Origin of the sequence: Sedimenticola sp. (assembly GCF_050289425.1) — a bacterium.
Classification (GTDB): domain Bacteria; phylum Pseudomonadota; class Gammaproteobacteria; order Chromatiales; family Chromatiaceae; genus Sedimenticola.
The window spans coordinates 1-114019 of record NZ_JBNKFS010000008.1; the positions used below are offsets into that span (position 1 = coordinate 1).

Genomic DNA, 114019 nt, shown 5'->3' on the forward strand with positions numbered 1-114019 from the left:
CACCCCGAGTTAACGCCCAAAAAAGAACATCACACTTCAGGATAATTGGGAATTAAATACTTCACACAGATGATTTTCTGTATGACAGCCCGGTATCAGTTTGACGATTTTACAATCCGCCAAACAGTGGACGATTGTTGTGTCTTGCCTGAACGGTGGCCGCTTGCCGTGATCACGGCATAGATCCCTGACATACCGTTGGAGTACCTTAACCACTCACACCAAACCAGTGGCCGACGAGATCGGTCAAAGCCATCGCCAACGCCCCCCAAAATGTCACTCTGGCAGCGCCGATAGCCATGGGCGCACCCCCGGCACGGGCAGCCAATCCGCCTAATACAGCGAGGCATATCAGCGACAGGCCGGCAATGACCGGGATGCGGTGATTATCCGGCGCCACCACAACCGCCAATAGGGGCAGTGCCGCACCGACGGTAAAGGTAGCAGCCGACGAGAGCGCCGCCTGGATGGGTCTGGCACGGGCTCTATCGATGATACCCAGTTCATCTCTGGCATGGGCTTCCAGGGCATCGTGTGCCATCAGTTGCTCGGCAACCTGCTGGGACAGTTCGGCGTCGAGTCCACGCTGTTGATAGATCGTGGCCAATTCCATCAGCTCAAACTCTCTGTGTTCATCCAGATGTTGCGCTTCCAGTTCCAGATCGGCTTTTTCCGTATCGGCCTGGGAACTCACCGAGACGTATTCGCCGGCGGCCATCGACATGGCGCCGGCCACCAATCCGGCAATGCCGGCGATAAGAATGCTTTCATAGGATGACGCGGCGGCCGCCACACCGATCACCAAACTGGCAGTCGATACGATTCCGTCGTTCGCACCCAACACAGCCGCCCGTAACCAACCGATGCGGTGTGATTTATGCGCTTCATTATGGGGGCTGCCTGTTCCAGAATTGATCGCCATCATCCACCACTCCGGTTACCCTGCATTCACTATGGCAAGTAGCCGACCACTGTCACGGGTCCTCTATTATTCCCACTCCAGTTCGCTATAGACCTGCTGTGCGTTACGCCCCGCCAGCGTGTCAAAATTCAGCAGATAGCGAAAAACCGACTGATCTATTTTTCCCAGCGTGGTCATATCGCCGCCCTGCTCCATAAAGGCCTTCACCGACTGTCTCAGGAATACCAAGTAGTCATAGGTATCTTTGGTGGCCCGCTCCAGGGTGGTCGGTCGGCCATGTCCCGGCACCACCACCTCGGGTTTCAAGGCCGCCAGGGCTTCAAACACCTTTATCCAACTCTTGCTGTTGGATTGCCCCCCCACACCCAACATACGTTCCGTATAGACAATATCACCGGTAAACAGGATACGTTGCGCGGGCAACCAGACAAAGCTGTCGCCCGGCGTGTGTGCCGGCCCTGCATGAACAATTTCGATCTCCACGCCGCCAAGCGCCAGTGTGGTTTTATCACGGAAGGTTTCATCGGCATAGCTGGCCTCCGTTCCTGCCGTGCCTGCCTGACCGACCAATGCATCCAGTTGGATAAACTGGTCCCGGCTGCGCGCCCGTTGATCAGCCACCGCCTGCTCACTGGCCAAGACACGGGCACCCAGGCTTTTGAAATAGCCATTGCCCATCCAGCGATGATCCTGGCCGCCGGTATTAATGACGATCCGGACAGGCTTGTCGGTAATGCGCTTGATCAAGGAATGGATGCGCTGTGCCCCCTGGAAGGTGCCGCCCGGATCGATCACCACCACACCGTCGGCTGTTACGATAACGCCGAACGTGGCGTTGTTACCCAGATTTTCAGGGGTACGGTTACCCAGTTCACCCACTATCGCATAGATATTGTCCGCCAGCTTGTGCAGCACCAAATCATCTGCCAGTAATGGACCGGAGAACCATAACAACGTACAGGAGAATAAGAGGTATTGAATTTTTTTCATCGGATTGTCGACCTTCTGCTACGACACCCAGTTCTTGGTCAAGCCATATGCCCACGCAACACGGTCCGCGTCAAGTGGACCACCACGCGCGCACCCACACAGCCAGCGGTAACCCGTTCACCGAGCAGTAGGCACAGGGGCACGTATATCAATCGGGGACGGTCATTCCGTTCGAAATCTGGGGCACCGCTTTTTGACGGCCGGTGATCGCAAACGCCTCACACCGGTTCACTGCCAACATGGCTGGAGAGAACCCGTATCAGATTTCCGGCCGGCTCGCGGATATTGAAGCTGGAGTGGATAGTACCCGGTTCGATTGGTGAGGGATTCAGCCCCTGGTCGACAAACTGCCGATGGGTCCTCTCCAGATCTTCGACCATCAGATCGAAATCGGCCTCCCCGGGGGTAAATTCAACCACCTGGGTTAGTATCAGGTGAGTGCCACCACGCAGCTCGAATATGGCATATTTATCCCCCTGCTCCACCAGGCGAATACCCATCCGCCGCAAGAAATCGGCGGTCAGGTCAAGCTGGTCGGTGGCCAAAAAAATATGGCCCACCCAGAAAGGGGGGCGATTCTCAGTATGCGGCATCGTTATCACTCTTATAAATTGGCTACTCGCTATAGCATAGCCGTTTCTACCGATCCGGTTTACGGGAGGCCACCCGCCAATCTGACTGGCCCGTTTTAGGCAGCCGGTGCGCCGGGGACGCTGATTACTCTGATTGAGATTGCCCAATATCCACACAACCTTGAATCCGGATCTTGTAGTAACCCCTTAATAGAAATTAAATTCTTGGTTTTCTGGGATCAAGATCAAACGTAGCCGGGTAAAAAAAAATCCGGTATCGTTGCCTGCCTGTTTTTCAATCGAATTTGGGTAGCGAACAATGAGCAAACCTTTTGTCGCAGTTCTGATGGGATCCGACTCGGACCTGCCGGTACTTCAGTCTACGATGGATGTTCTCAAATCCCTCGGCATCCCCTTTGAGGCGAAGATCACCTCTGCGCATCGCACTCCGGATGCCACCCACCGCTATGTAAAGGACGCCGATGATCGCGGTTGTGCCGCCTTTATCTGTGCGGCCGGACTGGCGGCACACCTGGCCGGCACAGTGGCCGGCCTGACGCTGAAACCGGTAATCGGCATTCCACTGGATGCCGGCCCCCTGCAAGGAATGGATGCACTGCTTTCCACCGTACAGATGCCGGGCGGCATTCCGGTAGCCACCGTGGCGGTCGGCAAGGCGGGTGCCAAGAATGCCGGCTATCTGGCGGCACAGATTCTGGCACTGTCGGATACGGATCTGGCGGCACGAATCAGGGCGGATCGTGAAGCCAACGCCGCCGAAGTGATCAAGAAGGACACCAAGCTACAAGCCAGCCTCTGAGTCCGAGTGCGTATGCACGAGACAATCAATCCCTGGAAGTTACGCGAGGCCGTACGCAGTTTTAACCGCGGCGGCCTCATTGCCTACCCGACCGAGGCGGTCTATGGCCTTGGCTGCGATCCCCTGAATGCCCAAGCCATGGAAGCCCTTCTGGGATTAAAGCAGCGCCCGATGGAAAAGGGTGTGATCCTGATAGCTGCCGACTTTGAACAGCTACGCCCCTTTATCAAGCCCTTGGCCGAGCCGTTGATGGAGCAGATCTTCGCCAGCTGGCCAGGCCCCAATACTTGGCTGTTACCGGCCGCCGACAACCTGCCGTTCTGGTTGACCGGCGTACACACCAGTATCGCGGTGCGGGTTACGGCCCATCCCCTGGCCGCCGCCCTGTGCCGCGCCTGCCAATCGCCACTGGTCTCCACCAGCGCCAACCGTAGCGGCCAGCACCCGGCCAAATCGGCGCTTCAGGTCCGTCTACGCCTGGGCAATCGGGTCGACTGCATCCTCTCCGCCCCCCTCGGCGGAAACCGGACCCCATCGACTATTCGCGACGGGGCAACCGGCAGGATTATTCGCCACTAGGCGAATACCAGTGCGGATATCGGCAGGAAAACATATCGGGAGATAAAAAAAACGGACTCATCTGGGGAGGGGATGAGCCCGAAAGCGCCGTTTAAGCGCCGGAGGAGTTGCATTGGGGAGCTGTAACAACAACCCCCCTACTGCGACGATGTACCCTTTGCCATATCTGGTTCATCGAAAAAAACCGTTAACTGGAGCCTTCGTTATTTATAACGGCTAGCCCTGATAAAACTGTAGACATTTTTTTGACTTTTTGCAGTTTTTTACATTTTTGCCGCCTGATTCAGGTTGAACTATTGGCCGCAACCCGTTTCACCCGGCTATCGTTGAGCTCGGTTATCCGATCGATCAAGCCGCGCATGCCGCTACGACGCACCTCTTTGGCAAAGCTGGTGCGGTAATTGGTCACCAGGCTAATCCCCTCGATCTTGACGTCATAAGCCTTCCAGTCCCCATCCTTGATGTGCATGCGATAAACCACATCCACCGGTGGTGCACCGGTCCGTTTCACTTGGGTATGCACCGCCACATCATCATCCCCCTCGTTCATACGCAGTGGGGTATAACTGATCTCCCAGCCCTGGAATTCCTTGAAGGCCGTAGAGTAAGTCCTTACTAACAGGCGCTGGAACTGCCGGGAAAAGGCCTGTTTCTGCTCATCCGTAGCCCGGCGCCAGTATTTGCCCAGCACCAAACTGGATACATGACCAAAATCGATATTGGGCACCAACACGTCATTGGCCAGCCGATACACTAAGGCCGGATCGTCCTGCAACTGCTGCTGATTATCCATCAGCACCTGCTGCAGTTGATCCGAAATGCGTTGGATCACCTGTTGAGGTCCGGTCAGCTCTTCCGCCGCCACAGCCAGGGGTAAACAGACCAGCAGCATCAGCAACATGAACGGCTGGCGTGCGATTGCAATCAAACCTGATTTTCCCATCTTTTTAATTCTCCATGAGCCCTGTTGACCCATCGCCAGGGGGTTATAAACATTCGGTATCGATATCCGGATCACGCATTCTGTAGCGGACGCTAACAGGCTTTCTTTATAGCCAAGGGACGATTTGCTGGGATAAAGAATTCTATTCCGCAATAACGGTCACGCTGACCGCGCAGAAGTGTAGACGGCGCCTTCATTATTCATTGCGCAATAATCCCGAGGCATTTGTAGGATTTTTCAGAAAGCGAGAAAACCGGCCGAAAAAGGGAATTAGTATCAGGTGGTGGAATCTGTCAGCGAAAAGTTCAATGCAGGTGCTCGGCCAGCCACTCCTCTATCCAATGTCCGGCGCGCGCCCCGCTGAAACGCCCCAACTCCTGCTTGCGATGAAACAGTATCACTGTGGGAAAACCGCGTAGCCGGTAGTGACCGGCCAGCTTCATGTTGTCGTCCACCTCAACCTTGGCCAGCAAAATGGCCCCCTCATGCCCGTTAATCACCCGCTCCAGAGCCGGCGCCAGGGCCAGGCAGGGCGAGCACCACTCCGCCCAGAAATCGACCAATACCGGCTGCTGTTCCGACGCCTCCAGTACTAGCTGCTCGAACCCCGCCACATCGACATCAAAAATATACGGCGACTTTTGCATACTTCCTCATCTCCAAACACCGGTTCCCGGCAATACGGCTGACAAAAACCGGGCAAAGATAGCACATCCGGCCAACTCTGAGTGGAGCCGCGCAGGGTGGTGCGGTATCGTATGGGATTGTTTAGCGAAACCACACCCTTCAACCCAGCTGCACGATGGAGCTTCACCCATGCAGAGTAAAACCGCCCTCTCCGCCCGCTATCCTGCCTCCCGTCCGCGCCGCATGCGCCGGGACGAATTCTCCCGCCGCCTGATGCGTGAAAACGGGCTGACGCCGGCCGATTTTATCTATCCGGTGTTTGTACTGGAAGGGAGTGGCGAACGGGAAGCGGTGGCTTCCATGCCGGGTGTGGAGCGCATGAGCATCGACCTGCTGGTGAAAGAGGCCAGGCAGGCCGCCGCCTTGGGCATCCCCGCCATGGCGCTGTTCCCGGTCACTCCGCAGAGTGCCAAATCGCTGGATGCGCGGGAAGCCTACAATCCGGACGGGCTGGCCCAGCGCGCGGTACGCGCCCTGAAGGACGCCGTACCCGACCTGGGAGTGATCACCGATGTCGCCCTGGACCCCTTCACGACCCACGGCCAGGATGGCCTGCTGGACAAAACCGGCTATGTGATGAATGACGAAACCGTTGAGGTACTGGTGCGCCAGGCGATCTCACACGCTGCGGCGGGTGCTGACGTGGTGGCCCCCTCCGACATGATGGACGGGCGCATCGGCGAAGTGCGCACGGCTCTCGAGTCGGCGGGCCACATCCACACCCGCATCCTCGCCTACTCGGCCAAATACGCGTCCAGCTTTTACGGCCCGTTCCGCGACGCCGTCGGTTCGGCGGCCAATCTGGGAGGCGGCAATAAATACACCTACCAGATGGACCCCGCCAACTCGGACGAGGCGCTGCGCGAGGTGGAGCTGGACCTGAACGAGGGCGCCGACATGGTGATGGTGAAGCCGGGCATGCCCTATCTGGATATCGTGCGCCGGGTCAAAGAGAGCTTCGGCGTACCGACCTTCGCCTATCAGGTGAGCGGCGAATACGCCATGCTCAAGGCGGCCAGTCTGAACGGCTGGCTGGATGAGCGGGCGGTAGTGCTGGAGGCGCTGCTCTGCTTCAAACGCGCTGGGGCCGACGGCATCCTCACCTATTTCGCCAAAACCGCCGCCGAGTGGTTGAACGAGTAACCACGGTACTCTGAGACATCCGGTGTCGGAATCAAGCCTGACTCCGACACCTCAACCCCTTTCCAACAGCAGAAACCGACCATGACCGACCGCTACGCCGTCATCGGCAATCCCATCGAGCACAGTAAGTCGCCCCTGATCCATCAGGCCTTCGCCAAACAGACCGGCGAAAAGCTGAGCTATGAACGGTTGCTGGGCAGATTGGATGGTTTCGACGCCGATGTGCGGGACTTCTTCGCCGCTGGCGGTAACGGCCTCAACGTCACCGTGCCATTCAAGGAACAGGCCTGGGCATTGGCGGATGAACGGACGCCCCGGGCCGAAAGCGCTGGCGCCGTGAACACCCTGATCCCGCTGGCAGATGGCCGGCTGCGTGGCGATAACACAGATGGCGCCGGTCTGGTACGGGACCTCAGCGTCAACCACGGCTGTCTGTTGGCCGGTTGCCGTATCCTGTTGCTGGGAGCCGGGGGTGCCTCCAAGGGTGTGGTGCGGCCGCTGCTGGAGTGCGGGCCTGAACAGCTGATGATCGCCAACCGGACCGCCCACAAGGCACGCCAACTGGCCGCGGACCTGCAGGAACTGGGACCGGTTCAGGGTGGCGGCCTGGATGAACTGGACGGGCGGCAGTTCGATCTGATCATCAACGGCACGGCGGCCGGCCTGCAAAATGAAGTACCGCCACTACCGGTGGATATCCTGGTAGCCGGTGGCTGGACCTACGACATGATGTACGGCAACGACCCGACCGCTTTCGTGCGCTGGGGCCGTCAGCAGGGGGCGGGGCAAGCGCTGGATGGCCTGGGCATGCTGGTGGAGCAAGCCGCCGAGGCGTTCTTCCTGTGGCGCGGGGTGCGGCCGGAGACCGCCCCGGTGATCGCCCAACTGCGCGGCTAGCCTATCCGGCGTTGCGGTATTTCTCGGCCAGCTTCACATAGTGGCCCGGTACATAGGCCAGAAAGGCCAACTCTTCATCCGTCAGCTTGCGCAGCCGCTTGGCCGGCGATCCGCACCAGAGATAGCCCCCCTCCAAGCGTTTCCCTTCGGTGACCAAACTGCCGGCCGCAAGAATGATGTCGGACTCCAGCACCGCACCATCCATGACGATTGAACCCATGCCGATCAGGCAGCGGTCACCAATGGTGCAACCGTGCAGCAGCACCTTATGCCCGGCGGTGACATCGTTGCCGATGGTCAGTGCATGGCCACCCGGCGAAGCGGGGTTGGCATGGGTGACATGCAGCACGCTGCCGTCCTGGATATTGGTCCGATTGCCGATACGGATGCTGTTCACATCGCCGCGGATCGCCGTCATCGGCCAGATCGAGGCGTAATCGCCAATCTCCACATCACCAATAATCACGGCGCTCGGATCGACCCATACCGATTCACCCAGTTTGGGCAACATACCGTCAAAGGGGCGGATATTGGACATGTGAATCTCCTGTTTGGGCGCCTGGAAGACAAAGGGCGTAGTCTACTGGCTCCTCCGCCGGAACAAAACCTCAACCCCTCCCCCGGCACCCTGCGTTGATCACCCCCGAACAAACCGGCTATGCTGACGATCGCGAGACCCGCCAACGGCTTTGATCGAGGGGACGGAATGACTGGCAACAATCTGCACAGCAGGCAATTTGGGGAGTGGCAGGGCGATCGGATCTGGCCCTCTGCCGGTTACAATCGACAAATCGAGCGGCTGAAGCAGGCAATTGGCCGGCAGATCTACCTGGTGGAGCTGAAGCAGGAGGCGATCAACCTGGGTATCCGTTATTCGGACACCCCGTTCGAACTGGTTGCCGTGATCGATTTCCCCCGCCCCGATCCGGCCCGGGGGCTGGCCCCGCACCTGATCCTGCTGGATGACGGCCGCGGTATCAATCTGGGTCGCATCGCCCGCATCACCCTCGACACCCCCTACAGCCCGCCGACCGAGAATATCCTGTACCAGGAATCGTTCCTGGTGGAACGGCTGTTGCTGCGGGAAAGACGCCTCAGCGAGGCATCCATTGCCGAGCGCTCCAAGCTGCTTCTGGGCCGCTTCCTGGGCAAGCGGCCAAACAAACAGCTGACCGGGGAATAAGCCGCTATCAGGCTTAGTTGCACTGGCAGGATGGTGCACGATTTTGTGCCCAGGTGGATGCCACTTTACAACGTAATAACGGGGCACAAACCAGGTACCTATCCTGCTGCCCGGGTATGCGTTCCCACGCGGGGCGTGGGAACGAGGAAGGTATGGGGCTTGCCCCGACGAAGATCGGGAATAACAGCTGGTAGGGCGGGCGCACGTTTCGCAATCCCCGCCGAATGGTATAGTGATCGCATAACAAAAACCGCTCACCGGGAGAGCCGCTATGGATATTGGAACATTCGTTACCCTGGGTATTCTGGCCGTAGTCGCCTTCTACGCCATCGCCATCTACAACGGCCTGGTTAACCTGAAGCACGGCGTCAGCAAGGCGTGGGCCAATATCGATGTGCTGATGAAACAGCGTCATGACGAACTGCCCAAGCTGGTAGAGACCTGCAAACAGTACATGCAGTATGAACAGGAGACCCTGGAGCGGGTGATGCAGGCACGCGCGGCTGTCTCCAGCGCCCGGGAACAGGGCGATATCGGCGCCCTGGGCGGCGCCGAGAACCAATTGCGCCTAGGGCTGGGCAATCTGTTTGCGGTGGCCGAAGCCTACCCGGACCTGAAAGCCAACGAAACCTTTCAGCATCTGCAGAGCCGTATCTCCGGCCTGGAGAACAGCATCGCCGACCGCCGCGAGTTCTACAACGAAAGTGTCAACAACAACAATGTGCGCATCGAACAGTTTCCGGATCTGATTGTCGCCCGCCTGTTCAACTTCAAGGCCGCCGAGCTGCTGGAGTTCTCCGCTGAAGAGAAACAGGATGTGGACATGAAATCCCTGTTCAACGGATGAGCCTGAGCGAGCAGTTTCTCCATCTCTCACAGGTGGAGTTCTGGGCACTGCTACTTTTCTGCGGTATTGCCGCCCTGGCCGGGTTTTACTTCGCTTTTCGCTGGCTGGGTCGCGCCCGTCTCATTGAGGATGCCCCGACGGCGAAAATCCGCTCCGCCCACCAGGGCTATGTGGAACTGGTCGGCAATGCCCGCCTGATGGATGGGGAAGCCATTTTCGCTCCCCTCACCGGCATAGACTGCTGCTGGTATCGCTACAAAATCGACAAGCGGGGCGATAAAAACTGGCGCACCCTGGAGAGCGACACCAGCGACGCCCTGTTTCTGCTGGAAGACGAGACCGGCCATTGCCTGGTAGACCCGGAAGGGGCCGAAGTGACCCCCAGTGACCGCAGCGTCTGGTATGGCAGTGCGCGATATCCGCTGGATCGGACGCCCGCCCGGCACCGGCTGCAACGAACACCGCTGTTATCACTGCTCGGTGTACTGAACCGGGAGATCGGCTACGGTCACTACCGCTACACGGAGGAGCGCATCTACCCCGGTGACCGGCTCTACGCCATCGGCCTGTTCAAGAGCCTGGACGAGCTGGATCATCGACAGAGCCAGACAGAACTGATACGGGGTCTACTGCAAGACTGGAAGCGCGACCGCGCCCAACTGCTGGCCCGCTTCGATCTGAACCGTGACGGCGAAATCGACGCTCGCGAATGGGAGACGGCACGTAAGGCCGCCCAGACCCAGGCGCGCATGGCGCAAAAGGAGCAGCAGCGGCATAGCCTCCAGCATAGACTCAGTGCTCCCGACTCCCGGCATCAACCCTTCCTGCTCTCCACGCTGGCCGAATTCGACCTGGTACGACGCTACCGTCTCAAGGCATTCGTCGCCATCGCACTGTTTTTCATCACCGGTTCCGCCGCCGTGTGGATGCTCGGCCTGCGTCTGAGCCAGTAGGTACAGCGACGAGGGCCGGTGCCAATACGAATGTAGGGGCAATCCCCTGTGGTTGCCCTGCTACCGGATGGTAACTGCCAGCGGGCAGGCACGGGGGCCTACCCCTACCACCCATCGATGCCAGAACCCGCCGGCAAAGGCCTCTCACCCCGGGATTCGATTTATGTAAGAATAGGCGATCAATGCCGTATCCCATCGGAGAACCCGTACACCATGGATAACCCCCTGCTGCATCTGGAGGGACTCCCCCCCTTCAGCCAAATACGTGCCGAACATGTCGAACCGGCTATCGACCAGTTGCTGGCCGAGAGCCGTACACTGACCGAAAAACGGCTGGCCCAGACCCCGCCCTTCACCTGGGCCAATCTGGTGGAGCCGCTGGAGATCATGGAGGACCGTATCAACCGTACCTGGTCGCCGGTGAGCCATCTCAACTCGGTGCTGAACAGTGATGAACTGCGCCAAGCCTATAACGCCTGCCTGCCCAAGCTCTCCGATTACGGCACCGAGATGGGCCAGAACGCCGAACTGTACGCCGCCTACAAAGCGGTGTATGAAAACGACACCGCCCTGGATGGCGCCCAACGCAAGTTGCTGGAAAACGCCCTGCGCGATTTCCACCTCTCCGGTGTCGATCTGCCGGCCGATAAAAAGCAACGCTTCAAAGAGATCAGCCAGGAACTCTCCAGCCTGACCAGCAAATACAGCGAAAACGTACTGGACGCCACCAATGCCTGGAGCAAGTTGATCACGGATGAAGCGGAGTTGGCGGGACTACCGGGGAGTGCGCTGGGGCTGGCCCGGCAAACCGCCGAACAGCGCGGCGAGAGCGGTTGGATGCTGACCCTCGACTTCCCCTCCTACATGCCGGTGATGACCTATGCCGACAATCGGGCGCTGCGCCGCGAGCTGTACGAAGCCTACGCCACCCGCGCCTCGGACCAGGGGCCCAACGCAGGCAAATGGGACAATAGCGAGGTGATGGAACAGATCCTGCGTCTACGCCATGAACAGTCGCTGATCCTCGGCTTCGACAACTACGCCGAACGCTCCATGGCACGCAAGATGGCACCCGGTACCGATCGGGTGATCGAATTTCTCACCGACCTGGCCGAACGCTCGCGCCCCCAGGCACAGAAAGAGCTGGCGGAGTTGACCGCCTTCGCCCGCGAACAGCACGGTATCGAGACACTGGAAGCGTGGGACATCGGCTACTACGGCGAAAAGCTGCGCCAACACCGCTACGCCATCACCCAGGAGGAGCTGAAACCCTACTTCCCGGAAGACCGGGTACTCAGTGGCCTGTTCGCGGTGGTACAGAAGCTGTACGGCATTCAGATCAGCGAGGTGGCGGAGTTCCAGAGCTGGCACCCCACGGTGCGTTTTTTCGAAATCCGCGATGCCGACGGTCACCTGCAGGGCCAGTTCTACCTCGATCTCTATGCGCGCCAGAACAAGCGCGGCGGCGCCTGGATGGATGAGTGCATCGTGCGTATGTTCACCCCCAGTTGCGACCAGATCCCGGTCGCCTACCTAGTGTGCAACTTCTCACCCCCAGTGGGTGACAAACCGGCCCTGTTCACCCACGACGAAGTGGAAACCCTGTTCCACGAATTCGGCCACGGCCTGCATCATCTGCTGACCCGGGTCGACTACCCTGGCGTGGCCGGCATCAACGGCGTCGCCTGGGACGCGGTGGAGCTGCCCAGCCAGTTTATGGAGAACTGGTGCTGGGAGCGCGAAGCGCTGGACCTGTTCGCCGCCCACTACGAGAGCGGTGAAAAGCTGCCCCAGGCACTGTACGACAAGATGATGGCCGCCAAGAATTTCCAGTCCGGCATGCAGATGGTGCGACAACTGGAGTTCAGCCTGTTTGACTTCCGCATGCACCGCGAGTACGACCCGCAGCAGGGCGGGCGCATCTACCAGATCCTCGACGAGGTTCGACAGCAGGTGGCGGTGATCATACCTCCCGCCTTCAACCGCTTTGCCCACGGCTTCTCGCACATCTTCGCCGGCGGCTACGCGGCCGGCTACTACAGTTACAAGTGGGCCGAAGTGCTCTCCGCCGACGCCTTCTCCCTGTTTGAGGAGAAGGGTATTTTCGACCCGGAGACCGGGCGCGCCTTCCTGCACAACATTCTGGAACAGGGCGGCTCCAAGGATGCCATGGAACTGTTCATCGCCTTCCGCGGCCGCGAGCCGCAGATCGATGCCCTGCTACGCCATAGCGGGATCAGCGCATGAGGAGAAAAGAGAGTAAGGGCCGGCTGCTGGCCCTGTTGATCGGATCGGCACTGATGGGTAGCGTGCTGATGGGAACCGCACAGGGGGCGCGCATCACTGACAAACTGCTTGCCGGACTCTATGCCAGTCCGAAAGTCACCGACCAACCGACTCGAGTATTGCCCAGCGACACGCCGCTGGAACGACTGGAAAAGAGCGGTGACTTCACCAAGGTGCGGTTAGGGGACGGCAGCGAAGGCTGGGTAGAGAGCCGTTTCATCACTGACGAGAAGCCGGCCCGGGTGATGCTGCTGGAACTGCAGGCGAAATCCAGTCAACTGCAGCAAAAGCTGCGGGATGCCGAACGCCAACTTAAGGCCATGGGGAAAGAGGCCACAGAACCGGGTAGCCAAACCGACGATCCGGAACTGATCGAGCTAAAGCGACAACTGGCCGATGTGAAGGCGGAGAATGAGCTATTGAAACGTGAACGGGAAGCCGTTAACGGCCAGCCGGACAACAACGAAAAGCTTGCCCAGCGCATCGCCGAGCTGGAACAACAGCTCGCCAACGCCACCCCGTCAGCAGCCAAGCCCGCCGAAGAAGATGAATTGAAAAGCGCCCGGGAAGCCAATCGGCAGTTACAGCAACGCCTGGAGCAGATCGCCCGTATCGCCGGCTCACCGGAAGCGACCATCACCACACCCGATGAGAACGCCGCAGGCACATTTCAGGCCTGGGAGCTGCCGCTGCTGTTACTGGCTATGCTATTCAGCTTTATCGGTGGCGTGGCATTTAAAAACTACCGTCTGGCAAAACGCTACGGCGGCTTCCGGATTTAGGGCCTGCTAACACTCTGACATTATGAAATATTCGGACCTGCGCGACTTTATCGAAAAACTGGAAACCCTGGGTGAGCTGAAACGGATCAGCGTCGAGGTGGACCCTAATCTGGAAGTAACCGAAATCTGTGACCGTACCCTGCGGGCCGGCGGCCCGGCACTGCTGTTCGAGCGGGTTAAAGGCTCCGACTACCCGCTCCTGGGCAACCTGTTCGGTACCCCGCGCCGGGTGGCCCTCGGCATGGGTGAAGAGTCGGTGGAGGCGCTACGCGAGGTAGGCAAGCTACTGGCGATGCTGAAGGAGCCGGAACCACCCAAAGGGATGAAGGATGCCTGGTCCAAGCTGCCGGTGTTTCGCAAAGTGCTGGATATGGCGCCCAAAGAGATCAAGCACCCGCCCTGCCAAGCGGTGGTGAGTGAGGGCGACGCGGTGGACCTGGGGGCACTGCCGGTGCAGACCTGCTGGCCGGGCGACGCCGGTCCGCTCATCACCTGGGGCCTGGTCATTACCCGCGGCCCGGAGAAGAGCCGCCAGAACCTGGGGATCTACCGCATGCAGGTAATCGGTCCTAACCGGGTGATCATGCGCTGGCTGTCACACCGTGGCGGCGCCCTGGACTTCCGCGACTGGCAGCAGCGCCATCCGGGCGAACCCTTTCCGGTCAGTGTCGCCCTGGGGGCCGACCCGGCCACTATCCTGGCGGCGGTCACCCCGGTACCGGACAGCCTCTCCGAGTACGCCTTCGCCGGCCTGCTGCGCGGCAGTCGCACCGAGGTGGCCCGCTGCCTGGGCAATGACCTGCAGGTGCCGGCCTCGGCCGAATTCGTGCTGGAGGGTTACCTCTATCCCGGTGACACAGCCCCGGAAGGGCCGTTCGGCGATCACACCGGCTACTATAACGAGGTGGACCAGTTCCCGGTATTCACAATCGAACGCATCACCCAACGGCGCAATCCGATCTATCACAGTACCTATACCGGACGCCCTCCCGATGAGCCGGCCATCCTGGGAGTCGCGCTGAACGAAGTGTTTGTACCGATCCTGCAGAAACAGTTCCCGGAAATCGTCGATTTTTACCTGCCGCCGGAGGGCTGCTCCTACCGCATGGCGGTGGTATCGATGAAAAAGCAGTACCCCGGCCACGCCAAGCGCGTGATGCTGGGTATCTGGTCTTTCCTGCGCCAGTTCATGTACACCAAGTTTGTCATCGTCACCGATGACGATGTGAATGTGCGGGACTGGAACGATGTGATCTGGGCCATGACCACCCGGATGGATCCGGCTCGGGACACGACACTGATCGAAAACACGCCGATCGATTATCTCGACTTTGCCTCGCCGGTCTCCGGCCTCGGCTCCAAGATCGGTTTCGACGCCACCAACAAATGGCCGGGAGAGACCCAACGCGAGTGGGGTCGTCCCATCACCATGGACACGACCATCAAACAGCGGGTAGATGAAATCTGGGATAGTCTGGACATTCAACTCCCGGGAGATTGAATCGCCCTACCGGTCTAGGGCTATAATTGCGGACCATCGAAAACAAGAATCGAGGAGGAGTGGACATGCGCACTATCATGTTGATGAATGCCAAGGGGGGCTGCGGTAAGACCACGCTGGCGACCAATATCGCCACCTGGTTTGCCGATGAGGGCGCAACGGTTGCACTCGCCGATTTTGATCCACAGGGCTCTTCCCTGGACTGGTTGGAGGCACGTAAGGATTACGCGGGCATTCCCACCATCGAAGGTATCGATGCCACCCAGAGTCCGGTGAAACCACCGCGGGGCACCGACTTTCTGATCATGGATGCACCCGCCGGCACCCACGGTGCCGAGATCAACAGAATGTTGAAACAGGTGCAAACGCTGATCGTACCGGTGCTCCCCTCCCCGATCGATATGCGCGCCTGCCGACGTTTTCTGGAAGAGTTGTTGAGCAGTGGCCGGGTGTCACGACATCAAACCCAGATCGCCATCGTGGCCAACCGGACACGGGAAAATACCCTGATCTACCGGCAGCTGAATGAGTATCTGGCCCATCTGGACCTCCCGTTCCTCACCCACCTGCGGGAGAGCCAAAATTACATCCGTGCCGCCGAGCGGGGCTTGGGCATTTTTGAGATGGCCCCGTCCCAGGTGTGGCAGGACATTGAGCTGTGGGATCCGATCCTGGAGTGGCTGGAGACGCATTAGCCTATATCGGGGCAGGCCCCGTGCCTGCCCTTTTTCAACGGTGCCGCCATTGTCCGGGCAACCACGGGGGGTTGCCCCTACAGATTAAACCCACCATCTGATCACCGCCCACCAAACCATCATATGCGTGTATCCATGTTGATAAAGGTCTGGAACGCATACACTCACCACCGGTACGATACGTAGGGGCAGGCCCCTGTGCCTGCCCTTTTCAACAGTGCCGCCATCGTCCGGCGACCACAGGGACTGCCCCTGGCAAGAGAACCTACAGACGGATGCCTACGCCTGAGCCATCGCGCATTGACCAGACAAATTCACCGGCACCCCTCCAGCCCGCTCACCAGATCCGGGTAGCGTAGCGTCACCCCCAGCTCCCGTTGCAGCTTGCCACTATCCAGCCGTCGCGATTCGCGCAGATACGACAGCATACCGGCGGAGAGTTGCGAATCGGCATCCGCCAGTGCGATCTGGGGTGGACGGGGCAAGCCGGCCCAATCGGCCACTTGGTTAAAGTAGTCGGTCATATTCCCGGGAACGCCGTCACTCACGTTGTAGACCTCGCCGCTACCGCCCCGCGCCATCGCCGCCAGGCAGACCTGCACCAGATCGTGGATATGGATGCGGTTGGTATAGGGCGCCTCTGACTCCAACACCGTCGGCTCACCCCGCTGCAGCCGCTCCAGCGGCAGTTTGCCGGGTCCATAGATACCTGCCACCCGCAAAACAACCAGTTCCCCACCGCTGTCCCGGCTCCAGGCACGAAACCGCTGCTCGCCATCCCAACGGCGCCGGGCTCGATCCACCTGGGGATTGGCCGGTCGGGTTTCATCCACCCAATCGCCGCCACAGTCACCATAGACCCCGGTGGTGCTGAGATACACCACCCGCCTGGGCTGACCCACACGTTCAAACCCCTCAATCAACGCGCTTACCCGGGTCTCTTCCTCCCCGTGTCGGGGCGGGGGAGCAAAGTAGAAAAGTGCCCTATCCTGCAACTGAATCGCCGCCGATACCGGCTGGTCCAGGTCGTGCAGGACCGCTGTGATACCGGCAGCACGCAACGCCGCGACGCTGGACGCTGTACGCACGACACCGGTAACCGGCATCGCCTGTTGCAGATAGGCCAACGCCACCCGTGTGCCCAGATATCCGCAGCCTATAATCACTTTATGCGTTATCATCTTTGTATTTCGCAGTAAAATAGTAGAGAATTTCCCGATACCCCAATGAAAATCGAAGGAATTTTATGAGTTTTGTAGTAACAGTAGAACCCAGTGGGCACACATTTACCACAGAAAAGGGGGAGAGCATCCTTGAGGCCGCAGACCGCCACGGCATCTCCCTGCCCTATGGCTGTCGTAACGGCGCCTGTGGCAGCTGTGCCAGCACCCTGGTATCCGGCACCGTGGTCTACCCCGACGACGATGAAATTATCACCAGCGACAAGCCGGATGACTACTGTCTGACCTGCCAGGCAATACCCACCAGCGACATCACTCTAAGGGCTCACGAGATTGAGAGTGAGGAAGATGAAGAGATTCGTGACCTGACTTGCACGGTCGCACAGATGGACCAGCTGTCGCACGACGTCATGCGCGTCTTCCTGCGCCTGCCTGACGATGAGCGGTTGCAATATCTGGCCGGCCAGTATCTCGACTTCATCCTGGAGGATGGCCGACGCCGCGCCTTCTCCATGGCCAACGCCCCACACGATGACGAACTGATTGAACTGCACATCCGGCATGTCCCGGGGGGAGAGTTCACCGACTACGTGTTCGAAGAGATGCAGGTGGGAAACAATCAGCAGATCGCCGCTCCCATGGGGGGCTTTTATCTGCGTGAGGACTCTGACCGACCGCTGATCTTTATGGCCGGAGGAACCGGATTCGCCCCTCTCAAGGCGGTGATCGAGCACGCTTTCCACATCGAAGATCCACGCCCCATTTACCTCTATTGGGGTGTACGCAGTAAACAGGATCTCTACCTCGGGGAGCTGGCTGAACAGTGGGCGCAACAGCACCCACAACTCCATTTCAAGGCAGTGCTGTCGGAACCGGATGCGGACTGGACCGGCGAACGGGGTTTTGTACATGAGGCGGTATTGAGGGACCACCCGGACATGAGTCCGTACGATCTCTACATGAGCGGTCCACCGGTGATGATTTTCGCCGCCCGCGATGCGTTTGCCGCTGCCGGACTGGATCAGGATCGGATGTATTCCGACGTGTTTGAATGGGCCCAGGACAATCCGAACAAATAGCCATTAACCCGGGAACGTCGATTTCATTACGACGTTCCCGGTATTCAGCCAGCCCGGATAATTCGCGAAGGATTCGGGCTAAGGCTTACTGACCACTTCAAGCTTGGGGCGGCTATCCGTTGCCTCTTCACTGTCACGCTCCTCGGGCTTCGCCGCCGGCAGTTTCAGCGAAGCCGGCAATTCGAGTGGTGCCGGATGCGCGCTGCTCAGCTCCAAACCAGCCTTAAAGCAGGTGAGCGCCTTCTCTTTTTCGTCCATCTTTTCCAGCAGCGCACCCAGCGCCCGATAAGCGGCGCTGGTTGGCTCGATTCCGATACTCGCCTCTAGGTAGGTTCGAGCCTTACCCCAGAGCTTATTGACCAGACAGAGCCGACCCAGAGTAAGCAGTAACACCGCATTACGTGGACGATCCTTCAGCCAAGCCTCGGCCGTGGAGAGCTGACGCGCGCGATCGTCGGCCGGCACCCGACCGTAGAACTCCACCAGATCGTCACTCCAATGGCGGCCGATAGCATCCCGCAGCAGGCGCTCCACCTGATTCTGTTCATTCCGATTCATCAGGTGATTGACATAGGTGGTGACCATCTCCTCTCTAAAGCGGATGGCGGCCGGAATGCGGTTCCAGACCGTCTGCAACTGGGTCAGATTCTCGTCCTGGGCGGCGGCGGTAAGCTGATTCTGGAACACCCGTAACTCCAGCGCCTGCAACTCTTCCGGCTCCACCACTTTGCGCTTTTTCAGCTCCGGTAACAGTTGGCCGAGCTCTTGCCAATCATCCAGGCGTTGGTACAGCTCCTTAAGCAGTTTCAACACATGCGTGTGGCGCGGGGCGATTTCGCGTAGATGCTTCAGCGTGGCAAGGGCTTGCTCCAACTGGGCATGGTCGAGCTGCAGTTCAGCCTGGGTCAACCCCACCGCCACATCCGCCTCCGGCATGCTTTCATGCGCCAGTTGCAGATAGTGGTCACGCCGCTCGTGGGCATCCTGCTGTTGCGCCGAGCGGGCCGCCGCCAGGTAGTTAAGCAGTGGTGTCTCAGATTTACCGGCAAAACGTACCAGATCCCTCTCGGCGCGCCGCCAGTTTCCCTCCGACAGTTCCACCAAACCCTGGGTCAACGCCTTGCGGGCACGCCGGGCACCGCGATGCTCACGCCAATCGTGCAGCTTCCGCGGGGCGGCACCAATCCGTGAAATCAATCGCAGGGTCAGATAGAGAGCGCCGAACAGCAGCAGATTCATCAGCAGGAAAAATGCCAGGCTCCCTTCCACGGTCCATTGCCCGTAGCCGATGAGGATATAACCGTTGTCCTCTTTTACCGCCAGTGCCAGCAATACCGAAACCGCCAGCCCGAGTAGTCCAAGTATCAATATTCTCATTTGGCGCCCTCTTCACCCGCCGCCTTGATGCGTGCCTGCAGTGTAGCGAGGGAGCGGGAGATATCCGGGAAGCGGGGATGCACATCGACCGCCTGCAGCGCACTGATCTCCTGCTGCACCGCCTGGGTGGCGGCCCCCTCCGCATCGAAGAAGTCGCCAATCCAGGTGGCGGCCTGGGAGAGGCTGGATCCGTACAACTGCGCATCACCTTTCAGCAGCGCGAGGCGTGCCGCCTCCAACTGCAGTTGCAGATTCTGGTAAACGAAGAACTGTTGTTCCGGCGGCAGCATGGCGCTGACCGGTTTATCCCGATGACGGATCACCATAACCGACTTGAAACCTTCCCAGCCATCCTTAAGCAAGGTCTCCATGTTGCGCTCTCCGCCCTGCGCCGAACGCTCACCTGGCTGCGGCTTGGACGGCGTATAGCTGAGCCCGACCATCTTCAACGACTTTACCTGCCCTTGCAGACTGCTGAGCCGGGCGGCCACACCCACCCGATCGAGGCGCCCGACCCCCTTGAGGGTCGAAATCTCTTCCGCCAGCCGTTCACGCACCTCGATCCAGCCCGGATCGCCGCTATCGCGCAGACGACCATCCGCCGCCTGCAGTGCACGGATCGCGGTATCCACATCTCCGGCCAGCTGCAGGCGGTGGTTGGCCACCCGCATCAGGTACTCCGCTTCGGCTGCCATCCAGGCATTGCTGCTGCGTCCGACCCGGTTATAGACATCCTCCAGGGTCTGTTTCATTTCGTTGGTCTGCTGGCCCAGGCGCTCGCGTTCACTCACCAGCTTTTGTTCCTGCGCTTGCAGGGCATCCCGCTGCTTCTCAATTTCACGCTTCTGTTGCTCAAACGCGTCCGCCACCGCCGCCAGCTTGCCCTGCAGCGCCTGTTGCTGTGCATCAGCCTGGCTCAACGCCGCATTCATCTGCTGCAGCGAAGTCTGCATCCCTTTCCAGTACTGATAGCCGTATCCCAGCCCACCAAACACCACCACCAGAGCAATCGCCGAAAGCGCCAGGGAGAGTTTGGGAGCAGACGAGGGGGAGGGGGTGCTCCCGGACGGTGACGGTGTGAGCGGAGTTGATTCGATGATTTCCGCATCCTCGATCTGCGACTCTTGCTCTAGTGCCGCGGTCTCATCCTTGCCTGGATCTTTTGCGTCTTTTGTACTCATTCACTTTTCCGTCTTGCTATGTGTGGCAACCGGTCTGACCGGCTGGTATTAGATACGTTACCGGCTGATCCGGCTCTCTATTTACCCATGCGGCTTCTGCGAAATCCCGTGACGACTACTCGTACGGCGTCACGGCTTGGAGCCGGATATCTTCGGCTAGTCTAGCAAAGCGGGATAAAGCGGAATACTTCGCCTGTCACCCGCTACCGCCAGTGAGACTATATCACCAGATTCCTCCGCTCGCTGTGTCGACGCTCAGCGATTGCTGGCCCAGAGACAGATCGCTTCCAGCAGATCCTGCTCATCCGCGCTGCGGGCCAGATAGACCTCACGACAGCCCAGCTCCCGGGCATGCTGGCGCATCCGGTCGCTGACGACGATCATCGGCGTCTGCTGCAACAGCGGCTGGCCCTTTTCTCCCAGCATGCTGAACAGATTTTCCAATAGGATATTGCTGGTGACCGTGACCACATCCACATCGTCACGCCAACGATAAAGCAGCGGCTCCGGATCGATCTCGGGACAGGCACGCTGATACACTTCGGCATAATCGACCGACGCCCCGCGCTCTTGCAACGCCTCCCCCAACAGCTCACGCCCACCGTTGCCACGCAAAATCAGGATTCGCTTGCCGGCTACATCCTTCAGCTCCGGGGTCTCCAGCAAACCCTCGCTGTCGAACGAAAACTCCGGCACGACGTCCACCGGATAGCCCGACTCGGCCAGGGTCTGGGCGGTACGCTTGCCCACCGCCGCCAGGGCAACAGCGGCAGGCAGTTTCTGCTGCGGCGACAGTTTGATGCCCCACAGTACCGCATTCGGGCTGATGAAGATGGCGATATCGTAATCCGCCAAGCCTGCCAATTGGGCCGTGACCCGCGCGGTATCCGGTGGATCTTTGATTTCGACCGAGGGGAAACGCAAAGCGAGACCGTTTCGGCTATCGATCAGTCGGCAGAGGGTGGCAGCCTGGTGTGCGGCACGGGTGACCAGCACACCGATTCCGGACAGATTGCAATCTGTGGAAGTGGTGAGAAAAGACATGGGGCAAAGCTCAGTTTTCGTAAAGGTGTTTAAGTACCTGATCCGCGCCCTGGCCGAGCAACTCTTCGGCTACGGCGATACCCAAGGACTCGGCCTCGTCCGCCGGACCGCTGATTTCGGCACGCATGATACGGCTGCCATCCGGCTCTCCCACCAGACCGCGCATATACAGTTTGTTGTGGTTAAGCACCGCGAAACCGGCTATCGGCACCTGACAACCACCCATCAGGCGGTTGTTCATGGCCCGCTCCGCCCCAACACAACAGGCGGTCTCGACGTCATGCAGCGGTTGAATCAGGGCATTGACGCGCGCATCGTCTCGGCGACACTCGATACCGATGGCCCCCTGGCCGATGGCGGGCAGGCTATCCTCGGTCTCTATATAAGAGGTGATGCGTTGCTGGAAACCTAACCTTTTCAGGCCGGCCGCGGCCAGGATAACGGCGTCGAACTCTCCGTCATCCAGCTTGCGCAACCGGGTATTCACATTGCCCCGCAGCGGGGCGACCTTCAGATCTGGCCTCCGGTCGGCCAACTGGCACTGGCGCCGCAGACTGGAGGTGCCCACAACGGCCCCTGGCGGCAGCTCATCCAGTTTGCTATAGCGGTTGGAAACAAAGGCGTCGCGGGGATCTTCCCGCTCCATGATCACCGCCAGGTGCAGACCCTCAGGCAGCTCCACCGGCACATCCTTCATGGAGTGCACCGCGATATCCGCGCGTCCCTCCAACATGCCCTGTTCCAGCTCCTTGACAAATAACCCCTTGCCGCCGATTTTGGCCAGCGGTGTATCGAGGATCTTGTCACCCTGGGTACTCATACCGATCAGCTCCACTTCCAATCCTGGGTGGGCCTGCCGCAGCAGGGCGGCAACATGCTCTGCCTGCCACATAGCCAGGGGGGATTTTCGGGTGGCGATACGTATCGTCTGGGACATCAGGGTATTCTCGGTGGAAAAAGGCGCATGCTATAACCTCTGGCTGATACAGGCAAATGGCAACCGCCTATTTTTGCCGTTTGTGCCGACAGCTATTAAAATAGTTTATACGACCTCAAGGTTATTTCCGTCCAGCCGATAGGGTGTTCCAATCCTGTTACCCAACCAGCACATGGCCATTAGTTTGATCGACAACGAACTCGCTCTCATCTGCCCCGACCCGGTGATCGCTATCGACCGGAAGGGCATCATCACCCTGTTCAATCCAGCGGCAGAAAACCTGCTCGGCTACAGACAGCAAGAGATGGTCGGACGCTTCCAGATCGCCGAGCTCTACGCCTCCCCGGAGAGCGCGCGGGAAATAAAGCGCCTGATGTACCAGACGAACAACGGCCTCAAGGGTCAGATCATCGGCCACAAAACCCATCTCCAGGCGAAGGAGGGGACCATGATCCCCATCCAGCTCTCCGCCTGCCTGATCGAAGAGCATGGCGTAGAAGTGGGCAGCGTGGGGTTTTTTCGCGACCTGACCGAACGTCTGGCATTGGAGCGCTCACTGAAGATGCTATCGGTCACCGATAGCCTCACCGGTCTCTACAACCAGCGCCATTTCCATACCGTACTCAATCAGGAGATTGCCCGCAGCAAGCGTTACCGTCATCCGCTCAGTCTGATCTGCATCGACCTGGATAACTTTAAATCGGTCAACGACACCCTGGGGCATGTCGAGGGGGATCACGCCCTGCGTTTTGTGGGCGAATCCATTGCCGGTATTTTGCGTAACATTGACTACGGTTTCCGCTACGGCGGCGACGAATTTATGGTGCTATTGCCAGAGACGGAGCAAGCCAGTGCCGATGCCCTCGCGCAGCGCCTGATCGACTACTTTAACCGGAACAAACCGAATAATCTGGTTGAGATTTCCCAGGATAACGATCCGGTGGCACTCAGTATCGGCATCGCCGAATACCTGGCCGATGAACCGGCCGGCGTATTCATCAAACGCGCCGACCTAGCGATGTACCGGGCCAAGAAAGAGCCCGGCAGTCGGGTGGTCCTGGCCGAGTAATAGGCGAGCCGTCACTCAGACTTTACCGCGCAGCAGTTTACGCACCTCTGGCAGATGGCGCCGGCTCACCTCCAGTTCGGCGCCGCTGCCGGCCAACGATACGGCACACCCCCCCGCGCCCAGCCGTTTCAACCCCAGCAAACGCTCCCTGACAATCAGGGCATTGCGGTGAATCCGCAACAGCCGCCGAGGAAAACGCTCTTCCAGTGACTTCAGCGACTCTTCCAGCAACGCCTCGCCGCCGCTATGGCAAACCGTTACGTATTTGTGATCGGCCTGAAAATAGATGACATCGCTGAGCGGGATACGCTGCAGTCCTCCACGAAAGCTGACGCTAATATAGTCGGCGTCCTGTTGTCCCTGAAGCGCCTGCAGCGCCTGCAATTGGGGTCGGTTCAGCGTCACCGCCCTTTCGATCGCCTTTTGCAGGCGCTCGCGGCGGATCGGCTTCAACAGATAATCCACCGCCTGTCGCTCGAACGCCGCCAACGCATGTTGATCAAAGGCCGTTACAAAGATGACCGCCGGCGGCGTCGGCAAGCCGGCCAGTGCCGCCGCCGCCTCCAGACCATCCATCCCCGGCATGCGAATATCCATCAACACCAGATCCACCTCTTCCTGGCGGCAGCGCTGCAACGCATCCCTTCCGTTATCGGCCTCCGCCACCACTCGGTATGGAGGGCCTATCTCTTCGATCAAGCTGCGCAGGCGCGCCCGGGCATGGACTTCGTCATCGGCTATTAATATCTTCATTGTTCAGTCCAGGGGTGGGGAAAAGCCACCCGTACCTGATGTTCGCCGTCCACCTCGCTGACGCTCAGAGAAGCCTCTTCATCAAAAAAGCCCTGCAACCGTTCGCGGATATTTTGCAGCGCCATGCGGTTACCCGGGCGACGAGCCTTGTTGGCCCCCACCGGCAGACTGTTGCGGATGCTGATATTGACCCGCTTGCGTCGATAGCGGCCGGTAATCTGAATGTGCCCCGGCTCGGTCGAGGGTTCGATACCGTGATAGATAGCATTTTCCAGCAGCGGCTGCAGGATCAGCGCCGGCAATTCCGCATCCAGCGGCAGCGCTTCCAGATCCCATTTCACCTGTAGTCGATCACCCAGGCGCTGCCCCTCGATGCGCAGATAACCCCGACACATCTCGATCTCCTCACCCAGACTCGACATACGTTGGGCATCGGAGAGCGAGGCGCGAAACAGGTCTGACAGGTCATACACCACCTCCTCCGCCAGCGCCGGATCGGTGCGGGTCAGGTTGGCAATGGTGTTCATGCTGTTGAACAGAAAATGGGGCCGGATACGTGACTGCAGTGCTTGCAGGTGGGCCTTCGACTCGGCTTCCACCTGGAGCCGCCAACGGTACTGAACAGAGAGATAGTGCATCAACACGGCACAGACAACGGCACTGATCACCAGGCTCTTTATCAGAAACGGGCCGGTATCCGATAGCCCGAGAATCCAGATTGCCAGCAGTGACACCAACAGGGTCAGCCCGACCAAGCTGCACCAGATAATCACCCCCACCTGCCAGATCCGCAGGTGACTGATCCAGGGGCGCAACAGACAGATCAGGGCACTGCCGCCCAGGGCGATCCACTGGATAAACAGCGAGCGCAGGCTTAACTCGCCAGCAAACTCCTGAAAGGTGTGGATAGAAGCCAAGGTGAGTATCACCGCCAGCAATTCGGCAGAGATCACCACGCCGAACACCATACGAATACTGCAAAAATTGGGCAGATAGGCGGCCTGGCCCCGTTCCGGTCCCCCTTGCTTCGCTCCTTTCTGCGTCATAACCCCCCACAGCGGCTTAACCGTGCCGCGAATCCTGATACAATCCCCCCAACTCGGGCTATCGGTACAGTATCCGATTCACCCCAGACTGTGCAGTAGATATCTTACACTCTCTAATTTATGACTATACGATGCTTGGTTCTCAAGCAGGAATATTTATCTCATGAGCGATAAAAAACTCTGGTCCGGCCGTTTCAGCGAACCCACCGATGCCTTTGTCGAAGCCTTCACCGCTTCGGTGGAGTTCGATCAGCGCCTCTACCGCTATGATATCCAGGGCTCGATAGCCCATGCCACTATGCTGGCCAAGTCCGGTATTCTCAGTGTAGCGGAGCGCGATACCATCATCGCCGGGCTGGAGCAGATCCAGGCGCAGATCGAAGCCGGTCAATTCGACTGGTCGGTAGAGCTGGAAGATGTCCACATGAATGTGGAGTCCCATCTGACCCGCGCTATCGGCGATGCCGGCAAGAAACTGCATACGGGGCGCTCGCGCAATGACCAGGTGGCCACCGATATCCGGCTCTATATGCGCGATGAGATCGAGATCATCCGTGCCGAGATCCTGCGTCTGCAGCGAGCGCTGCTGGATACCGCCGAACGGGAGGCCGAGACCATTATGCCCGGTTTCACCCACCTGCAGACCGCCCAGCCGGTCACCTTTGGCCATCACCTGATGGCTTGGTTCGAGATGCTGGAGCGCGACCGGGAGCGTCTGGCGGACTGCAACAAGCGGGTCAACATCATGCCCCTCGGCTCCGCCGCCCTAGCCGGCACCACCTACCCCATCGATCGCCACTATACCGCCGCGCTGCTCGGTTTTGCCCGCCCCAGCGAAAACTCCCTGGATGCGGTCAGCGATCGCGACTTCGCCATCGAGTTCAGCGCCGCTGCCGCGCTGATCATGATGCACCTGTCGCGCATGTCTGAAGAGCTGATCATCTGGTCCTCGGCCCAGTTCAATTTTGTCGATCTCTCCGACAGCTTTTGCACCGGCTCCTCCATCATGCCGCAGAAGAAGAACCCCGACGTACCCGAACTGGTACGCGGTAAGACCGGACGCATTTTTGGCCATCTGATCGGTCTGCTGACTCTGATGAAGGGCCAGCCCCTGGCCTACAACAAGGATAACCAGGAGGACAAGGAGCCGCTGTTCGACACCGTGGATAACCTGAAGGGTTCACTCAAAGTGTTCGCCGACATGATCCCGGCCATCACCTGCAAACCCCAAAGTATGCGCGAGGCGGCGATGAAGGGCTTTGCCACCGCCACCGATCTGGCCGATTACCTGGTACGCAAGGGCACCCCGTTCCGCGATGCCCACGAAGTAGTAGGCAAAGCCGTGGCGCTGGGCGTCAGCAAGGGCTGCGACCTCTCTGACCTCAGCCTGCAGGAGCTGCGGGGCTTCTCCAGCCAGATCCAAGACGACGTGTTCGCGGTGCTGACCCTGGAGGGCTCGGTAGCCGCACGCAACCATATCGGCGGCACCGCACCGACCCAGGTCCGGGCGGCGATTGAGCGGGCACGCCAGCGTCTCGCCGCTGAGTAGGCGCTTACGCTAAATTCCATCAGGACGGTTAATAAGACGGTAGGTCGCCCGCCATACTGTGGGCGTAGGGGTAACCCCCCGTGGTTGCCCGTTCGATACGACTACCATCGTATCCGGGCCGGGCAGGCACAGGGGCCTGCCCCTACTAATTACCGGCTATTTCAACCGCTATCCACCCGCCGCTAATCTCCGTGGGAACGGCGTCTCCCGGTGCCGTCCCGGCCTGGCTGCATTTTCCCGCCCGTTGCATGTATAGTTACTGCAGTAACCAACCGGAGAGGAGCCGATGACCGAAGCCAACCAGACTGCCACCGAGGAACCGCTGGTACTACGCGAAGACCGTGACGGGATCGCCTACCTGACGCTGAACCGGCCCAACCAATTCAACGCACTCTCCGAAGAGCTGTTGGACGCGCTGCAGGGCAGCCTGGATGCGATTGCCGAGGATAAAAGCGTACGGGTGGTGGTATTGGCCGGGAATGGCCGGGCCTTCTGTGCCGGACACGACTTGAAGCAGATGCGCGGCCAGAGCGAGCGCGCCTACTTCCAGCAGTTGTTCACCCGCTGTGGGCAGGTGATGACCCGCATCACCCAACTACCGCAGCCGGTCATCGCCCGGGTCCACGGTATTGCCACGGCAGCGGGCTGCCAACTGGTCGCCTCCTGTGACCTGGCGATCGCCGAAGAGGGCGCGCGCTTTGCCGTCTCCGGGATCAATGTGGGCCTGTTTTGCGGTACCCCCAGCGTACCCCTGTCACGCAATGTCGGACGCAAACAGGCGATGGAGATGCTGCTCACCGGCGGCTTTATCTCCGCCCAACAGGCGCAGGCGCAAGGATTGATCAACCGTGCCGTACCGCTGGACGAGCTGGACGAGGAGGTGTTGAAACTGGCCCGCACCATCTGCGGCAAATCCAGCGCTTCCATCGCGCTGGGCAAGGCGATGTACTACAAACAGTTGGAGATGGGCGTCGATCAAGCCTACCAATTCGCCAGCGAGGCGATGGCCGACAATATGATGTTCGAGGATGTAGGTGAAGGTATCGACGCGTTTGCCGAAAAACGCCCTCCCAACTGGCAGGATCGGTAAACCGGCCATGTTTCAACTTCACCCCCGGCTCGCCGCAGATACCCGGCAACTCTGCCAAATGGCGTTGTGCGAAGTGCGGCTGATGGACGACCGGCGCTTCCCCTGGCTGATTCTAGTCCCCAAAAGGGAAGGCATAACAGAGGTCCATCAACTGGAACAGAGCGACCAGCGCCTACTGATGCTCGAGAGCAGCCATGCCGCCCGGGTGCTGGAACAGTGCTATACCCCGGATAAGATCAACCTGGGCGCACTGGGCAACCTGGTCCCCCAACTGCACTGGCACGTGGTCGCCAGAAACAGGGACGACAACTGCTGGCCCGGGCCGGTATGGGGCTGTGGCGAGCGCCAGCCCTATGCTGAAGCCGAACTGCAACAGCGCCTTGCCGAACTTCAGGTCTGGTTTACCAATGAGTGAGAAAATTACCGATTCCCTGGCTCAACTGAATGAAAAGCTGCTGGCCTTTGCCCGGGCACGCGATTGGGAGCAGTTTCACTCACCCAAGAACCTGGCCATGGCGCTGATCGCCGAATGCGCCGAACTGGTGGAACACTTCCAGTGGCTAAGTGAAGCGCAGAGCCAGCAGTTGGCACCGGAGAAACAGGAACAGGTAGCCCTGGAGATGGCCGATATCCTGATCTATCTGATCCGCACCGCCGAACGGCTGGATATTGACCTGATTGCGGCCGCCCACCGCAAGATTGCCATCAACGAGTCCCGCTATCCCGCCGACAAAGTGAAAGGTGACGCACGACGCGCCAATGAGTACGGCGACGAATAGCTCGTCAGTTCCCTGAATCAACGCACCCGGCTATTTCGGCCCAACAACCGCCGAATACCCCAACGTGAAGCCTGTGTCTGCCGTCGCAGACCTTGCAGCGCCTCCGCTTGACTCGCCACCAGTACCGCCTCGGGGACCCGCTCCCGGATCGCCTGAAACAGGGCCAGGGACACACCCTTACCCTGGCGGTGGCTGATCCACAATAGATTCAACTGCAGATTCAGATCGGCAAACACTACCCGGTCGGCATGCCGTTCAAACAGCCCCCGCAACTCCTCAAACACTTGCTCGCGCCGCGGCACTGCCCAACGCTTCAGACCGGGGATCAACAACATGAAGTCACTCAGGTTTTGCCCGGCCTGGTCGGCGGTGGGGACCCGCCGCCAAAGCGGGTCACCGGGTTGCAGCGGCGCATCCGGCATAATCTTTCGCAGGCGCATCCGGCCTCCTTAAACAGTGCGAATTTACTGGAAAATATAGACGATTCTGGGAGTTGAGAACTAAAGTTTAGGTACGACCGGACGAACTATAGGGTGTTAAGGGTTGATCTTTGTGATCTCCCTGGGCGCCGTAGGGGAACTGGCGTAGCGGTATACGCTACCCATAAAAATGATACGGATCGGAGGATCGCTGTTTTGACTCAAGCAAGTGGCATGACTTACAAGTCGCTGCAGACTGTGCCCTGCGGCGTGCTGATTTTTGATCAGCAGGGTGCCATCAGTTGGCTGAATCCAGCTCTGGAGGGGATGCTGGGACTCAACAACGAGCAACTGGTGGGGCAGACATTGGAGCAGTTCCCGTTCACGACCCATCGCGGACTGTTCAAAGGAACGGGGCTAATGCATCTGTTTGGTAGCGGGGTGGAACAGGAGCGCTGGTTACATTGCACAGTGGTTACACCGGAATCAACCGATCCGCAAATCCACACCGTTAAATATTTTCAAGACGTAACCGAGCTGGTACGGCTGCAGGAAGAGAATCAGCGGCTGAAGAAACAGGTCGAGGAACTGGCCATTACCGACGAGCTGACCGGCCTGGCCAACCGCCAGTCTCTGACGCGCGCACTCAATGCCCAGGTGGCACGCAGCCGACGCTACCAAAATCCACTCAGCCTGGCGGTAATCCAGCTCAACGACAACCAGAGCGAGGCACCGCTCCAGGACGAGGTCATCCTGGAGGTAAGCCGCTACTTGCGCGATCGCCTGCGTTGGGTTGATCTGATTGCCCGCTGGCAGCACAACCAGTTCATCATCATTCTGCCGGAAACCAACCTGCAGGATGGCCAGGATCTGCTGGATAAAATTATGGCCAGTTTTCCCGAGTTACTGCTCCCGGCCCAGCATGATGCCAGTCGCCTGCAGCTGCAATGCGGCCTGGCCGAATGGCACAAAGGGCAGGATGCCCGGTTACTGATGAAACAGGCGTTCAGTAATCTGGCTGAAAGCGACATCGTCAGCAACCACGCTTGAGGAGTAATTGATGGCCGAGGCGGTATCACTCAAAGACGGTATCGGCCGCCAGGACCTACGGACTGTTCGCCGACGCTTCCTCGGTCTGCATCGGGAGCGACTGCGCGTCATTGCACGGGAGCTGACGCCGAACCAGCGCGCCTTTGTCGATCTGCTGCCACTGCTGTTTCATATCAACCACCCGACGCTGCCGGGTTTTGCCGGCAGCGATACCCCCATCGGCATACCCGATTACACTCCGACCCAGTCGGTGTTGCGCCTGGCCCGCAAGCTGAGTCGCAGCTTCGAATATAAAAAACGCGCACGGCGCCGTTTTTATATCCAGGCACTCTACCTGATGGGTAGCATCGGCAGTATCGCCCATACCAGCGGCAGCGACTTTGATATCTGGCTCTGCCATGATCCGGAACTGGACAGCACCGAGCGCGAACTGCTGCGCCTCAAGGCGCGCAAATTGGAAGCCTGGGGAAAAGAGCTGAATCTGGAAGTCCACTTCTTCATCATGGAAGTGGACGCCTTTCGTAATGGCAAACTCGACGCCCTGTCCCACGAGAGCAGCGGTACCACACAGCCACACCTGTTGTTGGAAGAGTTCTACCGCACCGGCGTCCTGCTGGCCGGACGCTATCCGGTTTGGTGGATGGTTCCCCCTGAAGAGGAGGGCAACTACACCCAGTACGTCGAGATGCTGTTCCACAAGCGCTTTATCGATCCGCTGGACTGCCTCGACTTCGGCAGTCTGGAATCGATCCCGGTGGAAGAGTTTCTTGGCGCCGCCCACTGGCAGCTATTCAAAGGCATCGAATCGCCCTATAAAACCATCCTCAAACTGTTCCTGACCGAAGCCTACGCACGCGATTATCCCGATATCCGCTGGCTCTGCCAGGAGACCAAACGAGCCATTTACGACGGTGATTTCGACCTGCGTAAACTGGACCCCTATGTGTTGATGTACCAACGAGTTGAGCAGTATCTGCAGGGGCGAAATGAGAAAGATCGCCTGGAACTGGCCCGGCGCTGCCTCTATTTCAAATCGGAGCAGACCCTGAGCCAGGATCAACCACAACTCCGGGACGATTGGAAACGGGAAGTGTTGGAGGTGTTGACCCGAGGCTGGGGCTGGCGGCGAGGCGAACTGGTCAATCTGGATTCACGGCAGAACTGGAAGATCGACCAGGTGATGGATGAACGAAACAGTCTGGTGCGGGAGCTCAGTTACAGCTACCGGCTGCTGACCGATTTCGCCCGGGAATACGCCTCCACCGATGCCATCGACCCGGAAGAGCTCAGCCTACTTGGCCGCAAACTCTATACCGCGCTGGAGAAGCGCCCGGGCAAGATCGACAGTATTAACCCCGGCATTACCCGCAATCTATACGAGGAGCGTGTCAGCCTCCACTACACCCGTACCCGGGGGGATCAGTACGCCTGGTTTCTCTACCTGGGTGAAGTCAACGAGTCGGCCGCCCGGGTAACCAGCCCGCTGAAAACCGCCGCCTGTCTCAGTGAAATACTGGCTTGGTGCCACCTCAACCGGCTGATCAATCTAAATACCATCATCACGCTCTATCCCAAGGAGAATCCGATCCGCCAGGAAGAGCTGTTTGCCATATTGGGCACCCTGAACAACCTCTATCCACCGCATGAGACCCACCCGGTGCCTATGGCACAACTCAAGCAGCCACCCCGAGCCCTCTCTTGCACTCTGTTTCTGAATACCGGCATCGACCCGATGGCCCACTTGGCCAAGGTCGGCAAGCAACTCACCACGGAACGAAGCGATCCGCTCAGTTTCGGCTCGGCCCACAGTTCGCTGGTGGAAACCATTGAGCAGTTGATCACCACCAGTTGGGGCGAGACGCTGGTCACCTATCACCAGGGAACGCGCGGCCTGCTGGAGAGTCTCTGCCTCTACCTGCGCATGGGACTGCAGGGTGACGTCGGCCAGCATCCAGCTAGCGCCACCGCCCACTGCTTCAACTCCGTGCGGGGCGGCAGTACCGCCCGACGCGTCGAGAAGCTGTTCAACGATGTCATGCACTGCTTTAGCGAATCGGGTACCGGGCTCAACAGTCGTTATCTGCAACAGATCGAGGATGATTTCTACCTGATCCACTATCAAAACGACAAATTCTCCTACTTTCCGATCACCGGCGATCAGGAAGTGCTGGATATCCTCTCCGAACCGCAGCGCAGCTTCCGGCCGACCACCATCGACAGCCTGAGTCTCGCTTCCACTCCGCTGCCCTGCATCCTGCGGCATAACCGGGCCGGGGCCATCCAGGTCTTTTACAGCACCCAGAAGGGACAGACCGAACTCTATATCCTCGATGAACACGGCGCCCTGTTCCACCAACAGATGCAGGAGGCGGATGAACACTATCTGTTGGTACAGCAGCAACGTTTTCTCAAGGGGATGCTTCTACTGCGCAGCTTGAGCTTGCCCAGTGACCAGCCCTCCCATCGTTACCTGCTGGACGCCCCGGAGTTCTATCACCTCTCGCGTAACCGGAACGGCGACTATGTGGCGGAACCTCGTACGCCGCCACGCCACCGACTACCTGACAGCTACATGGAGTTACGTTTGATCAGTGAAGGACTGGACCTGAATCAGTCGCCGCATCTACTGGTATGCGGCGACCGTGAGTTCAGCTCCCTGGAGTATGGCCCCGAACTGTACGGCACCGTGGCGCAACACCTGCTGGATCAGCGGATTGGCCACAAGGCGTATCCGATCTATCTGACCAGCCTGGAGATTTCTGGGATCGGCTCGGAAGAGAGCGCCACAACCATCCAACTGCTGAAATTCAAGAAACGCCTGGAAGGACGCCTGAACCAGGCGTTGATAAAACTCAAGCCCTAACCCCTCCGCGGCATTACAAACGTTTGGAAATTGCCGCCCCAGACCTCTCCAGGCAGAAACGGGTAAGGAGGGAATCCGGTTGGGTTTAACTTCCACCAGGGTTACAATGCGGAACATTGGAAAATTACGGAGCAACACACCATGTTCTGCTGGTCTCGTTATCTACTCTGGCTGGTCATTCTGGTCTTGGGTACAAGCAGCCTGCTTACCGCATGCGGTCAAAAAGGTCCGCTGTATCTCCCTGACCCAGCTTCCCAGCAACAACCTCAACAACAGGAAGAGTCCAAGGACAAGTAGCGGTCGACCACTATGAAATATGCATTCACCAAGATGCATGGCCTGGGCAATGACTTTGTGGTCCTGGACGCCTTCACCCAGCCACTCACCCTCACCCGGGAACAGTTCCGCCTGCTGGGAGACCGCCACTTCGGTGTCGGTTGCGACCAGATCCTGCTGGTGGAACCCGCCACACTGCCCGACACCGATTTCAATTACCGTATCTTCAATGCCGATGGCGATGAAGTGGAGCAGTGCGGCAACGGCGCCCGCTGCTTTGCCCGTTATGTGCGCGACAAGGGGTTGACCGACAAGCAGGAAATAACCGTCGGCACCAACGCCGGGATAATCAAGCTGACTATCGAAGCGGATGGTCGTGTGCGGGTCAACATGGGTGTCCCGGTGCTGGAGCCCGCCCGCATCCCCTTTATCGCCGAGCGGCAAGCGGCCGATTACCGGGTCGAGGTACTGGGTGAAACCCTTACCCTGGGAGCCGTTTCCATGGGCAATCCCCATGCGGTAATCGTGGTCGATGACCTGGAGCAAGCCCCGGTGGAGCGCATCGGCGCCGCCCTGCAGCAACACCCACGCTTCCCGCAACGGGTCAATGTGGGCTTTATGCAGATCCTCTCGGCGGATTCCATCGCCCTGCGCGTCTTCGAGCGTGGCGTGGGGGAAACCCTGGCATGTGGTACCGGTGCCTGTGCCGCCGCCGTGTCCGGCCAACTGCGCGGACTGCTTAACAAAAGTGTCAAGGTCAGCTTGCCCGGCGGGGCGCTTATGATAGAGTGGTTGGACGAACAGGCGCCCGTCATGATGTATGGCCCGGCCGCTTCAGTATTTGAAGGAAGCATCGAATTATGAGCCCACAACCCGAGCCCAAGCCAGACTACCCCCAGATGGAACAGAACCTGATCGCCTTTCTGACCGAGCACCCCGATTTTTTTGATCGCAACCCCGACCTACTGAGCAAACTGGAATTGCCCCACAGCAACGGCAGCGCCGTGTCGTTGATCGAACGGCAAGTGGCCACATTGCGTGAGCAAGCCGAACAGAGTCAGCGCAAGCTGGAAGAGTTTGTCGCGATCGCGCGGGAGAACGAACTGCTCAACGAGCGGCTGCATCACCTCACGGTCAAGTTGATCGAATGCTGTGATTTCGACGAGGTGATCAACACCCTGCAGGATCTGCTGCATGACGACTTCCGTGCCGAAGCGGTAGAACTGCACCTCTATTCGGCCAGCGAAGCCGAACACCTGACCAATCCCGACCTGGACGGCTTCCGGGATTTTCTCGATACCAACAAGCCGCGTTGCGGCCGGCTGCCGCATGGGCAGTTGAAATACCTGTTCGGCCCCCAGGCCGAAGATATCGCCTCCACGGCCCTGATACCCATTAAGGGTGAGGGATTGTTGGGCGTACTGGCTATCGGCAGCCACAGTGAACACCGCTTCCATCCCGGTATGGGCACCGACTATCTGATCCGCCTTGGAGAGATTGTCAGCAAAACCCTGGAGGTGGTATCGGAACCGGGCAGCTGATGCCGTCCGCTGACCAGCTGCAGCACCGGCTGCAAGCCTTCCTGTCCCACCTCCAATTCGAGCGGCGTCTCTCCACCCATACCCTGACCAACTATCAGCGCGACCTGGTGCGTTTCGGCGACTGGTGCCGGGAACAACAGCTGAACGGTTGGGAGCAGCTGACGCCACACCAAGTGCGTGCCTTCGTGGCCAGACGCCATCGCGCCGGCATCTCCGGCAAAAGCCTTCAGCGGGAACTCTCCGCGCTACGCAGCCTGTTCCGTTACCTGATGCGCGAAGGGGTGCTGGCCGACAACCCGGCCAGCGGCATCCGTGCGCCCAAATCCGCACGCCATCTCCCCACTACGCTGGATGCCGATCAACTGGGCAGCTTGCTGGATGTGGCCAGCGTGGATCCGTTGGAACTGAGGGATTTGGCGATCATGGAGTTGCTCTACTCCTCCGGCCTGCGACTGGCCGAACTGGTCGCAGTCAACCTGCACGATATCGACACCCATGACGCCACCCTGGAAGTGATCGGCAAGGGGGCCAAAAGCCGTCGTGTACCGGTAGGCAGTAAAGCCCTGGCGGCCGTCGATGCCTGGAAACAGGTGCGGGGCGACTGGGCCAAAGCGGATGAACCGGCTCTGTTTGTCAGCCGCCGGGGCGGGCGGCTCCGGCCCCGCTCCATCCAGCAACGCCTGCAGCAATGGGCACTGAAGCAGGGTTGTCGGCAGAATCTTCATCCGCACATGCTGCGCCACTCATTTGCCAGCCACCTGCTGGAGTCTTCCAGTGACTTGCGGGCCGTCCAGGAGTTACTGGGGCACGCCGATATCAGCACCACCCAGATCTACACCCATCTGGACTTCCAACACCTGGCCCAGGTGTACGACAGCGCCCATCCGCGTGCTCGCAAGAAAAAGCGCGATAACTAGCCAATCCAAACAACCGGTAGAACTGCGCCCTCCCGCCAGCGGATTAACGCCTGTCGGCAAGGCCCGGCTGCCGTTACAATAAGTCTCCCAACGCATGACCATTACCCCGGAGTCCGGCTTGAACAATCTCTTCGCCGAAGCCAAACGCTGTTTTCTGATCGCCGATCCGGATGAAAAACTGGACGCCTCCCTGGCACTGGTTTCGGCCTGGCAGGCCGGCAATCTCAACTGGGATTCAGATGACGAACCGGAGCACTTCCTGGCCCCCGGCCGGCTGGAGCGCCCCCTGTTGGTGCCGCCTCAACAGGTGAGCAAGCGCGGTTTCGGCTCCCTCACCCGACGCGCCGCCCTGATCCACGCCCTGGCCCATATCGAACTGACCGCCGTCAACCTGGCCTGGGACACCATCTACCGCTTCCGCGGGTTGCCCCGGGACTATTATGAAGATTGGCTGCAGTGTGCCGGCGAAGAGAGCCAGCACTTCCTCGCCCTGCGCGGGCAGTTGCGCGCCATGGGCTTCGACTATGGTGACTTCACCGCCCATGATGAATTGTGGGGCAGCGCTGTGGAGACCGCCCACGAGCTGATGGACCGGATGGGGATTGTGCACCGGGTATTTGAGGCACGGGCGCTGGATGTGGTGCCGAAGACCCTGGAAAAATTCCAGGAGCTGGGGGACAGCAAGACCGCCTCCATATTGACCACCATCGCCAACGAAGAGATTGGCCACGTCAGTGCCGGTACCCGTTGGTTCCGTTACCGTTGTGAACAGCAAGGTCTGGATCCAGACACCACCTTCTTCCAACTGCTGCAGCGCTACCTCGGCCATATTCCACGCGGTCCGTTCAATCACACAGCACGCCGTCAGTGCGGATTCAGCGAAAATGAGTTGGCCCAGCTGGAAGCGGGTGAGCAGTCTACGTCCTAGGAGCCGATCACACCGGCTGCGGATGGTAGATCTTTTCAAAGAAGGCGCGATACGCCTCGGGCACCGGCTGGCTTTTCAGTTTGTCGGCATCGATACAGGTGGTGGTGGTACGGGCATCGACACAGAGCCGCTCATCGACGTATATCTGGTAGCGCAACCCCAAGGAGCTGCGACCCAGCTTGAAACAGGAAACGCGGATCTCCGGGCGTTCGCCAAAACGCAACGGCTGGCGAAAATCCACTTCGGTATGCACCATGGGGAAGGCGATACGCAAATCCTGGATCAGGTAAAAGTAGCGCACCCCGATATACTCTTCCCACAGGTCCTCGAACGCTTCATGGATGAAGTTGTGGATACGCGGAAAGTAGGCGATACCGGCCGGATCCACATGGCTGAAGCGAACCAATCGCCGGGTGACAAACACCAAACCCTCACCGTCACCCACCGGGCGTACCTGCAATGCATCGCTGCGTTTCGTCATGATCTACTCACTGGTATGAATGGATTCTCAGGGTTAGCGACTGTTGGCAATCCGGGTTAATCCCTACTCCGGCTACCGGCCGCTTGGTGATTACTCTTCCACATGTCCCAACAACTGGCTGCGCAGCATCTTCGGCAGGCCGGTAATGCTCAGGGTGTCGCTCTCGGCCTGATAGTGTATCCGCTTGTTTAGCTGGTAGGAGGAGAAACTGATCGCCAGATCCCGCTCGCGGCCGGCAAACTTCACATAACGCCGCAGGCTCTTGCGGTCCAGCAGCAGGCGTCCACCGCCTTCCGGTAGGTGATCCGCCAAATAGCTGGAAAAGGCCGACGTATCCACCCCGTCCAGGGCCTGGGAGAGTCCGCCGATCTCCACTGGGGCATCCTGCAGGTCCTGCTCGACACAGTACTCCACCACCTGGTTGCGAAAATCGCCGACCTGCTCCTCCGGCAGCTTCTGGGAAAAGGTCTCGATGCGCTCCAGAAAATCTCGGGTAGCGGCGGCCTTATCGACACTGGCGCTGAAACCGGCCAACTGCTGCAACAATTCGGCCATGCCGCGAGCCCGCGAGGGACTCATGGAGAGGTAGGCATCACCCGCCTCACTGCGCCACAGTGTCAGATCCACCTTCAGCGCCATCATCGAGGCACCGAAATCCAGCGTTAGCACCGGCTCCACCTCTTGTCGCTCATTGATCCGGCTGGCAATCCGTTGGCTGACGATAAACAGATAGAGCGCCTGCTGTTCGTGCTGCTGCTCGATGAACAGAATCAGATGACCGCGCAGTTCACTCCCCAGCTCCTGCATGCGCTGCAACAACTGTTTCCCCAGGCGGCTGCTAAGCGTGACAAAATCCACCTGTTCGGTACAGAATTGTGCCAATTCCCCGGCCAACCCGTTCTCCTGCGACGCTTCCGAAAAACGACCATATTCACGATTGATGCGACTCAGATAAGCCCGCTTCAAATCGGCGGCCAGCGTTTCAACCTGATCATCCACCGGCAGCTCCGTCTCGCGCAAGTGCAGTGCCGGTGCGCCGCTCTCATCCGGATGGATCTGATGGGTAATGCAGTGGGTGATCGTCATTGGAACTCCGCAAAAAAATAAAATCGTCGGCCCGTCCGGACCCGAGGCGGATTATACCCGCAAATGCCGCCGTGCCGGACTTCCCTTGAAATTGGCGGTTATTCTCCCCATGTTGGATCAGTTAGAATAGACAACGACTTATATTCAAGGGGCAAAGCAGTGGAGCCGATCAAGGGCACAACAATTCTCTCAATCCGCCGCAACGGCAAGGTTGTCATCGGTGGCGATGGACAAGTCTCCATGGGCAACACCGTGATGAAGGGGAACGCCCGTAAGGTGCGCCGCCTCTATAAGAATCAGGTACTTGCCGGATTTGCCGGCGCCACTGCCGACGCCTTCACCCTGTTCGAACGTTTTGAAGCCAAACTGGAGATACACCACGGCCACCTGATGCGCGCCGCTGTTGAACTTGCCAAAGACTGGCGCACCGACCGTACCCTGCGCAAACTGGAAGCGCTGCTGCTGGTGGCCGATAAGACTGCCTCACTGATGATCACCGGTCTGGGTGATGTGATCGAGCCGGAAGACGACCTGATGGCGATCGGCTCCGGTGGACCCTTCGCCCAAGCTGCCGCCAAGGCCCTGCTGCAAAACACCGATCTCAGCGCCCGGGAGATTGTTGAAAAGGGTCTCGGCATCGCCGCCGACATCTGCGTCTTTACCAACCACAACCTCGTTATCGAAGAACTCGATACGGAAAACTGATTCCCAACTATCATGCCTGAATTGACACCACTACAGATCGTCCAGGAGTTGGACAAGCATATTATCGGCCAGTCGGCCGCCAAGCGCGCCGTCGCTATCGCCCTGCGCAACCGCTGGCGGCGCAGCCAGGTCGATGCCGAGATGCGTAACGAGATCACCCCGAAGAATATCCTCATGATCGGCCCTACCGGGGTCGGCAAGACCGAGATCGCCCGGCGCCTGGCGAAACTGGCCAACGCGCCGTTTATCAAGATCGAGGCGACCAAATTCACCGAGGTGGGCTATGTCGGCCGGGATGTGGATTCGATCATCCGCGATCTGGCCGATTCGGCCATGAAGATGGTGCGCGAGCAGGCTCTGGAAAAGGTCAAAGACCAAGCGGCGGATGCGGCGGAAGAGCGGGTGTTGGATGTGTTGCTGCCCCGGGCCACCAGTTGGGAGGGCGACAGCAGCAGCGCGGCGGGAGCTTCCACCCGGGATAAATTCCGCGTCAAGATCCGCAACGGCGAACTCAATGAAAAAGAGATCGAGATCGAGGTCTCCGGCGCCGCATTGGGAGTGGAAATCATGGCTCCCCCGGGCATGGAAGAGATGACCAGCCAACTGCAGGGGCTGTTTCAGAATATCGGCGGTGGCCGCACCCGCAAGCGTAAGCTGCGCGTCAAGGACGCCCTACGCATCCTGCAGGATGAAGAGGCGGCCAAGCTGGTCAACGACGAGGACCTGAAACTCAAGGCACTGGAAAAAGTCGAGCAGCAGGGCATCGTGTTTCTGGATGAGCTGGACAAGGTGGCGGCCCGTTCCGATCACGGGGGTCCGGACGTCTCCCGCCAGGGGGTGCAACGAGACCTGTTACCCCTGGTGGAGGGCTGTACCGTCTCCACCAAACAGGGCATGGTAAGAACCGACCACATCCTGTTTATCGCCTCTGGCGCGTTCCATCTGGCCAAACCCTCGGATCTGATCCCGGAACTGCAGGGGCGTCTGCCGATACGGGTCGAACTGGATGCATTAACCACCGAGGACTTTATTCGCATTCTGACCGAACCGGACGCCTCGCTAACCGATCAGTACATCGCCCTGATGGCGACGGAGGGAGTCAAACTCTCCTTTACCGAAGAGGGGATTCGCCGTATTGCCGAGATCGCCTGGCAGGTCAACGAAGGCACCGAAAATATTGGTGCCCGCCGGCTACATACCGTCATGGAGCGGTTGCTGGAGGGGATCTCGTTCACCGCTACCGAGGTACCGGGCAGCAGTGTGGTGATCGATGCCGAGTATGTTGATAACAATCTGTCCGAGCTGGCCTCGAATGAAGATCTGAGCCGATTTATCCTATAGCGGTAACGGCACCCATTGTCAGGAGTAGATGACATGTCCAAATACGTACCCACCGAATTGAACCTCCACCAGCACTCCCGGGTGCTGGAAATCACCTTTGATGACGGCGCCAAGTTCGAGCTGCCTTGCGAATACCTGCGGGTCTTCTCCCCTTCCGCGGAAGTGATGGGCCACGGCCCCGGACAGGAAGTGCTGCAGCTCGGCAAAGAAGACGTGAACATCGCCCAGATCACCCCGGTGGGCAACTACGCCGTAACGCTGCACTTCGACGACGAGCACAATACCGGCATCTACTCCTGGGAGTATCTCTACAGCCTGGGCCTCAACTATGAGCAAAACTGGCAGAGCTACCTGAACCGCCTGGAAGCGGCAGGACACAAGCGTAAGGCGCCCAACTGACGTCATCGCCGCTGGGGCCGGCCATTTGTTCCTGAATCGGTGAAAAACCGATACACTCTGCACTATTCAGCAGTGCACTGCATCAACCACCCAATCTGTTCAAGGCAGCAACATGACGGAGAATGAATCTACCCACTTTGGCTTTGAGACCGTTCACGCCCGGGAAAAAGCGCAACGCGTGCGGGCCGTTTTCGACTCTGTCGCCACCCGCTATGACCTGATGAACGACCTGATGTCTTTCGGTATCCATCGGCTGTGGAAGCGCTTTGCGGTGGAATTGGCAGGTATTCGCCGTGGCCAGAAGATTCTCGACCTGGCTTCCGGAACCGGTGATCTGGCGGCCCGTTTTGCCGGCTTGGTGGGCCCGGAGGGCGTGGTGGTAATGACCGACATCAACGCCGCCATGCTCCATCAGGGGCGGGCGCGTATGGCCGACGAAGGGTTGGTGGGCAATGTCGTCTACACCCAGGTCAACGCCGAGCAGATCCCCTTCCCGGACAACAGTTTTGACTGCATCACTATCGCCTTCGGCCTGCGCAACGTCACCGACAAGCAGCAGGCACTGAACGAAATGGCACGGGTGCTGCGACCGGGCGGCCGGGTCCTGGTACTGGAGTTTTCCCATCCTCAGGGCAAACCGCTGAAGAGCGTCTACGATATCTACTCCTTCAAGCTGCTGCCGAAGATCGGCAAAGTGGTCGCCAATGATGAGGCGAGTTACCGCTATCTGGCTGAATCGATCCGCATGCATCCGGACCAGGAGACGCTCAAGGGGATGATGGAGCAAGCCGGCCTGGAGCGCTGCGACTACCACAACCTGACCGGTGGTATCGTGGCCGTTCATCGCGGCTTCAAACTCTAGTCAGGCCGCCTGCCCATGAGTCTCTCCGGCATCACTGCCGCCGGCCTGGAACAGGCCTTAAACCGGTATCTGCAATTGGACCCGTCCGCCACGGCCCAGATGGCCAGGCTGCACGGCAAGGTGATCGCCTTTGAGCTGGCCGGACTCGGCCAAACCCTGTACCTGATCCCCGGGCCGGCCGGCGTGCAACTGCTCTCCCGCTATGAAGATGAGCCGGATTGCGTACTGCAGGGCACCCCTCTCGCCCTGGCCCGCATGGGCAATCAGGAGACCAGCTCCGACCAACTGTTCTCCGGTGAGGTACGTATCAGCGGGGACACCGAGTTGGCGCACCGTTTCGGCAAGATTCTCGGCGGCATGTCCATCGACTGGGAGGCACAACTGGCCCAGTACACCGGTACCCTGGTGGCGGAGGATGTCGCCGGCGTAGTCAAACAGGTCTCGGGCTGGGGCCGGCGCGCCCTGGATACCCTGGAGCTGGATCTGCAGGAGCTGCTGCAGAAGGAGTTGCGCATCCTGCCTGAGCGGAGCGAAGTGGAGCAGTTTCTCGCCGACGTGGACCAACTGCGCGACGATATCGAACGCCTCGAGGCGCGCATCATCCTGCTGCAACGGCGTACCCAAACACCCCACGAGGAGTCCCAGTGATCCGTCCCGCCGAGGCGTTGCGCCTGCTGCATATCAACTGGGTGCTGCTGCGCCACGGCCTGGATGAAGTGATCCTGGCCACCCACCTGTTTCGCCCGGTCCGCTTCCTGCTCTACCTGTCGCCTTTCTACTGGCTGCGCCGCCACAAGCTACCGCCCTATCCGGTACGGATGCGCCTGGCACTGGAGGACCTGGGACCTATATTCATCAAGTTCGGCCAAATCCTCTCCACGCGCCGCGATCTGCTGCCGGATGATATCGCCGATGAACTGGCCAAGCTGCAGGATGCGGTGCCACCCTTCTCCGGACAACAGGCCAGACAGATCATCGAGCAGGCATTTGGCCACCCGATCGAAGATGTGCTGGACTATTTCGACGAGCAACCCCTCGCCTCCGCCTCCATCGCCCAGGTTCACACCGCCTCGCTGAAAGACGGCAAAAAGGTGGTGGTTAAAGTGCTGCGTCCCGGCATCGAGCGGACCATCCGCCGCGATGTGGGTCTGCTCTACATCATCGCCGGCCTGGCCGATCGTTATTGGAAGGATGGTCGGCGCCTGCGTCCGATGGAAGTGGTGCGGGACTATGAAAAGACCATCCTGGATGAACTGGATATGCAGCGCGAGGCGGCCAATGCCGCCCAGCTGCGACGCAACTGGGAAGGCAGCGACATCCTCTTCGTACCCGAAATCTATTGGGAATACACCCGCACCAACGTGCTGGTAATGGAGCGCATCCACGGTATCCCGGTCGGCAATATCAAGGCGCTCAAAGCGGCCGGCATCAGCATGGAACAGCTCGGCACCCAGGGGGTGGAAATCTTCTTCACCCAGGTGTTCCGCGATAACTTCTTTCACGCCGACATGCACCCGGGCAACATCTTCGTCGAACCGGGCGGCCGCTACATCGCGGTGGATTTTGGTATCGTCGGCTCGCTCACCACCGAAGACCAGCGCTATCTGGCGGAAAACCTGCTCGCCTTTTTCAACCGTGACTATTACCGGGTGGCGGAACTGCACGTGGAGTCCGGCTGGGTACCCAAAGGGACCCGGGTGGAAGAGTTCGAATCGGCTATCCGCTCGGTCTGTGAACCGATCTTCAACAAGCCCCTGAGCGAAATCTCTTTCGGCCACTTCTTGCTCAACCTGTTTCAGACCGCCCGCCGCTTCGATATGGAAGTGCAGCCGCAACTGGTACTGCTGCAGAAGACCCTGCTCTATATCGAAGGATTGGGGCGCCAACTCTATCCGGAACTGGATCTCTGGGCTACCGCCAAACCCTTCCTGGAGCGCTGGATGAAGGAGCAGGTGGGGCCCAAGGCATTCACCCGCAAACTGAAAAAGAACCTGCCGCAGATGACCGAATACGCGGCGGACATGCCGATACTACTGCACAAGGTATTGCGAGACGCCTCGGAAGGACGCCTGGAACTGAACTGGAAATCGACCGAACTGGAACAGCTCCGCCGGGATGCCCAGCGCCACCAGCGTCGACTGATCACCGCCGTCAGCGGCGGCACGCTGCTGCTGACCGGCACGCTGATGCTGCTGCTCGGACCCGGCCAGCTATTGCCGACCAGCGCGGTAGCCGCTGCCGGCCTGGGGCTCTCGGCAGTCGGCGGCATTGCCCTGATCCGTACCTGGCTAAGGAGCTGAACTCCCGGATGATCCCTCAGTCGCGCTGTTGCATCTGCCGCAGCGTCATCCAGGCCATCCAACCCAGTAACAGCGTGGCAAGGATCAACACGCCCCAGAGCGACCACTGCTTCCAGTCGTAGATCCGTTGCGGAGTCAGTGCGGCCGTACCGGCCAACTCAAACGGCTGTCCAACGCGGATCCGTTCGCTCACCCACTGCCGCCGCTGCGTCTCACTGAAGCCCTGAAGTAGCGAACCCGGCCGATCCATCACGGCCGATCCACTGCCATAGGCCAGCAGGAACGGCCCCTCTCCACGGGCGGAAAACCGCAACAGGTGGGGAATCCAGCTCACTTTTACCCTGGGAAGGGATTCACCCAGTCCGCCGCCAGAGGTATCCACAGCCAATTTCCAGAAACGATCATTGACCCGTTCAACCGCCAACGCGGTCTGATCCAACTGGGTCCCGTCTATCAATATTCGGTATAGGGTGGCTTGACTGCGACGTATCCAGGGCGCTTCCGCCGTTGCCCGGGAGTAGAGCGTTGCCCGGACGATGGTGTTCGACTCCGCCGGTATCAGGTTGACCCGAGTGACCGGCAGACGCCCGGGCAGTTCAAACAGATAGACGCCCGCCTGCTCATCGCGCCGCAGAGTCGTTATCGGCGTCTCTTGTTGTGGTCGTTCCTGACTGTCGCCGACCGTCACCGCCTCCACCGCATCCAGCTCCACCGCCATCTCACCCTTATCGGGTACCAATCGGATAAAGCGATCAAGCGATCCATTCAACCGGATATCCGCTTTGACCAATCGTTCACCGCTGTAGGCAAGATCGGCGATAACCTGGTCGCCGCCGACCGCTCGCCAACTGATCAAGTCATCACTCTGCTCCAGTTTTAGCCGCTGCATAAAGCCGCGCGCCGGCTCAGGCCAGTGCAGCGTCAAACGCCGGATAACCGGTCGCTGCTCCCCTTGCCAGAGCTGCAGCAGGTAACCCCGCAGCACATCATCCTGGGTACGATGCATCTGTTGCTGTTCCAGTGTCAGCACCCCTGCCGCACTCTCGCGCCGAATTCGCAGCGAGAGGCGTTGCAGATCGGCCGCCCGGGTGCCATACAGCGGGAACAGAACGATCGACTGCAGGCTTTCCTGACCGGGCAGTCGCTTGGCCGGCAGTTGCAACTCGTGGGGTAAGCGTTCGCCCCGCCCATTGAAGAGCTGCAGATCCCCCAGGTCGGCTCGCGTCACTCCCTGATACACCGCCTGAGGCAGCGGCAGTTGATAGATTGGACTGGCGACTTCCGGCTCAAGCCGGATGCCCCAGGCAAAATCCCCCTGCTCCAGGGCTTCCCTCGGCTCAGCCGCAACGGCCCCACCGCATAACAAAACCCACAGCAGACAGGCTAACCTCATAGCTCCTCCTTTTGACTCATCTGCGGTTGTCCGGCCAGCCGTGGCGGCGCCGGCGAAAAGTAACCGACGATCAACAACAGCAACCCGACGCCGATAAACGCTACGATACGCGCCACCGTACCGGTATTGGAGAGATCCACCAGGAACAGCTTCAGCACTACCAACCCCATCAATCCGGCGCCCACCAACCAGAGTAACCGGCGACCGGTTCGCGTTCCCGTCAGCATGCAGCCAAGCCCCAATGTCGCCCACAGCACCGCAATCGCCGCCTGCAACACCTGCGAGCGAAGTAGCAGATCGGCATCGAACGGCACCCCACCCCAGTGGTGTACCGCGCGCACCACCATGCCGTTGAACCAGAGGAACAGGGCGATACCCAATAGGGAAAAGTAGTGCGCCGCCCGCACCCCCCACTGTTCCAATCCGTCGCCGACCCGCTGCCACCACTTCACCAGCAGCAACAGCACCGAGAGGATGGTCAGGTCCAGCGGATTGAGCACCGGCAGGTAAGCGATCGGCCAGGGGTCACCCGGGCTGACCGCATTGGCCAACATGGCCCAGCCCAGCAGATAGACCGCCAATGGTGTCATCACCTGGATGTTGTACACCCGAATATGCCGTTGCACCGGCCAAACCAGCCGCTGCCCCAGACTCAGCAGCCCCAGACCCAACAGCACGGGAACCGCACCCCAGGGGATCATCTCCCACAGATGACTGCCGGCTACCGCCTGGTTCAGGCGCCAGGCCGCCTCATCGGCCAGAAGGAAAGCCAGTAACCAGAGGCTGCCCCCGTGCCAGAGCGGGCGGACCGCCAAGCTGTCCTGGTCCAGCCGATACAGCACGGCATACTGGACCACAAAGGCCAACAACCAGCCCAGGGCGACAAAACCGACCAGCGGATGGGACTGGTCCAGCCAGAGCGCCAGTGCCACCAACAGCAGCGCCGGCAACAGTCCGAGATCGATCAGTATGAGCCGCTTCCAGGCAAGGCGGCGCCTTAACCACTCCGCCACAGCCGCCGTGAAGGCCAAAAGCGCCAGCAGCCAGGCCCACTCATTGTGACCGGTGACAAAGCGATCCAGCTCATTGATACCGGCGCTCAGCCACCAAATCGTACCCCAGATAAAAGAGAGCGGCGGCACCCAGTCTTCGTAGCGCGTCCGCTTATCCGCCTGGCGATCCAGATAGAAAGCGGTAAAGAGACCGGCCAGCGCGATCAAGAATGCCCCCAGAAAGGTGCTGTTGATCAGCGGCCACTCACCGCCGGTCCCGTACCAGTGGTTGTCTTCCAGATAGAGCAACCCGGCTAACAACTGCAGCGCCAGGCCAAACAGACGCGGTAGGCGGCGCCCCTGATGGAAACCGATCCAGATCATGGCGGCCCCCTCCAGTGCCCAGAAGGCGGAGCTGAGTCGACCCTCCAGGGCGAACGGGATTGCCAGCGTGGCAAACACCACCCCGGTACCCAGCAAACTCTCCGACAGCAGTCGCAAGGTGGTTCCGCCACGCTTGAACAGCAAGGCCGCCAGCGCGATATAAAAGCCGCCCAGGATGACCGCGCTGAAGGCCAAACCGTACGGCATATCCTTGACCAACGCCGCCTGCAGGGCGGCCGACGCCAAGGGCACCCCGAAGATCAAGGTGCCATCCACCACCCCTTTCAGGTTGGGAGGCTGCCTGATGGCAAACAGCACCGCAATTGCCACGTACATCAGGAAAAAGGCGATCAGGAAGGGCTCGGTGCTGGTGAAGAATTCCGGCCGGTAATACTGGTAACCCCAGAGTGAGCCGATGATGAAGGTAAACAGGAAGCCGACCAGGTTGAGCAGCCGCCAGGACTTGAACCAGGCGATCGCCAGGACACCGGCATTGAGTAGCAGGTAATAGCTGAACAGGGCTACATGACTCCCTTCACCGGTAGAGGTCAGTACCGGCGCCAGAAATCCCCCGGCGGTGGCTAAAATGGCCAGTGAGCTGGCGTTTTGAACCAGTGCCAACAGGGCGCTGAGGGCCACAAACAGCAGCAGCAGGGCGAAGGCGATCTGCGGCGGTACCACGCTGTAGAGGCGCAGGGCAGAGAAGACCGTCAAATAGAGCAGTCCCACCGCCCCGCCCTGCAGGGCCAATCCGTATAGGGTACGACGGCTACGCAGCCGCCACCCCAACACCAACATCACCATGCCGGCCACCACCACGCCCATGAGGCGGAACTCGATCGGTACCCGGCTGTGCTCAGCGGCATATTTCAGCAGAAAGGCGACGCCGAAAAAGAGCACGATGACGCCCACCCGGACAATCAGATTCCCTCCGCTGAAATAACCCTTGATCAGGCTGCCCAGCCGCTGCAACAGATCGGTTTGTCGCTCACCGGTCGTCGGCGTCGTGCGCCGGCTCCGGGGAGCGGGTCGCGCCACTGTTTGAACAGCGAGGCGCTCCTCTGGCAGCTCCAGGTCAAAATCGATCTCTTCGGGTGACGCGGTTGGCGCCTGCCGGGCGGCGGCGAGTGATTCGCCGGCCTCCGCTGGCGGCTCTTGTACGGCGGGCCGCACCGGCCCCGACCTGAGTTGCTCCAGTTCACGGGAGAGCTGATCCAGCCGCCGTCCCTGATTCATGACGGCACCCAGGAGGTAGCCGATCAGTGCGCCGAACGGGCCGGCCTCCAGGCCTAACGCTCCGACGGAAATCAGACCACCCAATATTGCCAGGATATAAGCCATGAACGCCCCCCTTTTGGTAAAATCCTGTTACGCTGAACCGTAGCATGTACCGGTTTTCGGTTTTCCTGAACAGTTACCGAAACTGTTGTACCGTAGTTCCCCGGGCGTGTTACCCAGCAATACTTCTGCTGACGGCCCGCTTTGCAAACGGATGCATAACTATGGATACCCTTCTGCAACAACTCAAGCCAATTATCGGCCTGTTTGGTCAATCACCCTACATGCAGGCCGCCGTGGTGATTCTGTTATCGCTGTTTGCCGCCAAACTGGTCAGCCTGCTGGTGAATCGGGGCATTCGTAAACTGACCGGCCACACCAAGAGTACACTGGATGATCAACTGATCAGCCTGCTGCATCGTCCGCTGTTCTGGAGTGTCGTGCTGCTGGGGTTGCTGTTGGCTGCGACGGTAGCGGAGCTGTCGCCATCCCTGTTCACCTTTACCCGTTCAGCCATTCTCAGCCTGTTGCTGTTCTGGTGGATGCTGTTCTCACTGCGCGCCTCGCGCGTGATACTCATCAGTGTCAGCCGCCACAGCGACACGTCAAGCCTAGTACGGCCCCAGACCCTACCCCTGTTTACCAATCTGGTGGCGGTGATCGTGATAGCGCTGGGAGTCTATTTTATCTTCCAGGCCTGGGATGTAGACATGACCGCCTGGCTGGCCTCGGCCGGTATCGCCGGTATCGCGATCGGTTTTGCCGCCAAGGATACCCTGGCCAATCTGTTTTCGGGTGTCTTCATATTGGCCGACTCGCCCTACAAGATCGGTGATTACGTGGTCATCGACAATAATGTACGCGGCATGGTCACCCATATCGGCATCCGCAGTACCCGTCTGCTGACCCGGGATGATGTGGAAGTGACCATCCCCAATTCGGTGATGGGTAACAGCAAGGTGGTTAATGAGTCCGGCGGACCCTATGAGAAATACCGCATTCGGATCCGCGTCAGCGTAGCCTACGGCAGCGATATAGACCAAGTGTGCGCGCTATTACAAACCATCGGTGAAGAGGAGCCGCAGGTCTGCACCGATCCGGCCCCGCGGGTACGCTTCCGCAGCTTCGGTGACTCCGGTCTGATTGTCGACCTGATGGCCTGGGTTGAGAAACCGGAGTTACGCGGTAGGGTCACCCACCTGCTCAACAGCGCCATTTACAAACGGTTTATGGCGCAAGGGATCGAGATCCCCTACAGCAAGCAGGATCTCTATATTAAATCGCTTCCCGACACTCCCTGGCAGGAGCCCAGCCACTGACGACACAGTCAATCCAACTCCCGCACCACACGAAAACCGGTGTCATCACTGGTGCGGGTGGGGAAATCACGCCAACGGTTGGCCGAACGTATCTCTTTCACCGGGAAGCTCCAGGCACCGCCGCGGATCACCCGTTTACCGCACTCGTTCTGTAACGGGGGTTTGCCATCCGCCGATACCTCGGAGAAGTTATCGATCCAACAATCCTCCACCCATTCAAAGACATTACCGGCCGTATCGTGCAAACCAAACGGATTGGGTGGAAACCGCCCCACCGGTGCACTCTTTTCACCATCCCAGAGACTGCTGCATTCGGCACAATTGGCGCGATACGGCTTGGCGTCATCGCCCCACCAGTAGCGGCTGTGGGTGCCCGCCCTGGCGGCGTATTCCCACTCGGCATCGGTCGGTAGTCGATAACGCTGCTCGGTGCGGCGACTCAGCCACTCGGTATAGGCCTTGGCATCCTCCCAGGAGACATTGACTACCGGTCGACTGCCGCGCCCCCACTCCTGATCATCCGGTTTGCGGCGTCCGGTCTCATCGCAGAACTGGTCATATTCACGAAAGGTCACTTCGTAGATGCCAATGGCAAATGGCTCAAGATGGATCTTTACCGGCGGCTGCTCGTCCGTATCGCCATCCCCCTGCAGATCTCCCCGGGAAAAACTACCGCCACCCAGCGCAATCATGTAGGGACCCAGCGACCCATCCCGCATGCCGTCTTGAATCAGGTCTGCCGGGTTCACCCGTAGCACCGAGAGAAAACGGGAACGCTTGCCGGAGTGATTTACCCGTGGTGCCAAACGGCTGAGATGGGTAAAGGGGATCTCCAACCGGCTACCGAAACGGGTTTCAACCGTAACGGCAGGCAACGCAAACCGCCCCTGCACGATCTCACCGTCATTGCCGGTGATTTGCGCCAGATAATCCTCACCCTCATTCAGCGACACCACATCGAGCAGCTGAATATCTGCGGGCTGGGCCAATTTCATCCCGGTTTTGCCGGCCATCATCAACGCCTCCGATATCACCCGCGCAGAAAAATTGTCGCCATTCTGTGTAATAACGATATCCGGCGTTCGGTGTATCTTGGGCCGCAGGGTACGGTGGGCAAATTGAATCTCGCGAATATCCTCCACCGCAACGGGTAGAGTCGGATCCAGCACACGCAGTACGGTCAGTTCGCGCTCCTGCAACGCGCCGCTGAAGCGGTCTCCAAAATGGGTCGTGATGCGATCCGGTTCACCGTCACCACCCAGCAGCAGACGCGCCATCCGCGCATAGGGGATGGCCACCACACCATAATCTGTCTTCAAGGTGAAACGGGGCTGTGCCACGGTGCCATTGTAGATATCGCCATTGTTCAGCGTAACGACATCATATCCCGTGGTATTGGCGTAGCTGGTGCTGGCCGTCATAAATAAGATCAGCAGCAGACTGCTTAGCGTGACAAATCGCAAGGACATTCATACCTCCTTGGTTTTTATTATGCTGTGCCAGCCGGTGAGACCGCGCCTGCTGTTGCGGCACTTTATTTGCTATCTTGTCATAAACCGATTTGACTAATCCAGGATAATAATAATGAGTAAGCGGGTAGGTATTTTGACCGCCGGGGGGGATAGCCCGGGGCTTAACGCCGCCATTCGCGGCGTGGGCAAGAGCATCCAGGGCCACTATGGTATGCAGATGATCGGCTTCCGTGACGGCTTTCGTGGCCTGATGGAAAACCGCTCCATGCGCCTGGATGGCGACCGCCTCTCCGGCATCCTCACCCTGGGCGGTACCATCCTCGGCACCAGTCGTGACAAACCCCATCGCATGCTGGTGGATGGCAAACCGACCGATATGACCGAGACCATCATCCGCAGCTACCGGGAAAACCGGCTGGATGTGTTGATCTGCCTGGGCGGCGGGGGTACACAGAAAAACGCCCTGCACTTGAAGCAGCACGGGCTTAATATCATCACCCTGCCCAAGACCATCGATAACGATGTGGTGTGCACCGACACCACCTTTGGTTTCGACACCGCCCTCGGTATCGCCACCGAGGCCATCGATCGCCTGCACAGTACCGCTCACAGTCATCACCGTATCATCGTGGTGGAGATCATGGGGCACCGTGCCGGTTGGCTGGCGCTGGGCGCCGGTATTGCCGGCGGTGCCGACGTGATCCTGCTGCCGGAGATCCCCTATGACACCCAGCGGGTGGCCGAGGCCATACGGCAGCGGGTGGTGCATGGCAAAAGCTTTAGTATTGTTGCCGTAGCGGAAGGGGCTCGCTCGCTGGAACAGGCTGCGCAGATCCGCCACCTGGAAGAGCAAAAACTCCATGCCCAGGACAAAAAAGAGAAACGTAAAATCAAGCGGCAACTCACCTCACTGGAGGCCGATCACTTAGGAAATCATACGGTGCAGCTTTCCGAACAGTTGGAACGCCTGACCGGACTGGAGAGCCGGGTCACCATACTGGGCCATGTACAGCGCGGTGGTGCGCCGTCAGCGGCGGACCGGCTATTGGCCACGCGATTGGGAAGTGCCTGCGCCGACCTGGTGGCCCGGGAGCAGTACGGAGTAATGGTGGCCGCCGCCGGTGAATCGGCCGTCCCGGTAGCGTTGGAGGAGGTGGCCGGCCGAAAAAAACTCGTGCCCCCGGATCATCCCTGGATCGTCAGTGCCAAGCGGGTCGGCACCAGCCTGGGAGATTGACTGCCAGTGCAGGCATACCGCTAGCGAACCAACCCGGCTTCCACTTCATCCCGTTTCTCTCGGCCTGCCAGGACTTCGATCAGTTCCAGCGCAAAATCCATCGCGGTGCCCGGACCGCGGGAAGTGATCATCCGGCCATCCCTGACTACCGACGCACTGGCCAAGGTCACCTCGGCGTGAGGCATCTTCTCCAATACCCCCGGATAAGCGGTCGCCTGTCGCCCTTTCAACAACCCGGCACTGGCCAGCACCTTGGGCGCCGCACAGATCGCCGCGGTGTAGCCCTGCTCAGCCGCGACACGCTGCAGCAACGCCGCTATCCGCGGATCTTGATCCAGGTGGTCGGCACCCGGCAAACCACCCGGCAGCGCCACCATATCGAAGGGTTGGTCCAGCACGTCATCCAGCAGTACGTCGGGATGTAGCACCACCCCGCGACTCGCCGTCACCTCTCCCGGCGCCAGTCCGGCACTGATCACTTCCTGACCCGCTCTTCTTAACAGGTCGATGATGGTTACGGCTTCGAGCTCTTCGCAACCTTGGGCGAGGGGGACGAGGATACGTGCCATAGCGTTCTACTCCTTTGGTACTCAATCATTTCGGAAGCGGGTATCAACTTGATACCCAATGACCGCAGCTCGGGAAGCCGTTGCGCAAGTACCTGGGTGGTTTCAGGGTAGGGATGGCCGATGCCGATCGCATAGCCTTGGCGGCGCGCGCGCTTGATCAGCTGATCAAACTGCCGGTCGATAGCCTCCAGCGTGCGATCGTTATCCAGGAAAACATCCCGATTGGCGTTGGGCACGCCATATTCAGTCGCCATTTGCTGTGCGACCGTCTCGAGGGCGGTACGACTATCGATAAAAAACAGATCGTTGCGACTGCGCAAAGCTTGCATCAGCCAAGCCATGGCACCGGGATGCCGGGTCAAGAGACTGCCCATATGATTGTTCAACCCCCTGACATGGGGCACCGCATTCAGATCGTCTTGCAGTGTTCGCTTGAATGCTATCTCTGTCATATGCAAGGTCAGCGCACCCGGTCCCAACGGATTGCCCTCATGGGATTCCATCGGCAGATGCAACATCACCTCCTTACCTGTTGCATAGGCCTGCTGTGCCAGACGGGAGGCATGGGGCGTATGCGGCAAAAAAGCGTAGGTCATGGCGCCGGGCAGGGTCAAGGCCGCCTCACCCCAACCCGCTTGATTGCCCATATCATCGATAATAACCGTGATCACCAGCGACGGTTGCCGCCCCGCTGACCAGAGCGGCATGGAAAGAGCCATCAGCAGCAACAGCAATACCCACCGATGCCGCTTTCCCCCGCTCATCTCAATTCCAGCTATTGTAGAGGCTGATCCCTTTCAACAAATTCAGGGCTTCGCTCAACTGGTAATCCTCTTCGATATCCGGCCCTTGTGCCGACGCCGGTTGAGCGCGCTTTTCAGGATCGGTCTTCGGCGCCGCTTCTTCGCCTTTTCCTTTATCCAAATGACCCGCCAGATCGGCCTCTTTGATTCGTGTCGCCTGGTCCGGCTCGTTACGCGTCACCTTGACATCGGAAAGCTCGATATCCGGTTTGATCCCCTCACCCTGGATGGAACGACCGGAGGGGGTAAAATAGCGCGCCGTGGTCAATTTCACCGCGGCGGTGCGACTCACCGGGATAATGGTCTGGACCGACCCTTTTCCGAACGTCTGGCTACCCATGATGATGGCCCGCTTATGATCCTGTAGCGCACCGGCCACAATCTCCGAGGCGGAAGCGGAACCGCCATTCACCAGTACCACCATGGGCGCACCATCCAGCACATCATCCGGTGCGGCATTGAAATCGAGCCGGGACTCTTCGCTACGACCCTGGGTGTAAACCACGATCCCTTCGGTGAGGAAGGCATCACTGATCGCTACCGCCCCGTTAAGAATGCCGCCGGGATTATTACGCAGATCCAGCACCAATCCTTTGATTCCGTCCTTCGACTCCGCCTTCAGCTGGCTGATCTTTTTCAACATGTCATCCGTGGTACGGGCCTGGAAATGGGACAAGCGGATATAGGCAAAGCCCTCTTCCAGCATCCTCCCTTTAACGCTGGCCACCTTGATAATATCCCGCACCACCGTGATCTGGAGCGGTTTCTCTTCACCCTCACGGGCGATGGTCAATACCACCTCAGTGCCCGGTTTGCCGCGCATCAGACCGACCGCCTCTTCCAGGCTCATGCCCTTTACCGGCTTTTCATCCAGTCGAATGATCAAGTCGCCCGCCTTGACACCGGCCCGCTGAGCCGGCGTATCGTCGATCGGTGAAATGACTTTCACAAAGCCATCCTCCAATCCCACTTCAATACCCAGGCCGCCAAACTCCCCACTGGTGCCGGCCTGGAGGTCGGCAAACTCTTCTTCATTCAAATAGGATGAGTGCGGATCGAGGCCGCTGAGCATGCCGCGGATGGCATATTCCAGCAACGTCTTGTCATCCACCGGCTCAACATAGTTCTCTTTGATGCGGCCGAATATCTCCGCAAAGGCGCGCAACTCCTGCATCGGCAGTGGTTGGGACGGCTCCTCTGCAAACAGGGTGGGACTCAGGATAAGCAGAGTGCCTGAGATCAATCCCAGGGTCAGCGAACGCACCAAGCTAAATCGTCTTTTCATACCTTGCTTCTCTGCTTCAATTATCGGTCAAGATTACGGTTCCAACACGGTTATGCTGGACCTGGAATCCGTTAGGTGCAAGGCGATCCGTTGCACCGCTTCATTGCCTGTTGGGCGCACCTGCATGCCCACCTTGTTGCCACGCGTGGCTTCACACCACCGTTTCGGATTGACCGGTCGACCCTGGTAACGAATACCAAAATATACCCCCGGATTGGTCTGTCCACCACTGTTACCCACCAGGGCGATCGGTTCACCCGGTTCGACCCAGTCACCGGCCTCTTTGAACAGGCTCTGATTATTACCATACAAACTCATGTAGCCGTCACCGTGATCGATGATCAACAGCAAACCAAAGCCCCGTAGCCAGTCAGCAAAGGCAACGCGACCATGATGTACCGCGCGCACATCCGCACCCTCTTTGGCGGCGATCACCACCCCGTCCCAATTCAGATTGCCGGCCCGGGATTGGCCGAATCGCGCCGTCAGCCTTCCGCGCGTGGGCCATTTAAGATGCCCCTTCAGTTGTTTGAAGGGCTTGTGCTGTTCCGTTTCGAGCGGCAGATTGATCAACTCCATCTGCAACTTTTTGACCAGACTTTGCAACTGCTGTTCATCCCGCTTGTAGCCCTGCAGTCGCTCTCCCTTGACTTCGATATCCTTGTCCAGCATCGCCAACACCTGCTGCCGTTTCTCCTGCTCCCGGTCCAGGGAACGCCGCTGTTCCAGTGTGTGCGCCTGGGTCTCACGCATCCGGTCACTCTCCAGGCGTATTGCCGCTTCGGTCTCCTGCAGCGCTGCCAGGGCCTGGCCAAGCTGCCTGATCTGTTCGGCACGGGAACGGTTGAAATAATCGTAGTAGACCAACATGCGGCTCACGACTGCCGGATCCTGTTGATTGAGCAAAATCTTCAGCCGCTCCTGGCGACCCATGGCGTAGGCGGATCGCAGCTGCTGTTTCAATGCCTCTTGCTGGCGTTCCAGCGCCTGATGCTGCCCGATGCGATCGCGCTCCAACTGTTTCAGGCGCAGTCGCTGGCGCTCCAGGCTGGTAGCCAGCACTCGCAGGTGGCGGGCGGTCTTGCCTATCTGCAATTCGGCGCTGCGTAGCTGCTCCTGCAGTGCCTGACGCTCACGCTCCCGACCACTGAGTTGGTTCTGCAGATTGGAGATTTCACCTTGAAGTTGTTTCAGCTCCCCTTCCCGACTGCTGACTGATGCCTCATCGATCGCCGCCGGCAGCCATCCGGGCACCATCATCAACACCAAAGCGGCAGCCTTCAACCGGCGAGGGTCAGGGGCCATCGGCCTTTCTATCAAGCGCTCTTTTCATCCTGATCTATCATGTCCAGCAGATTGTGCCCCTGCATTTCCGAGGGAATCGCCAATCCCATCAAGGTCAGCAGGGTCGGGGCGATATCACACAGGGCGCCATGCTGATCCAGCCGGGCTGGACGGCCCAGGTAAAGCAAGGGTACCGGATTTTGCGTGTGGGCAGTGTGAGGTTGATCATTCTCCACATCCTCCATCTGCTCGGCGTTGCCATGATCGGCGGTCACCAACATTTCGCCACCCACGTCTCGGAGCGCCTCCGCTACCCGGCCCAGACAGTGGTCCAAGGCTTCAATGGCCGCCACCGCCGCATCAAATTTACCGGTATGCCCGACCATATCGGAGTTGGCATAGTTGCAGATGATGGCGTCATATTTGCCGCTTTTGATCGCATTGACCAGGGCATCGGTCACTTCCGGGGCGCTCATTTCCGGTTTCAGATCATAGGTGTTTACTTTCGGTGAGGGGATCAGAATCCGATCCTCGCCTTCAAACACCTCTTCACGTCCACCATTAAAGAAGAACGTGACATGGGCATATTTTTCCGTTTCTGCCAGGCGCAATTGGCGTAATCCAAGTTTGGCAATATATTCGCCAAACACATTTTCCAGCCGCTCAGGCGGAAAAGCCACGGGAATATCGAACTCCTTGCTGTACTCGGTCAAGCTGACAAAACTGCTGAGGTGGGGAACGCGTGCGCGGACAAACCCGCTAAAATCGGGGTCGATAAAGGCCCGAGTCAGTTGCCGCGCCCGATCAGAACGGTAATTCATAAACAGTACCGCATCACCGTCTTCGATGGTGACCGCCCGCTCACCGGGCGGCGCGATACAGGTAGTCTTGACGAACTCATCGGTTTCGCCACGATCGTAGGCTTGCTGCAGCGCCTGTTCCGCATCCACAGCAGTATATTCACCCTGCCCCTGCACCAACATGTCGTAGGCTTGCTGCACCCGATCCCAGCGATTATCCCGGTCCATGGCGTAGAAACGGCCAACGATGGAGGCGATGCGCCCCTGACCCAATTCCGCAAACACCCGATTCATCGCTTGGATGGAAGCGGCCGCACTCTTTGGCGGCATATCCCGCCCATCGAGGAAGGCGTGCACATAGACCCGGGAAGCCCCGCGCTGCACCGCTAACCTCGCCATGGCGTGAATGTGCTCTTCATGGCTGTGTACCCCACCCGGGGAGAGGAGCCCGAAGATATGCACCGCCTTATCGTCACCAATCGCCCGATCAACCGCATCCACCAGGGTGCGGTTGGTAAAGAAGGAGCCGGTACGAACCGAACGGCTGACACGGGTAAACTCCTGGTAGACCACCCGGCCGGCGCCGAGGTTAAGGTGCCCGACCTCGGAGTTGCCCATCTGCCCGTCCGGCAATCCCACTTCCGCACCGGACGTACTGATCAGGGTGTGAGGACAGCTTTCCCAGAGTCGATCCCATACCGGTGTCCGGGCCGCCATGATGGCATTGGATTGCACCTCTTCACTGTATCCCCAGCCATCCATGATCAGCAGCACTGCAGGTTTCGCTCTGAAAGACATGTCCGTTTCCGACTCCGTTTGAATGGTCCGCCTCGAATCTGGGCTAACTCATTGAAAAAACCGCGATATTACACCATTTTGGCCACTTCAACATTAACTGGCTGAGAATATAACCAGGCAATTGTTAGGGGTAAGGTATTTATCCCGATTGAAAAACAGGATAAATTTGCGTAAAACAGTTTATTATTGTTTTTTTATAAAGAGTCGTTGCGTTTCAGTAGGTTGTCAGCAGTACCGGAGATAGGCTGTAGTGGGGTTTCAGCCCCTGTTGTTACGCTTAACCCTATATATCTGATATTCAACGTTTGTAGACAGTGTCATTACCGTTGTACTAACCAAGGCCCCGTGTATGGAACATAAATTTGGAAGCCCCAAGGTCCCCGTGCTTGAGTCAGCGCACAATTTCGATAACGACGTCGACCTGATGGCGGATGATGAGGATATTGAGCGCGCCTCCCGCTCGCTCAAAGCCATGTCTCACCCCTTACGACTCAAAATCCTCTGCACCCTGGGTGATGAGGAGGTCAGTGTTCAAGAGATCGTTGAACACGTGGGAACCTCTCAAAGCAATATTTCGCAACACCTTGCCATTCTTCGTGACAAGGGCATCCTTGCCTCCCGTAAGGATGCCAACCGGGTCTATTACCGGGTCAGCGATTCTCGGACATTAAAGTTGATCGGTATGATGCGTGAGGTATTCTGCTCCCACGGACACTGACCCGCCTTTCCAGGACCCGCATAAATAACAAAACGGGAAGCTAATTTCCCGTTTTGTTTTATCCAGGGATGGATTTATGCCACGGACGACTCCAGGGACGGATTGCCCCAAATACTCCATGCAAGGCCTAAGCCGCTCGCGAAAACCGCGCCCGGCTTGCCGGCCGATGGAATCTGATGGGCAATTTCCTGCATAAACCGTGGTATGGACCAGCCCCCTGGTCTAGAATGTGCCTCCTCTTGTGACCCCTTTTTCAACGACACCTGGCAGCCGAGATTCATGCAACAGCTTATCGAATTCATAACAAACCACATTATCCTCTTCTCTGCCCTCGTGGTAGTGCTGGTCTTGATCATTCAAAACCTGTTGGCCAGCAGTGGTGGCAAATCCTCCATTACGCCCCTGCAGGCAACCCAGATGATCAATCGCGAGGAGGCCGTGGTGGTAGATGTCCGGCCGATCGGCGATTACAACAACGGGCATATTGTTAATGCCATCAATATTCCCAATACGGCGCTGAAAAATCAGGTCAATCAAGTTGCCAAACACAAGGACAAACCCATTATCGTCGTCTGCCGTTCTGGCGCCCAATCCGCCGCCGCCTGCAAGGTTCTGCGCGGTGCCGGCATCGAAAAAGTCTACAACCTGCAGGGTGGCATGCTGGCTTGGCAAAGTGACAGCCTACCCATCAGCAAAAAGAGATAACCTATTTCCATCACACTGACCGACAACCGAGATACTAGTTATGACCGACAATGCCCAAGCAACCGAACCCAGCCGCGAATTTGCCCTGCAGCGTATTTATGTAAAGGATATCTCCTTCGAAACGCCCAACTCACCGGCCATCTTTACCCAGGAGTGGAAACCGGAATCGAGCCTGAATCTCAACAGCAACGTCAGCAAGCTGGAAAATGACCTGTACGAGATCGTACTGACCGTCACCGTTACCACCAAACTGGGTGATAAAACCGCCTACCTGGTGGAAGTCCAGCAGGCCGGTATTTTTACCATTCGCCACTTCCCCGAAGAAGAGATGGGCCACATGCTGGGAGCCTACTGCCCCAACATCCTGTTCCCCTATGCCCGCGAAGTGGTATCCGACCTGGTTAGCAAAGGCAGTTTCCCGCAATTACTCCTGACACCGGTCAGCTTCGACCAGCTTTATGCCCAGCATATGCATGAGCAGGAGAGCCAGAAAGCGGCCGCCGAATCAGCCACTCACTAAACTGCAATGGCCGACCCGTCGCCCGCCACCTTTGCTGTAATCGGCGCCGGTTCCTGGGGTACCGCGCTGGCTATCCTGCTGGCCCGTAACGGCTTGCAGGTACGGCTCTGGGGGCACCAACCGGAAGTGATGCGCACCCTGGCGCAAGAAAGAGAAAATCGCGCTTTTCTGCCCGGCATCCCTTTTCCCGATGGACTGAGCCCGGTGGCCGATCTCGATGCTGCACTCAACGGCGCTGATGAAGTGTTGATCGTGGTGCCCAGCCACGCCTTTGCCGATGTGTTGCGGACCATCGCCCCGCGGTTGCCATCCAATGCGGGGATCTGCTGGGCTACCAAGGGGCTGGTGCCAGTTTCGGGCCGCCTGCTTCACGAAGTGGCACAGGAGATTCTGGGCCCGGACTATCCCATTGCGGTTATTTCAGGTCCCAGTTTTGCCAAAGAGGTGGCGGCCGGTCTGCCGACCGCCGTCACCGTCGCCGCCTTTTCCGCCGCCTATGCTGAGCGGATCGCCGGCTACCTGCACAGCGACTGTTTCCGCGCCTATACCAGCAGTGATGTCATCGGCCTGGAGATTGGCGGTGCAGCAAAGAACGTGATGGCGATCGGTGCCGGTATCTCCGATGGCCTGGCTTTTGGTGCCAATGCCCGCGCCGCCTTGATCACCCGGGGGCTGACCGAGATCATGCGTCTGGGGCTAGCCCTGGGCGGCAGGATGGAGACCTTCATCGGGTTGGGCGGTATGGGCGATCTGGTGTTGACCTGTACCGATGACCAGTCCCGCAACCGACGCATGGGGCTGGCCCTGGCGAAGGGAGCAACCATTGAGCAGGCAAAACAGGCTATCGGCCAAGAGGTGGAGGGTGTCATGGCCACCCAGGAGATCTACCACAAGGCGTGTGCCCTGGGGGTCGAAATGCCGATCACCGAACAGATCCAGCGGGTACTTTATCAGGGCCTCGACCCCAAAACGGCCGTCCAGGCCCTACTGGAGAGAGACCCGCGACCCGAAGCGGGATAATCGTTGACTAGCGCGCCCCGGCAAAACCCTGCTGCCGCCACGCCTCGTAGAGGATAATGGCCACTGCGTTGGAAAGATTGAGGCTGCGATTACCGACCTGCATCGGAATCCGGATCAATTGTTGAGGCGGTAACCGGTCCAACAGGGCCTGCGGAAGCCCCCGGGTTTCGGGCCCGAACAGCAGCGTATCATCCGGTTCAAAATCGGCCTCGCTGTAACAGCGCTGACCCCGGGTAGAGCAGGCAAACAGCCGCTTTGGGCTATGCTGAGACAGAAAGGCATCAAGATCCGGATACTCCTGCAGACAGGTCAGATCATGATAATCCAGGCCGGCGCGCCGTAGCTGCTTATCCTCCAGGGTAAAACCCAACGGATGGATAAGATGGAGCCGACTGCCACTGTTGGCACAGAGGCGTATGATATTACCTGTATTGGGCGGTATTTCCGGCTCATACAGCGCGACATTAAACATGACTTTGGAAACCAGTTGATGACAACAATCAGTGACTCGCCCCTCGCCGTCGATTTCTGCGGACTCAGATTCAATACGCCTCTGGTACTGCTCTCGGGCTGTGTAGGCTTTGGCGAAGAGTACACACGGGTGGCCGGCTTTAGCAACCGTGATGCGGGCGCAATCTGTCTCAAGGGCACCACCGGCGAAGCGCGGCTGGGCAACGCCCCGCACCGCATCTATGAGACGCCGGAGGGGATGCTCAATGCGATCGGCCTGCAGAATCCCGGCGTAGACAAGGTGGTTCGGGAGATCCTGCCGACCCTCGACTTCTCCGAAACCCGGTTTATCGCCAATGTATCCGGTTCCACCATCGAAGAGTATGAGGAGGTGACCCGTCGCTTCGACGACTCCCCCATTGATGCCATCGAGATCAATATCTCTTGCCCCAATGTCAAGGAGGGCGGCGTCGCCTTCGGCAATGACCCGGCCATGTCGGCCCGTGTGGTGGAGGCGTGCCGTCGGGTGACCCAAAAGCCGCTGATCACCAAACTTTCACCGAACCAGACCGATATCGCTGCCAATGCCCGCGGCTGTATCGAGGCAGGAACGGATGCCTTTGCGGTGATCAACACCCTGATGGGTATGGCCATCGATATCGAGAGTCGCACCCCCATCATCGGCAACAATCAGGGCGGTCTCTCAGGTCCGGCCATTAAACCGGTGGCCCTGCTGAAAGTGCACCAGGTCTATCAAGTTTGCCGCGATCACAGCATACCCATCATCGGTCAGGGGGGTATCGCTACCGCTGAAGATGCGATTGAATTCCTGATTGCCGGCGCCACCGCCGTCGGCATCGGCACCGCACTCTTTTACGACCCCTTGATATGCGGCAAGATAAACCATGGTATAAAAGCTTATCTTGAAAGACACGACTTGCAGTCCGTCAGGCAGTTAACCGGTACCTTGACGCTGAATAGCCCCAGAGCCGCTAAAACCGGCTGTTGAGCAAACTGGACCGTCGGCACCCAACCCACAAAAGGTTGCTTCCGTGTAGGTCAGCAGATCGGATCAATCGAAGCCCGGTTCCGGAATGAAGGGCGGATGTTTACAGGGTTTAGCAAATGGAATCAATTCGCCCCACAATCGATGAGCTGAAGCGCTTTATTTCATTACAAGCGCTAAGCGAGCAACAATTGGTACTACTCGCCGGGGTGGCCGAGGTAAAAACCGCTCAACCGAATGAAGTGCTATTCGAGTTGGATAGCGATGACAACAACACCTATTTTCTACTGCAGGGAAGCCTGATTCTGGATTCTGCCGACAATCACCGGCGGGAAATCACCGATGCGCACCCTTCCGCCAAGGTACCGATTGCCCAATTGCGGCCGCGTAAATACCGGGCAACGGCAGGCACAAGAGTGCGCTATCTGCTGATCGACAACGCTTACCTGGAAGATATTGCACAAAACCATAGCACAGCCAGCGGTGTTGAAGGCTATGAGGTCAGCGGCGGCTTCTATCACGAACCGAGCGTATTTGAAGACCAGCTTTCGGAAATACTACTGTCCGACCTGTCACAGGATAGACTGAAGTTACCTAGTCTGCCGGAGGTCGCCATCCGTATCGGCCGCGCTCTGGAGGACGGTATCAGCGACGCCCATCAAATTGCCGAGATAATTCAGATCGACCCGGTGATTACCGCCAAACTGATTAAGGCGGCGAACAGCGCGCTGTATGGCGGACTCAACCCGGTGGAGACCTGCGCCGGGGCCGTGGTCAGGCTGGGTGGTGATGTTACCCACAAGCTGGTGCTCTCCTTTGCTTTGCGGGAACTGTTCCAATCCGACTCCGAGCTACTGAAAAAGCGTATGCAGGCGCTCTGGAAGCACAGCACCCATGTGGCCGCCCTCTGCTATGTATTGGCGAAGAATGACTCCCGCTTCAAGGCCGAGCACGCCATGCTGGTCGGGCTGCTGCACGACATCGGCATTGTCGCCATTCTCAATTACGCACGAAATTTTCCCGAAGAAACCATGCACGCCAAATCAATTGACCGGGCGGTACAGCATTTGCGCGGGGAAATCGGCAGCATGATCATGAAAAAATGGGGCTTTCCTACAGATTTCGTTATTACCGCCCTGGAAGCCGAAGAGTGGATGCGCAATAAGGGGGATGCCCCCGATTACTGCGATCTGGTGATTATCGCCCAGTTGCACAGCTATATCGGAGAGAACAAAGCGCAACACCTGCCTTCCATCGATGAGGTCCCGGCTCATAGCCGGCTAGAACTAGGTGAACTAACACCGCACATGAGTTTGAAAATCCTCGAGCAGGCCAAGGATCAGATTGCGCATGCCCAATCCCTGCTGAATCTCTGACCTCCATACCGATAAATATGACCCATTACCTTCCGTTGGAATGATCTGCATGAACTTAAAGAAGCATCTCTTCACACTCCTCATCGGGCTGATGCTGATAAGCTCCGGTTCCGCCTCCGCCGCACGACGCCTGCTAACTCCGATTGATGCGCAACCGGCGGCTCCCGCCTTCGCCTTGCAGGATACGCAAGGCAATCCACGGACGCTGGCCGACTACCGGGGCAAGGTGTTGGTGGTCAACTTCTGGGCGACCTGGTGCCCTGCTTGTCGCAAAGAGATGCCTTCACTCAATCGGGCCAAGGCCTGGTTAAAAAAATACGACGTTGAACTGCTCGCTATCAACGTCGGAGAGAAAGCCGCCCAGATCGAGCGCTACCTGAAGGAGCAGCCACTCGATTTTCCGGTGCTGCTGGATCCGGATACCTCTGTGGCCACCGCATGGGACGCCATGCGTCTGCCGGTCACTTATGTGGTGGATCCCGAAGGCAAAATTATCTACCGCGCCCTCGGTGGCCGGGAGTGGGATACCCCGGAATTGCTGGTGCCGATCCGGGCACTGGGGCTGCCCAGATAGCATCCATCCGGGATGGCGAATCGCGTCACCCCGGACATATCTGCTCAGGACGAGCGGATATGCTCAATATAGTAAGGACGATCTTCCATGTTCAGCTTGACCGCCTCGGCCACCACCTTCAGGTGCCGTTCACTGCCCTCGAAACGTAGATCACAGTAAACGCGCCCACGCCCTTCGAAGGGCAACGGCAGCATATCCCGATAGGTGTAGACACTCTGACCCACGTCGCCACCGACGCAAATGGCCGGCGTCTGCTCCGGCGACTCCTCCAGTTCAGCCCCGGTGAACACCAGATTCCCCTGTTGTCGCCAACGGGTTCTCTCCGTGGAACCGGAAAGGGTCTTGATAATATAGGCGGGAGCAAAACGGACGGTGATGGTGTCGTCCTCTACCCGGATGCTCTCAATTGCCGTTCCCGACAATTCTATACTGCTGCTATCCATTTGATATTCCTAATAAAAACTGCTATTAGGCGTCACCACCCTCAAGACCCAGCTCTTTGATTTTGCGGGTCAGGGTGTTGCGGCCCCAGCCCAGTAGTTTAGCAGCGTCCTGCTTTCTGCCGCCAGTCTGCTCCAGCGCAGATTCGATCATGATGGTTTCAAAAACCGGGGTAACCTCGTCCAACAGCGCTTCATGACCCTGCTGCAAACGCTTGCGTGCCCAACTGCGTAGCGAGACGCGCCAATCATCGCCCTGAACTTTTGGCTCTTCCGACTCCAACAGTTCCGGCGGCAGGTCCTTAATATGCACTTCCTGGCTGGAAGCCATGACGGTCAGCCAGCGAGCGGTGTTTTCCAATTGCCGGACATTGCCCGGCCAATTCAGTTGTTCCAGGGTGGCTAGCGTTTCCGGCAACAGGGTCTTGCTCTCTACGCCCAGCTCTTCCGCCGCCAGGGAGAGAAAATAACGCATCAACAAGCCGATATCCTCGCGCCGCTCGCGTAGCGAGGGGATATGGATACGGATCACATTGAGGCGGTGGAACAGATCCTCCCGGAAACGCCCCTCCTTGACCAACTGTTCCAGATTCTGGTGGGTAGCAGCGATTATCCGCACATCCACATTCACCGGCTCGTGACCACCGACCCGGTAAAATTCGCCGTCCGCCAACACCCGCAACAGACGGGTCTGCAGTTCCGGTGGCATATCACCGATCTCATCCAGAAACAGGGTACCGCCATCGGCCTGTTCAAAGCGGCCGACCCGTCGACCCTGTGCCCCGGTGAAAGCACCCCGCTCATGGCCGAACAACTCGGACTCCATCAAGTCTTTGGGGATCGCCGCCATATTCAGCGCAATGAAGGGCTGCTTGGCCCGGGGGCTGTGTCGATGCAGCGCCTGGGCCACCAACTCCTTGCCGGTGCCCGACTCACCGTTGATCAGTACCGTAATGTTGGAGCGGGCCAACCGTCCTATGGCCCGAAACACTTCCTGCATCGCGGCCGCTTCACCGATAATTTCGGGGCTGGACTGAATCTCTTCAACCCGGGCCAGGGAACCGCTGCGGCTCTTGCGGCAGGCACGTGATACCTGCTCGACGGCTTCATCCACATCAAACGGTTTCGGCAAATATTCGAACGCTCCCCCATGGAAGGCGGCCACCGCACTGTCAAGATCGGAATGGGCGGTCATGATGATGACCGGCAAATGGGGATAGGAAGCGGTAATACGCTCTAACAGTGAAAGACCATCCATACCTGGCATACGGATATCGGAGACGATAACATCGGGTTGTTCGCGTACCAGGGTCTCCATTACGCCATCGGCACTGGGGAAACTTTTCACCGCCATCCCCGCCTTCTCAAAGGCCTTTTCGAGCACCCAGCGAATCGACCGGTCATCATCGATGACCCAGACACAGTTAGTTGGTGGCATTAGGATTCTCCACGGGCAACAGCACACTGAATAGTGTCTTTCCCGGCTCACTTGCGCACTCTACAAGTCCGCCGTGTTGGTTGATCAGGGACTGGGCGATGGTGAGACCCAGTCCCACACCATCCTCGCTGGCAGTCACCATCGGGTAAAAAAGCTTCTCACGTATCGCCTCCGGAATACCCCGGCCGTTGTCTTCGATACCAATCTGGGCCACCAGACGGTGACGCCGATTGCCAATGGTAAATTGGCGCAGAATGCGGGTCTGAAGCACGATTCGGCCATCGGGATTGTCACTGATCTCCCGGGCGGCATTGCGCAGTATGTTGAGCAGGGCCTGGATGATGCGGTCGCTGTCCACATAGAGATCGGGAATACTGGGATCGTAATCACGAATAATCTGGATACGTTCGCCCGATTCAGCCAATACCAGGTTGCGCACCCGCTCCAGCAGGGTATGGATGTTCGACTCCCGAAGATTGGGCAAGCGGTCGGGGCCCAACATCCGATTGACCAGATTTTTCAGGCGGTCCGCCTCGTTGATAATGATCTGGGTATATTCGCAGAGCGCCGGATCGTCCAGCTCTTGCTCCAACAGCTGCGCCGCCCCACGCAAACCGCCCAGTGGATTCTTGATCTCGTGCGCCAGTCCGCGAATCAGCTCCTGGGCGGCTTGGTGCTGGGAGAGTAACTGCTCTTCACGACTGATCCGCAACTGCCGGTCAATCTGCTGAATTTCAATCAGCAGACCGGTCTCGCCGTCACCGTCCATGATGGGGATAACGGTGCAATCCACCGTAACCCGTTTGCCATCCGGCAGCGGCAGACTCAATTCACGTTCGGTAAAGTGGTGGCCGGTGACCAGTGCCTGTTGCAGATTCTCGCGGGTCACACCTTCCGGGCACTGGATCAGCGACTCGGATGGATTGCCCAGCATATGACGAAAACTCACTTCAAACAGCATCTCCGCCGCCGGGTTCATATACTGCAGTCGCAATGCATGGTCGAACAGCAACACGGCACTGCTCAGATTCTCCAGTATCCGTTTCTGTAACGCTTCAGGGATGTGCGATGTTTCTTTCATTGCCATGCCTACTGCAAAAAACGAACCAATAACTGTTTTGGTGCAATTTTCGCGATGAAGTGAGGCGTATCAGGAGGTCCTGTCCGGGGATGGGCATCTATGACACCCTGCCTACGCACTATATTAGTGCATAGGCAGGGTGTGGCAATACAATTTGGATCACTTCCTGCGATAACAGCGGATGGGTGTGGTATCAATAATTGGGCTTGAAGGCGGGGTTCGATTGCCCAGGGGTGGTTGAGATAGATTTTCCGTTCGGTTTGTAAGCACTCGCGTCCGAGCCCGATTCCGCCGGGGCCTGGCCGGAATAGTCGGGCTTGCTGCCCGGCTTGAATTGGGGTGCATCAGCCCCACTGGTACCACTGCTTCCGGATGCGGGGGGGGTCGGTGATTTCCCATCTTCAACAACGGAAACCTGGCGCACGAAGAATTGCACAATATTGGAGCGGGCCTGCAAGCGTCCGCCGGCATCGTGAATGCTGGCGTGTAGCATGTGACCGCCCCGTTCGATGTTGTTCAATACCAGCTCATTGCCACCCAGGCGTTGGTCTAGAATACGCCCGTCCAGAACCGGTTGGATATAGTGTCCGGGTTGCAACGCAGGCTGGGATTGGAAACGGATTACGACGCTTCCGTTATTGGCCAGAACCACCTCATTGTTGTTCGGAGAAAGAATAACGAAGCTGCTGTAATGGATAGGCTGTTCCGGTGGCCTATTCGTACTCTGGTCGTTTAATTTCGACGCCCCGGAACCGGTCGGTGTGTAGATCGTCGGGTCGGAGAGTTGAACCTCTTCGGCATCCCGGGTCGGAGTATCGGAATAGTGCACCTCGCCTCGGCTGTCGACCCACTTATAGATAGCCGCCTGGCTAGCGAGCGTGAAAGCGATCAAACTGAAGAAGAGAAGTTTTTTCATGGGGTCAGCATAGCTCACAGTCAATAGGCCCTCAACTACTCCCGGAACCGAACGTCATGAAAGGGTGATGAACGTCATGGCAACGCCCACGATCCATGCCGCATCTATCAGAATAAGACCTCTTCCGGCCGGAATAGTTAGCTCGCCAAGACGCGGTCTTATATCACAGCCTGTTTAAACGGTGGATATTTCCCGGTGACAGGTCAAAAAAAAGCGCCCCCGAAATGGGGGCGCCTGATACAGGAACTGAAGCCGTGAGGGCTTACAGGCTGTAGTACATGTCGAACTCCACCGGATGGGTGGTCATACGCAGACGGGTGACCTCATCCATCTTCAGGGCAATGAAGCCGTCAATAAGGTCATCGGTAAACACACCACCCGCCGTGAGGAACTCGCGGTCTGCATCCAGTGCTTCCAGCGCCTGGTCCAGGCTGTGGCAAACGGTTGGGATGGATGCTGCTTCTTCTGCCGGCAAATCATACAGGTCCTTGTCCATCGCCTCGCCCGGATGGATCTTATTCTGGATACCGTCCAGGCCGGCCATCAGCATGGCGGCGAACGCCAGGTAGGGGTTGGCGGTCGGATCCGGGAAGCGTACCTCTATGCGACGGCCCTTGGGGCTGCTCACGAACGGGATACGGATAGAGGCAGAGCGGTTGCGCGCAGAGTAGGCCAGCATAACCGGAGCTTCAAAACCCGGCACCAGACGCTTATACGAGTTGGTGGAGGAGTTGGTGAAAGCGTTCAGTGCGCGGGCGTGCTTGATGATACCGCCGATATAGTAGAGGGCGGTTTCGGACAGGCCGCCATACAGGTTGCCGGCGAAGATGTTCTCGCCATCCTTCGACAGGGACTGGTGCACGTGCATACCGGAACCGTTGTCACCCACCAGCGGCTTGGGCATGAAGGTGGCGGTCTTGCCATAGGCGTGTGCCACATTCCAGGTGACATATTTTTGGATCTGAACCCAGTCGGCGCGCTTTACCAGCGTGCTGAACATGGTGCCGATCTCACACTGACCGGCGGTAGCCACTTCGTGGTGATGCACCTCGACCGGTACGCCCATCTCTTCCATGGCCAGACACATAGCAGCACGGATGTCGTTCAGCGAATCAACTGGCGGAACGGGGAAATAACCGCCCTTGGTACCGGGGCGGTGACCGATGTTGCCATCCTGGTAGACACGCTCGGAGTTCCATTCGGCCTCTTCGGAATCGACCTTGTAGAAGGCACCGCTCATATCGGCGCCCCAGCGGACGTCGTCCAGGATGAAGAACTCGGGTTCCGGTCCAAAGTAGGCAGCATCGGCAATACCGGTGGAAGCCAGGTAAGCCTCGGCACGTCGGGCCACGGAACGGGGATCACGCTCGTAGCCTTCCATGGTGGAAGGCTCCAGGATGTCGCAGCGGAGATTCAGGGTCACTTCATCCGCAAACAGGTCAAGAACCGCGGTCTCGGCATCCGGCATCAGGACCATGTCCGATTCATTGATACCTTTCCAACCGGCAATCGAGGAACCATCGAACATTTTACCGTCGGTGAAGAGGTCCTCATCGATCACGTGAGCCGGCACAGAGACATGTTGCTCTTTACCACGGGTATCGGTGAAGCGGAAATCGACGAACTTCACTTCATTGTCTTTGATCATCTTCAGGACTTTTGAGGCCATGAGGTTCTCCAGCAGTTAGTATTGAGATTATTTTTTGGGCCACGCTGTGGCCACATAATGAAAATTCTTACGTTTCGGAATGCCCTGCGGGGCAGCCAAAGCATGTCCTGTGTTTTAGCAAGTACTGTGCCACGGTCTGGGTAACGTTGGACTCCCCTCCCAGACAGAGCGGGTGATTTTACTACGATTCCACCCCAGGCAGGAAACAGAAATAATTACAGGTAATTAGCCGTTCCAAGGTCAGCGGGGTGCGGGGTAGGATCGAACAGGTTCAGGATTGTCGATGCACTCCTGGATCCCTTAAGTGCACCAAAATAATGCGTAATCATTCAATAATGCACCATTACGGTGCCTATCCGTAATAGACCCTGATGACACCAAACTCCGGCTGCTCCCCTGCTTTTGCCTGGAGTGCCTGCATAAATGCCTGTCGCGCCTCCTCCCCTGACAGGTCGTCAAGAGAGAAGTAAACATCCACGTTGATTTTACCTGCCAGATAATGGAGCACAACCCGCAAACGCTTTTCAGCGCCGGGAATGCTTCGCCACTGCTGTGCCAGCAGTTTCTCGGCGGCCGCCCGAAGAGGCAGACCTTCACAGGGTATCGCCTTTTCATCATCTTCCGGATCGATATGCACGGTGACATCCATCACTTCCGAAACCCCTTCCAGCAAACGGTCAATGACGGTCTGGCCGATCATATGCCCTTCCGAGACGCTCAACCAGGGTTCAACCAGGATATGCACATCCACTGTCGCCTCACCACCGATCCGTCGCGTCCTCAGCATGTGAATATCCTGTACACCACCGATCTGGTGGATGATTTTGCGGATTCTCTCCAGACGTTCCTCATCCAACCCTTCGTCCACCAGCTCCTGGAAGGCCGGCCAACTTAGATCCCAGCCAATCTTGGCGATCATCAGTCCGACGCCGACGGCGGCGATAGCATCCAGGTAGGGCAAACCGGCCATCGTGCCTCCCACGCCGACCAGTACCACGATCGAGGAGAGGGCATCCGAACGGTGGTGCCAAGCGTTAGCCTGTAGCAGATCGGATTTGATCCGCTTCGCTACGATTGCGGTGTAGTGGTAGAGCGCCTCATTGGCGACAATAGAGAACAGCGCCGCATACAAGGCCAGCGGTTTTGGATGGAGCAGGGCTTCGGGAGAAAACAGTCTTTCTACCGCATCCCAGGTTATCCCGACCGCCACGATGGCCAACAGGATACCCAGTCCCAGGGTGCCGGCGGTTTCAAAACGTCCATGCCCATAGGGATGGGCTTCATCCGGCCCGTGATGGGCATGCCTGGCGGCAAAGTAGACCAGCGCATCCGACAGCAGATCGGATAGAGAGTGTATACCGTCCGCCACCAGGGCCTGGGACTGCGCGGTGAAACCGATGATGGTTTTGCTGGCGGCCAACAACAGATTGACCAACACCCCCACAATGGTAACGCGTTGGATGGCTTGATAGCGGAGACGCTTTTGATCCGTGATCTGGGTCATGCCCGTCAATCGCCCTCACCCACCTCAACCACGATGATGTATTCGTTTCCCTCTGTACGCGTTTCGATCAATTTATGACCATTGATCCGGCACCAGGCAGGGATGTCGTTGAGCGCCCCGGGGTCGGTACAGATCGCCTCGACCCGGGTACCCGGTGGCAACTCCTTGACCTGGTTCTGTACCCGGATTACCGGCATTGGGCAGAGCAGGCGCCGTGCATCCACGATTACATGCGTCATATGTACCACTCCTGCGGTATCTCTTCGGCCGTCAGCGGCTTCACCGACAACGTCTGTTGCACACCATCCAGACCGGTCACCGTCAATTCCACCCGATCCGCCAGTTTTCCCTGACTGTAGCGGGCCACTAACCGCGCAGCCAGTTCAATGTCGTCGGTATCCACCGTGCCATCCAACAGGGCCAGCGGACCCGCATGGCTGGTGGTCAGAAGACTGACAAACTGCTTTCGATAACCCTGGAGGAAGTTGCCCTCACCCTCTTCCCGCGAAATGATCACCTTGAAATGGGGCCGCGGCCGCAGATGCCTACCGACCTTCAAAAGCATGATGTCATCCATTTCATACTGCTTTTCGCCACGGGCTTTCCAGAGATCAGCCAGCTTGACCGAGTACTGGGCATCCGTCAGGAAACAGCAACCGCCGGCCGGCTGGGCATAATCTTCCAGCCCAAACTGCTCCGCCAGGGCCATTTGCGGTTTACGGCTGCGCCCGTTAAACCCATACAGCTTTTCTCGTGAGATCCAACCTTCGCGCTCCGGAAGCGTAGCCGGGAGGTTTTTCCCCGACAGCGGCCTGACCAGGCGATCTTCGGCGCCTGAATCGCGGGCCACGACGGGCATGGTGTCCTTGCGTTGGGACATGGGGCGCTGTCCGACCACCTCTCCGGTGATGATAAAATCAAAATCGTGCTCTTCGATCCACTCCTGGGCCTTCCTCACCATGAAGATTTTACAGTCCAGGCAGGGATTCATATTGGCCCCGTAACCGTGCTTGGGATTGAATACGATCTCCTTGTACTCTTCCACAATATCGACAATATGCAGTTTGATTCCCAGCTGTTCGGCTACCCACAGTGCATTATTCCGCTTGGGCTTGGCACGGTCTTTCTGCCGTATGGCGTGGGTGTGGCCCTCCACACAAAATCCGGTAAAGAAATTAATCCCCTCTACATGGATTCCCTGCTGCTGAATCACTTTGGCAGCCAATAAAGAGTCCAGGCCACCGGAGATGAGGGCTACGGCCTTGCGTTGTCTAGTCATGATGGTAGTAAAGTCTGGAGGTGTCTCGGCCCGATATTGTAAGCGCTTGCCTCACTCTACTTCAAAGAAATGTTCAGCGTGAGCGAAGTAAATTCTATTTTAACCTCCCTGCATGCCGGTTCGCTCGCTAACGGAATCGGCCAGCCGCTTTTGCAAAATAGACGATAGCGGCCAACAGACTCAACAATCCGTTAGCAAAACGATATACTTGCGCGATTCGTTTTTCCTTTTATATATAGAGCCTTAACCTAAACCATGACAAATTCAACAAATGGCCCTGACGCGTCAACCTTCCAGGGCCTGATTTTCGCCCTTGAACGTTATTGGGCGGAACAGGGCTGTGTCATCCTGCAACCCTACGATATGGAAGTGGGCGCCGGAACTTTCCATACGGCGACTTTCCTGCGCTCCATCGGACCCGAACCGTGGAACGCCGCTTACGTGCAACCTTCCAGACGTCCGACCGACGGCCGTTATGGCGACAATCCCAATCGGTTGCAGCACTACTACCAATTCCAGGTAGCGATGAAACCGTCACCGCTGAATATCCAGGAACTCTACCTTGGCTCACTGGAGATGCTCGGTCTGGATAGTAAGGTGCACGATATCCGCTTTGTTGAAGATAACTGGGAATCTCCCACCCTTGGGGCCTGGGGCCTCGGCTGGGAGGTGTGGCTGAATGGTATGGAAGTGACCCAGTTTACCTACTTTCAGCAGGTTGGCGGCATCGATTGCCGCCCGGTGACCGGCGAAATCACCTATGGGCTGGAGCGTATCGCCATGTATCTGCAGAACGTGGAGAGCGTATTCGACCTGGTCTGGACTCATGGCCCGGATGGTCCGGTCACCTATGGCGATGTGTTCCATCAAAATGAGGTGGAGCAATCCGCCTACAATTTCGAACACGCAGATGTCGAGTATCTATTCGGTCATTTCGACCAATGCGAAAAAGAGAGCAGCAAATTGATAGAACTGGGCCTGCCCCTGCCCGCTTACGAGCAAGTGCTCAAAGCGTCCCATGCCTTCAACCTGCTGGATGCCCGGCATGCTATCTCTGTGACCGAACGTCAACGCTACATACTGCGGGTCCGCACGCTGGCACGGGCCGTTGCACAAGCCTATTACGAGGCCCGGGAAAAACTGGGCTTCCCCATGCTTAAAAGCCAAGAGGAGCTAGCCCATGGCTGACAATTTCGTCAGGAATGAAATTGGACGGCCGGAGGCCGCCCGCAGGGATCGCGCCATGGAAGGCACGAGTCACTGTGCCGATCTGTTGTTTGAACTCGGTACCGAGGAGTTGCCACCGGTTGCCCTGAAAAAACTCTCCGACGCCCTGACGAACGCATTTGTGGAGGGACTGCAGCGGGCAAATCTGTCGCATGGCCCGATTCACGCCTATGCCACACCGCGTAGGCTCGCCATCTGGGTCGAGGCGTGTGCCACCGCACAGCCGGATCGTGAAATCGAGCGTCGCGGACCGTCTGTACAAGCCGCCTTCGACGCCGACGGCAATCCCACCAAGGCCGCCGAAGGTTTCGCCCGCTCCTGCAATACCGGTGTGGAGCAGCTGGAGCGACTCACCACCGACAAAGGCGAATGGTTGGTCTACAAGATACAAGAGCAGGGAAAACCGACCACAGAGCTCCTGCCCGGTATTGCCGAGGAATCCCTCAACCGACTGCCGATCCCCAAGCGTATGCGCTGGGGTTCGTCGGAAGCGCAGTTTGTCCGGCCGGTGCAGTGGCTGCTGTTCCTATTGGGTAAAGACGTGGTGCGGTGCCGCCTGTTGGATACCGATGCCGGAAACCTGACCCATGGCCACCGTTTTCATCATCCGCAAGCGATCCGGATCGACAGCCCGGCCCAATATGAAGAAACCCTGCGACAGCAGGGCAAGGTGATTGCGGATTTTGAGCAGCGGCGCGAGAAAATCCGTCAACAGGTTACCCAGACGGCCGATGCCATCGGCGGACAGGCACCCATCGACGAAGCGCTACTCGATGAAGTGACTGGCCTGGTGGAATGGCCGGTACCCATCTCCGCTGGTTTCGAAGAGCGTTTTTTGCAAGTACCCCATGAAGCGCTCATCAGCACCATGAAGAAAAACCAGAAATATTTCCATCTGGTTGACCATCAAGGCCAGCTGATGAATCACTTCATCACTATCGCCAACGTCGACAGTCCGCGACCCGAATTGATCAAAGAGGGTAACGAGCGGGTCGTTCGCCCCCGCTTAAGCGACGCCATGTTCTTTTGGCAGCAGGATGGCAAACAAACCCTGTATAGCCGCATCGATTCGCTTAAGACTGTCCTGTTCCAGCAGCAGCTCGGCTCCATGTACGACAAAAGTGTCCGTGTCGCCGCGCTGGCCGGCAATATTGCCGACCGGATAGGTGGCGACCGGGCGCAGGCGGAGAAGGCTGCCATGTTGAGCCGGTGCGACCTGATGACCGAGATGGTCTTCGAGTTTCCCGAGATGCAGGGCATCATGGGGCGCTATCAGGCGAAGCGTGACGGTGAGACCGATGAAGTAGCGCAAGCGCTGGATGAATTCTACATGCCGCGTTTTTCGGGCGACACCTTGCCCCAAACCCGCACCGGTATCGCCATTTCACTGGCGGAGCGTCTGGATACCCTGGTCGGTATTTTCGGCATCGGCATGAAGCCCACCGGCGATAAGGATCCGTTCGCCCTACGGCGTGCCGCATTGGGCGTGCTGCGTGTCATGCGTGAGCACTCGCTCGCCCTGAATCTTAAACAATTGCTGGAACAAGCGGTGGAGCTGCTTAAACCGGCGGTCACCGAGGCAAACTGCAGTGACCAGGTCTACGCCTTTATGCTGGAACGCCTCAAGGGGATCTACCTGGAGCAACAGATACCGGTGGATCTATTCGAGGCCGTCGCCGCCACCCGACCTGATTCGGTTGCCGATTTTGATCGACGCATCGGTGCCGTCACCACCTTCAAGTCACTGCCGGCGGCTGAGGCGCTGGCCGCCGCAAATAAGCGTATTCACAACATCCTGAAAAAGAGTGAAGAGCGTATACCGACTGAAGTAGATCCTAATCTATTTGATTCGCCTCAGGAACAGACCCTGTTCACGGAGGTTCAGCAAAAGGGTGAGCAGGTAGCGCCATTAATGGCAGAAGCCGCCTACGAGCAGGTGTTGCAGACCTTGGCAACGCTGCAGGAGCCGGTCGATCAGTTTTTCGACCATGTGATGGTGATGGCGGACGATCCGGCTATCCGATCCAACCGTCTGGCCCTGCTTAACCGACTCAATCGGCTGTTTCTCGGTGTGGCAGATATTTCCATCCTACAGATATCGTACAGCGATGCACAGATATCCGGCAGATAGAGCTGATAAATCCGTAGTAAGTACTTGCTGACAAAGATGTTATGAAGCTCATAATCCTAGATCGAGACGGCGTCATCAATGACGATTCAGATGCTTTCATCAAATCGCCTGATGAGTGGAATCCCATACCCGGGAGTCTTTCTGCCATCGCCAAACTGAACCAGGCCGGCTACCGGGTAGCGGTTGCCACCAATCAGTCCGGCTTGGCGCGAGGCCTCTTCACCATTGATGAACTGAATGCCATCCACAAGAAGATGCACCTGGCCGTAGCCAGTGAAGGTGGACGAATCGATGGCATCTTTTTCTGTCCCCACGGTCCTGACTCCGCCTGCGACTGCCGTAAGCCCAAGCCGGGATTGCTGCAGCAGATCGCTGAACGGTTTTACACGAATCTGGAAGGGATTCCCTGCATCGGGGACAGCCTGCGCGATCTGCAGGCCGCCCAAGCCGTGGGCGCGACCCCCATCCTGGTGCGTAGCGGCAAAGGCTTAAAGACGGCAGCAGATCCGCAACTCGATCCCGCTATCCCCATCTATAACAACCTCAGTGAAGCAGTCGCTGCCTTACTCGAACAAGAAGAAGTGAATACATGATTCTGATCCGCTCTCTACTCTATCTTCTGAGCATGGTGATCACGACGGTAATCCTGGCGGGCTTGTTGTCCATCATTGGCTGGATTCTCCCCTACCGTCGGCGCTGTCAAATCGCCAATGCCTGGGGCGGCGTCAATCTCTGGTGTCTCAAGTTTTTCTGCCGTCTCGATTACCGGATTGAAGGCCTGGAGAAGATTCCCGAGCACGGTGCCATTATTCTGGCTAAACATCAATCGGCATGGGAAACCATGGCGTTGCGTGCCCTGCTTCCCCCCGAACAAGCCTGGGTTCTAAAACGGGAACTGATGTGGATACCCTTCTTCGGTTGGGCCGCCGCAACGGTACAGCCGATCGCTATCAACCGCAAAGCCGGCCGTAAAGCGGCACGCCAAGTGATCGATATCGGCATCGAACGGTTAAAGCAGAAGCGACTGGTGGTGATCTTTCCTGAGGGTACCCGGGTTGCACCTGGTGAGCACAAAAAATACGGCATGGGTGGTGCCTTGCTGGCTGAAAAAACTGGCGTACCTGTCATCCCTGTTGCGCACAACGCGGGAACATTCTGGCGCCGGCGTGATATTCGAAAATACCCCGGTACCGTAGAAGTTGTGGTTGGAGATCCCATCCGGACGACTGGACGAAAGGCGGCCGATATCAACAATGAAGTCGAAAGCTGGATCGAACAGACTATGTCACACATACAGTAATACGATAGTGGGCATTCACTAACCATAGTATTTTGGAAGGTACTCAAGCTGTCGATGCACCATTCTTAAAGGTTTTCGACAGGTATAAAAAAAGGGGCCAACAGGCCCCTTTTTTAGGACTGAGTCCACTATCAGACATCCAGGTTTTCGACCGTCAGGGCGTTCTTTTCGATAAAGTCCCTTCTCGGCTCAACCTGGTCACCCATCAAGGTGGTGAATATCTCATCTGCTCCCACCGCATCCTCGATATTTACCTGTAATAAGCGTCTCGACTCTTGGTTCATCGTGGTTTCCCAAAGCTGTTCCGGATTCATCTCCCCAAGCCCTTTGTAGCGCTGGATATGTTGTCCCCGTTTCGCCTCTTCCATCAGCCAACTCAGGGCTTGGGAAAAACTGTTGATATCATTCTGCCTCTCGCCACGCTTAATATAAGCGCCATCAGAGAGTAACCCATCAAGCTTTTCACCCATCTCTGCCATTCTTCGATAATCGCTGCTGGCGAAGAAATCCAAGGGGATAGCCGTCTCCGTATTAATGCCGTGAACAAACTGGGTGACATTGATTTGCGCCGCCTGGTCTTCGGAAGCATTTTGGTGGCGAAGTTCAAAACGGTTGGAAATATTTTGTTCCGCGTTGAGCCTGGATTCCAACTCCTTAAGCCATTCATCAAAAGCTTGTTGATTCGCCATGAGTTCTTCCGTGACGCGCGGCATATAGATCAGCTTTTCAACCACGGAGGCATCATAACGCTTGCCGATACGCTTTACTGTCGCCATGGTGGAGAGGTGCTGTTTCGAAAGCTCTTCAAGCGATACCCCGGACAGTGGGGGAGCCTCTTGACTCACATAGAGCTCCGCGTTATCCAATGCCGCCTGCAACAGGTATGCATTCAAATCATTATCATCTTTCAGATACTGCTCTTGCTTGCCTTTTTTTACTTTATAAAGCGGTGGCTGGGCGATATAGATATGCCCCCTTTCGATCAGCACATGCATCTGACGATAAAAGAAGGTCAATAACAGGGTCCGGATGTGCGCACCATCGACGTCAGCATCCGTCATGATAATAATACGGTGATAGCGCAATTTATCCGGGTCAAACTCTTCCCGCCCAATTCCGCAACCCAAAGCGGTAATCAACGTGCCTACTTCGGCAGAGGAAAGCATCTTGTCGAAACGCGCTTTTTCCACATTCAATATCTTTCCCTTGAGGGGTAGAATCGCCTGGGTTCTCCTATCACGCCCCTGCTTTGCAGAGCCACCGGCCGAATCACCCTCCACTAGGTATATCTCGCACAATGAGGGGTCTTTCTCCTGGCAGTCAGCCAGCTTTCCCGGTAAACCGGCCACGTCCAGTACGCCCTTTCGACGCGTCATTTCGCGGGCTTTTCTTGCCGCTTCCCTGGCACGGGCCGCTTCAATCATTTTTCCGGCAATTTGTTTTGCTTCGCCAGGATTTTCCAACAGGAATGCGCTAAGTCGATCAGCCAATACCGACTCCACTATTCCCTTCACTTCGGATGAGACCAGTTTATCTTTCGTCTGCGATGAAAATTTGGGATCAGGAACTTTAACCGAGAGCACGGCCGTCAAACCTTCCCGTGCATCATCTCCAGATGTGTTTACCTTCTGTTTTTTATCCAAACCAGCCTGGTCGATATATTGATTCAATGTACGCGTCAACCCGGCTCGAAAGCCAGCCAGGTGGGTACCACCATCCCGCTGGGGAATATTATTGGTAAAACAGAAAATATTCTCTTGGTAGGACTCATTCCACTGCATGGCCAGTTCTACCACCACTTCATCCTTTTCGATCGAAAAATCGAAAACCGTTTCATGCAGTGGCGTCTTCTTTCTATTCAGATGTTCCACGAATGCCTTGATACCACCCTCATACTCAAACACATCTTGTCGATCATTGCGTTCATCGGTCAACTTGATGCGGACGCCGGAGTTCAGAAACGAGAGTTCCCGCAGACGCTTAGCCAGCAGGTCATAGTGATATTCAATATTGGTGAAGGTCTCTTTGCTGGCTTTAAAGATGATCTCCGTACCCGACTTATCCGTATCACCCACCACGGCCAAGGGTTCCTGAGGTTCACCATGCACATACTCTTGATAATGGGTGTGGCCGTTACGGTGGATATAGAGTTTCAGGTTTTCTGAAAGGGCATTCACTACCGATACGCCGACCCCGTGCAATCCGCCAGAAACCTTATAGGAGTTATCATCAAATTTCCCGCCAGCGTGTAGCACGGTCAGGATCACTTCTGCTGCTGACCTACCCTCTTCCGGATGAATGTCGACGGGAATACCGCGGCCGTTATCCGTTACTTTAACGGTTTCATCATCGATAATAGCAACCGTTATCTCCGTACAATAACCCGCCAAGGCTTCATCGATAGAGTTATCCACAACTTCAAACACCATGTGATGAAGACCGGTGCCATCATCGGTATCACCAATATACATACCCGGCCGTTTTCGTACCGCATCCAGACCTTTCAGCACCTTGATATTTGACGAGTCGTAGCTCATATATAACTCCTATTTGCGAACGGCCTATTATACACCAAGACGCATTTTCATTTGTTCTTAAATCAAGAATGTTCCACGTGGAACAGTCACCCACGATTGCCCATCATTAAAGAATTCTGCCACCATCAATTTTTATATGATGTGTATCCTCGTTAGTGGCAGATAGAGGCGCATCCGTAGCCGTAATAAAGGCCTGGCATCCTAATCCCGCTATACGATTCATCAATATTCTTCTGTTGGCATCATCCAATTCGGACACAAGATCATCCAACAACAAAATGGGATAGATTCCCGTGAGGTGTTCCGTAATAGCGGCTTGAGCCAAGTGAAGTGCGGATATGATCATCTTTTGTTGTCCACGCGATATGGAGGTAAAGGCTGAGCGTCCATCATAGGCGAGTTTGATATCCGCACGTTGTGGACCATTTTGGGTAAATCCTTGCCGGATATCCGAACTCTCCTTTTGCTGTAAAGCCTCTACCAGTGATATCCCATCATCCCAGCCTCTCTTCCAAGTCATGGCTATGGACGCACCGATTTGCAAAAAACCCAACTCTTTTTGGAATTGCTCATTGAGATGCTTGAAATAGATCTCTCGTAAACTATTTAGGGACTCACCTGAACTGCCTACGATTCGATTCCAACTCCCCACAGTTGAGGGCTTGCTTCTTAACAGATGGTTACGCTGTCGCAACGCTTTATAGAATTTTTTGTAGGTTTCGTAGTAAGCATGTTCCACGTGGAACACACCCCACTCTATAAAACGCCTTCGATATTCCGGACCTCTCTCCAGTATTTCATGGGAGAGCGGGGTTAAAATCTGTAACGGGGTCATTTTCGCAATGGTAGAGACTTGATTAATACGCTGCCCATCTACTTTGATTTCAGTTTGGGAGCCGCTTTTCTGTATACCAATTCGGTGTTCTCGATCCGTATGAGTATTGGCGAATAGTGTTAATGAACGCTCACCGTGCTGTACCACCGGACCGAATCGGGTAGTGCGAAAAGAGCGCCCCCTGCCGAGCATATAGATGGCTTCCAGAAGAGAACTTTTACCTGAACCGTTTTTTCCTGATATATAGTTGATACCGGGAGAAAACTGGACATCAGCCTCAGTGATATTTCTGAGATGATGTATTGTCAGACGATTGATAGTCACGGGAGATACCCGCAAGCATGTCGAAAATATGGGTTGGACGTTAGGGACTGGCTTACTTCGCCAGTCCCTATCCGATAACTATAGACGCATCGGCATAATGACGTAACGGCACTCGTCGTTTTCCATATTCTGAATAAGGCAGCTACTGTTTGAATCACTGAGTGACAGTTTGACAGATTCAGTATCGATAACATTAAGAACTTCAATCAGATAACCCACATTGAAACCAATCACCAGTTCTTCTCCCTGGTAGTTGATCTCCATTTCGTCTTCCGCTTCTTCCTGTTCCGGATTGTGTGCAAGTAGCTTTAGTAATCCGCTAGTAAACTGGAACCTTATTCCACGATACTTTTCATTGGACAGTATCGATGTACGCATCAACGCCTGCTTCAACTGGTCCCGATCGGCGGTAATCTCTTTATCTGTGTTGGTAGGAATAACCCGCTGATAATCTGGAAACTTCCCATCGATAAGTTTTGACGTGAAACTGGTTTCCCCGAAAGCAAAGCGGATATGGTTACTGCTCACATCGATATTGATCAAATCATCCGAATCACTCAAGAGTCGGGCCAATTCCAATACAGCCTTCCTGGGTAGAATCACCTGTAACCCTGTTTCCTCGCCCAGTGCACACTCTGCCTCGCTTAATGCCAAGCGATGTCCATCAGTGGCGACGGCCCTGATCGTGCCTTGACCCAGTTCTATCAACAATCCGTTCAGATAGTAACGAACATCCTGTATCGCCATGGCAAACTGAGTTTTTTCTATCAACCGTTTTAATAACTTTTGCGTCACCGTAAAAGAGTGGCTGCTCGCAGAAGGCTCGATAGAAGGATAATCATTAGCGGGGAGTACTCCCAGTGTGAATCGGCTGCGTCCGGACTTAATAACCACACGCTCATTTTCCACATTGAGCTCCATGGTCGATTCTTCCGGAAGCGCCTTACAGATATCCAGCAACTTTCTGGCCGGAAGAGTGAAATCGGATTCACTATCACAGTCAACAACCGCCGAGGTTTTCATCTCCACTTCCAGATCGGTTGCTGTGATGTTGATTTTCCCATTGCCTGCGTTGATCAAGACATTGGCGAGAATCGGGAGGGTCTGTCTTCTTTCAACAACACCACCGACCTGTTGCAGTGGCTTAAGCAGATTATCCCTTGTGGTAACGATCTTCATGTCGAAGTACTCTTTAATAGATATAAATTATTTATATAGATTTACTGTTATTATTACACAGCCAAAATATTGTTGATCAACTAGATATTCTTCTTATTTTTCAATATCTTGTATGTGTTTTTAACTGTTGATAACATCCGTATGAATCATGAATGAGTTGTTGGCCATCTGTGGATAACTAAAGCATGCTGTTTTGTCGCAAAAACATCAACAGTTTATCCACATTAACTGGTAAGAGTTCTTAACAGGTTTCCATAATCCTCTTCAACACGGTGATCCCCCTCTTTCAGCTCCGCTATCTTGCGTGTCGCATACAGCACGGTAGTATGATCCCGCCCGCCAAAAGCTTCACCAATTTCCGGTAAGCTATGATTGGTCAGTTCCTTTGCCAGTGTCATGGCGATTTGACGCGGCCTGGCAATCATACGACTTCGCTTCGATGAGAGTAGCTCGGAAGTACGTATTTTGTAGTATTCGGCCACCGTCTTTTGGATATTTTCAATAGTGACCTGTTTGTCTTGGGCTGCCAGCATATCGCGCAAGGCATCCTTGGCAAACTCCTGGGTAATGGGTCTTCCGGTGAATTCGGCATTGGCGATGATCCTACGCAAGGCTCCTTCCAATTCACGGATATTTGAACGGACCCGTTTGCCGATGAAAAAGGCTACTTCGTTGGGTAGGTCAACACCGAAAAGCTGGTCTGCCTTACTCTTGAGAATGGCTACTCGGGTTTCCAGATCGGGTGGCTCGATGGCAACCGTCAATCCCCAGCCAAAACGGGATTTAAGGCGTTCCTCCAATCCGGATACCTCTTTCGGAAAACGGTCGCTGGAGAGAATAATTTGTTGCTGTGATTCAAACAGCGCGTTAAAGGTATGGAAAAACTCCTCTTGTGATCGCTCTTTGCCGGCAAAAAACTGTACGTCATCGATGAGTAGCGCATTTACATTTCGAAAACGTCGCTTGAATTCATCGATAGTGTTGTGCTGTAAAGCTTTTACCATTTGGGCAACAAACCCTTCGGAATGCACATAAACCACCCGGGCATTGGGATTGGTTTTGACAATCATGTTGCCGACGGCGTGCATAAGGTGGGTTTTACCGAGGCCGACGCCGCCGTAGATAAACAAGGGATTATAGGCCGTTCCGGGATTCTCGCCGATCTGGATTGAGGCAGCCCGCGCCAGTTGGTTTGATTTGCCCTCAACAAAGGTTTCGAAAACAAAGTTGGGGTTGAGATTACTGGGCATCGGCGCGTCGTCACTCTGCCGCACTCTGCTGCCTCGTTGAGGTTGACGGTTATCAACCGCATGGGATTGTATCGGCTGCATAACCGTTTTTTCCGAGGCCTTGCTACCGATCTCCAGCGAAACGGTAGGTGCATTGATACCGGCAATACTCTTCAGGTATTCGTTGATGTCGTTCAGGTAGTGATTTTGAACCCAGTTCAGGACAAACTGATTGGGTGCCAGCAAGCGTATGCTGTGGGCATCTTCAACGGACTGCAATGGGCGAATCCATGTATTAAATTGTTGTTGAGGCAGATCATGCTCAAGGTGATCGGTGCACTTGCTCCAAAAATTCACGCTTTATCTACTCTTTCTATTTTCTGCTTCGTGAAAAGAATTGCCTCCGACCACAGCCGTTCAGGGACCCGGCAATTTTGCTGCTGACCCTAATTGGTGTAAGTGATCGAATTGAGCCACAAGGATATCGGCTTGCTTTATTGTGATTACGGAAGGGTGTTCCGTACTGTGGAGGCAAAAGTTTACTCCGCTTTTATTCCCTTATCCACAGCTTTTACACCTTGATAAGTAGCGTCGAGAGTTCAGGCGAACCGATATAAAAGTAATCTTAACTATATGATTCTTTAAATTTTTAAGTATGGATAGACCGTTGTCGCGTCACGCAGGTCTTATCAGGAATATTTTTCTGGCAAGCAGAAAGGATCGTCTTATTGTTTCTGGGAAATCAGCGGTTTAGCCGAGGTTCCCGCGGCCTATTATTGTTGACATTCAATGGCGTGGCATCGTACTATACGCGCCCTTTTTTAGGGGCTTTTTCCTGTGCTTGTTTAGATCAGGCCCTGCTTAATTAATTACCTGGTATTTGTCATGAAAAGAACTTTTCAGCCGAGCAACTTGAAGCGTGCTCGTACTCACGGTTTCCGCGCTCGCATGGCGACACGTAACGGCCGCAAGATCATCAATGCGCGGCGTGCGAAGGGACGTGATCGTCTCGCACCCTGATATTCAGATCAGCTTTGCAAGCTAGCAAGGCGAGTTTCGGTCGGAATAGGCGGCTGGTTAAACCTGTTGAATTCAAACGGGTCTTTCAAAATTCTCGTCGGTCATCTGATCGTTGCTTTACGGTTCTTTTTTTGGCTAACGACACACCCCATGCGCGCTTGGGACTGGCGATAGCCAAGAAAATTCTAAAGCGAGCCGTTGACAGAAACCGGGTCAAGCGTTTGATCAGGGAGAGCTTTAGACTTAAGCAGCACGATTTGGCGGGTTTGGATCTGGTTGTCATGTGTGCTCGCGGAATAGACCTTTCCAATAAGCATTTGCTGCGGGATTCTCTCGATAGACACTGGATGAAAGCAGCGCAAGCCCTCCCTACTGTCAGGAATTGAGTCAGAAAAAATCTCCGTTTGATGATGATTTCAGTCCATAATAACGCCTTTGCCAACCGGCCGATGCCACTTCCAAATTCGAGTTTGAGATAGTCCATGGATAATCTTCGCCTGATACTGTTTTTCGCACTGGCTTTAGTTTTGATGATGCTGTGGCAGGCGTGGGAAAAGGACTACGGCGCTAAACTTCAGGTGGCTGCCACCACGGAGGTGGCAACCGGCCAGAGCGATACAAAAACAGCGGCTGTCCCCGGTGCGATACCGGATACGCCGGCGGTTACCGGTAGTCAGCCCTCTTCCGTGCCGGCGGTTTCGGATACCTCCGCGGTACCCACCTCGACCGCGTCGAATAAGTCGTCGGCAACCACGGTAAAAGTGAAAACCGATCTCTATACCATGGAGATTGGCACCATCGGCGGTAATGTGCTGAAGGTGTTCCTCAACGACTATCCCGCGTCACTGGGTGACAAAGAAAACAGTTTCCAACTGATGAAACCGGATGAACCGGACCTGTTTGTTGCCCAGTCGGGTCTGATTGCCGGTGCAGGCAGCACCGCACCCAGTCATGAAACTCCTTTTCAGGTCAGCAGCAACAGCTTTCAGCTGGCGGATGGCTCGGACCAGTTGAATGTGGATCTTTTCTGGACCAGTCCGGAGGGGGTCAAGGTAACCAAGCGTTTTACCTATCAGCGTGGTAGCTATCTGGTGACGGTACAACATATCGTGCAGAACGGATCCGACAAACCTTGGGTGGGTCGAGAGTACCGTCAACTGATGCGAACCGAACCGGAGAGCAATAGCGCTGCCTCTAAAGTGCTCTATACCTACACCGGTGGCGCCATCTACAGCGAAGAGAACAAATACGAAAAGATCAAGTTTGAAGAAATGGAGGAGTCGAAACTCTCCAGAGAAGTCAAGGGTGGCTGGATCGCCATGCTGCAGCACTACTTCCTTGGTGCCTGGATACCGGCGACTGATCAGACCGATACCTTTTATACGAATGTACTTGCCGGTAAGCGCTATGTATTGGGTGCCTATACCCAACCGGTGACTGTCGACAAGGGCGCCAGCCACACTTTCAGCAGCGGATTTGTCGCCAGTCCGAAACTGCAAGATGAATTGAAAGCGATCTCCAAAGGGCTGGATCTCAGCGTCGATTATGGTTGGTTGACGGTCATCGCCCAGCCGATCTTCTGGCTGCTCAAGCATATCCAGGCAATTGTGACCAATTGGGGCCTCTCCATTATCCTGCTGACCCTGCTCATTAAGGCGCTGTTCTATAAGCTCTCCGAAGCCAGCTATAAATCGATGGCCAACATGCGTCGCATGACTCCGCGCATCCAGGCACTGAAGGATCGCTTTGGTGAAGATAAAACACGGCTCAATGCCGCGATGATGGAGCTGTACAAGAAAGAGAAAATCAATCCGCTCGGTGGCTGTCTGCCGATTGTGGTGCAGATCCCCGTCTTCATCTCCCTGTACTGGGTGTTGTTGGAGAGCGTGGAGCTGCGCCAGGCACCGTTTATCTTCTGGATTCAGGACCTCTCCACCAAGGATCCCTATTTCGTGCTGCCGCTGGTCATGGGTATCTCCATGTTTATCCAGCAGAAACTGAATCCGGCACCACCCGATCCCATGCAAGCCAAGATCATGATGGCTTTGCCGGTGGTATTCACCGTCTTCTTCGCCTTCTTCCCCTCGGGTCTGGTGCTCTACTGGGTGACCAATAACGTGCTGTCGATATCGCAGCAGTGGTACATAACCCGAAAAATCGAACAGAACGCCGCCAAGGCTTGACCGGGTCAAGCCTGTGGATACGCAGGATTCCATTGCGGCCATCGCCACCCCGCCCGGAATGGGCGGGGTCGGTATCATCAGGATCTCCGGCAAGCTCGTCCGCACCGTCGCTGAAGCGCTCAGCGGTACACTCCCTCCGCCTCGCTATGCCCGCTTCGCCCGGTTTTCGGATAAGCAAGGCAACCTGGTGGATGAAGGTCTGCTGCTGTTTTTCCCCGCCCCCCACTCCTTTACCGGTGAAGATGTGTTGGAGCTGCAAGGTCACGGCGGACCGGTGGTTCTCGATCTGCTGTTACAACGTGTCCTGGAGTGTGGGGTGCGCCTGGCCCGCCCCGGTGAGTTCAGTCAGCGTGCCTTTCTCAACGGTAAGTTGGATCTGGCGCAGGCCGAGGCCATTGCCGATCTGATAGAGAGCGGTACCCGTGACGCCGCCCGGCTGGCGGTACGCTCCCTGGAAGGTGAATTCTCCAAGCGCATCCACCAGCTGGTCGAGCAGTTGATCCTGCTGCGCATGTACGTGGAGGCGGCGATCGACTTTCCGGAAGAGGAGATCGATTTTCTCTCCGACGGCAAAGTGGCCAATGATCTGGCGGCCATCGTTGCGTCTGTTGACGATGTGCAACGGAGTGCCCGTTTGGGACGCTTGATGCGCGATGGAATGACCCTGGTGATTGCCGGACTGCCCAATGCCGGCAAGTCCAGTCTGCTCAACTGCCTGGCCGGGCGCGATTCTGCCATCGTCACCGATATTCCCGGTACCACCCGGGACCTATTGCGCGAACAGATTCAGATCGACGGTATGCCACTACACCTGATCGATACCGCCGGACTGCGGGAGAGTCGCGACGCGGTGGAACAGGAGGGGATACGTCGAGCCCGGGAAGAGATCGCCAAGGCCGATCGTATCCTGTGGATATTTGACGACAAGCTGGATCCCGAGCATGAGGCATTCGATCGCAGCCTACTGCCGGCCGAGATACCGGTCACCTTTGTGCGCAACAAGATCGATCGCAGTGGCACGAAGGCGGGTCTCCGGGAAACGGATAGCGGTGTCGAGGTTGCGCTTTCTGCGAAGACGGGAGAAGGCGTGGAATTTCTGCGTGATCACCTCAAGCAGAGTATGGGCTTCAGTAGCGGGCAAGAGGGCGAATTCATCGCCCGACGTCGTCACCTGGATGCGATACAGCGGGCGAGTGAGCACCTGCTTACCGGACAGAAGGCCCTGCAAGGACAAGGATCCGGTGAGCTATTGGCGGAAGATTTACGCCAGGCGCAGTTGGCGCTGAGTGAAATCACCGGCGAATTTACGGCGGACGATCTACTGGGCCAGATTTTCAGCAGCTTTTGTATCGGTAAATAGGTACGTTCAGCCGAACCGCATCACAAATGTGTAGAAAAGGGTTGTCCTGATAGGTGTTGTTCGCCAAACTTTGCGCGGCGGATCAGATATCGCCCGACCCCGTTGTGAGAGCATGAAGTACCCTGGATAGGCTTTTATGATCACCCATGTTTCCCCTGACTCCTGAGCATTATCAATGGCTATTGCCGATACTGGCGACTTTAACCGTGTTGGTCGTCGTGTGGCTGTTTCGGAAACGCCTGGCGGCGGCAATGAATCAGCGGCAGATCGCCAATGCGATACAGCGCCTTGGACCCAAGTTGCATCGTGAACTGTTGGTACCTGACGGTATCGACGGTGTGCTGGTGGCCGATTACGTGGTACTGACACATAAGGGGATTCTGCTGGTCACGGTCAACTGGTACGAGGGGAATATTTTTGGCGGCAAAGACACCGATCAATGGACCCAAGTTTTACGTGGCGCTTCACACCGTTTTACCAATCCGCTGCATGAACTGCAGCTAATCTGCGCCACGGTGCGATCATTGGTCCCCAATATTCCGGTGAGTGGCATCGTGTTGTTTGCCGGTCACTGCACCTTCCCCAAGGATAAACCGGAGGGGGCGTGTCAGTTGACCGATCTACCCAGGCAGCGACGCAAGCAGGTGGTGCCACCCCGTTTTGAAACCGCTTGGGAGTTACTGTTGGCGAAGGCCAGGATGCTTCGGGTCAATTGAGTGACGACGTCTGTTGCGGCAACTGTTTGAGTTGCCGGCTGATCAGTTGCGAACCGAGCAACGACAGCACCACATAGAGGGCAAAGAACCAGAGACCCGCCTGGATCTCTGCCTGGGTCAAGCCGCCGGCGTTGTTGGAGAAAAAGGCCACTAAAATGGCCACCACAAAGACATCCGCCATGGACCATTTGCCGATGTGATGACTCAGATGCAAACCCCGTAGCGAGAGGTGGTGAGTGCGGCTGAACAGGGTTAGCCAGGCGACGGCGGTTTTCAGCAACGGCAGTATCACGCTGAACAGCAGCAGCAGCAGTGCCAGCCAGCGGTTGTTGTGTTCCCAGAGGCTGGTAACCGTGGTGATGACCCCCTTGGATTGAAATTGCAAAACGGTGTCGCCCAACACCGGTAACGTCTTACTGACCTCGACGGACAAGATGGGCGTTGTCAGGCCGACGACCAGTGCGATGACCGCTACGCTCAGCATGGCGTAACCGAGGTCACCCAGGCTGCGCCGGCGCAGCCAGGCGAATAGCAGCAGTAACGCCGCCATAACCAGAAACAGCAGCGTCAATTGCTGTACCGATGTTTTGTAGGCCGTCTGTAGCGACTTCTGCTGGTTGAGGCTTTCCAACTGCTGGCTGTATCCGTCATAGAGACCGAAACTCAGTACCTCCAGCAACTGCCGGCCACTGTTCTCCAACTGATTCGAGGCTTGCAATTGTTGGATGATGGCTAGGGTTTGCTGCTCATAGGCGGTTGCCTGTTCCCATGTCTTCCAGCCGCAACCCACCAAGCCGATCAGCAGCAGGCATAGCAGCAACTCATTCAGCGGTTTGTTCATGGAAAAAATTAACTCAATCGGTACGACTCGGTGCCCTACTCTATCGGGGAAACTCCGCACAATGCAAACCTCAAATACCCAGCTATCTGTACCGGATAACAGAAAGCACGATCTGTTAAGATGCGGCTAAAGCAAGCGGATCAGCAGAAGGAAACAACCATGTTGAAACTGGCATATGTAGGTGGACTCGGCATGATGGCCGGACCGGCCGCAACCCATTTGACCGTCGATGGTCCGGCACGGGTATTGCGGGTGCATGATCGGGGCAGTCAGGGTGGAACGCGTGATCAATACCGGGCGGACTGGGAGTCTCACGGCGCGGCGCTGGTGCCAACCTTGGAGCAGCTGGTCGGTGCGGGGGACTTGGACGGGGTGGTGGTTTGTGCCGGCAAGAACGGTGATGACGTCGCCATCATCAGTGATTTGACGGCCCGTTTAAGTGCCGTCTCAACCACCCGCCCCTTTATCCTGCACATCTCTACGGTGAGTCCCGATTTTGCCGAGGCGGCCACGGCCTTTTGCGCGAACCATCAGGTCGACTATGCCAACTACCCGCTAACCGGTGGTCCGTTGGGCGCACAGCTAGGTGGCGCCGATCCAAAGGGGATGCTGATCCTGGCCAGCGGTGATGAAGGGTTGTACCAGCGTCTACTACCGTTGCTGCAGCGACTGGGCCACCCCAAATACTTCGGCCATTCCCTCGCGGCGGGGGCGATTACCAAACTGATCGGCCACCATATGGTATTCAATGGATTGAACGGTATTGCCACAGCGGCCGCCATCCATGCCGACTGCTTCAATCAGGGACGTCTCGGCGGTAGCGAGCAGTCGGATTACCTCAGCTATCTTAACGGTGGTGCCGGCGGTACCCGGCAGTGGGACCTGGGACTCAGCAAGGGGATCGCAAGCGATAACTGGTCGCAAGGTTTCAGCATCCATCATGCGGTGGTGGATGCGATCTATGCGGCGCGACTGGCCGTGACCGCCGGCTTGCCGCGAATTTCGATTCAAGCCATGACCAACACCGCCTTCACCTTCGCCTATTTGCTGCATCGCTATCCCGGTCAAACTCTGGCCACCCATGCTGTGGCGCGTGAGATGATCCGTAACGGCAGTGCCGAACTGGATCGCTTCATGTCGGAAAGGGGCGCGTTTGCCGCCGATTCCGAAACGGTGATAGCGGCCGCTGCAGCCGCCCTGCCGGAGAAGATCCGTGCCTCGGCGTTGCTCGAGATCAGTGTCAGCCATTTTGAGGCCGGACTATCTTGAATGGCGCAGCGGCGATAGATCAGGGCAAGGCGCTGCGATGGTTTGAACGGCCGGCGGTTCTGCTGGTATTGACCACCCTGTTTTGGGGGGGCAATGCGGTGGTGGGGAAATTTGCGCTCCACTACATGTCGGGTATTGAGCTCTCCTTTTGGCGTTGGGTGTTGGCGTTTTTGATCCTGCTCCCCTTCGCCTGGCGCGCCTGCCTGCGTGATCTGGCCTATTATCGCCGCCATCTCTGGCTGCTGCTGTTCCTCGCCCTGCTCAGCGTCTCCCTCTACAACTCGTTGCAGTATCTGGCGTTGCAGTGGACCAGCGCCATCAATGTGGGGGTGGTAAGCGCCACTATGCCACTGGAGGTGTTCCTGCTTACCTGGCTGTTGGGTCAGGAGCGGGCCAACTGGCTGCAGAAGCTGGGCCTGCTGCTGGCGCTGTTGGGTGTCTGCTGGGTGGTTTCCCGCGGTGAGTGGCAGGTACTCGCCGGCTTGCAGTTGAATCCGGGCGATCTGTTGATGCTGACGGCGGTGTTCGGTTTTGCCATCTATTCGGTCTTGATGCGCAAACTGCCGCCGCAGTTGGATAAGCTGGGTCTGTTGCTGCTACTGATCTTTATCGGCGTACTCGGCATCCTGCCGTTCTATCTGTGGGATATCCATGGACGCGAAACCTTCAGCCTGAATGGCGATACCGCGCTGATCCTCGGATATGTCGCGATCTTCCCGTCACTGCTCTCTTACTACTTTTGGAATAAAGCGGTGCTACTCGGTGGTGCCAACCAGGCGGGGCTCTACACCAATCTGATCTCCGTGTTCGCCAGTCTGTTGGCGGTGATTTTTCTAGGTGAAGCGTTCCGCAGTTACCATGTGATCGGCATGACCACCATATTCTTCGCCATATTGCTCGCGACTTACGTCTCCAAGTGGTATTCCCAAACCCAACAACGGTAGAATAAACCCAATAAAATTCAGGTTTAGGGGAGAAGTACCATGAACAAGAGCATCCGGGGATCTCAAACCGAAAAGAATCTGTTGACCGCTTTTGCCGGTGAGTCCCAGGCACGCAACCGCTACACCTATTTCGCCGGTGTGGCGCGAAAAGAGGGCTTGGTACAGATTGCCGCCATCTTTGAAGAGACCGCCAATCAGGAGCAGGAGCACGCCAAACGCTTTTTCAAATTTCTCGAAGGGGGTGATGTAACGATCACCGAAACCTTCCCGGCAGGGCTGATCGGCAGCACATTGGAGAATCTGCGTCACGCGGCGGCCGGTGAAGAGCATGAGTGGACCGCGATGTATCCCGCCTTTGCTCAGACGGCCCGGGAAGAGGGCTTTAAGCAGGTGGCGGCGGCGTTTGAAGCGATCAGCGTCGCCGAGAAGCAACACCACAAGCAGTACCAGACCCTGGCCGACAACCTGGAGGCCGGGCTGGTGTTCAAGCGTAACGGCAAGGTGGTTTGGCGCTGCCGCAACTGCGGCTATCTGCATGAAGGCGAGACGGCACCCAATGTATGTCCCGCCTGTCTTCACCCGCAGGCGCATTTCGAACTGTTGGCCGAGAACTGGTAACCCTGACCAGATTGATACCTGCTTGCGTAGGGTGGGTACGTAGTTTGTATCCACCTTTTGCGATCATCCGCACCATCCACGTGGACACGAAAAACGTACCCACTCCGCCAGGCTGGTGCGGTTCGTCGCATCGCACGTGGACGGTTTCCCACCTGTGAGCATATGTCCCTCTTTCGGTTTCAGGCGCGGAAATTCCGTACCAGCCGGTGCAGCCGCTGGCGCTGTTGCGGGTCTGGCGCGGCACCATAGCGTAATGCGATGTAGAGCTGTACGATGGCACTGACCGATCGTTGCAGATCGGGGCGCTGGCGGATCACCCGGCGGGCAAAGTCCCGGGGTCCTTCGTGAGGCTGGCGCTCCAACCCCTTGCGGGCCAGGCGGCGGCAGAATTTTAGATAATCCCCCTGGACCGGATCGGGCCTCGCCCGACCGCGTAAATGCAGCAACAACATCAGCGCCGGTACCAGTGCGGCGATGCTGAGCACCATGGTCAGTGCCAGTTTGAAAGCGGAGAGTGAGCCGAAGCCCAGCCACTGCATCAATCGTTGCTGCTGATCCTTGGAGTAGCCGAGAATCCAGCGATGCCAGGAAGCGTTGGCGGCATCCACACCCAGGCGGAACTGTTTCGTCAACCGACCGAGGAGATCACTGCCGCCATGGGAGAAAACCAGCGGAATTCCCAGGCCGGCGTTTTCCGCCAGATCGAATTCAAAGGTACGTTCGATACGCTCCGGAGCCACGGCGGCGGTGGGGTCGATCCGGGTCCAGCCATTCTGCTCCAGCCACACTTCGCTCCAGGCGTGCGCATCTGACTGGCGTACGATCAGGTAGTTGCCCAGCGGGTTGCGCTCCCCGCCCTGATAGCCGGTCACCACCCGGGCGGGGATGCCGGCCAGACGCATCAATAGGGTGAAACTGGTGGCGTAGTGTTCGCAAAAACCACGACGGCTCTCGAACAGGAACTGGTCAACCGGATTGCTCTCCAGCTGCGGTGGGTTGAGGGTGTAGTAGAAGGGTTCACGGCGGAAGTATTGCAGGGCTCGCTCAACCAACTGCCGGTCGCTGTCCGTTTCACGCCGCCAGGTGGTCGCCAACGCCTGCATGCGTGGGGTGACGCTGTCCGGCAGCTGCAGTCCCAGGCGGCGCTGCCAGTCATCCAGCGGGCCGGTGTGGTAGCGCAGACGCGAGGTGGCGGTATAGCGGTGGCGCCGGTTACGGATATCCTTTGCCACGATCTGGAAGTCGGGCAGCAGGGTCGCTTCGCTGGGCAGCGTTTCCGGCAAGTCGAGGGCGTACAACCAGTCGTTGGACGACGGCTCCAGCGTCACCTGATAGCGGATGGGTGGGGCGTCGCTGCGGTAAGTGACCGGGCCTGTCCGGCCCAGCTGGGCGCGGGTCCAGCGTCTGCCGTCGGTTTGCCAGAGCACCGGTCCGCGCCAATAGCGCAATTGGGTTGGCGGCATCTCCCGGTCGAAGTCGACCCGAAAGGCCACGGCCCGGGAACGTATCAATTTGCTGATACTGCCCAGGCTGATGTTATCCGTCAGGCCGGTTTGGCCGGTGGAGTTGTCCACGCCGAGATTCCACAACGGTCCGCTGATGCGAGGAAAAAGAAAGAACAGCAGCAGCATGACCGGTAGTGCCTGCAGCGTCATACGCGTGGCATACCAGAGTGAGCGTAGCGGCCAGCCGCGGAGACTGTGTGATCGGCTCGCCTCGATCAGCAGACCGCTGAGGCCGATAACCAGCACCCACACATAGACCACCAACAGCATCCCCTGCTCGAACAGGAAGTGGGTGATCAGGGTGAAGTAACCGAGAAAAACCACCACATAGAGATCGCGCCGCTGGCGGCACTCCATCAGCTTCAGTCCGAGCATCAACGAGAGTAGTGCCACTTTGGCTTGCAGCCCTATCAACAGCGGGTAGACAGTGAAGGTCAGCGCCGCGCCGCTCAGTGTGACGGCCAGCAACAGCCAGCGTCCAAAGCGTAGTAGCGGTCGGTACAGGGTGGCCAGGCGTATCAGCAAGGCGGCCATGAAAGCCAGGGTGATCCGCAGGTCCAGGTGTGCGAAATGGGGCGCCACAACCAGTAAGCTGATCAGGCTAAGGGAGAGCAGGGAAGCGCGGCTGAGGGGGGGCGGATTCATGGCTGTTCCCCAAACAGCGCCAGGGCGGTCAGCGCGGCTTGGCGTTGTGTCTCGCCGCGGGCCGGCTTCAGCTGCAGATCCGGCAGGCGCAGGCCGAAATCCTGTTGTCTGCCAGCGGCGTCCAGCACCGCCCGGCAGAGCGCGCTGAGCCGGGCTTCGGTTTCCAGGCCGGGATACTGTTGCCAATCGATCCAAAGCAGGTCGGCCCGGTCGCCGCCAAACTGCTTGGTATGCAACCCCTGCTCCCGCGCCTGGGCCTTCCAGTCGATCTGGCGCGGGGAATCCCCGGGCCGGTAACTGCGCAAGCCGACAAAATCGTCGGTGCCTACCCCTTTGTCCCCCTGTTGGCTGGGTTGATAACTGGGCTGGCTGGACGCGGCAATGTGTGATCCGGGAGCCGGATAGACTAGTGTTTCGCTCGCCAGTTCCAGATAACTCCAGGCATAGAATAGGCCGAGTGGATAGCGGGTGGAGAGGGTGCAACGGGGCATGGGAAAACGTCCCCGGCGCTCGGCCCGTTGCATCAGAGTGAGGGTCTGTTCGCTACATGGCGGCAAGTCTTCGCTGACGCTCGCAGACGGGTCGAAATGGAGTTGAATGCCGGGTCGTTCTTCACTCCGGGTATTGCAGAGCTGAATCTCAAAGGAGGCAGGCTGACCTTTGAACACCGGTTCACAGCGGCCCGGTCGCAAGGTTAATCCGACCAGGTTGCGCCAGGTATGGAGCATGGTCACCATACCGAGACCGGCCAACAGGAAGGTGAGCAGGAAGCCGAGGTTGTTGGCGTAGTTGATGGACCCGATCCACATCAGTAACAGCAACAGGGCAAAGCCCAGGCCATAACGGGTGGGGATGATATAGATCTGTTGTGGGCCGACCCTGGCCACTCCCTGCGCATCGCTACGGCAGTGCCGAATAAAGCGCGGCGGTATCTGTAGCCTCATGGCAGTGGGACGGATTCCAGGAGAAACTGCGCCAGTCCGCTCCCCTCTTCCAGTCCGGTATCGCTACCGGAGTGCAGCCGATGAGCCACCGTGGCACTCAGCACGGCTTGCACATCTTCCGGTAGCACCTGCGGGTGGCCGGCTTGCAGGGCCCAGGCGCGGGCGCTATTGATCAGGGCCAGTCCCGCCCGGGGGGAAAGGCCGTGATGGAAACGGGGGCTGCTGCGACTGAATTTGAGCAGTGCCTGGATGTAATCCAACAACGCGTCCGACACATGGATACGTGCTACCTGTTGTTGCAGATTACGCAGCTGTTCCAAGGAGAGGCAGGGTTGGATCTGTTCCAGCAGCCGGCGCCGGTCTTCTCCACCTAACAGGATCCGCTCGGCCTGGGCGTCCGGATAACCGATATGGATACGCATCAGAAACCGATCCAGTTGTGACTCCGGCAACGCGAAGGTGCCGATCTGGTGTGCCGGATTTTGCGTGGCAATAACGAAAAACGGTTGTGGCAGACTACGGGTCTGGCCGTCGATAGTCACTTGCCGCTCTTCCATGGCTTCCAGTAAGGCGCTCTGCGCCTTGGGCGTGGCCCGGTTGATTTCATCCGCCAGCAGCAGTTGGGTAAAGACCGGACCGGGGTGGAACTGGAATGTCTCCTCTCCCCGATGGTAGACCGAGACGCCGAGGATATCGGCCGGCAGCAGGTCGCTGGTGAACTGAATGCGTTGGTATTGCAGGCCCAGCAGTCTGGCCAGGGTATGGGCCAGAGTGGTTTTGCCGACGCCCGGCAGATCCTCGATCAATAGATGGCCATTGGCCAACAGGCAGGTGAGGGCCAGACGCAAGGTCTGCTCCTTGCCGATAATGACGCTTCCGGCTTCCGCCACCACCTGATCCAGCAACCGCTTCATAATCACTCCTTACATGGACCCACCTCTGTATTGTAAAGGACTTTTTATGACGGAAAACAGGTCACGACTGCACACTTACATACGGCCTATCGATGGCGTTCTGAATCCGCCTGGCCCTGATGGAAACCGCGCTCTTGCTCCTCATCTGTTAGTCGGCTGTGCTCTGGAAGCGAGCCCTTTGATTATCCAGGTTCTGCAAGAGCCGGTCTGACCTGTGAAACCATCACTCAATCATCATACGCGTCGTTTTGATCGGGTAGAATTCCTCCATTCATGCTGCTGGCTGATAAGTAGTGCCACGAACCATCAAAGCCCAGATGATACGGGCGTTTTTATTAGCGAGCGCGACACAAGCCCGATTAAATCCACGCCGTGCAGAGAGCGCCCGCAACCAGCGGCTTCTGGGATCATCCTTGCCGCGGCTGTATCGAAGCACTGCCCGGGCTCCATGAATCAAAAGGGTGCGCAAGTATGTATTGCCCCGCTTGCTAATACCGAGGAGCCGCGTTTGACTGCCACTGGAGTGTTGTCGCGGAACCAGGCCAAGCCAGGCCGCCAGTTGTCTGCCGTTGCGGAAGACGCCTGCGTCGCCTACGGCAGAAACAATTGCTGTGGCCGCCATTGGACCGACACCGCTGACTTCTGCCAGTCGTTTACACAACGGATTGTCTCGAAAGGCCCTATCGATACGATGATCGTACTGGTTGATACGCTGTTCCAATTCACGCAGCTGTTCAAGCTGGTCAGTCATGAGTTCTCGGGTCAACATGGAGAGATCATTCTCCGCACTTTCAATGGCATCGATGATATTAGACTTAAAAGCAGACCGGCCGAGTGGGAGAAAAACCCCATACTCCCGAAGCAGGCCCCGCGTTTGATTGATGAGTGCCGTGCGCTCCCTTACGAGTCTTTCTCTGATGCGATGTATGGCCTGTATGTCCTGCTGTTCTATCGTCTTGGTTGGCACGAAACGCATGTTGGGACGAGTAACCGCTTCGCAGATTGCCTCTGCGTCATTGGCGTCGTTCTTGTTAGTTTTTACGTATGGCTTTACATACTGAGGGCTCATCTGACGAACAACATGGCCCAAGCGTTGGAGTTGGCGAGCCCAGTAGCTGGCGCTGCTACAGGCTTCGGTTCCTATAGTACAGCACGGCAGAGTGGCGAAGAAAGGCAAAAGCTTATTGCGGTTCAATCGCTTTTTGAACACGGTATGGCCGTGTTGATCTACCGCATGTACCTGAAATACGTTCTTGGCGAGATCGAGGCCGATAGTCTGTATATTCATAATGGACCCTCCAGTCAGGTATTGGCAGAACACCCCTTTAATCGTGGAGCAATACCTCTCCACTTTGAAGAGGGGTGGGTCCATTCCATTTGTTAATCGGCCTTGCCGGAGAGTCCAGCAGATTTGCCCCGCCGCCACTTTTTTTTCGTACGCTGATAAAACCGTGGACGGTTTTAATCAGCGCTTCCATAAAGAGTATCAGCTTTACAGCCGGTTCCTTACCGATCCGTTCCGAAGACGTGCCGCCGTTGGAGTTTTTCCCCCACCTGGCGTTATCTGCACGGGGGCAGGCCCTTCGTAATATTAGATTGATAATAATTTCAGCGCATAAAACGGGGATTGGGCAGCCGGATAAAGGGTGTAAATATTGCGCAGCAGCAGCGGCTGCAGCGCCTGTTATTACTGAATTCAGCACTTCCTTATCTACTTATTTGCTGCGAATGCAACATAGCTTTTTTTAATTGTTGCAAAGCGAATTCTGATTATCGTCGCCGCAAATCCAGGTCTACGATGTGTCCGTTTGCCAGTGTTAGGTTCGGTTTTTTCAGCGTAAGCCGACCCGTTACTTGCTGTGACCCTTCCAATCAGACACTGCAGGAATCTCTGCCTGGCAAGCAGTTGCCGGGTTATATAGACATCACCATAACAAAAATGGCCCGGCCTTAAATCAAAAACGATTTTTGGAGGTACACATGACATCGGGTCTTGTTTTTGCACTGTTATGCGCCGTGGGGGCTATCGCCTACGGCGTCTACTCCATCCGCTGGCTACTGGCCAAGCCGGAGGGGTCGGAAGAGATGCGCAGCATCAGTATGGCGATTCAGGAGGGCGCGTCGGCGTATCTGAATCGTCAATACATGGCGATCAGCATTGTCGGAGTGATCCTGTTCGGGGTGATCTACGGGCTGCTCAACTCCACCACCGCGTTTGGTTTCGCGATCGGCGCCATCTTCTCCGGGTTGGCCGGCTATATCGGTATGAATATCTCGGTACGGGCCAATTCGCGTACCACCGAGGCGGCCAAGACCGGTCTCAATGCGGCCCTGGCGGTAGCCTTCCGCGGAGGCGCCATTACTGGCCTGCTGGTGGTGGGTCTCGGCCTGCTGGCGGTGGCCGGTTTCTATGGCTGGCTACTCAACATGACCCCGGCCGGTGAAAGCGTCAATCTTGCGCCGCTGATCGGTCTGGCGTTCGGTGGATCGCTGATCTCCATCTTCGCCCGACTCGGTGGCGGCATCTTCACCAAGGGCGCCGATGTGGGCGCGGATCTGGTGGGCAAGGTGGAAGCGGGTATCCCCGAGGATGATCCCCGCAACCCGGCGGTGATCGCGGATAACGTGGGCGACAATGTAGGTGACTGCGCCGGCATGGCGGCCGATCTGTTCGAAACCTATGCCGTCACCACTATCGCCACCATGATGTTGGGTGCACTGGTCTTTGCCGATAATCCCAACGCCGCGCTGTTGCCGCTGGTATTAGGCGGTATCTCTATCATCACCTCCATCATCGGTACCTTCTTTGTGTCGGTAAGGGATGGCGGCAAGATCATGAACGCCCTGTATCGTGCCCTGGGTGTTTCAGCCATCCTCTCGGCGCTCGCTTTCTACCCGGTGACCCAGTGGTTGATGGGCAGCGATACCACCTATGCGGTAATGGACCTGTACGGGGCGGCGCTGATCGGGTTGATCATTACCGCGGCACTGGTGATGATTACCGATTACTATACCTCGACCGATTATAAGCCGGTGCGGTTGCTGGCGGCGGCTTCCACCACCGGCCACGGTACCAACATCATTGCCGGATTGGCGCTCTCCATGCGTTCCACGGCGGCGCCGCTGGTGGTGATCTGTGCCGGTATCCTGATCTCTTACAGCATGGCCGGGTTGTACGGCATCTCTATTGCCGCCACCTCCATGTTGTCGATGACCGGGATTATTGTCGCCATCGATGCCTACGGGCCAATCACCGATAACGCCGGTGGTATCGCCGAGATGGCCAACCTGCCCAACGAGATCCGTAACACCACCGATGAGCTGGATGCCGTGGGCAACACCACCAAGGCGGTGACCAAGGGTTACGCTATCGGTTCCGCGGCCCTGGCTGCTTTAGTGCTGTTCGCTGACTATACCCGGGAATTGGCCCATCACACCGGCCACGCCCTGACCTTCGATCTCTCCAACCATCTGGTGATTGTTGGATTGTTCATCGGCGGCTTGGTGCCCTACCTGTTCGGTGCTATGGCGATGGAGGCAGTGGGTCGCGCCGCCGGCGGTATCGTACGCGAGGTACGGCGTCAGTTCCGGGAGATCCCCGGCATCATGGACGGTACAGCGAAACCGGACTACTCCCGTGCCGTCGACATGCTGACCAAGTCGGCGATCAAGGAGATGGTACTGCCCTCGCTGCTGCCGATCGCCGTCCCCCTGGCGGTGGGTTTGCTGCTCGGTCCCCAGGCGCTGGGTGGTGTGCTGCTTGGCTCTATTATCACCGGGCTATTCGTCGCCATCTCCATGACCACCGGTGGTGGTGCCTGGGATAATGCGAAGAAGTTTATCGAAGATGACAACCATGGTGGCAAGGGTTCCGAGGCGCACAAAGCGTCGGTTACCGGGGATACCGTGGGCGATCCCTACAAGGACACCGCCGGTCCCGCTATCAATCCGTTGATCAAGATCATTAACATCGTGGCGCTGATGATCGTACCGTTAATGTAATCGCATTCCGGCGGAGCCTGGCCGGGTATTCACCCGGCCATCGCTTCCCGAACAGGAGAAAAAACCATGGCAAAAGTCAGAATTCAGTTGGCACCGGAGATCGAATTCAAAATGGAATTGGAAGTGCCGGAAGTGGATGCCGGCACACGGGACTACGATGTACAACAACACAAAACCGAAATCTATGCGGAGTTTGAGCGTAGATTGAAGGAAGCTTTTCCAGAGGGATACCGGATGCACACCTTTGAGTTCGGCCTGGATACCGGCTGGCACGAAGCGCTGGCGGAAGAGTAACCCCACCCCAATGCCTGTCTGTCGTGCGTGTGTCGACAGACAGGCGATCCTTCATTACCTAGTTGCTTGTCCGTAAATGGCTGCGGCACTCAGCCTCCCTCCTGGCTGACCGGATCGATGCGTGCGTCGGTTTTTTACTTTTCCAGCACAGTCTCCCAAACTGCATTGATTCACTGCGCCAGTCGCGCTAGGCTATTAAACAAACGTTTAAATAGAGAGGGTGAGATCTGAGTGGTTAAATCGACGGGTAAGCCGGGTCGCCGGACGGCCAAAGATGGAGAACCGTCAACCCGCACGATGCTGCTGAAAACGGCCCGACGCCTATTTGCTCGCGACGGCTATCAAGCCGTGTCGGTCCGTCGACTGGCCCAGGAGGCCGGTGTCAATCCAGCCATGGTTCACTACCACTTCCGTAACAAGGAGGGGCTGTATCTGGCGGTCATTGAGGAGACCGCGTCACCACTGTTGCAACGCCTTGCCACCCTGGTTGCCGATGGCCCCTTAAGTCAGGCGGCCCTGGAGGATTTGCTGCACAGTTACCTACGGTTGCTACAACGGGAGAGTTGGCTGCCGCCCCTGGTAACCCGTGAAGTGTTGTTGCGTGATGGCCCGTTGCAGAATGCCTTCAGCAGCCAGATCGCCAGCCAAATGGCGAAAGGGCTAATGGATGCGGTGGCGCACTCACCGGCGGCACAGAACCGTGGTGTCGAGCTGACGGCCCTGTCGGTGTTGGCCATGGCGTTGTTTCCGTTTATCGGCCGTTCCGTGGTGAAGCGGGTATGGGGAATCAGTCTGGATGAACAGTATGCGGAACAGATGGCGAGCCATATTTCCGCATTGATTTTTGCTCAGGATGGACAGGAGGAGTCCGTGTGAAAAAATCGCTGCTGGTCGTACCGTTAATCGCCGCGCTGGCGGTTGCCGGCTGGTATGGATGGACCAAAATTCGTGCACCGGCGCCGGCCGATGGGTTGCACCTGTACGGCAATATCGAGGTGCGTCTGGTCAATCTGGCGTTCAATGCCAGTGGCCGTATCCTGGAAATGCGCGTAGCCGAAGGTGCCCGGGTGGAGCCGGGACAACCGCTGGCGCGGCTGGAGACCAACCGGTTGCAGGCGCTGCGCGATGCCGCGGCCGCACGGGTCGAGGCACAGCGGCAGCAGGTGAATGCCCTGCTAGCCGGTAGCCGCCCGGAAGAGATCGATAAACTCCGTGCCGAACTGCTGGAGGCCCGGGCTCAGTCCCTGAACGCCCGGCGCAGTCGCCAGCGACAGCAGGATCTGGCCCAGAAGGGGTTGGCTTCTCCGCAGGACCTGGACAATGCCGAGACGGTGGCGGAGGCCGCCGCGGCCAAGGTGCAGGCGGTGCAGGCGGCCCTGGACCTGGCCACAGCCGGCCCGCGTGCCGAGGATGTGGCGGCCGCCAAGGCGACACTGAGTGCCCTGCAAGCCGACCTGACATTGGCCGAGCGCAATCTGTCCGAGGCGGTACTCGCCTCCCCGGCGGCCGGTGTGATCCAGAGCCGCATACTGGAACCGGGTGATATGGCGTCTCCGCAACGTCCGGTCTATACCCTGGCGCTGACCGAACCCTTATGGGCACGGGTCTATGTGGATGGGCCCAATCTGGGAAAGATCCGCCAGGGCATGCCGGCGCAGGTCAGCAGCGACAGTTTCCCCGGCAAGCGTTATCCGGGCTGGATCGGCTACATTTCGCCCAGCGCCGAATTCACCCCGAAACAGGTGCAGACCGAAGAGGTACGGGCCGATCTGGTCTATCAGATCCATGTGTTCGTCTGCAATCCCCAGGAGGAGCTGCGGCTGGGGATGCCGGTGACCGTGACGCTGGATCTGGAACAGCCGTCGCTGACCACGCCTGGCTGCGGCCAATAGGCAATCTCTGATGTCCATTCCGGTCATGGAAACGACAGCGCTGAGCAAGGCGTTTCGCTTACCCGGACGTGTAGAGCAAGCCTTGTCCGAGGTCAGCCTGCAAGTGGCGGCGGGTGTGGTCACCGGGTTGATCGGACCGGACGGTGCCGGCAAGACCACCTTGATGCGACTGGCCGCCGGCCTGTTGCTGCCGGATGCCGGCAGCGTGCGCGTGCTGGGACACGATGCCAGTCGTGAATCGTTGGCGGTGCAATCGCAGATCGGCTATATGCCGCAACGCTTCGGCCTGTATGAAGATCTCTCGGTGATGGAGAATCTGGACCTCTACGCCGATCTGCAGAGCGTCACCCCGACCGAACGACTGGCGCGCTATGAGGAGTTGCTCAACATGACCGGCCTGGGCCGGTTCACCCGGCGTCTGGCCGGCCAGTTGTCCGGTGGCATGAAACAGAAGTTGGGTCTCGCTTGTACCCTGGTACGCTCACCCCGTCTGTTGCTGCTGGATGAACCGACTGTTGGGGTGGACCCGGTGTCACGTCGCGAGTTGTGGTCAATCGTCTACCGCCTGGTAGAACAGGAGGGGATGAGCGTGCTGCTCAGCACCGCCTACCTGGATGAGGCCGAGCGTTGTGCGGAAGTGATTCTGCTGCATCAGGGACGCGTGGTGGGACAGGACCGTCCGGCGGCTTTCAGTGAACCCTTGCGTGGAAGGAGCTTTCGGGTACATCAGCCGCATGTGTTGCCGCGTCGATTGCAATCTCGCCTGGCGAGGTTACCGGATGTGTTCGATGCCACCGTGCAGGGCGAGGCGGTACGGCTGGTTATGCAGCACGCCCAGGCCCCACGGCTGGAGGGGGAGGAGTGGGCGCAAGCGATTTGCGAAGCGGTGCCGCCCCGCTTTGAAGACGGTTTCATCGATCTGTTGCGCGGCACGGAGTCGTTACAACAGAACCTGCGCCCCGTATCCCACACCGTACCGGCGGGTAAGGCGATTACCGTTTCCGGTCTGACCCGGCGGTTTGGTGATTTTGTTGCCGTCAGGGAGGTCAGTTTTGATGTGGCGGCCGGCGAAGTATTCGGTCTGCTGGGTGCCAACGGCGCCGGTAAGACCACCACTTTCCGCATGCTGTGCGGCCTGTTGCCGGTGAGCGGTGGCGAGCTCAGTGTGGCCGGGGTCGATCTGCGCCGGGCCGCCGCCACCGCGCGTGCCCGTATCGGTTATATGTCGCAGAAATTCTCGCTCTATGAAAATCTCACGGTGCAGCAGAATCTGGAGTTTTTCAGTAAGGCCTATGGGCTGCGCGGGGCACACCGCCGAGCCCGTCTGGAGTGGGCGCTGGATGAGCTGGATTTGGCGGCTTTCATCGGTGCCGCCAGCGGGGATTTGTCGCTCGGCTATAAGCAGCGCCTGGCGCTCGCCTGCGCACTGATGCATGAACCGGATATCCTGTTCCTGGATGAACCCACCTCCGGTGTGGATCCGTTGGCGCGCCGTGAATTCTGGTCCCACATCAATGCCCTGGCCGACGCCGGGGTGGCGGTATTGGTTACCACCCATTTTATGGAAGAGGCGGAGTATTGCGACCGCTTGGCCATCATGGCGGCCGGCGAGATCCTGGCGTTGGGCACACCGGCCGAGGTGAAGGCGCAATCGCTTGGAGTGGAGGGCCGGTCGGCGACCATGGAAGCCGCCTTTATCGCCTTGATTGAAGGGAGGGAGGTGGCATGAACCGGCGCGTCCGCGGTTTGCTGCGCAAAGAGTTTCTGCAAGTATTGCGTGATCCCAGCAGTATTGCGATCGCCTTCCTGATGCCGGCTATTCTACTGCTGCTGTTTGGTTACGGCGTGTCGATGGACGCCAAGCATGTTCCCCTGGGACTGGTGGTGGAACAGCCGAGTGCCGAGGCGGAGAGTTTTATCGGGGTGTTTCAACATTCGCACTACTTTACCCCGCAACGCTTCGCGGATCGGGCCAGCGCGCAGCAGGCGCTGGGTGCCGGTCGGTTGGATGGCGTGGTGGTGGTGCCGGGTGACTTCGCCGCCCGTCTGCGTGGCGAGCAGGGTGCCCCGATTCAGTTGATCGTCAATGGCGTCAACGCCAATTCGGCCCGCTTGCTGCAAGGTTACGTGGAGGGGGCCTGGCGCAATTGGCTGGAGAGGGAACTGGGTGCCAGAGCTTTGCCATTGGATCAGCCGGTGATGATGCAGCCGCGTATCTGGTTCAATCCGGGCTTGCGCAGTCGCAATTATCTGGTACCCGGTCTGGTGGCGATCAACATGACGCTGGTGGGGGCATTGTTGACGGCGCTGGTGATGGCTCGGGAGTGGGAGCGCGGCACCCTGGAGGCGATGATGGTGACGCCGGTCACCATGTTTGAGCTATTGATCGGCAAAGTGCTGCCCTACTTCGTTCTCGGTATGGGCGGCATGGCGCTCTCCGTCGCCATGGCGCTGTGGCTATTCGAAGTGCCGTTGCGTGGCTCGTTCTGGGTGTTGACCGCCTGTTCGGCGCTGTTTTTGTTGGTGGCGCTGGGTATGGGTCTGCTGATTTCCGTGACTACCCGCAACCAGTTTGTGGCCGGCATGATCGCCATTATTGCCACCTTCCTGCCGGCTTTTCTGCTCTCCGGCATGCTGTTCGATATCGACTCCATGCCGGCCGTGGTGCAAGTGATCACCCACCTGGTGGCGGCACGCTATTTTGTGGCGATTCTGCAGACGTTGTTCCTGGCCGGTAATGTCTGGGGAGTGATTATCCCCAATGCCCTGGCGTTGTTGCTGATGGCGATACTGTTTCTCGGTTTGGCGCGCCGGCGCATGCACAAGCATCTGGAGTGACGACGATGTGGCAACGGATTCTGGCACTGGTGGTGAAGGAGTTTCTGAGCCTGTTCAAGGACAAGAAAAGTCGTATGGCCACCATCGTTCCGCCGCTGATCCAGTTACTGGTATTCGGCTACGCGGCGTCGTTTGATCTGAACAACGTGCCCTATGCGGTCTACGACCGGGACCAGGGCGCGGCGGGCCGGGAGCTGGTGGCGGCGTTTTCCGGTTCCCCCAGTTTTGATTTGCAACACATTGTGCAGCAGCAGGGTGAAATAACCGGACTGCTCGACAACCGTGAAGTGTTATTGGTGCTGCAGTTGGAGCCGCGCTTTAGTGAAAAGCTGGCCGCCGGGGAACCGGCCGCCGTGCAGGTGTTGGTGGATGGGCGAAATTCCAACACCGCGCAGATTGCGGTCAACTATGCGAGTACGGTGATCAGTGATTTTAATCAACAGTGGATGGCGCGGCACGGCTTGTCCGCACCGCCAGCCCACCTGGTCAGTCACGCCTGGTTCAACCCGAATCTGGAGAGTCGCTGGTTTTTTATCCCCGGCCTGGTGGGTTTGCTGACCCTGGTAGTCACCATGGTGGTGACTTCCCTGTCGGTGGCGCGGGAGCGGGAACAGGGAACTTTCGACCAACTGCTGGTGACGCCGCTAAGGCCGTTCGAGATTTTGATCGGCAAGGCGACTCCCGGTTTTGTGGTGGGGATGGTGGAAGGCAGCGTGGTGATCCTGGTGGCCCAGTTCTGGTTCGGCGTGCCGCTGGTCGGTCAACTGGTTGTGCTTTACTTGGGTTTGGTGCTGTTCCTGCTGGCCGCTATCGGCATCGGCCTGGCCATCTCTTCCCTGGCGGTCACCCTGCAGCAGGCGCTGCTGGGCGGATTTCTATTCATGGTGCCGGCCGTCATCCTGTCCGGTTTCGCCACCCCTATCGCCAACATGCCCGATGCGGTGCAGATGCTGACCCTGCTGGATCCGCTACGCTACTTCCTGGTCGTGCTGCGGGGGGTATTTCTGCAAGGCACGCCGCTCTCTGTGCTGGTGCATGAGCTGTGGCCGCTGGCGTTGATCGCCCTCTTCACCCTGAGCGCCGCCGCCTGGCTGTTCCGTCATCGTATGTATTGAGCGCTGCTTACTCAGGATAGGGGGTTTGGTATGCCGCGGCCGCCTGTTTCAGCCAGACACCCTCACGAGGTACACTAAGCGGCTGAATCATTCTTATTCCGAGTAACCATGTTCTATTCCGATAGCTATGAGGTGATTGTGGTGGGCGGCGGTCACGCCGGTACCGAAGCGGCCTTGGCGGCGGCCCGTATGGGCGCGCGTACCCTGCTGCTGAGCCACAACATCGAAACCCTGGGTCAGATGAGTTGCAATCCGGCCATCGGCGGTATCGGCAAAGGGCATCTGGTCAAGGAGGTGGATGCGCTGGGCGGCATCATGGCCCGGGCCACCGATCGGGGCGGTATCCAGTTTCGCATCCTCAACGCCAGCAAGGGGCCGGCGGTGCGCGCCATCCGCGCCCAGGCGGATCGGGTGCGCTACAAGGCGGCGATTCGTTTCGCCCTGGAGAACCAGCCCAACCTGGATCTGTTCCAGCAGGCGGTGGATGATCTGATCGTCGAAAATGAGCGGGTCGTCGGGGTGGTGACCCAGATGGGCCTCAAGTTTCGCGCCCAGGCGGTGGTCCTCACAACCGGCACCTTTCTCGGCGGCCGTATCCATATTGGACTCAATAACTATGAAGGTGGACGGGCCGGCGATCCCCCGGCGAACGCCCTCTCCAAGCGGTTGCGTGAGCTGCCGTTCAATGTATCGCGATTGAAGACCGGCACCCCACCGCGCATCGATAGCCGCACGATCGACTATTCGCGGTTGGCGGAACAACCGGGGGATGATCCGGCTCCGGTGTTCTCCTTCATGGGTTCGCGCGACGAACATCCGCGTCAGGTCAGTTGCCACATCACCCACACCAATGAGCGTACCCATGAGATCATTCGTGGCGGACTCTCCCGCTCGCCCATGTACACCGGGGTGATCGAAGGGGTGGGCCCGCGCTACTGCCCCTCGATCGAGGACAAGGTGGTGCGTTTCGCCGACAAGAACGCCCACCAGATCTTCATCGAGCCGGAGGGACTGGAGTGCAACGAGGTCTATCCCAACGGCATCTCCACCTCCCTGCCGTTTGATGTGCAGCTGGAGCTGGTACGCTCCATGGAGGGGTTTGCCGAGGCGCGCATCATGCGGCCCGGTTACGCCATTGAGTACGATTTCTTCGACCCGCGGGATCTGTGCCCCACACTGGAGACCCGCTTTATCGAAGGCCTGTACTTCGCCGGCCAGATCAACGGTACCACCGGCTATGAAGAGGCGGCGGCCCAGGGTTTGCTGGCCGGCCTCAATGCGGTGCTGAAGATCCGTGGCCAAGATGCCTGGTCGCCGCGCCGTGATGAGGCTTATCTGGGCGTGCTGGTGGATGACCTGATCAGCAAAGGGACCCAGGAACCGTACCGTATGTTCACCAGTCGCGCCGAATTCCGCCTGTTATTGCGTGAGGACAATGCCGATCTGCGCCTGACCGAACAGGGGCGCCGGCTGGGATTGGTGACGGATGACCGTTGGCAGCGCTTCGAGCAGAAACGCGAGGCGATCGAGCGGGAGCAGCAGCGGTTACGGGATATCTGGGTGCAGCCCGGCAGTCCGTTGGCCGAACAGGTGACGGCGCTGTTCGACAGTCCCATCTCCAAGGAGACCCGGGCGCTGGACCTGCTGGCCCGTCCCGATGTCGATTATGCCCGGCTCGTCGATTTGCCGGCGTTGGCTCCGACACTGGCTGACGCCGAGGCGGCCGAGCAGTTGGAGATTCAGGCCCGTTACCAGGGTTACATCAAGCGCCAGCAGGTGGAGATCGATCGGCTCAAGGCTAACGAGGCGTTGAAACTACCGGAACATTTTGATTATGCCCAGGTACGTGGCCTCTCCGCTGAGGTGCGGGAAAAGTTGATTAAGCGCCGCCCCGCCACCATCGGTCAGGCGAGCCGCATCCCCGGCCTGACGCCGGCGGCCATCTCCCTGTTGCTGATCCACTTGAAGCGCAAATCATGAATACGTCCCTGGAACGGTGGCCGCAGCAGCTGCGCGACGGATTGCGACAGATGGGGGTGGACCTCTCCGCATCGCAACAGCAACAGTTGCTGGATTATCTCGCCTTGCTGCACAAGTGGAACAAGGCGTTCAATCTGACCGCCATCCGCGATGCCAATGTGATGGTCTCCCGGCAACTGCTGGACAGCCTGTCGATCCTACCGTTCATAAAGGGCCCCCGTATTTTGGACGTGGGCACCGGTCCCGGTTTGCCCGGCATCCCCCTGGCGATAGCGCTACCGGATCAACAGTTTGTCCTGATCGATTCCAACGGAAAGAAGACCCGCTTTGTGCAGCAATCCCTGGTCACCCTGGGGTTGGGCAATGTGGAGGTGGTACGCACCCGGGTGGAAGCGTATCGATCCGACGCGGGGTTTGACACCATCACCTCGCGCGCCTTTGCCGCCCTGCCGAAGATGTTGGAGCTGACCCGGCATCTACTGGACGAGCGGGGCCGGCTGCTGGCGATGAAGGGGACGGTGCCGACGGAGGAGATCGCCGAACTGGAAGCGGACGGTTATGGGGTGGCGGTGGTGCCGCTGCAGGTCCCCAATAGCGACGGCCAGCGACACGCCTTGCTGGTGGAACGGACAGCGACAGCCGGAGGGCGTGATGCAGATCTGGGTTGATGCGGATGCCTGCCCCAATGTGATCAAGGAGATCCTGTTCCGTGCGGCGGAGCGGGTTGAGGTCCCGCTCATCCTGGTGGCCAACCAACCGGTCAGGACACCTCCCTCCCGCTTTATCCGTTCGATTCAGGTGTCGGCCGGCTTCGATGTGGCGGATAATGAGATCATCCGCCAAGTGTCTGCCGGCGATCTGGTGATTACCGCGGATATTCCTCTGGCGTCAGGGGTGATCGATAAAGGGGCGACAGCGCTCAACCCGCGGGGCGAACTCTATACGCGGGAGAATATCCGTGAACGGCTGACAATGCGCAATTTCATGGATGAACTGCGTAGCAGCGGCGTCAATACCGGTGGACCGCCGGCGCTGGATAAGGGTGACCGTCAAGCCTTTGCCAACCAGCTGGATCGGTTTTTGGCCCGGGGAGCGGGCTGACTGGTAAAACGGGTCGACGCCGAATCGGCTGATGCGAACGTCGACCCCCGTTGCCAGGAGGGGTGTTAATCCAGGGTTTCGATATCGGCGCGGAGCTGGTCCAGCTTGCGCTGGATAACTTTTTCCAGGTGCTCGATATCGTTGAGGATACGTTTTTTGAAGTCGGCGACATTCTCTTCATGTTGCACCACCCGGTCCAGCTCATTGGCGAGTTTCTGCATGGTGGGTGAGATTTCGCTGACCTCTTTATATTTGTGGGTGCCGCTGTCTATCTGCACCATCTTTTTAGAGCGACCGTGACGAAACTTCATGCTGTGGGCGAACAATTCACCCTTCTTACGCTTGAAATAGATCTTCAGGATATCCTCATCGCCCTCCTGCCTCAGGGTATAACGTTCAATCTGGTCCAGATCAGTGACACCCAACTCTTTCAGTGTTTCGTACATATATAGTTCCTTGTCGCCTGACAAAATGGCTCTGGGCCGTAGGCCCGTGATGGGTAAATATGCGTTACCGGAGTGAGAACTTCAAGTTGGCCGGATAACGGACACTTATTGGATGATAAGCGAGGCTTGTTCAGGGTGAAAGAGAGGAGTGATAATCTTCACGACACAGATCACGGATCATAGAGATAGAGGGCTGAGTATGACATCGACGACGGCGGGCAAATGCTGGCAGTGCGGCACGGAGTTGTCACTAAGTGAGTATGGCCGAGAAACGGTCTGCCTGAAGTGTGGTAAGCCGACCCGCGTGTGCAGAAATTGTCGCTGGTACGATCCGTCCCGTACCAACCAGTGCCAGGAACCGCTGGCGGAAAAGGTACAGGATAAGACTCGCGCCAACTATTGCGATTTTTTTGAGCCCGCGGCCGACCTCCAGACCGGAACCGGTTCCGGCGATGGGGATCTCCGCCAGGCCGCGGAAGAGCTATTTAAGTGAATCGCGGGCGTCCGATCGGGGCCTTGATACCCGGTTTGCCTATGAATCCGTCGGCAAGTCCCGTCAAAGTTCGTGCATCTGTGGCGCTTTCTGATATTCTGAACGGCCCGTTCGGCTAGCTGGAGCGGGGTGTTTTTGGGGAACCCGGGATGGCCGGGTACAAGCGCGGAAGTGGGCTATGGGTCGAATAATCTGTGTCGCAAATCAGAAAGGTGGGGTCGGCAAGACCACCACGGCGGTCAATCTGGCGGCGTCATTGGCTTCGTTCAGAAAAAAGGTGTTGCTGGTGGATCTGGATCCCCAGGGCAATGCCACCATGGGCTGTGGTGTGGACAAGCACCGGCTCGACAGCTCCAGCTGTGATGTGTTGTTGGGCGAGGCGACATTCAACGATGCCGTGGTCAAGACGCCGTCTGCCGGCTTCGACGTGTTGCCGGCCAATGCCGACCTGACGGCCGCCGAAGTGGGATTGATGAACGTCCCGTTGAAAGAGAAACGCCTGAGCCTGGCTCTGGCCGGGGCTAAGGATCGCTACGATTTTATCGTGATTGACTGCCCCCCTTCCCTCAACATGCTGACGGTCAATGCGCTGGTGGCGGCCGACGGGGTGTTGATCCCGTTACAGTGCGAATACTATGCGCTGGAGGGGCTCTCCGCCCTGATCAATACCATCAAGCAGATCCAGGGAAGCCGCAACAGTCAACTGGTGATCGACGGCATTGTCCGGACCATGCACGACCCCCGCAACAACCTGACCAATGAAGTGTCCGCACAGCTGATCCATCACTTTGGCGATCAAGTGTTCCGCACCATCATTCCACGCAATATCCGCGTGGCCGAGGCGCCCAGCCACGGGTTACCCGTTTTGCTGTATGATAAGGCGTCGCGCGGTGCGGTCTCTTATCTGGCCATGGCCAGCGAACTGATGCGCAGGCATGAGAAACGGGTGGCTGCGCCAGCCTAAACAAGACAAGATTCCGCCGTTTTGCGGCGTGCGTATTTTTCGGAACTGAAACATGGCAGCAAAAAGAAGAGGCCTCGGACGCGGATTGGACGCCCTGCTGGGCAATGCATCTGATAAAGACGAGCAACAGACATCCGAATCCGGTAGTTCAAGTAATAGCCTCACCTCCTTACCGGTCGATCTAATCCGCCGTGGCCGTTACCAGCCGCGACGCGATTTCAATCCGGACAGTCTGCAAGAACTGGCCGATTCCATCGCGGCACAGGGCGTGGTGCAACCGATTGTGGTGCGCCCGGTGGATGGCAATCAATATGAGATCATCGCCGGTGAACGGCGTTGGCGCGCCTCCCAGCAAGCCGGCCTGAGTGAGATCCCGGTGGTGATCCGGGAAGTCAATGATCAGACCGCCATGGCCATGGGGCTGATCGAAAATATCCAGCGGGACGACCTCAATCCGCTGGAAGAGGCCGGTGCCCTGCACCGCCTGCTGAATGAGTTTGAACTGACCCATCAAGAGATTGCCCGGGCGGTGGGCAAATCCCGCACCACGGTGACCAACCTGCTGCGCCTGTTGGAGCTGAATCCCGATGTGAAGACGATGATCGAGGAGGGGCGGATCGAGATGGGCCATGCCCGCGCCCTGCTCGGGTTGAAGGATGCTCTGCAGAGTGAAGCGGCCCGTCAGGTGAGCCTGCAGGGGTTGTCGGTACGGGAAACGGAAAAACTGGTACGCCGCCTGCAGGGCGAATCGGCCGATCCATCCAAGGTCAAAGCGCCGGTGAAAGAGGATCCGAATGTCCGTTCGTTGGAAAACCGCCTCACCGAACAGCTCGGTGCCCGGGTCAAACTGCAACAAGGCAGTGGCGGCAAGGGCAAGTTGGTGATCAGTTACAATAGCCTGGATGAGCTCGACGGAATTCTGGAACATATTCAATAAGTTGCCGGAAAACCTAGGGAAAACCATCAATCAGATTTCGCTTAACCATCATAAAATTTATTTGCCCATCGTTTGACCTTATGCAGCGCAGCATTTATACTGCGCCGGCTTTTTAAGTGCGGTTTTTAACTGCTGGGGATCGTTTTGATGCATCTGGCAGATAAGCGCCAAGCCTATCGCACCGTCCTGGCACAACTAGTGACAACTCTAACTGCAGCCCTGCTTCTGTTGATGGTTGCGGGGGGCGTTTATGCTTATTCCGGGCTGGCGGGGGGCTTGATTGCAACCCTGGCGAATGCCTTCTTCGCCCTTCGGATCTTTGTCCGATATGCCGCCCAGGAGCCGGGTAAATTGCTGGCTCGCTTCTATGGCGCAGAGATTTTAAAACTCGTTTTGACGGGTTTGCTTTTTGCAGGGGTCATCCTCTGGATCAAGCCACTGAGTGTTGGCGCTCTGTTTGGTATCTTTCTGTTGGTACAGCTGATGCCGATCGCGGCGATTCAACTTTTGGATTAAACAACATTATTGGTTATGTGATAGCACAATGGCTGGCGATACCCTTACCTCTAGCGAATACATTAAGCACCATTTGACCAACTTGACCTTCGGTCAGCACCACGATGGTACCTGGGGTCTGGCCCACAGTGCTGCCGAAGCGAAAGAGATGGGTTTCTGGGCCATCAATGTCGACACCATGTTCTGGTCAATTCTGTTGGGTGGCCTGTTCCTCTATTTTGGCAAAAAGATCGCCGATCGGGTGAGCGCAGGGGTTCCTGGCGGTATGCAGAACTTCGCCGAAATGCTGGTGGAATTTGTTGATGACAGCGTGCGTGGCTCCTTCAGCGGCCGTAACCCGATGGTGGCCCCGCTGGCCCTGACCATCTTTGTCTGGATCTTCCTGCAGAACCTGATGGACTTGGTTCCGGTCGATGTGATCCCCCATCTTGCCGGCGTGCTCGGTATTCATTTCATGAAGGTGGTCCCCTCCACCGATCCCAACGGTACCTTCGGTATGGCGATCGGCGTATTCATGCTCACCCTCTACTACAGTATCAAGATCAAGGGTGTGGGTGGCTTCATGGGCGAACTGACCCTGCAGCCCTTCTCCTCAGACAATCCGATCGTGAAACTGCTGTTTATCCCGATCAACTTTATTCTCGAATTCGTCAGCCTTATCGCCAAGCCGATTTCACTGGCACTGCGACTGTTCGGCAACATGTATGCGGGTGAAATGATCTTCATCCTGATCGCCATTATGTACAACGCCGGTGTGGTACTGGGTCTGTTTGGCGGTGTACTGCAGCTGGGCTGGGCGATCTTCCATATCCTTATTATTACACTGCAGGCGTTTATCTTTATGACCCTGACCATTGTTTATCTGGATATGGCGCATAACGACCATTAATTTTTCTTTAAGTGTTTTTTGTTTAACTTTACAACCTCACGACAAACGGGAGATAGAAATGACTGAAGCAACTGCACTGTTGTACATTGCTGGTGCATTGATGATGGGCCTGGGTGCACTGGGCGCCGCAGTCGGTATCGGTGTTCTTGGTGGACGTTTCCTCGAGGGTGCAGCCCGTCAGCCCGAGCTGATTCCCATGCTGCGTACTCAGTTCTTCATCGTTATGGGTCTGGTTGACGCCGTCCCCATGATCGCTGTTGGTTTGGCGATGTACGTCTTGTTCGCGGTTGCTGGATAATTTTGGCTACTCACGAACATACTGACAATCATCTCGTCAAAAGCGAGGTAAATCCGGGATGAACATAAATCTGACTCTTATTGGTCAGCTTCTCTCCTTTGCGGTGTTTGTGTGGTTCACGATGAAGTTCGTCTGGACTCCCATCATGGGCGCACTCGACACCCGTCGTA

At 57.6% G+C, this 114019-nt stretch carries 111 protein-coding genes (1 of these 111 cut by a window edge); 68 read left to right on the forward strand and 43 right to left on the reverse strand.

Annotation, left to right across the window (positions count from 1 at the left end):
- Positions 1 to 208: 208 nt before the first annotated feature.
- The 3 genes from ACQY5R_RS07150 to ACQY5R_RS07160 all read right to left on the reverse strand — a co-directional run bounded on the left by ACQY5R_RS07150 (position 209) and on the right by ACQY5R_RS07160 (position 2505).
- Positions 209 to 925: a VIT1/CCC1 transporter family protein gene (locus ACQY5R_RS07150; protein ID WP_428606311.1), complete on the reverse strand. Its 717-nt coding sequence runs from the start codon at positions 923 to 925 to the stop codon at positions 209 to 211.
- Positions 926 to 988: 63 nt separating this feature from the next.
- Positions 989 to 1912 (reverse strand): MBL fold metallo-hydrolase, encoded by a 924-nt coding sequence (locus ACQY5R_RS07155; protein WP_428606313.1) that lies wholly within the window; start codon positions 1910 to 1912, stop codon positions 989 to 991.
- A 218-nt stretch (positions 1913 to 2130) separates the two neighbouring features.
- The gene (locus ACQY5R_RS07160; RefSeq protein ID WP_428606315.1) at positions 2131 to 2505 is read right to left on the reverse strand and encodes a VOC family protein; all 375 of its coding nucleotides are present in this window, start codon (positions 2503 to 2505) and stop codon (positions 2131 to 2133) included.
- A gap of 298 nt (positions 2506 to 2803) precedes the next feature.
- Here ACQY5R_RS07160 and purE point away from each other — a divergent pair, with 298 nt between their 5' ends.
- The gene (purE, locus tag ACQY5R_RS07165) at positions 2804 to 3304 is read left to right on the forward strand and encodes a 5-(carboxyamino)imidazole ribonucleotide mutase (RefSeq protein WP_428606317.1); all 501 of its coding nucleotides are present in this window, start codon (positions 2804 to 2806) and stop codon (positions 3302 to 3304) included.
- A gap of 12 nt (positions 3305 to 3316) precedes the next feature.
- Entirely contained in the window at positions 3317 to 3883 is a 567-nt protein-coding gene (locus tag ACQY5R_RS07170) for an L-threonylcarbamoyladenylate synthase (RefSeq protein WP_428606319.1), read from the forward strand.
- Positions 3884 to 4166: 283 nt separating this feature from the next.
- On the opposite strand, the gene ACQY5R_RS07175 is transcribed toward ACQY5R_RS07170, so the two are convergent.
- The gene (locus ACQY5R_RS07175) at positions 4167 to 4826 is read right to left on the reverse strand and encodes an MlaC/ttg2D family ABC transporter substrate-binding protein (RefSeq protein ID WP_428606322.1); all 660 of its coding nucleotides are present in this window, start codon (positions 4824 to 4826) and stop codon (positions 4167 to 4169) included.
- A 305-nt stretch (positions 4827 to 5131) separates the two neighbouring features.
- Entirely contained in the window at positions 5132 to 5473 is a 342-nt protein-coding gene (locus tag ACQY5R_RS07180) for a thioredoxin family protein (RefSeq protein WP_428606323.1), read from the reverse strand.
- A gap of 169 nt (positions 5474 to 5642) precedes the next feature.
- On the opposite strand from ACQY5R_RS07180, the gene hemB reads away from it, so the two are divergent.
- Positions 5643 to 6656: a porphobilinogen synthase gene (hemB, locus tag ACQY5R_RS07185; protein WP_428606325.1), complete on the forward strand. Its 1014-nt coding sequence runs from the start codon at positions 5643 to 5645 to the stop codon at positions 6654 to 6656.
- Between the two features lie 81 nt (positions 6657 to 6737).
- Complete coding sequence (gene aroE / locus ACQY5R_RS07190) at positions 6738 to 7553, forward strand: shikimate dehydrogenase (RefSeq protein ID WP_428606328.1); 816 nt, start codon at positions 6738 to 6740, stop codon at positions 7551 to 7553.
- Between the two features lies 1 nt (position 7554).
- On the opposite strand, the gene ACQY5R_RS07195 is transcribed toward aroE, so the two are convergent.
- A complete protein-coding gene (locus ACQY5R_RS07195) occupies positions 7555 to 8091 on the reverse strand; it encodes a gamma carbonic anhydrase family protein (RefSeq protein WP_428606330.1) in 537 nt (178 codons plus the stop codon).
- 168 nt (positions 8092 to 8259) lie between these two features.
- On the opposite strand from ACQY5R_RS07195, the gene ACQY5R_RS07200 reads away from it, so the two are divergent.
- From ACQY5R_RS07200 to ACQY5R_RS07230, 7 genes are all read left to right on the forward strand, one after another.
- Complete coding sequence (locus ACQY5R_RS07200; protein WP_428606333.1) at positions 8260 to 8736, forward strand: hypothetical protein; 477 nt, start codon at positions 8260 to 8262, stop codon at positions 8734 to 8736.
- Between the two features lie 271 nt (positions 8737 to 9007).
- Positions 9008 to 9583: a LemA family protein gene (locus tag ACQY5R_RS07205; protein WP_428606335.1), complete on the forward strand. Its 576-nt coding sequence runs from the start codon at positions 9008 to 9010 to the stop codon at positions 9581 to 9583.
- Positions 9580 to 10536, forward strand: coding sequence for a GIDE domain-containing protein (locus ACQY5R_RS07210; RefSeq protein WP_428606337.1), 957 nt, complete (start codon positions 9580 to 9582; stop codon positions 10534 to 10536). The genes ACQY5R_RS07205 and ACQY5R_RS07210 overlap by 4 nt, the downstream gene beginning before the upstream one ends.
- Before the next feature lie 213 nt (positions 10537 to 10749).
- Entirely contained in the window at positions 10750 to 12783 is a 2034-nt protein-coding gene (gene prlC / locus ACQY5R_RS07215) for an oligopeptidase A (protein ID WP_428606339.1), read from the forward strand.
- Positions 12780 to 13604 carry a TIGR04211 family SH3 domain-containing protein gene (locus tag ACQY5R_RS07220; protein ID WP_428606341.1) on the forward strand — a complete coding sequence of 275 codons (825 nt, stop codon included), beginning with the start codon at positions 12780 to 12782 and terminating at the stop codon, positions 13602 to 13604. The genes prlC and ACQY5R_RS07220 overlap by 4 nt, the downstream gene beginning before the upstream one ends.
- A 22-nt stretch (positions 13605 to 13626) precedes the next feature.
- Positions 13627 to 15105 (forward strand): 4-hydroxy-3-polyprenylbenzoate decarboxylase, encoded by a 1479-nt coding sequence (ubiD, locus tag ACQY5R_RS07225; protein ID WP_428606343.1) that lies wholly within the window; start codon positions 13627 to 13629, stop codon positions 15103 to 15105.
- Between the two features lie 65 nt (positions 15106 to 15170).
- Positions 15171 to 15800, forward strand: coding sequence for an AAA family ATPase (locus ACQY5R_RS07230; RefSeq protein WP_428606346.1), 630 nt, complete (start codon positions 15171 to 15173; stop codon positions 15798 to 15800).
- Between the two features lie 314 nt (positions 15801 to 16114).
- On the opposite strand, the gene ACQY5R_RS07235 is transcribed toward ACQY5R_RS07230, so the two are convergent.
- Entirely contained in the window at positions 16115 to 16981 is an 867-nt protein-coding gene (locus ACQY5R_RS07235; protein ID WP_428606349.1) for an SDR family oxidoreductase, read from the reverse strand.
- Between the two features lie 65 nt (positions 16982 to 17046).
- On the opposite strand from ACQY5R_RS07235, the gene ACQY5R_RS07240 reads away from it, so the two are divergent.
- A complete protein-coding gene (locus ACQY5R_RS07240) occupies positions 17047 to 18060 on the forward strand; it encodes a CDP-6-deoxy-delta-3,4-glucoseen reductase (protein WP_428606352.1) in 1014 nt (337 codons plus the stop codon).
- A gap of 78 nt (positions 18061 to 18138) precedes the next feature.
- Here the strand turns inward: ACQY5R_RS07240 and ACQY5R_RS07245 are convergent, their stop codons facing one another.
- From ACQY5R_RS07245 to hemC, 4 genes are all read right to left on the reverse strand, one after another.
- Positions 18139 to 19437: a heme biosynthesis HemY N-terminal domain-containing protein gene (locus ACQY5R_RS07245; protein WP_428606354.1), complete on the reverse strand. Its 1299-nt coding sequence runs from the start codon at positions 19435 to 19437 to the stop codon at positions 18139 to 18141.
- Positions 19434 to 20618: a uroporphyrinogen-III C-methyltransferase gene (locus ACQY5R_RS07250; RefSeq protein ID WP_428606357.1), complete on the reverse strand. Its 1185-nt coding sequence runs from the start codon at positions 20616 to 20618 to the stop codon at positions 19434 to 19436. Before ACQY5R_RS07250 ends, ACQY5R_RS07245 begins: the two co-directional genes overlap by 4 nt.
- Before the next feature lie 255 nt (positions 20619 to 20873).
- Complete coding sequence (locus ACQY5R_RS07255; RefSeq protein ID WP_428606359.1) at positions 20874 to 21662, reverse strand: uroporphyrinogen-III synthase; 789 nt, start codon at positions 21660 to 21662, stop codon at positions 20874 to 20876.
- 10 nt (positions 21663 to 21672) lie between these two features.
- Positions 21673 to 22599, reverse strand: coding sequence for a hydroxymethylbilane synthase (gene hemC / locus ACQY5R_RS07260; RefSeq protein ID WP_428606362.1), 927 nt, complete (start codon positions 22597 to 22599; stop codon positions 21673 to 21675).
- A 172-nt stretch (positions 22600 to 22771) separates the two neighbouring features.
- Between hemC and ACQY5R_RS07265 the strand changes: the two genes are divergently transcribed.
- Positions 22772 to 23668, forward strand: coding sequence for a diguanylate cyclase (locus tag ACQY5R_RS07265; RefSeq protein ID WP_428606364.1), 897 nt, complete (start codon positions 22772 to 22774; stop codon positions 23666 to 23668).
- Positions 23669 to 23683: 15 nt separating this feature from the next.
- Here ACQY5R_RS07265 and ACQY5R_RS07270 read toward each other — a convergent pair whose 3' ends face one another.
- Together ACQY5R_RS07270 and ACQY5R_RS07275 are read right to left on the reverse strand one after the other, a co-directional pair.
- Complete coding sequence (locus ACQY5R_RS07270; RefSeq protein ID WP_428606367.1) at positions 23684 to 24421, reverse strand: LytR/AlgR family response regulator transcription factor; 738 nt, start codon at positions 24419 to 24421, stop codon at positions 23684 to 23686.
- Positions 24418 to 25467 (reverse strand): sensor histidine kinase, encoded by a 1050-nt coding sequence (locus ACQY5R_RS07275; protein WP_428606369.1) that lies wholly within the window; start codon positions 25465 to 25467, stop codon positions 24418 to 24420. Before ACQY5R_RS07275 ends, ACQY5R_RS07270 begins: the two co-directional genes overlap by 4 nt.
- Positions 25468 to 25630: 163 nt before the next feature.
- Between ACQY5R_RS07275 and argH the strand changes: the two genes are divergently transcribed.
- The 4 genes from argH to ACQY5R_RS07295 all read left to right on the forward strand — a co-directional run bounded on the left by argH (position 25631) and on the right by ACQY5R_RS07295 (position 28885).
- The gene (gene argH / locus ACQY5R_RS07280) at positions 25631 to 27016 is read left to right on the forward strand and encodes an argininosuccinate lyase (protein ID WP_428606371.1); all 1386 of its coding nucleotides are present in this window, start codon (positions 25631 to 25633) and stop codon (positions 27014 to 27016) included.
- Between the two features lie 286 nt (positions 27017 to 27302).
- Positions 27303 to 28106, forward strand: a complete 804-nt coding sequence (locus ACQY5R_RS07285) for an enoyl-CoA hydratase (RefSeq protein ID WP_428606373.1) — start codon at positions 27303 to 27305, stop codon at positions 28104 to 28106.
- A gap of 7 nt (positions 28107 to 28113) precedes the next feature.
- Positions 28114 to 28521, forward strand: coding sequence for an HIT domain-containing protein (locus ACQY5R_RS07290; protein ID WP_428606374.1), 408 nt, complete (start codon positions 28114 to 28116; stop codon positions 28519 to 28521).
- Positions 28514 to 28885, forward strand: a complete 372-nt coding sequence (locus ACQY5R_RS07295; RefSeq protein ID WP_428606376.1) for a nucleotide pyrophosphohydrolase — start codon at positions 28514 to 28516, stop codon at positions 28883 to 28885. Before ACQY5R_RS07290 ends, ACQY5R_RS07295 begins: the two co-directional genes overlap by 8 nt.
- A gap of 17 nt (positions 28886 to 28902) precedes the next feature.
- Here ACQY5R_RS07295 and ACQY5R_RS07300 read toward each other — a convergent pair whose 3' ends face one another.
- Positions 28903 to 29325 (reverse strand): hypothetical protein, encoded by a 423-nt coding sequence (locus ACQY5R_RS07300; protein ID WP_428606379.1) that lies wholly within the window; start codon positions 29323 to 29325, stop codon positions 28903 to 28905.
- 195 nt (positions 29326 to 29520) lie between these two features.
- Between ACQY5R_RS07300 and ACQY5R_RS07305 the strand changes: the two genes are divergently transcribed.
- From ACQY5R_RS07305 to ACQY5R_RS07335, 7 genes are all read left to right on the forward strand, one after another.
- Entirely contained in the window at positions 29521 to 30354 is an 834-nt protein-coding gene (locus ACQY5R_RS07305) for a diguanylate cyclase domain-containing protein (protein WP_428606381.1), read from the forward strand.
- 10 nt (positions 30355 to 30364) lie between these two features.
- Positions 30365 to 33217, forward strand: coding sequence for a class I adenylate cyclase (locus tag ACQY5R_RS07310; protein ID WP_428606383.1), 2853 nt, complete (start codon positions 30365 to 30367; stop codon positions 33215 to 33217).
- Positions 33218 to 33358: 141 nt separating this feature from the next.
- Positions 33359 to 33514, forward strand: a complete 156-nt coding sequence (lptM, locus tag ACQY5R_RS07315) for an LPS translocon maturation chaperone LptM (RefSeq protein ID WP_428606384.1) — start codon at positions 33359 to 33361, stop codon at positions 33512 to 33514.
- A gap of 12 nt (positions 33515 to 33526) precedes the next feature.
- Complete coding sequence (gene dapF / locus ACQY5R_RS07320; RefSeq protein ID WP_428606387.1) at positions 33527 to 34357, forward strand: diaminopimelate epimerase; 831 nt, start codon at positions 33527 to 33529, stop codon at positions 34355 to 34357.
- A complete protein-coding gene (locus ACQY5R_RS07325) occupies positions 34354 to 35034 on the forward strand; it encodes a DUF484 family protein (RefSeq protein WP_428606389.1) in 681 nt (226 codons plus the stop codon). The genes dapF and ACQY5R_RS07325 overlap by 4 nt, the downstream gene beginning before the upstream one ends.
- Positions 35034 to 35951: a tyrosine recombinase XerC gene (gene xerC, locus ACQY5R_RS07330; RefSeq protein ID WP_428606391.1), complete on the forward strand. Its 918-nt coding sequence runs from the start codon at positions 35034 to 35036 to the stop codon at positions 35949 to 35951. Before ACQY5R_RS07325 ends, xerC begins: the two co-directional genes overlap by 1 nt.
- A 118-nt stretch (positions 35952 to 36069) precedes the next feature.
- Positions 36070 to 36879 carry a ferritin-like domain-containing protein gene (locus tag ACQY5R_RS07335; RefSeq protein ID WP_428606393.1) on the forward strand — a complete coding sequence of 270 codons (810 nt, stop codon included), beginning with the start codon at positions 36070 to 36072 and terminating at the stop codon, positions 36877 to 36879.
- A 7-nt stretch (positions 36880 to 36886) separates the two neighbouring features.
- Here ACQY5R_RS07335 and ACQY5R_RS07340 read toward each other — a convergent pair whose 3' ends face one another.
- Positions 36887 to 37360 (reverse strand): acyl-CoA thioesterase, encoded by a 474-nt coding sequence (locus tag ACQY5R_RS07340; RefSeq protein WP_428606396.1) that lies wholly within the window; start codon positions 37358 to 37360, stop codon positions 36887 to 36889.
- A gap of 90 nt (positions 37361 to 37450) precedes the next feature.
- Complete coding sequence (locus ACQY5R_RS07345) at positions 37451 to 38446, reverse strand: nucleoid-associated protein (protein ID WP_428606399.1); 996 nt, start codon at positions 38444 to 38446, stop codon at positions 37451 to 37453.
- 159 nt (positions 38447 to 38605) lie between these two features.
- Here ACQY5R_RS07345 and hslV point away from each other — a divergent pair, with 159 nt between their 5' ends.
- The 6 genes from hslV to ubiB all read left to right on the forward strand — a co-directional run bounded on the left by hslV (position 38606) and on the right by ubiB (position 44053).
- The gene (hslV, locus tag ACQY5R_RS07350; RefSeq protein ID WP_428606401.1) at positions 38606 to 39151 is read left to right on the forward strand and encodes an ATP-dependent protease subunit HslV; all 546 of its coding nucleotides are present in this window, start codon (positions 38606 to 38608) and stop codon (positions 39149 to 39151) included.
- Between the two features lie 12 nt (positions 39152 to 39163).
- Positions 39164 to 40492, forward strand: a complete 1329-nt coding sequence (gene hslU / locus ACQY5R_RS07355) for an ATP-dependent protease ATPase subunit HslU (RefSeq protein WP_428606404.1) — start codon at positions 39164 to 39166, stop codon at positions 40490 to 40492.
- A gap of 33 nt (positions 40493 to 40525) precedes the next feature.
- Positions 40526 to 40891 (forward strand): gamma-butyrobetaine hydroxylase-like domain-containing protein, encoded by a 366-nt coding sequence (locus tag ACQY5R_RS07360; RefSeq protein WP_428606406.1) that lies wholly within the window; start codon positions 40526 to 40528, stop codon positions 40889 to 40891.
- A gap of 112 nt (positions 40892 to 41003) precedes the next feature.
- Positions 41004 to 41753 (forward strand): bifunctional demethylmenaquinone methyltransferase/2-methoxy-6-polyprenyl-1,4-benzoquinol methylase UbiE, encoded by a 750-nt coding sequence (gene ubiE, locus ACQY5R_RS07365; protein ID WP_428606408.1) that lies wholly within the window; start codon positions 41004 to 41006, stop codon positions 41751 to 41753.
- Between the two features lie 15 nt (positions 41754 to 41768).
- On the forward strand, positions 41769 to 42401 hold the full coding sequence (locus tag ACQY5R_RS07370) for a ubiquinone biosynthesis accessory factor UbiJ (RefSeq protein WP_428606410.1): 633 nt from the start codon (positions 41769 to 41771) through the stop codon (positions 42399 to 42401).
- The gene (gene ubiB, locus ACQY5R_RS07375) at positions 42398 to 44053 is read left to right on the forward strand and encodes a ubiquinone biosynthesis regulatory protein kinase UbiB (RefSeq protein WP_428606412.1); all 1656 of its coding nucleotides are present in this window, start codon (positions 42398 to 42400) and stop codon (positions 44051 to 44053) included. The genes ACQY5R_RS07370 and ubiB overlap by 4 nt, the downstream gene beginning before the upstream one ends.
- Positions 44054 to 44069: 16 nt before the next feature.
- Here the strand turns inward: ubiB and ACQY5R_RS07380 are convergent, their stop codons facing one another.
- Both ACQY5R_RS07380 and ACQY5R_RS07385 read right to left on the reverse strand, forming a co-directional pair.
- On the reverse strand, positions 44070 to 45446 hold the full coding sequence (locus ACQY5R_RS07380; protein WP_428606414.1) for a DUF3999 domain-containing protein: 1377 nt from the start codon (positions 45444 to 45446) through the stop codon (positions 44070 to 44072).
- Entirely contained in the window at positions 45443 to 48163 is a 2721-nt protein-coding gene (locus ACQY5R_RS07385) for a DUF2339 domain-containing protein (protein WP_428606417.1), read from the reverse strand. The genes ACQY5R_RS07380 and ACQY5R_RS07385 overlap by 4 nt, the downstream gene beginning before the upstream one ends.
- Positions 48164 to 48324: 161 nt before the next feature.
- Here ACQY5R_RS07385 and ACQY5R_RS07390 point away from each other — a divergent pair, with 161 nt between their 5' ends.
- Positions 48325 to 49419 (forward strand): mechanosensitive ion channel family protein, encoded by a 1095-nt coding sequence (locus ACQY5R_RS07390; protein ID WP_428606419.1) that lies wholly within the window; start codon positions 48325 to 48327, stop codon positions 49417 to 49419.
- 8 nt (positions 49420 to 49427) lie between these two features.
- Here ACQY5R_RS07390 and ACQY5R_RS07395 read toward each other — a convergent pair whose 3' ends face one another.
- Positions 49428 to 50888 (reverse strand): formylglycine-generating enzyme family protein, encoded by a 1461-nt coding sequence (locus ACQY5R_RS07395; RefSeq protein ID WP_428606420.1) that lies wholly within the window; start codon positions 50886 to 50888, stop codon positions 49428 to 49430.
- 115 nt (positions 50889 to 51003) lie between these two features.
- Between ACQY5R_RS07395 and ACQY5R_RS07400 the strand changes: the two genes are divergently transcribed.
- On the forward strand, positions 51004 to 52128 hold the full coding sequence (locus tag ACQY5R_RS07400) for a 6-phosphofructokinase (RefSeq protein WP_428606422.1): 1125 nt from the start codon (positions 51004 to 51006) through the stop codon (positions 52126 to 52128).
- 20 nt (positions 52129 to 52148) lie between these two features.
- On the opposite strand, the gene ACQY5R_RS07405 is transcribed toward ACQY5R_RS07400, so the two are convergent.
- Genes ACQY5R_RS07405 through gpmI form a run of 5 tightly spaced genes read right to left on the reverse strand, consistent with a single transcriptional unit; the run spans position 52149 to position 57667 of the window.
- Positions 52149 to 52697 carry a DJ-1 family glyoxalase III gene (locus ACQY5R_RS07405; RefSeq protein ID WP_428606425.1) on the reverse strand — a complete coding sequence of 183 codons (549 nt, stop codon included), beginning with the start codon at positions 52695 to 52697 and terminating at the stop codon, positions 52149 to 52151.
- Positions 52643 to 53461 carry a divergent polysaccharide deacetylase family protein gene (locus tag ACQY5R_RS07410; protein ID WP_428606427.1) on the reverse strand — a complete coding sequence of 273 codons (819 nt, stop codon included), beginning with the start codon at positions 53459 to 53461 and terminating at the stop codon, positions 52643 to 52645. The genes ACQY5R_RS07405 and ACQY5R_RS07410 overlap by 55 nt, the downstream gene beginning before the upstream one ends.
- A gap of 1 nt (position 53462) precedes the next feature.
- On the reverse strand, positions 53463 to 54785 hold the full coding sequence (locus ACQY5R_RS07415) for a S41 family peptidase (protein ID WP_428606429.1): 1323 nt from the start codon (positions 54783 to 54785) through the stop codon (positions 53463 to 53465).
- A gap of 33 nt (positions 54786 to 54818) precedes the next feature.
- Positions 54819 to 56090: a murein hydrolase activator EnvC family protein gene (locus ACQY5R_RS07420; RefSeq protein ID WP_428606432.1), complete on the reverse strand. Its 1272-nt coding sequence runs from the start codon at positions 56088 to 56090 to the stop codon at positions 54819 to 54821.
- Between the two features lie 11 nt (positions 56091 to 56101).
- Positions 56102 to 57667 (reverse strand): 2,3-bisphosphoglycerate-independent phosphoglycerate mutase, encoded by a 1566-nt coding sequence (gpmI, locus tag ACQY5R_RS07425; protein WP_428606434.1) that lies wholly within the window; start codon positions 57665 to 57667, stop codon positions 56102 to 56104.
- Positions 57668 to 58091: 424 nt separating this feature from the next.
- Here gpmI and ACQY5R_RS07430 point away from each other — a divergent pair, with 424 nt between their 5' ends.
- The 4 genes from ACQY5R_RS07430 (at position 58092) to ACQY5R_RS07445 (ending at position 60630) form a co-directional block, all read left to right on the forward strand.
- Positions 58092 to 58385: an ArsR/SmtB family transcription factor gene (locus ACQY5R_RS07430; protein WP_037374648.1), complete on the forward strand. Its 294-nt coding sequence runs from the start codon at positions 58092 to 58094 to the stop codon at positions 58383 to 58385.
- A 279-nt stretch (positions 58386 to 58664) separates the two neighbouring features.
- Positions 58665 to 59090 carry a rhodanese-like domain-containing protein gene (locus tag ACQY5R_RS07435; protein WP_428606437.1) on the forward strand — a complete coding sequence of 142 codons (426 nt, stop codon included), beginning with the start codon at positions 58665 to 58667 and terminating at the stop codon, positions 59088 to 59090.
- A 40-nt stretch (positions 59091 to 59130) separates the two neighbouring features.
- Complete coding sequence (gene secB, locus ACQY5R_RS07440) at positions 59131 to 59610, forward strand: protein-export chaperone SecB (RefSeq protein ID WP_428606439.1); 480 nt, start codon at positions 59131 to 59133, stop codon at positions 59608 to 59610.
- Positions 59611 to 59616: 6 nt separating this feature from the next.
- Positions 59617 to 60630 carry an NAD(P)H-dependent glycerol-3-phosphate dehydrogenase gene (locus tag ACQY5R_RS07445; protein WP_428606441.1) on the forward strand — a complete coding sequence of 338 codons (1014 nt, stop codon included), beginning with the start codon at positions 59617 to 59619 and terminating at the stop codon, positions 60628 to 60630.
- A gap of 7 nt (positions 60631 to 60637) precedes the next feature.
- Here the strand turns inward: ACQY5R_RS07445 and trmL are convergent, their stop codons facing one another.
- The gene (trmL, locus tag ACQY5R_RS07450) at positions 60638 to 61102 is read right to left on the reverse strand and encodes a tRNA (uridine(34)/cytosine(34)/5-carboxymethylaminomethyluridine(34)-2'-O)-methyltransferase TrmL (protein WP_428606444.1); all 465 of its coding nucleotides are present in this window, start codon (positions 61100 to 61102) and stop codon (positions 60638 to 60640) included.
- Positions 61103 to 61120: 18 nt separating this feature from the next.
- Between trmL and ACQY5R_RS07455 the strand changes: the two genes are divergently transcribed.
- The 3 genes from ACQY5R_RS07455 to ACQY5R_RS07465 all read left to right on the forward strand — a co-directional run bounded on the left by ACQY5R_RS07455 (position 61121) and on the right by ACQY5R_RS07465 (position 64036).
- Positions 61121 to 62089 (forward strand): dihydroorotate dehydrogenase, encoded by a 969-nt coding sequence (locus ACQY5R_RS07455; protein WP_428606446.1) that lies wholly within the window; start codon positions 61121 to 61123, stop codon positions 62087 to 62089.
- 116 nt (positions 62090 to 62205) lie between these two features.
- Positions 62206 to 63462, forward strand: coding sequence for an HDOD domain-containing protein (locus ACQY5R_RS07460; RefSeq protein ID WP_428606448.1), 1257 nt, complete (start codon positions 62206 to 62208; stop codon positions 63460 to 63462).
- Positions 63463 to 63511: 49 nt separating this feature from the next.
- Positions 63512 to 64036, forward strand: a complete 525-nt coding sequence (locus ACQY5R_RS07465; RefSeq protein ID WP_428606450.1) for a peroxiredoxin family protein — start codon at positions 63512 to 63514, stop codon at positions 64034 to 64036.
- Positions 64037 to 64080: 44 nt separating this feature from the next.
- Here the strand turns inward: ACQY5R_RS07465 and ACQY5R_RS07470 are convergent, their stop codons facing one another.
- The 8 genes from ACQY5R_RS07470 to ACQY5R_RS07505 all read right to left on the reverse strand — a co-directional run bounded on the left by ACQY5R_RS07470 (position 64081) and on the right by ACQY5R_RS07505 (position 72363).
- Positions 64081 to 64479 (reverse strand): hypothetical protein, encoded by a 399-nt coding sequence (locus ACQY5R_RS07470; RefSeq protein WP_428606453.1) that lies wholly within the window; start codon positions 64477 to 64479, stop codon positions 64081 to 64083.
- A gap of 25 nt (positions 64480 to 64504) precedes the next feature.
- Positions 64505 to 65914 (reverse strand): nitrogen regulation protein NR(I), encoded by a 1410-nt coding sequence (ntrC, locus tag ACQY5R_RS07475; protein ID WP_428606456.1) that lies wholly within the window; start codon positions 65912 to 65914, stop codon positions 64505 to 64507.
- Positions 65901 to 67001 carry a nitrogen regulation protein NR(II) gene (gene glnL / locus ACQY5R_RS07480; protein ID WP_428606458.1) on the reverse strand — a complete coding sequence of 367 codons (1101 nt, stop codon included), beginning with the start codon at positions 66999 to 67001 and terminating at the stop codon, positions 65901 to 65903. The genes ntrC and glnL overlap by 14 nt, the downstream gene beginning before the upstream one ends.
- Positions 67002 to 67188: 187 nt before the next feature.
- Complete coding sequence (locus ACQY5R_RS07485; RefSeq protein ID WP_428606461.1) at positions 67189 to 67911, reverse strand: DUF4124 domain-containing protein; 723 nt, start codon at positions 67909 to 67911, stop codon at positions 67189 to 67191.
- Between the two features lie 262 nt (positions 67912 to 68173).
- The gene (gene glnA / locus ACQY5R_RS07490; protein ID WP_428606463.1) at positions 68174 to 69580 is read right to left on the reverse strand and encodes a glutamate--ammonia ligase; all 1407 of its coding nucleotides are present in this window, start codon (positions 69578 to 69580) and stop codon (positions 68174 to 68176) included.
- A 352-nt stretch (positions 69581 to 69932) separates the two neighbouring features.
- The gene (locus ACQY5R_RS07495; RefSeq protein ID WP_428606465.1) at positions 69933 to 71084 is read right to left on the reverse strand and encodes a cation diffusion facilitator family transporter; all 1152 of its coding nucleotides are present in this window, start codon (positions 71082 to 71084) and stop codon (positions 69933 to 69935) included.
- A gap of 5 nt (positions 71085 to 71089) precedes the next feature.
- Complete coding sequence (locus tag ACQY5R_RS07500; protein ID WP_428606467.1) at positions 71090 to 71323, reverse strand: sulfurtransferase TusA family protein; 234 nt, start codon at positions 71321 to 71323, stop codon at positions 71090 to 71092.
- Positions 71320 to 72363 (reverse strand): tRNA (5-methylaminomethyl-2-thiouridylate)-methyltransferase, encoded by a 1044-nt coding sequence (locus ACQY5R_RS07505; RefSeq protein ID WP_428606470.1) that lies wholly within the window; start codon positions 72361 to 72363, stop codon positions 71320 to 71322. The genes ACQY5R_RS07500 and ACQY5R_RS07505 overlap by 4 nt, the downstream gene beginning before the upstream one ends.
- Before the next feature lie 255 nt (positions 72364 to 72618).
- Between ACQY5R_RS07505 and glyQ the strand changes: the two genes are divergently transcribed.
- From glyQ to ACQY5R_RS07525, 4 genes are read left to right on the forward strand one after another with little or no spacing between them, the layout of a single operon-like run.
- A complete protein-coding gene (gene glyQ / locus ACQY5R_RS07510; protein ID WP_428606472.1) occupies positions 72619 to 73551 on the forward strand; it encodes a glycine--tRNA ligase subunit alpha in 933 nt (310 codons plus the stop codon).
- Positions 73544 to 75721: a glycine--tRNA ligase subunit beta gene (glyS, locus tag ACQY5R_RS07515; RefSeq protein ID WP_428606474.1), complete on the forward strand. Its 2178-nt coding sequence runs from the start codon at positions 73544 to 73546 to the stop codon at positions 75719 to 75721. The genes glyQ and glyS overlap by 8 nt, the downstream gene beginning before the upstream one ends.
- A 41-nt stretch (positions 75722 to 75762) precedes the next feature.
- On the forward strand, positions 75763 to 76314 hold the full coding sequence (gene gmhB / locus ACQY5R_RS07520) for a D-glycero-beta-D-manno-heptose 1,7-bisphosphate 7-phosphatase (protein ID WP_428606476.1): 552 nt from the start codon (positions 75763 to 75765) through the stop codon (positions 76312 to 76314).
- Entirely contained in the window at positions 76311 to 77021 is a 711-nt protein-coding gene (locus ACQY5R_RS07525; RefSeq protein ID WP_428606478.1) for a lysophospholipid acyltransferase family protein, read from the forward strand. The genes gmhB and ACQY5R_RS07525 overlap by 4 nt, the downstream gene beginning before the upstream one ends.
- 131 nt (positions 77022 to 77152) lie before the next feature.
- On the opposite strand, the gene gyrB is transcribed toward ACQY5R_RS07525, so the two are convergent.
- From gyrB to dnaA, 4 genes are all read right to left on the reverse strand, one after another.
- The gene (gyrB, locus tag ACQY5R_RS07530) at positions 77153 to 79558 is read right to left on the reverse strand and encodes a DNA topoisomerase (ATP-hydrolyzing) subunit B (RefSeq protein ID WP_428606480.1); all 2406 of its coding nucleotides are present in this window, start codon (positions 79556 to 79558) and stop codon (positions 77153 to 77155) included.
- 106 nt (positions 79559 to 79664) lie between these two features.
- Positions 79665 to 80717 carry a DNA replication/repair protein RecF gene (gene recF / locus ACQY5R_RS07535; protein ID WP_428606483.1) on the reverse strand — a complete coding sequence of 351 codons (1053 nt, stop codon included), beginning with the start codon at positions 80715 to 80717 and terminating at the stop codon, positions 79665 to 79667.
- A gap of 78 nt (positions 80718 to 80795) precedes the next feature.
- Complete coding sequence (dnaN, locus tag ACQY5R_RS07540; RefSeq protein ID WP_428606485.1) at positions 80796 to 81896, reverse strand: DNA polymerase III subunit beta; 1101 nt, start codon at positions 81894 to 81896, stop codon at positions 80796 to 80798.
- Between the two features lie 224 nt (positions 81897 to 82120).
- On the reverse strand, positions 82121 to 83482 hold the full coding sequence (gene dnaA / locus ACQY5R_RS07545; protein ID WP_428606488.1) for a chromosomal replication initiator protein DnaA: 1362 nt from the start codon (positions 83480 to 83482) through the stop codon (positions 82121 to 82123).
- Positions 83483 to 84010: 528 nt separating this feature from the next.
- On the opposite strand from dnaA, the gene rpmH reads away from it, so the two are divergent.
- The 5 genes from rpmH to ACQY5R_RS07570 all read left to right on the forward strand — a co-directional run bounded on the left by rpmH (position 84011) and on the right by ACQY5R_RS07570 (position 88404).
- On the forward strand, positions 84011 to 84145 hold the full coding sequence (gene rpmH, locus ACQY5R_RS07550; RefSeq protein ID WP_428606492.1) for a 50S ribosomal protein L34: 135 nt from the start codon (positions 84011 to 84013) through the stop codon (positions 84143 to 84145).
- A gap of 14 nt (positions 84146 to 84159) precedes the next feature.
- Positions 84160 to 84531 (forward strand): ribonuclease P protein component, encoded by a 372-nt coding sequence (rnpA, locus tag ACQY5R_RS07555; RefSeq protein ID WP_428606494.1) that lies wholly within the window; start codon positions 84160 to 84162, stop codon positions 84529 to 84531.
- Positions 84532 to 84627: 96 nt separating this feature from the next.
- Entirely contained in the window at positions 84628 to 86328 is a 1701-nt protein-coding gene (yidC, locus tag ACQY5R_RS07560; RefSeq protein ID WP_428606497.1) for a membrane protein insertase YidC, read from the forward strand.
- Positions 86329 to 86341: 13 nt separating this feature from the next.
- A complete protein-coding gene (mnmE, locus tag ACQY5R_RS07565; RefSeq protein ID WP_428606499.1) occupies positions 86342 to 87688 on the forward strand; it encodes a tRNA uridine-5-carboxymethylaminomethyl(34) synthesis GTPase MnmE in 1347 nt (448 codons plus the stop codon).
- Between the two features lie 146 nt (positions 87689 to 87834).
- Positions 87835 to 88404: a nuclease-related domain-containing protein gene (locus ACQY5R_RS07570; protein WP_428606501.1), complete on the forward strand. Its 570-nt coding sequence runs from the start codon at positions 87835 to 87837 to the stop codon at positions 88402 to 88404.
- Here ACQY5R_RS07570 and ACQY5R_RS07575 read toward each other — a convergent pair.
- The gene (locus tag ACQY5R_RS07575) at positions 88397 to 89245 is read right to left on the reverse strand and encodes a paraquat-inducible protein A (protein WP_428606502.1); all 849 of its coding nucleotides are present in this window, start codon (positions 89243 to 89245) and stop codon (positions 88397 to 88399) included. The genes ACQY5R_RS07570 and ACQY5R_RS07575 overlap by 8 nt on opposite strands.
- Before the next feature lie 159 nt (positions 89246 to 89404).
- Here ACQY5R_RS07575 and ACQY5R_RS07580 point away from each other — a divergent pair, with 159 nt between their 5' ends.
- The 3 genes from ACQY5R_RS07580 to rbr are packed head-to-tail and all read left to right on the forward strand — an operon-like array spanning position 89405 to position 92076.
- The gene (locus tag ACQY5R_RS07580) at positions 89405 to 90514 is read left to right on the forward strand and encodes an NAD(P)-binding domain-containing protein (RefSeq protein ID WP_428606504.1); all 1110 of its coding nucleotides are present in this window, start codon (positions 89405 to 89407) and stop codon (positions 90512 to 90514) included.
- The gene (locus ACQY5R_RS07585) at positions 90511 to 91458 is read left to right on the forward strand and encodes a DMT family transporter (protein ID WP_428606507.1); all 948 of its coding nucleotides are present in this window, start codon (positions 90511 to 90513) and stop codon (positions 91456 to 91458) included. The genes ACQY5R_RS07580 and ACQY5R_RS07585 overlap by 4 nt, the downstream gene beginning before the upstream one ends.
- 39 nt (positions 91459 to 91497) lie before the next feature.
- On the forward strand, positions 91498 to 92076 hold the full coding sequence (rbr, locus tag ACQY5R_RS07590; protein WP_428606509.1) for a rubrerythrin: 579 nt from the start codon (positions 91498 to 91500) through the stop codon (positions 92074 to 92076).
- Positions 92077 to 92255: 179 nt separating this feature from the next.
- Here rbr and ACQY5R_RS07595 read toward each other — a convergent pair whose 3' ends face one another.
- The 4 genes from ACQY5R_RS07595 to ACQY5R_RS07610 form a co-directional block, all read right to left on the reverse strand.
- Complete coding sequence (locus ACQY5R_RS07595) at positions 92256 to 94226, reverse strand: transglutaminase TgpA family protein (RefSeq protein WP_428606512.1); 1971 nt, start codon at positions 94224 to 94226, stop codon at positions 92256 to 92258.
- The gene (locus tag ACQY5R_RS07600) at positions 94223 to 95170 is read right to left on the reverse strand and encodes a DUF58 domain-containing protein (protein ID WP_428606514.1); all 948 of its coding nucleotides are present in this window, start codon (positions 95168 to 95170) and stop codon (positions 94223 to 94225) included. Before ACQY5R_RS07600 ends, ACQY5R_RS07595 begins: the two co-directional genes overlap by 4 nt.
- On the reverse strand, positions 95167 to 96084 hold the full coding sequence (locus ACQY5R_RS07605) for an AAA family ATPase (RefSeq protein ID WP_428606517.1): 918 nt from the start codon (positions 96082 to 96084) through the stop codon (positions 95167 to 95169). Before ACQY5R_RS07605 ends, ACQY5R_RS07600 begins: the two co-directional genes overlap by 4 nt.
- Before the next feature lie 271 nt (positions 96085 to 96355).
- Positions 96356 to 97372 (reverse strand): IS110 family transposase, encoded by a 1017-nt coding sequence (locus tag ACQY5R_RS07610; protein ID WP_428606520.1) that lies wholly within the window; start codon positions 97370 to 97372, stop codon positions 96356 to 96358.
- 692 nt (positions 97373 to 98064) lie between these two features.
- Between ACQY5R_RS07610 and ACQY5R_RS07615 the strand changes: the two genes are divergently transcribed.
- The 10 genes from ACQY5R_RS07615 (at position 98065) to ACQY5R_RS07660 (ending at position 109306) form a co-directional block, all read left to right on the forward strand.
- Positions 98065 to 100086 (forward strand): sodium-translocating pyrophosphatase, encoded by a 2022-nt coding sequence (locus ACQY5R_RS07615; RefSeq protein ID WP_428606522.1) that lies wholly within the window; start codon positions 98065 to 98067, stop codon positions 100084 to 100086.
- A 66-nt stretch (positions 100087 to 100152) separates the two neighbouring features.
- A complete protein-coding gene (locus ACQY5R_RS07620) occupies positions 100153 to 100380 on the forward strand; it encodes a hypothetical protein (protein WP_428606525.1) in 228 nt (75 codons plus the stop codon).
- Between the two features lie 231 nt (positions 100381 to 100611).
- On the forward strand, positions 100612 to 101256 hold the full coding sequence (locus ACQY5R_RS07625; RefSeq protein WP_428606527.1) for a TetR/AcrR family transcriptional regulator: 645 nt from the start codon (positions 100612 to 100614) through the stop codon (positions 101254 to 101256).
- Positions 101253 to 102272, forward strand: a complete 1020-nt coding sequence (locus ACQY5R_RS07630; protein WP_428606529.1) for an HlyD family efflux transporter periplasmic adaptor subunit — start codon at positions 101253 to 101255, stop codon at positions 102270 to 102272. The genes ACQY5R_RS07625 and ACQY5R_RS07630 overlap by 4 nt, the downstream gene beginning before the upstream one ends.
- A gap of 10 nt (positions 102273 to 102282) precedes the next feature.
- On the forward strand, positions 102283 to 104001 hold the full coding sequence (locus ACQY5R_RS07635; protein WP_428606531.1) for an ATP-binding cassette domain-containing protein: 1719 nt from the start codon (positions 102283 to 102285) through the stop codon (positions 103999 to 104001).
- The gene (locus tag ACQY5R_RS07640) at positions 103998 to 105110 is read left to right on the forward strand and encodes an ABC transporter permease (RefSeq protein WP_428606533.1); all 1113 of its coding nucleotides are present in this window, start codon (positions 103998 to 104000) and stop codon (positions 105108 to 105110) included. Before ACQY5R_RS07635 ends, ACQY5R_RS07640 begins: the two co-directional genes overlap by 4 nt.
- A gap of 5 nt (positions 105111 to 105115) precedes the next feature.
- Entirely contained in the window at positions 105116 to 106225 is a 1110-nt protein-coding gene (locus ACQY5R_RS07645) for an ABC transporter permease (protein WP_428606536.1), read from the forward strand.
- A 108-nt stretch (positions 106226 to 106333) separates the two neighbouring features.
- On the forward strand, positions 106334 to 108205 hold the full coding sequence (gene mnmG, locus ACQY5R_RS07650; protein ID WP_428606538.1) for a tRNA uridine-5-carboxymethylaminomethyl(34) synthesis enzyme MnmG: 1872 nt from the start codon (positions 106334 to 106336) through the stop codon (positions 108203 to 108205).
- Positions 108202 to 108873, forward strand: coding sequence for a 16S rRNA (guanine(527)-N(7))-methyltransferase RsmG (rsmG, locus tag ACQY5R_RS07655; RefSeq protein WP_428606540.1), 672 nt, complete (start codon positions 108202 to 108204; stop codon positions 108871 to 108873). Before mnmG ends, rsmG begins: the two co-directional genes overlap by 4 nt.
- Positions 108857 to 109306: a YaiI/YqxD family protein gene (locus ACQY5R_RS07660; protein WP_428606542.1), complete on the forward strand. Its 450-nt coding sequence runs from the start codon at positions 108857 to 108859 to the stop codon at positions 109304 to 109306. The genes rsmG and ACQY5R_RS07660 overlap by 17 nt, the downstream gene beginning before the upstream one ends.
- A 65-nt stretch (positions 109307 to 109371) precedes the next feature.
- Here ACQY5R_RS07660 and ACQY5R_RS07665 read toward each other — a convergent pair whose 3' ends face one another.
- The gene (locus tag ACQY5R_RS07665; protein WP_428606545.1) at positions 109372 to 109752 is read right to left on the reverse strand and encodes a DUF3461 family protein; all 381 of its coding nucleotides are present in this window, start codon (positions 109750 to 109752) and stop codon (positions 109372 to 109374) included.
- 199 nt (positions 109753 to 109951) lie between these two features.
- Here ACQY5R_RS07665 and ACQY5R_RS07670 point away from each other — a divergent pair, with 199 nt between their 5' ends.
- The 7 genes from ACQY5R_RS07670 to ACQY5R_RS07700 form a co-directional block, all read left to right on the forward strand.
- Positions 109952 to 110245 carry a hypothetical protein gene (locus tag ACQY5R_RS07670; RefSeq protein WP_428606548.1) on the forward strand — a complete coding sequence of 98 codons (294 nt, stop codon included), beginning with the start codon at positions 109952 to 109954 and terminating at the stop codon, positions 110243 to 110245.
- A gap of 178 nt (positions 110246 to 110423) precedes the next feature.
- On the forward strand, positions 110424 to 111209 hold the full coding sequence (locus tag ACQY5R_RS07675; RefSeq protein WP_428606551.1) for a ParA family protein: 786 nt from the start codon (positions 110424 to 110426) through the stop codon (positions 111207 to 111209).
- 52 nt (positions 111210 to 111261) lie between these two features.
- Positions 111262 to 112146 (forward strand): ParB/RepB/Spo0J family partition protein, encoded by an 885-nt coding sequence (locus ACQY5R_RS07680; RefSeq protein ID WP_428606554.1) that lies wholly within the window; start codon positions 111262 to 111264, stop codon positions 112144 to 112146.
- 147 nt (positions 112147 to 112293) lie between these two features.
- A complete protein-coding gene (locus ACQY5R_RS07685; protein WP_428606557.1) occupies positions 112294 to 112662 on the forward strand; it encodes an ATP synthase subunit I in 369 nt (122 codons plus the stop codon).
- 28 nt (positions 112663 to 112690) lie between these two features.
- A complete protein-coding gene (gene atpB / locus ACQY5R_RS07690) occupies positions 112691 to 113551 on the forward strand; it encodes a F0F1 ATP synthase subunit A (RefSeq protein WP_428606560.1) in 861 nt (286 codons plus the stop codon).
- Positions 113552 to 113609: 58 nt separating this feature from the next.
- Positions 113610 to 113849, forward strand: coding sequence for a F0F1 ATP synthase subunit C (atpE, locus tag ACQY5R_RS07695; protein WP_046860058.1), 240 nt, complete (start codon positions 113610 to 113612; stop codon positions 113847 to 113849).
- A 58-nt stretch (positions 113850 to 113907) separates the two neighbouring features.
- Positions 113908 to 114019: the 5' portion of a F0F1 ATP synthase subunit B gene (locus tag ACQY5R_RS07700; RefSeq protein ID WP_428606563.1), read on the forward strand. It continues 359 nt past the right edge of the window; 112 of the gene's 471 nt are visible here — the first part of the coding sequence; the start codon lies at positions 113908 to 113910; its stop codon lies off the right edge, out of view.

Coding starts and splice junctions, on each gene's coding strand:
- ACQY5R_RS07150 (WP_428606311.1), bottom strand. CDS start 925: ATGATGGCGATCAATTCTGGAACAGGCAGCCCCCATAATGAAGCGCAT.
- ACQY5R_RS07155 (WP_428606313.1), bottom strand. CDS start 1,912: ATGAAAAAAATTCAATACCTCTTATTCTCCTGTACGTTGTTATGGTTC.
- ACQY5R_RS07160 (WP_428606315.1), bottom strand. CDS start 2,505: ATGCCGCATACTGAGAATCGCCCCCCTTTCTGGGTGGGCCATATTTTT.
- purE (WP_428606317.1), top strand. CDS start 2,804: ATGAGCAAACCTTTTGTCGCAGTTCTGATGGGATCCGACTCGGACCTG.
- ACQY5R_RS07170 (WP_428606319.1), top strand. CDS start 3,317: ATGCACGAGACAATCAATCCCTGGAAGTTACGCGAGGCCGTACGCAGT.
- ACQY5R_RS07175 (WP_428606322.1), bottom strand. CDS start 4,826: ATGGGAAAATCAGGTTTGATTGCAATCGCACGCCAGCCGTTCATGTTG.
- ACQY5R_RS07180 (WP_428606323.1), bottom strand. CDS start 5,473: ATGCAAAAGTCGCCGTATATTTTTGATGTCGATGTGGCGGGGTTCGAG.
- hemB (WP_428606325.1), top strand. CDS start 5,643: ATGCAGAGTAAAACCGCCCTCTCCGCCCGCTATCCTGCCTCCCGTCCG.
- aroE (WP_428606328.1), top strand. CDS start 6,738: ATGACCGACCGCTACGCCGTCATCGGCAATCCCATCGAGCACAGTAAG.
- ACQY5R_RS07195 (WP_428606330.1), bottom strand. CDS start 8,091: ATGTCCAATATCCGCCCCTTTGACGGTATGTTGCCCAAACTGGGTGAA.
- ACQY5R_RS07200 (WP_428606333.1), top strand. CDS start 8,260: ATGACTGGCAACAATCTGCACAGCAGGCAATTTGGGGAGTGGCAGGGC.
- ACQY5R_RS07205 (WP_428606335.1), top strand. CDS start 9,008: ATGGATATTGGAACATTCGTTACCCTGGGTATTCTGGCCGTAGTCGCC.
- ACQY5R_RS07210 (WP_428606337.1), top strand. CDS start 9,580: ATGAGCCTGAGCGAGCAGTTTCTCCATCTCTCACAGGTGGAGTTCTGG.
- prlC (WP_428606339.1), top strand. CDS start 10,750: ATGGATAACCCCCTGCTGCATCTGGAGGGACTCCCCCCCTTCAGCCAA.
- ACQY5R_RS07220 (WP_428606341.1), top strand. CDS start 12,780: ATGAGGAGAAAAGAGAGTAAGGGCCGGCTGCTGGCCCTGTTGATCGGA.
- ubiD (WP_428606343.1), top strand. CDS start 13,627: ATGAAATATTCGGACCTGCGCGACTTTATCGAAAAACTGGAAACCCTG.
- ACQY5R_RS07230 (WP_428606346.1), top strand. CDS start 15,171: ATGCGCACTATCATGTTGATGAATGCCAAGGGGGGCTGCGGTAAGACC.
- ACQY5R_RS07235 (WP_428606349.1), bottom strand. CDS start 16,981: ATGATAACGCATAAAGTGATTATAGGCTGCGGATATCTGGGCACACGG.
- ACQY5R_RS07240 (WP_428606352.1), top strand. CDS start 17,047: ATGAGTTTTGTAGTAACAGTAGAACCCAGTGGGCACACATTTACCACA.
- ACQY5R_RS07245 (WP_428606354.1), bottom strand. CDS start 19,437: ATGAGAATATTGATACTTGGACTACTCGGGCTGGCGGTTTCGGTATTG.
- ACQY5R_RS07250 (WP_428606357.1), bottom strand. CDS start 20,618: ATGAGTACAAAAGACGCAAAAGATCCAGGCAAGGATGAGACCGCGGCA.
- ACQY5R_RS07255 (WP_428606359.1), bottom strand. CDS start 21,662: ATGTCTTTTCTCACCACTTCCACAGATTGCAATCTGTCCGGAATCGGT.
- hemC (WP_428606362.1), bottom strand. CDS start 22,599: ATGTCCCAGACGATACGTATCGCCACCCGAAAATCCCCCCTGGCTATG.
- ACQY5R_RS07265 (WP_428606364.1), top strand. CDS start 22,772: ATGGCCATTAGTTTGATCGACAACGAACTCGCTCTCATCTGCCCCGAC.
- ACQY5R_RS07270 (WP_428606367.1), bottom strand. CDS start 24,421: ATGAAGATATTAATAGCCGATGACGAAGTCCATGCCCGGGCGCGCCTG.
- ACQY5R_RS07275 (WP_428606369.1), bottom strand. CDS start 25,467: ATGACGCAGAAAGGAGCGAAGCAAGGGGGACCGGAACGGGGCCAGGCC.
- argH (WP_428606371.1), top strand. CDS start 25,631: ATGAGCGATAAAAAACTCTGGTCCGGCCGTTTCAGCGAACCCACCGAT.
- ACQY5R_RS07285 (WP_428606373.1), top strand. CDS start 27,303: ATGACCGAAGCCAACCAGACTGCCACCGAGGAACCGCTGGTACTACGC.
- ACQY5R_RS07290 (WP_428606374.1), top strand. CDS start 28,114: ATGTTTCAACTTCACCCCCGGCTCGCCGCAGATACCCGGCAACTCTGC.
- ACQY5R_RS07295 (WP_428606376.1), top strand. CDS start 28,514: ATGAGTGAGAAAATTACCGATTCCCTGGCTCAACTGAATGAAAAGCTG.
- ACQY5R_RS07300 (WP_428606379.1), bottom strand. CDS start 29,325: ATGCGCCTGCGAAAGATTATGCCGGATGCGCCGCTGCAACCCGGTGAC.
- ACQY5R_RS07310 (WP_428606383.1), top strand. CDS start 30,365: ATGGCCGAGGCGGTATCACTCAAAGACGGTATCGGCCGCCAGGACCTA.
- lptM (WP_428606384.1), top strand. CDS start 33,359: ATGTTCTGCTGGTCTCGTTATCTACTCTGGCTGGTCATTCTGGTCTTG.
- dapF (WP_428606387.1), top strand. CDS start 33,527: ATGAAATATGCATTCACCAAGATGCATGGCCTGGGCAATGACTTTGTG.
- ACQY5R_RS07325 (WP_428606389.1), top strand. CDS start 34,354: ATGAGCCCACAACCCGAGCCCAAGCCAGACTACCCCCAGATGGAACAG.
- xerC (WP_428606391.1), top strand. CDS start 35,034: ATGCCGTCCGCTGACCAGCTGCAGCACCGGCTGCAAGCCTTCCTGTCC.
- ACQY5R_RS07340 (WP_428606396.1), bottom strand. CDS start 37,360: ATGACGAAACGCAGCGATGCATTGCAGGTACGCCCGGTGGGTGACGGT.
- ACQY5R_RS07345 (WP_428606399.1), bottom strand. CDS start 38,446: ATGACGATCACCCACTGCATTACCCATCAGATCCATCCGGATGAGAGC.
- hslU (WP_428606404.1), top strand. CDS start 39,164: ATGCCTGAATTGACACCACTACAGATCGTCCAGGAGTTGGACAAGCAT.
- ACQY5R_RS07360 (WP_428606406.1), top strand. CDS start 40,526: ATGTCCAAATACGTACCCACCGAATTGAACCTCCACCAGCACTCCCGG.
- ubiE (WP_428606408.1), top strand. CDS start 41,004: ATGACGGAGAATGAATCTACCCACTTTGGCTTTGAGACCGTTCACGCC.
- ACQY5R_RS07370 (WP_428606410.1), top strand. CDS start 41,769: ATGAGTCTCTCCGGCATCACTGCCGCCGGCCTGGAACAGGCCTTAAAC.
- ACQY5R_RS07380 (WP_428606414.1), bottom strand. CDS start 45,446: ATGAGGTTAGCCTGTCTGCTGTGGGTTTTGTTATGCGGTGGGGCCGTT.
- ACQY5R_RS07385 (WP_428606417.1), bottom strand. CDS start 48,163: ATGGCTTATATCCTGGCAATATTGGGTGGTCTGATTTCCGTCGGAGCG.
- ACQY5R_RS07390 (WP_428606419.1), top strand. CDS start 48,325: ATGGATACCCTTCTGCAACAACTCAAGCCAATTATCGGCCTGTTTGGT.
- ACQY5R_RS07395 (WP_428606420.1), bottom strand. CDS start 50,888: ATGTCCTTGCGATTTGTCACGCTAAGCAGTCTGCTGCTGATCTTATTT.
- ACQY5R_RS07400 (WP_428606422.1), top strand. CDS start 51,004: ATGAGTAAGCGGGTAGGTATTTTGACCGCCGGGGGGGATAGCCCGGGG.
- ACQY5R_RS07405 (WP_428606425.1), bottom strand. CDS start 52,697: ATGGCACGTATCCTCGTCCCCCTCGCCCAAGGTTGCGAAGAGCTCGAA.
- ACQY5R_RS07410 (WP_428606427.1), bottom strand. CDS start 53,461: ATGAGCGGGGGAAAGCGGCATCGGTGGGTATTGCTGTTGCTGCTGATG.
- ACQY5R_RS07415 (WP_428606429.1), bottom strand. CDS start 54,785: ATGAAAAGACGATTTAGCTTGGTGCGTTCGCTGACCCTGGGATTGATC.
- ACQY5R_RS07420 (WP_428606432.1), bottom strand. CDS start 56,090: ATGGCCCCTGACCCTCGCCGGTTGAAGGCTGCCGCTTTGGTGTTGATG.
- gpmI (WP_428606434.1), bottom strand. CDS start 57,667: ATGTCTTTCAGAGCGAAACCTGCAGTGCTGCTGATCATGGATGGCTGG.
- ACQY5R_RS07430 (WP_037374648.1), top strand. CDS start 58,092: ATGGCGGATGATGAGGATATTGAGCGCGCCTCCCGCTCGCTCAAAGCC.
- ACQY5R_RS07435 (WP_428606437.1), top strand. CDS start 58,665: ATGCAACAGCTTATCGAATTCATAACAAACCACATTATCCTCTTCTCT.
- secB (WP_428606439.1), top strand. CDS start 59,131: ATGACCGACAATGCCCAAGCAACCGAACCCAGCCGCGAATTTGCCCTG.
- ACQY5R_RS07445 (WP_428606441.1), top strand. CDS start 59,617: ATGGCCGACCCGTCGCCCGCCACCTTTGCTGTAATCGGCGCCGGTTCC.
- trmL (WP_428606444.1), bottom strand. CDS start 61,102: ATGTTTAATGTCGCGCTGTATGAGCCGGAAATACCGCCCAATACAGGT.
- ACQY5R_RS07455 (WP_428606446.1), top strand. CDS start 61,121: ATGACAACAATCAGTGACTCGCCCCTCGCCGTCGATTTCTGCGGACTC.
- ACQY5R_RS07460 (WP_428606448.1), top strand. CDS start 62,206: ATGGAATCAATTCGCCCCACAATCGATGAGCTGAAGCGCTTTATTTCA.
- ACQY5R_RS07465 (WP_428606450.1), top strand. CDS start 63,512: ATGAACTTAAAGAAGCATCTCTTCACACTCCTCATCGGGCTGATGCTG.
- ACQY5R_RS07470 (WP_428606453.1), bottom strand. CDS start 64,479: ATGGATAGCAGCAGTATAGAATTGTCGGGAACGGCAATTGAGAGCATC.
- ntrC (WP_428606456.1), bottom strand. CDS start 65,914: ATGCCACCAACTAACTGTGTCTGGGTCATCGATGATGACCGGTCGATT.
- glnL (WP_428606458.1), bottom strand. CDS start 67,001: ATGGCAATGAAAGAAACATCGCACATCCCTGAAGCGTTACAGAAACGG.
- ACQY5R_RS07485 (WP_428606461.1), bottom strand. CDS start 67,911: ATGAAAAAACTTCTCTTCTTCAGTTTGATCGCTTTCACGCTCGCTAGC.
- glnA (WP_428606463.1), bottom strand. CDS start 69,580: ATGGCCTCAAAAGTCCTGAAGATGATCAAAGACAATGAAGTGAAGTTC.
- ACQY5R_RS07495 (WP_428606465.1), bottom strand. CDS start 71,084: ATGACCCAGATCACGGATCAAAAGCGTCTCCGCTATCAAGCCATCCAA.
- ACQY5R_RS07500 (WP_428606467.1), bottom strand. CDS start 71,323: ATGACGCATGTAATCGTGGATGCACGGCGCCTGCTCTGCCCAATGCCG.
- ACQY5R_RS07505 (WP_428606470.1), bottom strand. CDS start 72,363: ATGACTAGACAACGCAAGGCCGTAGCCCTCATCTCCGGTGGCCTGGAC.
- glyQ (WP_428606472.1), top strand. CDS start 72,619: ATGACAAATTCAACAAATGGCCCTGACGCGTCAACCTTCCAGGGCCTG.
- glyS (WP_428606474.1), top strand. CDS start 73,544: ATGGCTGACAATTTCGTCAGGAATGAAATTGGACGGCCGGAGGCCGCC.
- gmhB (WP_428606476.1), top strand. CDS start 75,763: ATGAAGCTCATAATCCTAGATCGAGACGGCGTCATCAATGACGATTCA.
- ACQY5R_RS07525 (WP_428606478.1), top strand. CDS start 76,311: ATGATTCTGATCCGCTCTCTACTCTATCTTCTGAGCATGGTGATCACG.
- gyrB (WP_428606480.1), bottom strand. CDS start 79,558: ATGAGCTACGACTCGTCAAATATCAAGGTGCTGAAAGGTCTGGATGCG.
- dnaN (WP_428606485.1), bottom strand. CDS start 81,896: ATGAAGATCGTTACCACAAGGGATAATCTGCTTAAGCCACTGCAACAG.
- rpmH (WP_428606492.1), top strand. CDS start 84,011: ATGAAAAGAACTTTTCAGCCGAGCAACTTGAAGCGTGCTCGTACTCAC.
- yidC (WP_428606497.1), top strand. CDS start 84,628: ATGGATAATCTTCGCCTGATACTGTTTTTCGCACTGGCTTTAGTTTTG.
- ACQY5R_RS07570 (WP_428606501.1), top strand. CDS start 87,835: ATGTTTCCCCTGACTCCTGAGCATTATCAATGGCTATTGCCGATACTG.
- ACQY5R_RS07575 (WP_428606502.1), bottom strand. CDS start 89,245: ATGAACAAACCGCTGAATGAGTTGCTGCTATGCCTGCTGCTGATCGGC.
- ACQY5R_RS07580 (WP_428606504.1), top strand. CDS start 89,405: ATGTTGAAACTGGCATATGTAGGTGGACTCGGCATGATGGCCGGACCG.
- rbr (WP_428606509.1), top strand. CDS start 91,498: ATGAACAAGAGCATCCGGGGATCTCAAACCGAAAAGAATCTGTTGACC.
- ACQY5R_RS07595 (WP_428606512.1), bottom strand. CDS start 94,226: ATGAATCCGCCCCCCCTCAGCCGCGCTTCCCTGCTCTCCCTTAGCCTG.
- ACQY5R_RS07600 (WP_428606514.1), bottom strand. CDS start 95,170: ATGAGGCTACAGATACCGCCGCGCTTTATTCGGCACTGCCGTAGCGAT.
- ACQY5R_RS07605 (WP_428606517.1), bottom strand. CDS start 96,084: ATGAAGCGGTTGCTGGATCAGGTGGTGGCGGAAGCCGGAAGCGTCATT.
- ACQY5R_RS07610 (WP_428606520.1), bottom strand. CDS start 97,372: ATGAATATACAGACTATCGGCCTCGATCTCGCCAAGAACGTATTTCAG.
- ACQY5R_RS07615 (WP_428606522.1), top strand. CDS start 98,065: ATGACATCGGGTCTTGTTTTTGCACTGTTATGCGCCGTGGGGGCTATC.
- ACQY5R_RS07620 (WP_428606525.1), top strand. CDS start 100,153: ATGGCAAAAGTCAGAATTCAGTTGGCACCGGAGATCGAATTCAAAATG.
- ACQY5R_RS07635 (WP_428606531.1), top strand. CDS start 102,283: ATGTCCATTCCGGTCATGGAAACGACAGCGCTGAGCAAGGCGTTTCGC.
- ACQY5R_RS07640 (WP_428606533.1), top strand. CDS start 103,998: ATGAACCGGCGCGTCCGCGGTTTGCTGCGCAAAGAGTTTCTGCAAGTA.
- ACQY5R_RS07645 (WP_428606536.1), top strand. CDS start 105,116: ATGTGGCAACGGATTCTGGCACTGGTGGTGAAGGAGTTTCTGAGCCTG.
- mnmG (WP_428606538.1), top strand. CDS start 106,334: ATGTTCTATTCCGATAGCTATGAGGTGATTGTGGTGGGCGGCGGTCAC.
- rsmG (WP_428606540.1), top strand. CDS start 108,202: ATGAATACGTCCCTGGAACGGTGGCCGCAGCAGCTGCGCGACGGATTG.
- ACQY5R_RS07660 (WP_428606542.1), top strand. CDS start 108,857: ATGCAGATCTGGGTTGATGCGGATGCCTGCCCCAATGTGATCAAGGAG.
- ACQY5R_RS07665 (WP_428606545.1), bottom strand. CDS start 109,752: ATGTACGAAACACTGAAAGAGTTGGGTGTCACTGATCTGGACCAGATT.
- ACQY5R_RS07670 (WP_428606548.1), top strand. CDS start 109,952: ATGACATCGACGACGGCGGGCAAATGCTGGCAGTGCGGCACGGAGTTG.
- ACQY5R_RS07675 (WP_428606551.1), top strand. CDS start 110,424: ATGGGTCGAATAATCTGTGTCGCAAATCAGAAAGGTGGGGTCGGCAAG.
- ACQY5R_RS07680 (WP_428606554.1), top strand. CDS start 111,262: ATGGCAGCAAAAAGAAGAGGCCTCGGACGCGGATTGGACGCCCTGCTG.
- ACQY5R_RS07685 (WP_428606557.1), top strand. CDS start 112,294: ATGCATCTGGCAGATAAGCGCCAAGCCTATCGCACCGTCCTGGCACAA.
- atpB (WP_428606560.1), top strand. CDS start 112,691: ATGGCTGGCGATACCCTTACCTCTAGCGAATACATTAAGCACCATTTG.
- atpE (WP_046860058.1), top strand. CDS start 113,610: ATGACTGAAGCAACTGCACTGTTGTACATTGCTGGTGCATTGATGATG.